Source organism: Priestia sp. JNUCC 25 (genome assembly GCF_053667915.1).
This window is the reverse complement of the sequence record NZ_CM132211.1, coordinates 4,143,867-4,259,209: the sequence shown is the minus strand read 5'-3', so window position 1 is coordinate 4,259,209 and position 115,343 is coordinate 4,143,867. Positions and strand designations below refer to the sequence as shown.

The 115,343-nt window shown below is 38.9% G+C and carries 123 protein-coding genes and 1 riboswitch (1 of these 124 only partly in view); of the genes, 105 read left to right on the top strand and 18 right to left on the bottom strand.

Annotation, left to right across the window (positions count from 1 at the left end; all coding sequences use genetic code 11):
• Positions 1–228 carry the final stretch of a sporulation transcription factor Spo0A gene (spo0A, locus tag JNUCC25_RS22335; protein ID WP_013059133.1) on the top strand. It extends 561 nt beyond the left edge of the window, so only the last 228 of its 789 coding nucleotides appear in the window; the start codon falls outside the window, past its left edge; the stop codon is at positions 226–228.
• Positions 229–619: 391 nt separating this feature from the next.
• On the opposite strand, the gene JNUCC25_RS22330 is transcribed toward spo0A, so the two are convergent.
• Both JNUCC25_RS22330 and JNUCC25_RS22325 read right to left on the bottom strand, forming a co-directional pair.
• Positions 620–1,951 (bottom strand): peptide MFS transporter, encoded by a 1,332-nt coding sequence (locus JNUCC25_RS22330; RefSeq protein ID WP_013059131.1) that lies wholly within the window; start codon positions 1,949–1,951, stop codon positions 620–622.
• Between the two features lie 312 nt (positions 1,952–2,263).
• Complete coding sequence (locus JNUCC25_RS22325) at positions 2,264–2,416, bottom strand: YycC family protein (RefSeq protein WP_013059130.1); 153 nt, start codon at positions 2,414–2,416, stop codon at positions 2,264–2,266.
• 124 nt (positions 2,417–2,540) lie between these two features.
• On the opposite strand from JNUCC25_RS22325, the gene JNUCC25_RS22320 reads away from it, so the two are divergent.
• A complete protein-coding gene (locus tag JNUCC25_RS22320; protein WP_013059129.1) occupies positions 2,541–3,269 on the top strand; it encodes a glycerophosphodiester phosphodiesterase in 729 nt (242 codons plus the stop codon).
• Between the two features lie 12 nt (positions 3,270–3,281).
• On the opposite strand, the gene JNUCC25_RS22315 is transcribed toward JNUCC25_RS22320, so the two are convergent.
• Positions 3,282–3,533, bottom strand: a complete 252-nt coding sequence (locus tag JNUCC25_RS22315; protein WP_013059128.1) for a DUF2627 domain-containing protein — start codon at positions 3,531–3,533, stop codon at positions 3,282–3,284.
• A 176-nt stretch (positions 3,534–3,709) separates the two neighbouring features.
• Here JNUCC25_RS22315 and JNUCC25_RS22310 point away from each other — a divergent pair, with 176 nt between their 5' ends.
• From JNUCC25_RS22310 to JNUCC25_RS22230, 17 genes are all read left to right on the top strand, one after another.
• Complete coding sequence (locus tag JNUCC25_RS22310) at positions 3,710–5,779, top strand: sigma-54 interaction domain-containing protein (RefSeq protein ID WP_013059127.1); 2,070 nt, start codon at positions 3,710–3,712, stop codon at positions 5,777–5,779.
• A gap of 239 nt (positions 5,780–6,018) precedes the next feature.
• Positions 6,019–6,930, top strand: a complete 912-nt coding sequence (yqiS, locus tag JNUCC25_RS22305) for a phosphate butyryltransferase (protein ID WP_029320246.1) — start codon at positions 6,019–6,021, stop codon at positions 6,928–6,930.
• 12 nt (positions 6,931–6,942) lie between these two features.
• On the top strand, positions 6,943–8,046 hold the full coding sequence (gene bcd / locus JNUCC25_RS22300; protein WP_013059125.1) for a branched-chain amino acid dehydrogenase: 1,104 nt from the start codon (positions 6,943–6,945) through the stop codon (positions 8,044–8,046).
• 96 nt (positions 8,047–8,142) lie between these two features.
• Positions 8,143–9,222, top strand: a complete 1,080-nt coding sequence (buk, locus tag JNUCC25_RS22295; protein WP_371399907.1) for a butyrate kinase — start codon at positions 8,143–8,145, stop codon at positions 9,220–9,222.
• Positions 9,223–9,250: 28 nt separating this feature from the next.
• On the top strand, positions 9,251–10,672 hold the full coding sequence (gene lpdA / locus JNUCC25_RS22290) for a dihydrolipoyl dehydrogenase (protein ID WP_204231900.1): 1,422 nt from the start codon (positions 9,251–9,253) through the stop codon (positions 10,670–10,672).
• A gap of 20 nt (positions 10,673–10,692) precedes the next feature.
• The gene (locus JNUCC25_RS22285; RefSeq protein ID WP_013084976.1) at positions 10,693–11,685 is read left to right on the top strand and encodes a thiamine pyrophosphate-dependent dehydrogenase E1 component subunit alpha; all 993 of its coding nucleotides are present in this window, start codon (positions 10,693–10,695) and stop codon (positions 11,683–11,685) included.
• Positions 11,686–11,697: 12 nt separating this feature from the next.
• Positions 11,698–12,681 (top strand): alpha-ketoacid dehydrogenase subunit beta, encoded by a 984-nt coding sequence (locus tag JNUCC25_RS22280; protein WP_013059121.1) that lies wholly within the window; start codon positions 11,698–11,700, stop codon positions 12,679–12,681.
• Between the two features lie 15 nt (positions 12,682–12,696).
• Positions 12,697–13,956, top strand: coding sequence for a dihydrolipoamide acetyltransferase family protein (locus tag JNUCC25_RS22275; RefSeq protein ID WP_454222481.1), 1,260 nt, complete (start codon positions 12,697–12,699; stop codon positions 13,954–13,956).
• Between the two features lie 259 nt (positions 13,957–14,215).
• Positions 14,216–16,252: a methylmalonyl-CoA mutase family protein gene (locus JNUCC25_RS22270; RefSeq protein ID WP_454222480.1), complete on the top strand. Its 2,037-nt coding sequence runs from the start codon at positions 14,216–14,218 to the stop codon at positions 16,250–16,252.
• The gene (gene scpA / locus JNUCC25_RS22265) at positions 16,245–18,395 is read left to right on the top strand and encodes a methylmalonyl-CoA mutase (RefSeq protein WP_053487729.1); all 2,151 of its coding nucleotides are present in this window, start codon (positions 16,245–16,247) and stop codon (positions 18,393–18,395) included. The genes JNUCC25_RS22270 and scpA overlap by 8 nt, the downstream gene beginning before the upstream one ends.
• A 16-nt stretch (positions 18,396–18,411) precedes the next feature.
• A complete protein-coding gene (gene meaB / locus JNUCC25_RS22260) occupies positions 18,412–19,407 on the top strand; it encodes a methylmalonyl Co-A mutase-associated GTPase MeaB (protein ID WP_013059117.1) in 996 nt (331 codons plus the stop codon).
• 193 nt (positions 19,408–19,600) lie between these two features.
• Positions 19,601–20,038: a BrxA/BrxB family bacilliredoxin gene (locus JNUCC25_RS22255; protein WP_013059116.1), complete on the top strand. Its 438-nt coding sequence runs from the start codon at positions 19,601–19,603 to the stop codon at positions 20,036–20,038.
• 281 nt (positions 20,039–20,319) lie between these two features.
• The gene (locus tag JNUCC25_RS22250; protein ID WP_029320256.1) at positions 20,320–21,123 is read left to right on the top strand and encodes a transporter substrate-binding domain-containing protein; all 804 of its coding nucleotides are present in this window, start codon (positions 20,320–20,322) and stop codon (positions 21,121–21,123) included.
• Positions 21,124–21,154: 31 nt separating this feature from the next.
• Complete coding sequence (locus JNUCC25_RS22245) at positions 21,155–21,814, top strand: amino acid ABC transporter permease (RefSeq protein WP_013059114.1); 660 nt, start codon at positions 21,155–21,157, stop codon at positions 21,812–21,814.
• Complete coding sequence (locus JNUCC25_RS22240) at positions 21,807–22,529, top strand: amino acid ABC transporter ATP-binding protein (protein ID WP_013059113.1); 723 nt, start codon at positions 21,807–21,809, stop codon at positions 22,527–22,529. The genes JNUCC25_RS22245 and JNUCC25_RS22240 overlap by 8 nt, the downstream gene beginning before the upstream one ends.
• 159 nt (positions 22,530–22,688) lie before the next feature.
• On the top strand, positions 22,689–23,639 hold the full coding sequence (locus tag JNUCC25_RS22235) for an aromatic acid exporter family protein (protein WP_013059112.1): 951 nt from the start codon (positions 22,689–22,691) through the stop codon (positions 23,637–23,639).
• Between the two features lie 98 nt (positions 23,640–23,737).
• On the top strand, positions 23,738–24,262 hold the full coding sequence (locus JNUCC25_RS22230) for a L,D-transpeptidase (protein WP_013059111.1): 525 nt from the start codon (positions 23,738–23,740) through the stop codon (positions 24,260–24,262).
• A gap of 75 nt (positions 24,263–24,337) precedes the next feature.
• Here JNUCC25_RS22230 and prli42 read toward each other — a convergent pair whose 3' ends face one another.
• Positions 24,338–24,433, bottom strand: coding sequence for a stressosome-associated protein Prli42 (gene prli42 / locus JNUCC25_RS22225; protein ID WP_149917156.1), 96 nt, complete (start codon positions 24,431–24,433; stop codon positions 24,338–24,340).
• A gap of 149 nt (positions 24,434–24,582) precedes the next feature.
• Here prli42 and mce point away from each other — a divergent pair, with 149 nt between their 5' ends.
• The 12 genes from mce to rnz all read left to right on the top strand — a co-directional run bounded on the left by mce (position 24,583) and on the right by rnz (position 38,753).
• The gene (gene mce, locus JNUCC25_RS22220; protein ID WP_029320258.1) at positions 24,583–25,008 is read left to right on the top strand and encodes a methylmalonyl-CoA epimerase; all 426 of its coding nucleotides are present in this window, start codon (positions 24,583–24,585) and stop codon (positions 25,006–25,008) included.
• Positions 25,001–26,551: an acyl-CoA carboxylase subunit beta gene (locus tag JNUCC25_RS22215; protein ID WP_454222477.1), complete on the top strand. Its 1,551-nt coding sequence runs from the start codon at positions 25,001–25,003 to the stop codon at positions 26,549–26,551. The genes mce and JNUCC25_RS22215 overlap by 8 nt, the downstream gene beginning before the upstream one ends.
• Positions 26,552–26,576: 25 nt before the next feature.
• Entirely contained in the window at positions 26,577–27,695 is a 1,119-nt protein-coding gene (locus JNUCC25_RS22210; RefSeq protein WP_013059108.1) for a tripeptidase T, read from the top strand.
• Between the two features lie 225 nt (positions 27,696–27,920).
• Positions 27,921–29,282 carry an NAD(P)-dependent oxidoreductase gene (locus JNUCC25_RS22205; RefSeq protein WP_053487727.1) on the top strand — a complete coding sequence of 454 codons (1,362 nt, stop codon included), beginning with the start codon at positions 27,921–27,923 and terminating at the stop codon, positions 29,280–29,282.
• Positions 29,283–29,303: 21 nt separating this feature from the next.
• Positions 29,304–30,584, top strand: coding sequence for an NAD-dependent dihydropyrimidine dehydrogenase subunit PreA (gene preA, locus JNUCC25_RS22200; RefSeq protein ID WP_013059106.1), 1,281 nt, complete (start codon positions 29,304–29,306; stop codon positions 30,582–30,584).
• Between the two features lie 19 nt (positions 30,585–30,603).
• A complete protein-coding gene (hydA, locus tag JNUCC25_RS22195) occupies positions 30,604–32,022 on the top strand; it encodes a dihydropyrimidinase (RefSeq protein ID WP_013059105.1) in 1,419 nt (472 codons plus the stop codon).
• A 33-nt stretch (positions 32,023–32,055) separates the two neighbouring features.
• The gene (locus JNUCC25_RS22190; RefSeq protein WP_013059104.1) at positions 32,056–32,268 is read left to right on the top strand and encodes a hypothetical protein; all 213 of its coding nucleotides are present in this window, start codon (positions 32,056–32,058) and stop codon (positions 32,266–32,268) included.
• 395 nt (positions 32,269–32,663) lie between these two features.
• Positions 32,664–32,855, top strand: coding sequence for a hypothetical protein (locus JNUCC25_RS22185; RefSeq protein ID WP_013059103.1), 192 nt, complete (start codon positions 32,664–32,666; stop codon positions 32,853–32,855).
• 139 nt (positions 32,856–32,994) lie between these two features.
• Positions 32,995–34,626, top strand: coding sequence for a PucR family transcriptional regulator (locus JNUCC25_RS22180; protein WP_035438730.1), 1,632 nt, complete (start codon positions 32,995–32,997; stop codon positions 34,624–34,626).
• A 207-nt stretch (positions 34,627–34,833) separates the two neighbouring features.
• A complete protein-coding gene (locus JNUCC25_RS22175) occupies positions 34,834–36,303 on the top strand; it encodes a CoA-acylating methylmalonate-semialdehyde dehydrogenase (RefSeq protein ID WP_057274004.1) in 1,470 nt (489 codons plus the stop codon).
• Positions 36,304–36,396: 93 nt separating this feature from the next.
• On the top strand, positions 36,397–37,755 hold the full coding sequence (locus JNUCC25_RS22170) for an aspartate aminotransferase family protein (RefSeq protein ID WP_013059100.1): 1,359 nt from the start codon (positions 36,397–36,399) through the stop codon (positions 37,753–37,755).
• Positions 37,756–37,823: 68 nt separating this feature from the next.
• Positions 37,824–38,753: a ribonuclease Z gene (rnz, locus tag JNUCC25_RS22165; protein ID WP_078082163.1), complete on the top strand. Its 930-nt coding sequence runs from the start codon at positions 37,824–37,826 to the stop codon at positions 38,751–38,753.
• Positions 38,754–38,781: 28 nt separating this feature from the next.
• On the opposite strand, the gene namA is transcribed toward rnz, so the two are convergent.
• Complete coding sequence (gene namA / locus JNUCC25_RS22160) at positions 38,782–39,798, bottom strand: NADPH dehydrogenase NamA (RefSeq protein ID WP_078082162.1); 1,017 nt, start codon at positions 39,796–39,798, stop codon at positions 38,782–38,784.
• A gap of 137 nt (positions 39,799–39,935) precedes the next feature.
• A complete protein-coding gene (proI, locus tag JNUCC25_RS22155; protein ID WP_013059097.1) occupies positions 39,936–40,784 on the bottom strand; it encodes a pyrroline-5-carboxylate reductase ProI in 849 nt (282 codons plus the stop codon).
• Positions 40,785–41,052: 268 nt separating this feature from the next.
• On the opposite strand from proI, the gene JNUCC25_RS22150 reads away from it, so the two are divergent.
• A complete protein-coding gene (locus tag JNUCC25_RS22150) occupies positions 41,053–42,009 on the top strand; it encodes an MBL fold metallo-hydrolase (protein WP_029320282.1) in 957 nt (318 codons plus the stop codon).
• Between the two features lie 23 nt (positions 42,010–42,032).
• Positions 42,033–42,827, top strand: coding sequence for an SDR family NAD(P)-dependent oxidoreductase (locus JNUCC25_RS22145; protein WP_064472114.1), 795 nt, complete (start codon positions 42,033–42,035; stop codon positions 42,825–42,827).
• 73 nt (positions 42,828–42,900) lie between these two features.
• Here JNUCC25_RS22145 and JNUCC25_RS22140 read toward each other — a convergent pair whose 3' ends face one another.
• Positions 42,901–43,116: a CDGSH iron-sulfur domain-containing protein gene (locus JNUCC25_RS22140; RefSeq protein WP_013059094.1), complete on the bottom strand. Its 216-nt coding sequence runs from the start codon at positions 43,114–43,116 to the stop codon at positions 42,901–42,903.
• A gap of 130 nt (positions 43,117–43,246) precedes the next feature.
• Here JNUCC25_RS22140 and JNUCC25_RS22135 point away from each other — a divergent pair, with 130 nt between their 5' ends.
• Positions 43,247–43,585, top strand: a complete 339-nt coding sequence (locus tag JNUCC25_RS22135) for an iron-sulfur cluster biosynthesis family protein (protein ID WP_064472113.1) — start codon at positions 43,247–43,249, stop codon at positions 43,583–43,585.
• Here the strand turns inward: JNUCC25_RS22135 and JNUCC25_RS22130 are convergent.
• Together JNUCC25_RS22130 and JNUCC25_RS22125 are read right to left on the bottom strand one after the other, a co-directional pair.
• Positions 43,582–44,493, bottom strand: a complete 912-nt coding sequence (locus tag JNUCC25_RS22130; protein ID WP_064472112.1) for an alpha/beta hydrolase — start codon at positions 44,491–44,493, stop codon at positions 43,582–43,584. The two genes, JNUCC25_RS22135 and JNUCC25_RS22130, sit on opposite strands and share 4 nt — an antisense overlap.
• Positions 44,494–44,561: 68 nt before the next feature.
• Positions 44,562–45,458 (bottom strand): hydroxymethylglutaryl-CoA lyase, encoded by an 897-nt coding sequence (locus JNUCC25_RS22125; RefSeq protein ID WP_013059091.1) that lies wholly within the window; start codon positions 45,456–45,458, stop codon positions 44,562–44,564.
• Between the two features lie 177 nt (positions 45,459–45,635).
• Here JNUCC25_RS22125 and JNUCC25_RS22120 point away from each other — a divergent pair, with 177 nt between their 5' ends.
• From JNUCC25_RS22120 to JNUCC25_RS22105, 4 genes are all read left to right on the top strand, one after another.
• Positions 45,636–46,823, top strand: coding sequence for an acetyl-CoA C-acetyltransferase (locus JNUCC25_RS22120; protein ID WP_013059090.1), 1,188 nt, complete (start codon positions 45,636–45,638; stop codon positions 46,821–46,823).
• 235 nt (positions 46,824–47,058) lie between these two features.
• Positions 47,059–47,748: a CoA transferase subunit A gene (locus JNUCC25_RS22115; protein WP_013059089.1), complete on the top strand. Its 690-nt coding sequence runs from the start codon at positions 47,059–47,061 to the stop codon at positions 47,746–47,748.
• Positions 47,749–47,768: 20 nt separating this feature from the next.
• Entirely contained in the window at positions 47,769–48,437 is a 669-nt protein-coding gene (locus JNUCC25_RS22110; protein ID WP_016765510.1) for a 3-oxoacid CoA-transferase subunit B, read from the top strand.
• A gap of 64 nt (positions 48,438–48,501) precedes the next feature.
• Positions 48,502–48,750, top strand: a complete 249-nt coding sequence (locus JNUCC25_RS22105) for a YqkE family protein (RefSeq protein ID WP_078082161.1) — start codon at positions 48,502–48,504, stop codon at positions 48,748–48,750.
• Between the two features lie 27 nt (positions 48,751–48,777).
• Here the strand turns inward: JNUCC25_RS22105 and JNUCC25_RS22100 are convergent, their stop codons facing one another.
• Positions 48,778–49,695 (bottom strand): aldo/keto reductase, encoded by a 918-nt coding sequence (locus tag JNUCC25_RS22100; RefSeq protein WP_078082160.1) that lies wholly within the window; start codon positions 49,693–49,695, stop codon positions 48,778–48,780.
• Positions 49,696–49,788: 93 nt separating this feature from the next.
• Entirely contained in the window at positions 49,789–49,953 is a 165-nt protein-coding gene (mciZ, locus tag JNUCC25_RS22095) for a Z-ring formation inhibitor MciZ (RefSeq protein ID WP_013059085.1), read from the bottom strand.
• A 71-nt stretch (positions 49,954–50,024) separates the two neighbouring features.
• Here mciZ and JNUCC25_RS22090 point away from each other — a divergent pair, with 71 nt between their 5' ends.
• From JNUCC25_RS22090 to lysA, 19 genes are all read left to right on the top strand, one after another.
• Positions 50,025–50,576 carry an NUDIX hydrolase gene (locus tag JNUCC25_RS22090; RefSeq protein WP_057274000.1) on the top strand — a complete coding sequence of 184 codons (552 nt, stop codon included), beginning with the start codon at positions 50,025–50,027 and terminating at the stop codon, positions 50,574–50,576.
• A gap of 478 nt (positions 50,577–51,054) precedes the next feature.
• The gene (spoIIM, locus tag JNUCC25_RS22085; RefSeq protein WP_013084941.1) at positions 51,055–51,699 is read left to right on the top strand and encodes a stage II sporulation protein M; all 645 of its coding nucleotides are present in this window, start codon (positions 51,055–51,057) and stop codon (positions 51,697–51,699) included.
• A 112-nt stretch (positions 51,700–51,811) separates the two neighbouring features.
• Complete coding sequence (fur, locus tag JNUCC25_RS22080; protein WP_013059082.1) at positions 51,812–52,264, top strand: ferric iron uptake transcriptional regulator; 453 nt, start codon at positions 51,812–51,814, stop codon at positions 52,262–52,264.
• 196 nt (positions 52,265–52,460) lie between these two features.
• On the top strand, positions 52,461–52,688 hold the full coding sequence (locus JNUCC25_RS22075) for a YqzK family protein (RefSeq protein WP_013059081.1): 228 nt from the start codon (positions 52,461–52,463) through the stop codon (positions 52,686–52,688).
• Positions 52,689–52,694: 6 nt separating this feature from the next.
• The gene (gene xerD, locus JNUCC25_RS22070; RefSeq protein WP_064472110.1) at positions 52,695–53,588 is read left to right on the top strand and encodes a site-specific tyrosine recombinase XerD; all 894 of its coding nucleotides are present in this window, start codon (positions 52,695–52,697) and stop codon (positions 53,586–53,588) included.
• Between the two features lie 196 nt (positions 53,589–53,784).
• The gene (gene deoB, locus JNUCC25_RS22065) at positions 53,785–54,966 is read left to right on the top strand and encodes a phosphopentomutase (RefSeq protein ID WP_078082159.1); all 1,182 of its coding nucleotides are present in this window, start codon (positions 53,785–53,787) and stop codon (positions 54,964–54,966) included.
• Positions 54,967–54,982: 16 nt separating this feature from the next.
• On the top strand, positions 54,983–55,813 hold the full coding sequence (locus JNUCC25_RS22060; RefSeq protein ID WP_064472109.1) for a purine-nucleoside phosphorylase: 831 nt from the start codon (positions 54,983–54,985) through the stop codon (positions 55,811–55,813).
• A 116-nt stretch (positions 55,814–55,929) separates the two neighbouring features.
• Entirely contained in the window at positions 55,930–57,096 is a 1,167-nt protein-coding gene (locus JNUCC25_RS22055; RefSeq protein WP_078082158.1) for a D-alanyl-D-alanine carboxypeptidase family protein, read from the top strand.
• Between the two features lie 102 nt (positions 57,097–57,198).
• Positions 57,199–57,549 (top strand): anti-sigma F factor antagonist, encoded by a 351-nt coding sequence (gene spoIIAA / locus JNUCC25_RS22050; RefSeq protein ID WP_013059076.1) that lies wholly within the window; start codon positions 57,199–57,201, stop codon positions 57,547–57,549.
• On the top strand, positions 57,549–57,992 hold the full coding sequence (gene spoIIAB, locus JNUCC25_RS22045) for an anti-sigma F factor (RefSeq protein ID WP_013084935.1): 444 nt from the start codon (positions 57,549–57,551) through the stop codon (positions 57,990–57,992). Before spoIIAA ends, spoIIAB begins: the two co-directional genes overlap by 1 nt.
• A 12-nt stretch (positions 57,993–58,004) precedes the next feature.
• Positions 58,005–58,766 carry an RNA polymerase sporulation sigma factor SigF gene (gene sigF, locus JNUCC25_RS22040; protein ID WP_013059074.1) on the top strand — a complete coding sequence of 254 codons (762 nt, stop codon included), beginning with the start codon at positions 58,005–58,007 and terminating at the stop codon, positions 58,764–58,766.
• A gap of 161 nt (positions 58,767–58,927) precedes the next feature.
• On the top strand, positions 58,928–59,548 hold the full coding sequence (locus JNUCC25_RS22035) for a stage V sporulation protein AA (protein ID WP_029320316.1): 621 nt from the start codon (positions 58,928–58,930) through the stop codon (positions 59,546–59,548).
• Positions 59,538–59,960 (top strand): stage V sporulation protein AB, encoded by a 423-nt coding sequence (locus JNUCC25_RS22030; RefSeq protein ID WP_014458301.1) that lies wholly within the window; start codon positions 59,538–59,540, stop codon positions 59,958–59,960. Before JNUCC25_RS22035 ends, JNUCC25_RS22030 begins: the two co-directional genes overlap by 11 nt.
• 18 nt (positions 59,961–59,978) lie before the next feature.
• Complete coding sequence (gene spoVAC / locus JNUCC25_RS22025; protein WP_025750442.1) at positions 59,979–60,440, top strand: stage V sporulation protein AC; 462 nt, start codon at positions 59,979–59,981, stop codon at positions 60,438–60,440.
• A gap of 13 nt (positions 60,441–60,453) precedes the next feature.
• Entirely contained in the window at positions 60,454–61,485 is a 1,032-nt protein-coding gene (spoVAD, locus tag JNUCC25_RS22020; protein ID WP_013084932.1) for a stage V sporulation protein AD, read from the top strand.
• The gene (spoVAE, locus tag JNUCC25_RS22015) at positions 61,473–61,823 is read left to right on the top strand and encodes a stage V sporulation protein AE (protein WP_013059069.1); all 351 of its coding nucleotides are present in this window, start codon (positions 61,473–61,475) and stop codon (positions 61,821–61,823) included. The genes spoVAD and spoVAE overlap by 13 nt, the downstream gene beginning before the upstream one ends.
• A 6-nt stretch (positions 61,824–61,829) precedes the next feature.
• On the top strand, positions 61,830–62,396 hold the full coding sequence (locus JNUCC25_RS22010; protein WP_035438735.1) for a stage V sporulation protein AE: 567 nt from the start codon (positions 61,830–61,832) through the stop codon (positions 62,394–62,396).
• Positions 62,389–63,870 carry a spore germination protein gene (locus tag JNUCC25_RS22005; protein ID WP_029320320.1) on the top strand — a complete coding sequence of 494 codons (1,482 nt, stop codon included), beginning with the start codon at positions 62,389–62,391 and terminating at the stop codon, positions 63,868–63,870. Before JNUCC25_RS22010 ends, JNUCC25_RS22005 begins: the two co-directional genes overlap by 8 nt.
• Before the next feature lie 138 nt (positions 63,871–64,008).
• Entirely contained in the window at positions 64,009–65,328 is a 1,320-nt protein-coding gene (gene lysA, locus JNUCC25_RS22000; protein WP_454222469.1) for a diaminopimelate decarboxylase, read from the top strand.
• Positions 65,329–65,376: 48 nt separating this feature from the next.
• On the opposite strand, the gene JNUCC25_RS21995 is transcribed toward lysA, so the two are convergent.
• Complete coding sequence (locus tag JNUCC25_RS21995; protein WP_013059065.1) at positions 65,377–66,252, bottom strand: DUF1002 domain-containing protein; 876 nt, start codon at positions 66,250–66,252, stop codon at positions 65,377–65,379.
• A 388-nt stretch (positions 66,253–66,640) separates the two neighbouring features.
• Here JNUCC25_RS21995 and JNUCC25_RS21990 point away from each other — a divergent pair, with 388 nt between their 5' ends.
• Together JNUCC25_RS21990 and JNUCC25_RS21985 are read left to right on the top strand one after the other, a co-directional pair.
• Complete coding sequence (locus JNUCC25_RS21990; RefSeq protein WP_013059064.1) at positions 66,641–67,075, top strand: peptidylprolyl isomerase; 435 nt, start codon at positions 66,641–66,643, stop codon at positions 67,073–67,075.
• A 244-nt stretch (positions 67,076–67,319) separates the two neighbouring features.
• Positions 67,320–67,673 carry a GNAT family N-acetyltransferase gene (locus JNUCC25_RS21985; RefSeq protein WP_013059063.1) on the top strand — a complete coding sequence of 118 codons (354 nt, stop codon included), beginning with the start codon at positions 67,320–67,322 and terminating at the stop codon, positions 67,671–67,673.
• A gap of 75 nt (positions 67,674–67,748) precedes the next feature.
• Here the strand turns inward: JNUCC25_RS21985 and JNUCC25_RS21980 are convergent, their stop codons facing one another.
• Together JNUCC25_RS21980 and JNUCC25_RS21975 are read right to left on the bottom strand one after the other, a co-directional pair.
• Entirely contained in the window at positions 67,749–68,270 is a 522-nt protein-coding gene (locus tag JNUCC25_RS21980; RefSeq protein ID WP_098288282.1) for a DUF309 domain-containing protein, read from the bottom strand.
• Between the two features lie 132 nt (positions 68,271–68,402).
• A complete protein-coding gene (locus JNUCC25_RS21975; RefSeq protein ID WP_170836726.1) occupies positions 68,403–68,501 on the bottom strand; it encodes a YjcZ family sporulation protein in 99 nt (32 codons plus the stop codon).
• 198 nt (positions 68,502–68,699) lie between these two features.
• Here JNUCC25_RS21975 and JNUCC25_RS21970 point away from each other — a divergent pair, with 198 nt between their 5' ends.
• The 12 genes from JNUCC25_RS21970 (at position 68,700) to JNUCC25_RS21915 (ending at position 80,465) form a co-directional block, all read left to right on the top strand.
• On the top strand, positions 68,700–69,455 hold the full coding sequence (locus JNUCC25_RS21970) for a segregation/condensation protein A (RefSeq protein ID WP_013059060.1): 756 nt from the start codon (positions 68,700–68,702) through the stop codon (positions 69,453–69,455).
• Positions 69,452–70,024, top strand: a complete 573-nt coding sequence (gene scpB, locus JNUCC25_RS21965; protein WP_013059059.1) for an SMC-Scp complex subunit ScpB — start codon at positions 69,452–69,454, stop codon at positions 70,022–70,024. Before JNUCC25_RS21970 ends, scpB begins: the two co-directional genes overlap by 4 nt.
• Positions 70,025–70,142: 118 nt before the next feature.
• Positions 70,143–71,291, top strand: coding sequence for a D-alanyl-D-alanine carboxypeptidase family protein (locus JNUCC25_RS21960; RefSeq protein ID WP_029320329.1), 1,149 nt, complete (start codon positions 70,143–70,145; stop codon positions 71,289–71,291).
• Positions 71,284–71,883, top strand: coding sequence for a nucleoside recognition domain-containing protein (locus JNUCC25_RS21955; protein ID WP_013059057.1), 600 nt, complete (start codon positions 71,284–71,286; stop codon positions 71,881–71,883). Before JNUCC25_RS21960 ends, JNUCC25_RS21955 begins: the two co-directional genes overlap by 8 nt.
• Positions 71,880–72,413, top strand: a complete 534-nt coding sequence (locus JNUCC25_RS21950; protein ID WP_013059056.1) for a spore maturation protein — start codon at positions 71,880–71,882, stop codon at positions 72,411–72,413. The genes JNUCC25_RS21955 and JNUCC25_RS21950 overlap by 4 nt, the downstream gene beginning before the upstream one ends.
• Positions 72,414–72,499: 86 nt before the next feature.
• Positions 72,500–73,225, top strand: coding sequence for a pseudouridine synthase (locus JNUCC25_RS21945; protein ID WP_013059055.1), 726 nt, complete (start codon positions 72,500–72,502; stop codon positions 73,223–73,225).
• Positions 73,226–73,421: 196 nt separating this feature from the next.
• Entirely contained in the window at positions 73,422–73,943 is a 522-nt protein-coding gene (gene resA, locus JNUCC25_RS21940) for a thiol-disulfide oxidoreductase ResA (protein ID WP_013059054.1), read from the top strand.
• Between the two features lie 12 nt (positions 73,944–73,955).
• On the top strand, positions 73,956–75,578 hold the full coding sequence (locus JNUCC25_RS21935; protein ID WP_029320357.1) for a cytochrome c biogenesis protein ResB: 1,623 nt from the start codon (positions 73,956–73,958) through the stop codon (positions 75,576–75,578).
• A gap of 11 nt (positions 75,579–75,589) precedes the next feature.
• Positions 75,590–76,768 carry a c-type cytochrome biogenesis protein CcsB gene (ccsB, locus tag JNUCC25_RS21930; RefSeq protein WP_013059052.1) on the top strand — a complete coding sequence of 393 codons (1,179 nt, stop codon included), beginning with the start codon at positions 75,590–75,592 and terminating at the stop codon, positions 76,766–76,768.
• A 349-nt stretch (positions 76,769–77,117) separates the two neighbouring features.
• A complete protein-coding gene (locus tag JNUCC25_RS21925) occupies positions 77,118–77,834 on the top strand; it encodes a response regulator transcription factor (protein WP_013059051.1) in 717 nt (238 codons plus the stop codon).
• Positions 77,834–79,606, top strand: coding sequence for an ATP-binding protein (locus JNUCC25_RS21920; RefSeq protein ID WP_028410715.1), 1,773 nt, complete (start codon positions 77,834–77,836; stop codon positions 79,604–79,606). Before JNUCC25_RS21925 ends, JNUCC25_RS21920 begins: the two co-directional genes overlap by 1 nt.
• 169 nt (positions 79,607–79,775) lie before the next feature.
• Positions 79,776–80,465: a peptidoglycan DD-metalloendopeptidase family protein gene (locus JNUCC25_RS21915; RefSeq protein ID WP_013059049.1), complete on the top strand. Its 690-nt coding sequence runs from the start codon at positions 79,776–79,778 to the stop codon at positions 80,463–80,465.
• A gap of 31 nt (positions 80,466–80,496) precedes the next feature.
• Here JNUCC25_RS21915 and serA read toward each other — a convergent pair whose 3' ends face one another.
• Positions 80,497–82,071 (bottom strand): phosphoglycerate dehydrogenase, encoded by a 1,575-nt coding sequence (gene serA / locus JNUCC25_RS21910; protein WP_029320362.1) that lies wholly within the window; start codon positions 82,069–82,071, stop codon positions 80,497–80,499.
• 298 nt (positions 82,072–82,369) lie between these two features.
• Positions 82,370–82,512: riboswitch (FMN riboswitch) on the top strand.
• 154 nt (positions 82,513–82,666) lie between these two features.
• On the opposite strand from serA, the gene JNUCC25_RS21905 reads away from it, so the two are divergent.
• Positions 82,667–83,242, top strand: coding sequence for an ECF transporter S component (locus JNUCC25_RS21905; RefSeq protein ID WP_013059047.1), 576 nt, complete (start codon positions 82,667–82,669; stop codon positions 83,240–83,242).
• Between the two features lie 78 nt (positions 83,243–83,320).
• On the opposite strand, the gene JNUCC25_RS21900 is transcribed toward JNUCC25_RS21905, so the two are convergent.
• Positions 83,321–83,569, bottom strand: a complete 249-nt coding sequence (locus JNUCC25_RS21900; RefSeq protein ID WP_013059046.1) for a ferredoxin — start codon at positions 83,567–83,569, stop codon at positions 83,321–83,323.
• Between the two features lie 257 nt (positions 83,570–83,826).
• Between JNUCC25_RS21900 and JNUCC25_RS21895 the strand changes: the two genes are divergently transcribed.
• The 10 genes from JNUCC25_RS21895 to JNUCC25_RS21850 all read left to right on the top strand — a co-directional run bounded on the left by JNUCC25_RS21895 (position 83,827) and on the right by JNUCC25_RS21850 (position 93,251).
• Positions 83,827–84,876 carry a helix-turn-helix domain-containing protein gene (locus JNUCC25_RS21895; protein ID WP_098326283.1) on the top strand — a complete coding sequence of 350 codons (1,050 nt, stop codon included), beginning with the start codon at positions 83,827–83,829 and terminating at the stop codon, positions 84,874–84,876.
• A gap of 23 nt (positions 84,877–84,899) precedes the next feature.
• Positions 84,900–86,417 carry a RecQ family ATP-dependent DNA helicase gene (locus JNUCC25_RS21890; protein WP_098279061.1) on the top strand — a complete coding sequence of 506 codons (1,518 nt, stop codon included), beginning with the start codon at positions 84,900–84,902 and terminating at the stop codon, positions 86,415–86,417.
• Entirely contained in the window at positions 86,417–87,022 is a 606-nt protein-coding gene (locus JNUCC25_RS21885; protein ID WP_013059043.1) for a CPBP family intramembrane glutamic endopeptidase, read from the top strand. The genes JNUCC25_RS21890 and JNUCC25_RS21885 overlap by 1 nt, the downstream gene beginning before the upstream one ends.
• A gap of 91 nt (positions 87,023–87,113) precedes the next feature.
• Positions 87,114–87,566 carry a DUF2663 family protein gene (locus JNUCC25_RS21880; RefSeq protein ID WP_029320381.1) on the top strand — a complete coding sequence of 151 codons (453 nt, stop codon included), beginning with the start codon at positions 87,114–87,116 and terminating at the stop codon, positions 87,564–87,566.
• Between the two features lie 54 nt (positions 87,567–87,620).
• Positions 87,621–87,995, top strand: a complete 375-nt coding sequence (locus JNUCC25_RS21875; RefSeq protein WP_064472103.1) for a hypothetical protein — start codon at positions 87,621–87,623, stop codon at positions 87,993–87,995.
• Positions 87,996–88,015: 20 nt separating this feature from the next.
• Positions 88,016–88,783, top strand: coding sequence for a metallophosphoesterase (locus tag JNUCC25_RS21870; RefSeq protein ID WP_055992947.1), 768 nt, complete (start codon positions 88,016–88,018; stop codon positions 88,781–88,783).
• A 107-nt stretch (positions 88,784–88,890) separates the two neighbouring features.
• Entirely contained in the window at positions 88,891–89,802 is a 912-nt protein-coding gene (locus JNUCC25_RS21865) for a MerR family transcriptional regulator (RefSeq protein ID WP_454222462.1), read from the top strand.
• A 127-nt stretch (positions 89,803–89,929) separates the two neighbouring features.
• Positions 89,930–90,532: a genetic competence negative regulator gene (locus tag JNUCC25_RS21860; protein ID WP_098288278.1), complete on the top strand. Its 603-nt coding sequence runs from the start codon at positions 89,930–89,932 to the stop codon at positions 90,530–90,532.
• A 357-nt stretch (positions 90,533–90,889) separates the two neighbouring features.
• Entirely contained in the window at positions 90,890–92,155 is a 1,266-nt protein-coding gene (locus JNUCC25_RS21855; RefSeq protein WP_370506064.1) for a Glu/Leu/Phe/Val family dehydrogenase, read from the top strand.
• A gap of 124 nt (positions 92,156–92,279) precedes the next feature.
• Positions 92,280–93,251 (top strand): YpdA family putative bacillithiol disulfide reductase, encoded by a 972-nt coding sequence (locus JNUCC25_RS21850; protein WP_029320390.1) that lies wholly within the window; start codon positions 92,280–92,282, stop codon positions 93,249–93,251.
• Positions 93,252–93,270: 19 nt separating this feature from the next.
• Here JNUCC25_RS21850 and JNUCC25_RS21845 read toward each other — a convergent pair whose 3' ends face one another.
• Positions 93,271–94,242, bottom strand: a complete 972-nt coding sequence (locus tag JNUCC25_RS21845; protein ID WP_029320392.1) for an asparaginase — start codon at positions 94,240–94,242, stop codon at positions 93,271–93,273.
• A gap of 198 nt (positions 94,243–94,440) precedes the next feature.
• On the opposite strand from JNUCC25_RS21845, the gene prsW reads away from it, so the two are divergent.
• The 10 genes from prsW (at position 94,441) to JNUCC25_RS21795 (ending at position 103,784) form a co-directional block, all read left to right on the top strand.
• Positions 94,441–95,091, top strand: a complete 651-nt coding sequence (gene prsW, locus JNUCC25_RS21840; RefSeq protein WP_013059034.1) for a glutamic-type intramembrane protease PrsW — start codon at positions 94,441–94,443, stop codon at positions 95,089–95,091.
• Positions 95,092–95,237: 146 nt separating this feature from the next.
• Positions 95,238–96,170, top strand: a complete 933-nt coding sequence (sleB, locus tag JNUCC25_RS21835) for a spore cortex-lytic enzyme (protein ID WP_013059033.1) — start codon at positions 95,238–95,240, stop codon at positions 96,168–96,170.
• 17 nt (positions 96,171–96,187) lie between these two features.
• Positions 96,188–97,537: a germination protein YpeB gene (ypeB, locus tag JNUCC25_RS21830; RefSeq protein ID WP_029320395.1), complete on the top strand. Its 1,350-nt coding sequence runs from the start codon at positions 96,188–96,190 to the stop codon at positions 97,535–97,537.
• Between the two features lie 155 nt (positions 97,538–97,692).
• Positions 97,693–98,358 carry a flagellar brake protein gene (locus tag JNUCC25_RS21825; protein ID WP_053487718.1) on the top strand — a complete coding sequence of 222 codons (666 nt, stop codon included), beginning with the start codon at positions 97,693–97,695 and terminating at the stop codon, positions 98,356–98,358.
• Between the two features lie 69 nt (positions 98,359–98,427).
• On the top strand, positions 98,428–98,604 hold the full coding sequence (locus tag JNUCC25_RS21820) for a YpfB family protein (RefSeq protein ID WP_013059030.1): 177 nt from the start codon (positions 98,428–98,430) through the stop codon (positions 98,602–98,604).
• 162 nt (positions 98,605–98,766) lie between these two features.
• Complete coding sequence (cmk, locus tag JNUCC25_RS21815) at positions 98,767–99,441, top strand: (d)CMP kinase (RefSeq protein WP_013059029.1); 675 nt, start codon at positions 98,767–98,769, stop codon at positions 99,439–99,441.
• The gene (locus JNUCC25_RS21810; RefSeq protein WP_013059028.1) at positions 99,438–100,025 is read left to right on the top strand and encodes a lysophospholipid acyltransferase family protein; all 588 of its coding nucleotides are present in this window, start codon (positions 99,438–99,440) and stop codon (positions 100,023–100,025) included. Before cmk ends, JNUCC25_RS21810 begins: the two co-directional genes overlap by 4 nt.
• A gap of 162 nt (positions 100,026–100,187) precedes the next feature.
• Positions 100,188–101,324 (top strand): 30S ribosomal protein S1, encoded by a 1,137-nt coding sequence (gene rpsA / locus JNUCC25_RS21805; RefSeq protein ID WP_013059027.1) that lies wholly within the window; start codon positions 100,188–100,190, stop codon positions 101,322–101,324.
• Positions 101,325–101,340: 16 nt separating this feature from the next.
• A complete protein-coding gene (gene fni / locus JNUCC25_RS21800) occupies positions 101,341–102,393 on the top strand; it encodes a type 2 isopentenyl-diphosphate Delta-isomerase (protein WP_013059026.1) in 1,053 nt (350 codons plus the stop codon).
• A gap of 176 nt (positions 102,394–102,569) precedes the next feature.
• Positions 102,570–103,784, top strand: a complete 1,215-nt coding sequence (locus JNUCC25_RS21795; protein WP_013059025.1) for an MFS transporter — start codon at positions 102,570–102,572, stop codon at positions 103,782–103,784.
• 30 nt (positions 103,785–103,814) lie between these two features.
• On the opposite strand, the gene JNUCC25_RS21790 is transcribed toward JNUCC25_RS21795, so the two are convergent.
• Entirely contained in the window at positions 103,815–103,952 is a 138-nt protein-coding gene (locus JNUCC25_RS21790; RefSeq protein WP_013059024.1) for a YpzI family protein, read from the bottom strand.
• Positions 103,953–104,072: 120 nt separating this feature from the next.
• Here JNUCC25_RS21790 and JNUCC25_RS21785 point away from each other — a divergent pair, with 120 nt between their 5' ends.
• The 13 genes from JNUCC25_RS21785 (at position 104,073) to ndk (ending at position 115,320) form a co-directional block, all read left to right on the top strand.
• Positions 104,073–104,678, top strand: coding sequence for a YphA family membrane protein (locus JNUCC25_RS21785; protein WP_013059023.1), 606 nt, complete (start codon positions 104,073–104,075; stop codon positions 104,676–104,678).
• Positions 104,679–104,975: 297 nt separating this feature from the next.
• Entirely contained in the window at positions 104,976–106,286 is a 1,311-nt protein-coding gene (der, locus tag JNUCC25_RS21780; RefSeq protein ID WP_013059022.1) for a ribosome biogenesis GTPase Der, read from the top strand.
• Positions 106,287–106,303: 17 nt separating this feature from the next.
• Complete coding sequence (locus JNUCC25_RS21775; RefSeq protein WP_013059021.1) at positions 106,304–107,335, top strand: NAD(P)H-dependent glycerol-3-phosphate dehydrogenase; 1,032 nt, start codon at positions 106,304–106,306, stop codon at positions 107,333–107,335.
• 315 nt (positions 107,336–107,650) lie between these two features.
• Positions 107,651–107,854, top strand: coding sequence for a DUF2768 domain-containing protein (locus tag JNUCC25_RS21770; RefSeq protein ID WP_013059020.1), 204 nt, complete (start codon positions 107,651–107,653; stop codon positions 107,852–107,854).
• A gap of 24 nt (positions 107,855–107,878) precedes the next feature.
• Positions 107,879–108,601, top strand: coding sequence for a hypothetical protein (locus JNUCC25_RS21765; protein ID WP_064472102.1), 723 nt, complete (start codon positions 107,879–107,881; stop codon positions 108,599–108,601).
• 229 nt (positions 108,602–108,830) lie between these two features.
• A complete protein-coding gene (spoIVA, locus tag JNUCC25_RS21760) occupies positions 108,831–110,309 on the top strand; it encodes a stage IV sporulation protein A (protein WP_013059017.1) in 1,479 nt (492 codons plus the stop codon).
• Positions 110,310–110,682: 373 nt separating this feature from the next.
• Positions 110,683–110,955 (top strand): HU family DNA-binding protein, encoded by a 273-nt coding sequence (locus JNUCC25_RS21755; protein WP_013059016.1) that lies wholly within the window; start codon positions 110,683–110,685, stop codon positions 110,953–110,955.
• Positions 110,956–111,103: 148 nt separating this feature from the next.
• Positions 111,104–111,670: a GTP cyclohydrolase I FolE gene (gene folE, locus JNUCC25_RS21750; protein ID WP_013059015.1), complete on the top strand. Its 567-nt coding sequence runs from the start codon at positions 111,104–111,106 to the stop codon at positions 111,668–111,670.
• A 25-nt stretch (positions 111,671–111,695) separates the two neighbouring features.
• Complete coding sequence (gene mtrB / locus JNUCC25_RS21745; RefSeq protein ID WP_013059014.1) at positions 111,696–111,926, top strand: trp RNA-binding attenuation protein MtrB; 231 nt, start codon at positions 111,696–111,698, stop codon at positions 111,924–111,926.
• A 278-nt stretch (positions 111,927–112,204) separates the two neighbouring features.
• A complete protein-coding gene (locus JNUCC25_RS21740; protein WP_013059013.1) occupies positions 112,205–112,999 on the top strand; it encodes a heptaprenyl diphosphate synthase component 1 in 795 nt (264 codons plus the stop codon).
• Between the two features lie 4 nt (positions 113,000–113,003).
• Positions 113,004–113,708: a demethylmenaquinone methyltransferase gene (locus JNUCC25_RS21735; RefSeq protein WP_013059012.1), complete on the top strand. Its 705-nt coding sequence runs from the start codon at positions 113,004–113,006 to the stop codon at positions 113,706–113,708.
• 81 nt (positions 113,709–113,789) lie between these two features.
• A complete protein-coding gene (hepT, locus tag JNUCC25_RS21730) occupies positions 113,790–114,755 on the top strand; it encodes a heptaprenyl diphosphate synthase component II (protein ID WP_013084891.1) in 966 nt (321 codons plus the stop codon).
• Positions 114,756–114,870: 115 nt separating this feature from the next.
• Entirely contained in the window at positions 114,871–115,320 is a 450-nt protein-coding gene (gene ndk, locus JNUCC25_RS21725; protein ID WP_013059010.1) for a nucleoside-diphosphate kinase, read from the top strand.
• Positions 115,321–115,343 lie beyond the last annotated feature (23 nt).

Below are 115,343 nucleotides of genomic sequence, written 5' to 3'. Positions count from 1 at the left end.
ATTACAAAAGTACTGTATCCTGATATTGCAAAAAAATATAATACAACGGCAAGCCGCGTTGAGCGCGCCATTCGTCATGCCATTGAAGTAGCATGGAGCCGAGGAAACATTGATTCCATTTCTTCATTATTCGGATATACTGTCAGCATGTCAAAAGCGAAGCCGACAAATAGTGAATTTATCGCCATGGTTGCGGATAAATTACGCCTTGAACATAAAGCGAGTTGAAAGGGATAGGACTGCTGGAATTACGGGGTTTTGAGTGAGTTTATACCTTTTGTAATACAGAGTACATGCCGATAAACTTTTGGAATTTACACTAGATAGTAAACTGAAAACCAATAAACTTTCTACTGCAGGGCCGATGAATTTTAATCATTCATTGGTCTTTTTATTTTGTTTTAAGAGGTGAAAATATTGAGGTTAATAGAACGTGCATCTTGTTTTTCTTCATATCCATAGTGGTGTATTTTATTGAAATAATTTATTTAATTGTTATGAGGGTTTTGTACTTAAAAAAAGATTTAGAAGATGCATTAAAAAATTTATCTCCATATTTTAAATGGGATATGGATGAGTAAATTATAAAAAAAGCAGCCTTCAGAAAAGGCTGCTTTTTTTAATCCATTAATTTAGCAATCGGTTTTGAAAGGAACAGAACAATAATTCCAAGTACAATTGTTACAGCTCCGATTAAGCTGAAGATATCGAAATAACCTAAAGACTGTGTATAAGATGCAAGAACACCCGCTAGCTTATTAGCGACAGCAGAGCTTGCCATCCATACGCCCATTAAAAGAGAAGCAAGCTTTAATGGAGCTAGTCTACTTACCATAGACAACCCTACTGGCGAAATCATAAGCTCAGCTAGCGTGTGCAGGAAGTAAGTGAAAATCATGAACAGGATATTTACTTTTAAAGCTGGATCATTACCAGTATACATAACGGCCGGAATTAAAATTAAGAATCCTAATCCGACTGTTACAAGTCCCATACCCATTTTTGTTGGCGTTTTGAAATCACCGCGTTTTGAATTTCCTAGCTTGTACCAAACTAGTGACATAATTGGTGCTAAAATCATGATAAACAGCGGATTCAATGATTGGAACCACTCTGTTGGAACCGTGAAACTACCTATTTGACGATTAATTTGATCTTGAGCATATAGCGTTAAAGAACTTCCAGCCTGTTCAAAAGCTGTCCAGAAAGCAATAACAACGAAGGCTAGAATAACGATAGCAACCGTTCTTTTCTTTTCTCGTACTGTCAGCGGAGCGGTTGATGTTTGAGATGCCGCTGCGTGAACTTTTCCTGTAGGCTCTTTCCCGATATCACCTAAGTAGCGATTAGCCAGTAGGTTAAATAAAATTTGTCCAACAACCATTCCAATAGCTGCTGTTAAAAATCCGTATTTGTAACTCATTAATCCAACAACTAACGGTGCGAAAAATGCACCAAAGTTAATACCCATATAAAAAATGGTAAAAGCACCGTCACGGCGAGGATCATTTTCTTCATACAGATCTCCGACCAATGTGGAGATATTTGGTTTGAAAAATCCGTTTCCGATAATTAATAAAGCAAGTCCGATATACAAAGCGGCTACACTTTGGTGAATGAAGATGGAAAAATTCCCAAGTGCCATAATCACACCACCGATAGTGATGGCTAACCTTCTTCCGAGGAAGCGGTCTGTTAAATATCCGCCAATCATTGGCGTAATGTAAACAGCACTAGTGAATGTTCCATATAAGCTCAGTGCAGTTGCTTTATCTACCCCGAGTCCACCTTGAGCAGCGGTAGCAGTTAAATAAAGAACCAGAATGGCTCTCATTCCATAATAACTAAACCTTTCCCATGCCTCAGTAGCGAATAATAAGTACAGTCCAGGAGGATGTTTTTTCCTAGACCCATTTGGCTGCTGATTTTCGTGTTGTACAGCTGCTTGCATAATGAAGTCCCCCTAAATTTTTCTCATACTATTTAATTCTTTTTTTTGAATTGATCAAAAAATCAGAATATAAGTACTGGAATAAATATAATGTATTTTTATTTTAGTAGAAAAACAATAATTTCGTCAATGAAATTATATGGAAAAATCAAAAAATAATTAAATATACACAAAAAAGTATTAAATTACTTATTTAAAAGCATTTTTAAAAATACATTTATATTATTAAATATTCTAATATATGTTATGGGGAATGAAGTGATAAGGTAATACTATTTTTGGAAATGAAAATTCGAAAGAAAAAAGGATCTGTTATTCAGATCCTTTTTTATCTTCGCTCGCATTTAATTCAGCAAGTTTCTGCAGCAAAATATGCTGAGGCATATGCATTAATTGCTCGAGAGGGATATTTAATTGTTCCGCTAATTTTACGGCTGTATCCGGTGAAATTTGCAGTGGTCTCATACACAACGACCTCCTTTTGCATATAAAGTAATGAAAGTGAAAAAGTATAAACAGTAAATTCGTGCTTTCACTATTAAGTAATGCTAAAGTTAATAATAAGTGATAATAGAGGAGTTGAGCAAGTATGTTTGTAATAGGTCATCGCGGCGCAGCTGGAACGTTTCCTGAAAATACGATGATTTCCTTCAAAGAAGCAGCGAGAGTTGGAGCACATGGAATTGAACTTGATGTGCATATGACAAAGGATGGAGAACTTGCTGTAATTCATGATGAAAAAGTAGATCGAACGACGAATGGAAAAGGGTATGTAAAAGATTTTACGTATCAAGATTTACAAAAATTAGATGCGAGCTATAAGTTCAAAAAAAAGTATGGAGTATGTAAAATCCCCACGTTAAATGAAGTAATGGAGTGGGCTTTAAGTGAAGGAATTAGCGTAAATATTGAGTTGAAAAACAATATATTTGACTATCCATACTTGGAAATGAAAGTCTTGGATTTAATTTATTTATACAAGATGAAGGATCGAACGATGATTTCATCTTTTAATCATAACAGCTTAGCCCGAATTGGTTCTCTGGATTCTACGATTGAAACAGCTATTTTATATTCTTATCCGATGTATGAGCCTTGGGTATATGCGCAGCATCTTGGCGCAAAAGCTCTTCACCCTAATCAGCGTACCGTTAATGAAGTAAATGTAGCCGCTTCAAAAGATTGTCAAATTCCAGTGCGACCTTACACAGTAAATGATGTAAAAGTAGCTGAGCAGCTTCGAAAATATGGATGTGAATCCGTTATTACCGATTATCCAGAAAAAATGGTGAAGCAATTTGGAGGGCGCTTTTCGTAAAAAAACATCGCATTAATGCGATGTTTTTTTATCTTTTTGAAATCTGTTTTGAACTTTGTTTCGCTTGCGGTCTCTGTGCAGAATAAAGCCAGCAACAAATCCAAGGCCGATTAAAAATAATAGAAGACCGACTGAAAATTGCAAAAATAAAGAAGGGAACGGGGATTGCAGGATGCCAAAAATCATATCTCTCATAAGTTTAATGCCATAGCCAGCGAGTATACCAGGAATAAGTAAGATTAGCAGTGCGATAATTCGAACCATAACTGCTCCTTTCTCTTCTCTTTTTTTAAAATGAATGCGTTTACATTAACAAACCGTTATACTTGAATCATAAAAGAACTAAATAAATTGTCAAGAGCGTTTCTTTTTTTATATGATAGGTATATGCAATATTTTGCACGGAATATGTACATATTAAGTAGAAAAGGTGAAAAAATATGCAAAATGTGTTGATTGTTGGAGGAGGAAAAGGCGGATTAGCTATTCTGAAAATCTTGTTGGAAACAGAATTTATGAAAGTGATTGGTGTAGTAGACGTACGAGCTAACGCGCCGGCTGTTTTGCATGCGCAAGAACAAGATATTTCAACCGGAATGAATTGGGAGCCTTATATGACAAAGCAGCTCGATGTCATTGTTGAAACAACAGGTAAACAAGGCGTCTTTCAACAATTGCAAAGAAGCAAACCCGCTGATGCACTGGTAGTGCCGGGATTGGTTGCTGAAATTATGGCCAATCTGATGGAGGAAAAAGAAGAGTTAATTCAGCGGTTAAAGCAAGAATCGTATAAATATGATCTTATTTTTAACGCGGCTCATGATGCGATGGTCGTGATTGATAGGAATGGATATATTACGCTATTTAATCAAAGTGCCGAGCGTTTGACGAACTTTTCACACAGAGATGTAATTGGTAAGCATCTTCATAAAGTCATTCCAAATAGTAAACTTGTTGATGTTCTTCATACAAAAACGATTGATCAAAATAGTGAATTTGTGTTAGATAGCGGACGCAAGGTAATTACGACTAGAATACCAATACTCGACGAGAATGGAGAGCTGTTTGGGGCCTTTTCGATTTTTAAAGATATTACGGACGTTGTCGGATTGGCAGAAGAAGTTACGAACTTAAAAGAAGTACAAACTATGCTTCAAGCTATTATTCAATCTTCTGAAGAAGCTATTTCGGTTGTGGATGAAGAAGGAAGAGGTATTTTAATTAATCCTGCTTATACGAGAATTACGGGTTTAAAAAAGACGGATATTATTGGTCAGCCCGCGACTGCCGATATCTCTGAAGGAGACAGTATGCACATGAAGGTGCTGCAAACAAGGCGTCCTGTTCGAGGTGTAAGGATGAGGCTCGGTCCGAGTAAAAGAGACGTAGTTGTGAATGTTGCACCCGTTATTGTTGATGGAAAATTAAAAGGCAGCGTTGGCGTTATTCATGATATGTCTGAAATTCAAGAGCTTACAAATGAACTCAAAAGAGCGCGTCAAATTATCCGAACGCTTGAAGCGAAATATTCATTTGCTGATATCATTGGTCAATCTGAAGAGTTTCAGTTAGCAATTGAGCAGGCTAGACTTGCTGCTAAAACACCAGCTACTGTTTTGCTTAGAGGTGAATCTGGGACGGGTAAAGAGTTGTTTGCACATGCTATTCATAATGCGAGCAGCCGAAAGTTTAATAAATTTGTCCGGATTAACTGTGCTGCGCTTTCTGAGTCTTTGCTTGAAAGTGAACTTTTTGGGTACGAAGAAGGAGCTTTTTCCGGGGCAAAAAGAGGCGGGAAACGCGGCGTTTTTGAAGAAGCCAATAACGGTAGCATCTTTTTAGATGAAATCGGGGAGCTCTCAGCTCATATGCAGGCTAAGCTGCTTCGGGTTCTTCAAGAAAAAGAGCTTATTCGCGTTGGAGGAACGACTCCTATTCCGGTGAATGTTCGCGTTATTGCAGCTACGAATGTGAATTTAGAAAAAGGAATGGCTGATGGGAGCATCAGACAGGACTTGTATTATCGGCTAAACAAAATTCCGATTCACATACCTCCACTTCGGAAGAGAAAAGAGGATATTGGTGCGCTTGTTACACACTTAATTACAAAAATTAATCAAGATTACGGCCGACATGTTGAAGGAGTAACAGAGCGGGCTTTACAGTCATTAAGATCATACGACTGGCCAGGAAATGTCAGAGAGCTTGAAAACATATTAGGTAGAGCGATTATTTATATGCACTATACAGAAACAATGATTGATTCTGTTCATCTCCCTTCACTTGAAGGCAAGGGCAATAAAGAAAAAAATCAGGTGAATGAAGAGGTAATGTTCGAAGGGAAGACTTTAGCGCACATGATGGAAAATTACGAAGCGGAACTTATTCAAAAAGTGCTGCTTGCAAACGAGTATAACCGAACGAAAACAGCAAAACAGCTTAATATTTCCCTGCGTTCTTTGTATTATAAGTTGGAAAAATACAATCTTGCAAATAACAGCATGCAATAAAATGCATGGTGTGCAATTTGTTGCATATAAATAAAGAGGTATTCTTTTTTTCTATTTGTTGTTAGAATCAATAAAAAAATTTTTTTTGTGCGTAAGAAAGGATATAAGCAGCTATATTATGTAATATATGCAGAGGATGGCACAAATCTTGCATGTATTTTAGTTGACTGCATAAACGCGCAGTATGCTCTTTAAAACGGAGCAAACGAAAGAATGAAAAAGGAGAGGTCGAACATTCCATGACTCTTGCTACCATCTTATCTCGGGTTGCTAAGCAGTCTTCTTTGACTGTTGCTGTTGCTGCAGCTGAAGACTTAGAAACAATTGAGGCAGTGTATGAAGCTGTGTCAAGGAAAGTTTCTGAATTTATTTTGTTTGGCAACGAAACGACAATTAATGAATTATTCAGGCAGTACCGCCCATCCTTACTCACTCATAAGGCTGTGACGGTCGTACATACGGAGTCCGTTTTAGAAGCGGCTCAATTGGCTGTGCGTTCAGTTCAGCAAGGTCAAGCTCATATCGTAATGAAAGGGAATTTATCCACATCGCTTATCTTAAAAGCTGTGTTAAATAAAGAGCATGGTTTGCGTACGGGAAATGTTTTATCACATGTAGCTGTGTTTGACGTTCCTCACTATGACCGTCCGATTCTTGTAACAGATGCAGCTATGAATATTACGCCATCTCTGGAAGAGAAAGTTCAAATCATTCAAAATGCGGTGAACGTTGCCCACTCTATTGGGGTAGAGATGCCAAAGGTAGCTCCTATTGCAGCGGTTGAAGTTGTGAACCCTTTGATGCCTGCAACAGTAGAGGCTGCGCTTCTTACACAGATGAACCGCAGAGGACAAATTAAAGGCTGCGTTATTGATGGACCTTTAGCACTCGACAATGCCATTAACATAGAAGCAGCCAAGCAAAAAGGCATTCAAAGTGAAGTTGCCGGTCAAGCAGATATATTACTCGTTCCAGCAATTGAAACAGGGAACGTCTTATATAAATCCCTCATTTATTTTGCTAAAGCAAAAGTTGGAGCTATTCTAGCAGGAGCAAAAGCTCCGGTCGTCTTAACATCCAGAGCAGATTCATCAGAAAGTAAATTATACTCACTGGCGCTTGCTATCAGCGTCGCCCAACAGAATTCTTAGGAGGCACTAACAATGAAAATTTTTGACTATATGGAAACATACGATTACGAGCAGTTATTATTTTGCCAAGATAAAGATTCAGGCTTAAAAGCCATTATTGCGATTCACGATACAACAATTGGACCAGCTCTAGGCGGTACGAGAATGTGGACATATGAATCAGAAGAGGCTGCAATTGAAGATGCGCTTCGTCTATCACGCGGAATGACTTATAAAAATGCAGCAGCAGGCTTGAATTTAGGAGGAGGGAAAACGGTTATTATCGGAGATCCTCGCAAAGACAAAAATGAAGCGATGTTCCGTGCATTTGGTCGCTTTATTCAAGGGTTAAATGGTCGATATATTACAGCAGAAGATGTGGGCACAACGGTAGAGGATATGGATATTGTATATGAGGAAACGGATTATGTAACGGGTGTATCTCCTGCTTTTGGTTCATCAGGCAATCCATCACCAGTCACAGCCTACGGCGTATACCGAGGAATTAAAGCAGCAGCAAAAGAAGCATTTGGAACAGATATGCTTGAAGGAAAAGTAGTAGCTGTCCAAGGTGTAGGAAACGTAGCGTATAATTTATGCCGCCACCTTCACGAAGAAGGAGCGAAACTTATTGTAACGGATATTAATAAAGAAGCTGTTCAGCGTGCGGTAGAAGAATTTGGTGCGCAAGCAGTAGACCCGAATGATATTTATGGTGTAGAATGTGATATCTATGCTCCTTGTGCACTCGGAGCAACGATTAACGATGAAACGATCCCTCAAATAAAAGCAAAAGTTATTGCAGGGGCAGCTAATAATCAATTGAAAGAAACGCGTCATGGTGATTTAATTCATGAATTAGGCATTGTATATGCACCCGACTATGTTATTAACGCAGGAGGCGTTATTAACGTAGCTGATGAGCTAGTTGGGTATAACCGTGAGCGTGCGCTGAAAAAAGTTGAAGGTATTTATGATAATATTGAAAAGGTAGTTGAAATCTCAAAGCGAGATGGCATTCCAACCTATCTAGCAGCAGATCGCTTAGCTGAAGAAAGAATTGAAAAGCTGCGTCGTTCACGCAGTCAATTTTTACAAAATGGACAGCATATTTTAAGTAGACGTCATACGCGCTAATGTTTGAGCTGAAGGCTAGGCAAAAGGAATAAATGAAATCCTTTCGACCTAGCCTTCGTTTATGAGAATGATAAGGTAGGAGGACATGTGTTGGATATGCACGAATATCGAATGCTGATAATAAATCCGGGTTCAACGTCCACAAAAATTGGCGTGTTTCACAACGATAAACCAATTTTTGATCGAACAATCCGCTACGATTCACAGCAAATGAATCAGTTTGAGACGATATATGCACAGTATGAGTTCCGTAAAAACTCGATTTTAGAGGCACTTGATGAAGAAGGGATTAATTTATCTAAATTAAGTGCAGTATGTGGAAGAGGAGGGCTTTTACGCCCGATTGAAGGCGGCACATATGAAGTAAATCAAGCCATGCTCAAAGATTTAAAAGACGGTTATGCCGGCCATCATGCTTCAAATTTAGGCGGGATTTTAGCTTTTGAGATTGCGTCTGGATTAAATATTCCAGCGTACATTGTTGATCCAGTGGTGGTAGATGAGCTAAGTGACATCGCTCGTATCTCAGGAACTCCTTTTATGGAAAGGAAAAGCATCTTTCACGCGCTGAATCAAAAATCGGTTGCTCGAAAAGTGGCTAAAGAAATGAATAACACATATGAACAAATGAACGTTATTGTTACCCATATGGGTGGAGGCATTACAGTCGGAGTTCATCAACGCGGAAAAGTAATTGATGTGAACAATGGCCTGCACGGTGACGGTCCTTTTAGTCCAGAGCGCGCTGGCGGTGTACCGGTTGGTGAATTAGTTCGTCTTTGCTTTTCAGGTCAGTATTACCGCGAGGAGATTATGAAAATGCTTGTAGGAAAAGGCGGGCTTGTCGGTTATTTGGGCACATCTGACGTGCAGAAAGTCGAATTGATGGTGAAAAATGGAAACGAAAAAGCTAAGCTTATCTACGAAGCAATGGCTTATCAAATTTCGAAGGAAATTGGAGCTGCCAGTACGGTATTGCATGGAAAAGTAGATGCCATTATTTTAACGGGAGGCATTGCTTATTCAAAAGCGTTTGTTGAGCTGATTATTAATCATGTAAAGTGGATTGCAGATGTCATTGTTTATCCTGGAGAAAATGAGCTTCAAGCGCTAGCTGAAGGGGCTCTACGAGTGCTTACAGGTGAAGAAGAAGTGAAGGAATATAAAGGCGCTTAATAGCGTTTGCAGAAAGGTGTGAAGCAGTGTGGCAAAAGAATATGATTTGGTCATTCTCGGCGGTGGAACCGGAGGGTACGTAGCAGCTATTCGTGCCTCTCAGTTAGGTCTATCGGTAGCGGTTGTGGAAAAAAATAAGTTAGGCGGCACATGCCTGCACGCAGGGTGTATCCCAAGCAAAGCTTTACTAAGAAGTGCAGAAGTCTATCAAACAGCTAAGAAAAGCAGTGAATTTGGCGTAGAAACGTCCAATGTACTATTGAACTATGCACGTGTACAAGAACGAAAGTCAGAAATTGTTTCACAGTTACATAATGGTGTCAAACAGCTAATGAAAAAAGGTAAAATTGAGGTATATGAAGGAATTGGACGTATTTTAGGACCTTCTATTTTTTCTCCTATGCCAGGAACTATCTCCGTCGAATTAAAAAGCGGTGAAGAGAACGAAATGCTTATTCCAAAGAATGTAATTGTCGCAACAGGGTCTCGTCCTAGAACATTACCTGGTTTAACGATTGACGGAGAGAAAGTAATCACTTCAGATGAAGCATTAAAGATGGAAACACTTCCTGCTTCTATTATTATTGTGGGAGGCGGCGTTATCGGAATTGAATGGGCGTCAATGCTCACAGATTTTGATGTTGATGTAACGGTTGTTGAATACAGCGATCGAATTTTACCAACAGAAGATCAAGATATCTCCCGTGAAATGACGAAGCTTTTAAAAGCAAAAGGAGTTACCATTATTACTTCTGCTAAAGTAATGGCTGATACACTGTCTATTGGTGGTCAGGTGAAAATTTCCGCTCAAGTAGGAGACGATATGCAAGAATATGAAGCAGAAAAGCTGCTTGTATCTGTAGGGCGTCAAGCGAATGTCGAAGGAATTGGTCTCGAGAATACCGATATTGTAGTAGAAAACGGTGTGATTGCCACAAATGATTTTTATCAAACGAAAGAATCTCATATCTACGCAATTGGAGATGTGATTGGCGGACTGCAGCTTGCACATGTAGCTTCTCACGAAGGAATTGTAGCTGTTGAGCATTTACATGGTGAAAAGCCTTTGAAGATTGATTATACAACAATCTCTAAATGCGTATACAGCAGCCCGGAGGCAGCAAGTGTAGGATTAACAGAACAAGAAGCAAAACAGCAAGGGTTTCAGCTGAAGGTTGGAAAGTTTCCGTTTAAGGCCGTTGGAAAAGCTCTTGTATATGGAGAGGCAGAGGGATTTGTTAAAATTATTGCTGATGCCGACACAAATGATGTCCTTGGTGTGCATATGATTGGACCTCACGTGACGGATATGATTTCTGAAGCAGGTCTTGCAAAGGTATTGGATGCTACACCATGGGAAATTGCTCATACCATTCATCCTCACCCTAGCCTTTCAGAAGCGATGGGAGAAGCTTCATTAGCTGTAGATGGAAAAGCGATTCATTTTTGATGATTAAAGGAGGTTTAAACATGACAAAAAACCGTCATGAATCATTAGGATTAACTGATGAACAAGTACTTGAAATGTACCGCACTATGCTGCTTGCACGAAAAATTGATGAGCGTATGTGGCTATTAAATCGTGCAGGGAAGGTGCCTTTTGTTATTTCATGTCAAGGTCAAGAAGCCGCTCAAGTTGGCGCAGCTTTTGCCTTAAATAGAGAGAATGATTACATATTACCTTATTACCGCGATCTGGGTGTTGTGCTAGCATTTGGAATGACTGCGCGTGATTTAATGCTTTCTGGGTTTGCTAAAGCAGAAGATCCAAACTCAGGAGGTCGTCAAATGCCAGGTCACTTTGGGCATAAGGAAAAGCGAATTGTAACGGGATCTTCTCCAGTTACAACACAGGTGCCTCATGCAGTAGGAATCGCTTTAGCAGGCCGATTGGAGAAAAAAGACTTAGTAACGTTTGTTACGTTTGGAGAAGGATCTTCCAACCAAGGAGATTTCCACGAAGGCGCGAACTTTGCAGGTGTTCATAAGCTTCCTGTTATCTTTATGTGTGAAAATAACAAGTATGCGATTTCTGTTCCGGTTGAAAAGCAGCTAGGATGCGCAAAAGTATCTGATCGTGCGATTGGATATGGCATGCCAGGCTACACAATTGATGGAAACGACGTCCTTGAAGTATACCGAGTGGTAAAAGAAGCAAGAGATCGTGCATCCAGAGGAGAAGGGCCTACTCTTATTGAAACTGTTTCAGAGCGTTTGACTGCCCATTCAAGTGATGACGATGATCGTGCATATCGCGGAGCAGAAGAATTGTCTGAAGCTAAAAAGAGCGATCCGCTTGCGTACTTTGCGACTTATTTAAAAGAGGTTAACGTGTTAACCGATGAACGAGAAAAACAAATGCTTGATGATATTATGAACATCGTTAATGATGCAACAGATTATGCTGAAAACGCTCCTTATGCAGAAGCGGAATCGGCTTTAAAATACGTGTACGGTGAGTAAGGAGGAGAACATATGCCGGTTATTTCATATATTGATGCAGTAACAATGGCCATTCGTGAAGAAATGGAAAGAGATTCCCGCGTGTTTGTATTAGGAGAAGACGTAGGGAAAAAAGGCGGCGTATTTAAAGCAACCAACGGACTATACGAACAGTTCGGGGAAGAAAGAGTCATTGACACACCTCTTGCAGAGTCTGCTATTGCAGGCGTAGGAATCGGAGCGGCAATGTACGGCATGCGTCCGATTGCTGAAATGCAATTTGCTGATTTTATTATGCCTGCAGTCAATCAAATTGTGTCAGAAGCAGCGAAAATTCGCTATCGTTCTAATAATGATTGGAGTTGTCCAATTACAATTCGAGCTCCTTACGGCGGCGGAGTTCACGGTGCTCTTTATCATTCTCAATCTGTTGAAGCACTATTTGCCAATACGCCAGGGTTAAAGATTGTGATGCCTTCTACGCCTTATGACGTAAAAGGATTATTAAAAGCAGCTATTCGTGATGATGATCCAGTTCTTTTCTTTGAGCATAAGCGTGCGTACCGTTTGATTAAAGGAGAAGTCCCTGAAGATGATTATGTACTTCCGATTGGCAAAGCAGATATAAAGAGAGAAGGAGACGACATCACGGTTATTACATATGGTCTTTGTGTACACTTTGCTCTTCAAGCTGCTGAAAAACTGGAAGCAGACGGTATTTCAGCACACATCTTAGATTTAAGAACGGTCTATCCGCTTGATAAAGAAGCTATTATTGAAGCGGCATCTAAAACAGGTAAGGTCCTGCTTTTAACGGAAGACAACAAAGAAGGCAGCATCATGAGCGAAGTAGCAGCTATTATTGCTGAACACTGCTTATTCGATTTAGATGCGCCAATTCAGCGCCTTGCTGGCCCTGATGTTCCAGCTATGCCGTATGCACCAACAATGGAAAAATATTTTATGGTGAATCCAGATAAAGTAGAAAAAGCAATGAGAGAATTAGCTCAATTTTAAAAGGAGTTGTATCAATTGGCTATTGAAAAAATTACGATGCCGCAGCTCGGTGAAAGTGTAACAGAAGGTACAATTAGCAAATGGCTCGTTTCTGTTGGAGATCACGTAAATAAGTACGACCCGTTAGCTGAAGTCATGACGGATAAAGTAAATGCTGAAGTGCCTTCTTCTTTTAGTGGAACAATTAAAGAGTTAATTGCAGGTGAAGATGATACTTTGCCTGTAGGAGAAGCGATTTGTTTAATTGAAGTAGAAGGAACTGTACCTCAAAAAGAACAGAAAACGTCTGATAAGACTGTAGAAGAATCAGCGTCAAAAACAGCGGACAGTCAATCCAATAAAAGTCGGTACTCTCCAGCTGTTATGCGTCTGTCACAAGAACATAATATTAATTTAGATACCGTGACAGGAACAGGGGCGGGCGGCCGCATTACGAGAAAAGATATTTTAGCTGTTATCGAAAAAGGCGGAGCTGCTGGAGTGAAAGAAACACCTGCATCAACAGTTCAGCCAGAAGCACCTGTAGCAGCAGCTGCTCCAAAAACGCAGCAGCCCGCGCCGGTCGTGTCTGCAGCAGGAGATCAAGAAATCCCTGTTACAGGCGTGCGTAAAGCTATTGCAGCAAATATGCTTCGCAGCAAGCACGAAATTCCGCATGCATGGACAATGGTTGAAGTTGATGTAACGAACTTAGTTTCTTATCGTGATGCATTAAAGACGGAGTTCAAACAAAAAGAGGGTTTTAACTTAACGTATTTTGCGTTCTTCGTAAAAGCAGTGGCTCAAGCTTTAAAAGAATTCCCTCAAATGAATTCAATGTGGGCAGGAGACCGTATTGTTCAGAAAAAAGACATTAATGTGTCCATTGCTGTTGCAACAGACGATGCTTTGTTTGTGCCGGTTATTAAACAAGCCGATGAAAAGACAATCAAAGGCATTGCGCGTGAAATTACAGAGCTCGCGCAAAAAGTTCGTACGGGTTCATTGAAGTCTGAAGACATGCAGGGCGGAACGTTTACTGTTAACAACACAGGCTCATTTGGTTCCGTGCAATCAATGGGGATTATTAATTACCCGCAAGCGGCTATTTTACAAGTAGAATCTATTGTAAAACGTCCGGTTATTATTGATAACATGATTGCTGTTCGAGATATGGTTAACTTATGTTTATCACTTGATCACCGCGTGTTAGACGGCTTGGTGTGCGGCAGATTCTTGGCAAGAGTTAAAGAGATTTTAGAATCTACTTCTAAAGAGAATACGTCTGTCTATTAAAACAGAAGCTGGCACAAAATATTTTAGCTGAAGGAAGATCCGAACGATGAATTGAGATTCTTGATAGAGAATCCAACTCGTTCGGATTTTTTTATGGTGATGGTAAACGTAGGTTAATTATGTCTCGGCCTCTTTTTATTTTGAAGCAATGATTGAACAATTTGTAAAAGATGTATTAAAATAAAAGAAGAATCATCAAACTTCAAAGTGTAATCATCTCGGTTTAGCAGGAAGCTATTAACTGTAAAGGGGCATGGAAATGAAAACAAATACATTATCATTTCATGAATTTACACGTACACCTAAAGAAGATTGGGCACAGGAAGTTAGCAAAAATACCGCGATCTCTTCAAAAGAAACGTTAGAAAACATCTTTTTGAAACCGCTTTATTTCGAAAGTGATACGGCACAATTAGACTACTTACAGCAGAGTCCGGCGGGAATAGATTGTTTAAGAGGAGCCGGTAAAGAATCATACATACTAGGGGAATGGGAAATCACCCAAAAAATCGACTTACCTTCTATTAAAGAAAGCAATAAACTTCTTTTACACAGTTTGAGAAATGGACAAAATACGGCCGCTTTTACATGCAGTGAAGCAATGAGGCAAGGGAAAGACGTTGATGAAGCAACTGAAGCTGAAGTAGCCTCAGGCGCTACAATTTCTACTTTAGAGGATGTTGCTCATTTGTTTCAGCATGTAGCTCTTGAAGCGGTGCCTTTATTTTTAAATACGGGATGTACATCCGTTCCACTTCTTTCGTTTCTAAAAGCATACTGTGTTGATCATAACTTTAATATGAGACAGCTAAAAGGAACGGTTGGAATGGATCCGCTCGGCACCCTTGCTGAATATGGAAGAGTTCCACTTTCTACTCGAGATTTATACGATCATTTAGCATACGCAACGCGTTTGGCTCACAGTAATGTTCCAGAGCTCAAAACGATCATTGTATCAAGCATTCCTTACCATAACAGCGGTGCAAACGCTGTTCAAGAACTAGCTTATATGCTTGCTACAGGGGTGCAGTATATTGATGAATGCATAAAACGCGGTTTGTCCTTACATCAAGTTTTACCTCACATGACCTTTTCTTTTTCAGTTAGCTCACATTTATTTATGGAAATATCAAAACTTCGTGCTTTTCGCATGCTTTGGGCAAATGTGGTTCGTGCTTTTGATGACACGGCCGTTTCAGTGCCGTTTATCCATACGGAAACGTCACATCTTACACAGTCTAAAGAAGACATGTATACAAATGCATTAAGGAGCACGGTTCAAGCATTTGCTTCTATTGTAGGAGGAGCGGATAGTCTGCATATTGAACCATATGATTCCGTCACATCTTCATCTTCTCAGTTCGCTCATCGCCTTGCCCGTAACACTCACTTAATTTTGCAGCACGAAACACATATATCAAAAGTAATGGATCCTGCCGGAGGCTCTTGGTACGTTGAAGCCTACACACATGAATTAATGACAAAAGCTTGGGAGTTATTTGGCAACATTGAAGACCACGGCGGAATGGAAGAAGCTTTAAAACAAGGGCGAATTCAAGATGAAGTTGAACAAATGAAAGTAAAAAGACAAGAGGATATAGAGTGCCGAATTGAGCGCTTGATCGGAGTCACACACTATGCTCCTAAGCAACAGGATGCATCTCAAGAGATAAAAAGCACGCCGTTTAAAAAAGAAGAAATAAAAATGGATAAATACAGTGATCAGAACGCTTCGGAATTTTCATCAAATCTTTCGCTAGAGGACTATACAAAGCTAGCATCTAAAGGGGTAACAGCAGGGTGGATGCTAAAACAAATGGCGAAGCAGACACAGCCTGACAGTGTTGTGCCGCTCACTAAGTGGAGAGCAGCAGAGAAGTTTGAAAAAATACGGGTTTATACAAAGGGAATGAGCATTGGCATTATGGAGCTCACCGATCCTAGCAGCCGTAAAAAAGCTGAGATTGCCCGGTCTTTATTTGAAAGTGCAGGCATTGCGTGTGAAACAATTAAAAACATAGATTCCTATGTGGAGATAGCAGATTGGATGAATGAACAAAAGCACGAAGCATATGTGATCTGTGGAAGTGATGAACTCGTGGAAAAGCTCTTAACAAAAGCGATGACTTATTTTGAGGAAGATTCTGTTTATGTGTACGTAGTAGGGGAAGAACATGTATCACGCAAAACGCAGTGGCAGCAAAAAGGTGTAATGAGCGTCATACATCCTAAGACGAATGTTATTCAATGCGTTAAGAAGTTATTATGTGCTTTGGAGGTAGAAGTTCATGTATAAAAAGCCTTCTTTTTCTAATATTCCATTATCATTTTCAAAGCAGCAAAGAGAAGATGACGTGACTCAAAGTTCATACACTGCTTTTCAAACAAATGAACAAATTGAATTGAAATCAGTGTATACAAAAAAAGACAGAGATAACCTCGACTTTATTCACTTTGCACCTGGTGTCCCACCGTTTGTGAGAGGACCGTATGCAACGATGTATGTGAATCGGCCTTGGACTATTAGACAGTATGCAGGATACTCAACGGCGGAGGAAAGCAATGCCTTTTACCGCCGAAACCTAGCTGCTGGACAGAAAGGGCTGTCTGTTGCTTTTGACCTCGCTACCCACCGCGGCTATGACTCTGATCATCCAAGAGTTGTTGGAGACGTAGGGAAAGCAGGTGTTGCAATTGATTCAATGATGGATATGAAGCAGCTGTTTGAAGGGATTCCGCTTGATCAAATGTCCGTGTCGATGACGATGAACGGGGCGGTGCTTCCTATTTTAGCTTTCTACATCGTAACAGCTGAAGAACAAGGCGTAAAAAAAGAAAAGCTGGCTGGAACGATTCAAAACGATATTTTAAAAGAATATATGGTGCGCAATACATATATTTATCCTCCTGAGATGTCAATGCGAATCATTGCGGATATTTTTAAATATACAGCGGAGTACATGCCGAAATTTAACAGTATCAGTATATCAGGCTATCATATGCAAGAAGCAGGTGCTCCAGCAGACTTAGAGCTTGCTTATACGCTTGCAGATGGACTTGAATATGTACGAACCGGCTTGAAAGCGGGAATTACAATTGACGCATTTGCTCCGAGGCTATCCTTTTTCTGGGCAATTGGAATGAACTATTTTATGGAAGTAGCGAAAATGAGAGCAGGGAGGCTGCTCTGGGCAAAACTAATGAAGCAGTTTGAGCCGGATAATCCTAAATCTCTAGCTCTTAGAACGCATTCTCAAACGTCCGGATGGAGCTTAACGGAGCAGGATCCATTTAATAATGTTATTAGAACATGCGTCGAAGCTCTGGCTGCAGTATCAGGACATACGCAGTCGCTTCATACAAACGCACTGGATGAAGCGATTGCTCTTCCAACTGATTTTTCAGCTAGAATTGCCCGAAATACGCAGCTTTATTTACAAAATGAAACGGAGATTTGTTCCGTTATTGATCCTTGGGGAGGCTCTTATTATGTGGAATCATTAACGAATGAATTAATGATAAAAGCGTGGAAGCACCTTGAAGAAATAGAGCAGCTCGGCGGAATGACAAAAGCAATAGAAGCAGGCGTACCTAAAATGAAGATAGAAGAAGCCGCTGCGCGCAGACAAGCAAGAATAGACTCGCAGGCAGAAATTATTGTAGGTGTGAATCAGTTTCAGCCGGAGCAAGAAGAACCGCTTGATATTCTTGATATTGATAACACAGCAGTTCGAATGAAGCAGCTGGAAAAGTTAAAGAAAATACGCAGTGAGCGTAACGAACAAGCGGTAATCGAAGCGCTTAATCGACTGACCAATTGTGCCAAAACAGGTGAAGGGAATCTCCTTGCTTTTGCGGTTGAAGCTGCGAGAGCTAGAGCTACACTAGGTGAAATTTCAGAAGCTATTGAGAAAGTGGCTGGAAGACATCAGGCTATTTCTAAGTCAGTCAGCGGGGTATACAGTGCAGAGTTTGTGCATCGAGATCAAATCGAAGAAGTTCGAAAGCTCACGGCTGAATTTTTAGAGGAAGAAGGAAGACGCCCAAGAATTTTAGTGGCGAAAATGGGGCAAGACGGTCATGACAGAGGATCGAAAGTTATTTCAACAGCCTTTGCTGACCTTGGCTTTGATGTTGATATTGGTCCTTTATTTCAAACGCCTCAAGAAACAGCAAGGCAAGCTGTAGAAAACGACGTACATGTAATTGGCATAAGCTCTTTGGCAGCCGGGCATAAAACGTTACTGCCGCAGCTTGTTGATGAGTTAAAGAAATTAGAGCGCGACGATATCGTTGTTATTGTCGGAGGCGTTATTCCTAAACAAGACTACTCATTTCTTTTAGAACACGGCGCTTCTGCAATCTTTGGACCTGGAACAGTAATCCCAAAAGCGGCCGTTTCCGTCTTACATGAAATAAAGAAACGGTTAGAAGAATAGTTGGTGAAGACAATTGGTGAAATTAAAAACGGTACAAGATTATACACAAGGGCTGCTTGAAGGGAAAAGAACAGCGTTAGCCCAAGCCATTACTTTAATTGAAAGTAAAGCGCCGAAGCATAAAGTAATAGCACAACAGCTGATTAAAGAAATCTATCCTCATACGGGGCATTCAGTGCGCATTGGTTTTACAGGCGTACCCGGAGCAGGAAAAAGTACGCTGATTGACAAATTTGGGTCGTACCTATGCAAAAATGGCCATTCCGTTGCAGTTTTGGCAGTCGATCCAAGCAGTACCTTGTCTGGAGGAAGTATTTTAGGAGATAAAACGAGAATGGAGCTGCTTACCAAACAAGAGAACGCTTTTGTCCGTCCTTCACCTTCTCAAGGAACGCTTGGAGGTGTTCATCTTAAAACGAGAGAAGCCATTTTTCTTTGTGAAGCGGCTGGGTATAACATCATATTTGTCGAAACGATGGGTGTTGGCCAAGGTGAAATGATTGTAAAAGAGATGGTAGACTTCTTTGTTCTGCTTGCTTTGACCGGAGCAGGAGATGATTTGCAAGGAATTAAAAAAGGGCTGCTTGAATGGGTTAATTTGATTTGTGTAAACAAAGCAGACGGGGATAACCGGCTAAAAGCAGAAGTGACTGCAAAAGAATACGAAAGCGTCATCGGTTTCCTTCACGGTCATTCTGGAGGGTGGAACCCACAGGTCATCACAACTTCTGCTTATGAAGAAGCATCGTTTCAAGACTTGTGGAAGATAATTTGTGACTATAAGGAATGGATGAATAAAAATGATCTGTTTTATACAGTAAGGCGAAAGCAAATGAAGGCATGGTTACAAGCAAGTGTTAATGAATATTTACAAGAATCATTTTATGGACATCCTTTAGTTAAGCAAACGTTAGGGGATGTTGAAAAACAAATGATGACGGGAGATGTCACAATGGCTGAAGCTCTCGAACGCTTGATTAAAACCTACCAGCAGGCGATGAAGGAAATATAAAAAAGGATCCTGCATTTTATGCGGATCCTTCTACACTAGGGAGTTAAGAGTATGGTTTTCTAGCTGTAAAAATAGTATCACCATTTCTTTTCTTGTTTAATCTTGATTACCAAGAAAAAATGAGTCAAAGCAATCGCCTTTTTAGTTTTCGTTTGCTATTATAAAGAATAGATAGCAAAAGGGAGGTATGAAAATGAATATCGATTTTAACTTGTTTATGAACGACGTTGTTCGTCAAGCCCGTAAAGAAATTACAGCTGCTGGTTATACAGAATTAACGACGGCTGAAGCGGTAGATGAAACGTTTAAAAAGCCTGGTACAACGCTTGTAATGGTGAATTCAGTCTGCGGTTGTGCAGGAGGTATTGCAAGACCTGCTGCAGCGCACGCTGTACATTATGATAAACGTCCAACAAACTTGGTTACAGTATTTGCTGGGCAAGATAAAGAAGCAACTGCGCGTGCACGCGAATACTTTGAAGGTTATCCGCCTTCGTCTCCATCTTTCGCCTTATTAAAAGACGGAAAAATTATCACAATGGTAGAACGTCACGAAATTGAAGGCCACGAGCCAATGTCAGTTGTGATGAAGCTGCAAGAAGCATTCGAACAGCATTGTGAAGAAGTGTAAGAGAGAAGCCGTTTTAAACGGCTTCTTTTTTTATGCGTTTTTTTACCTATCTGTATGCAGGCTTTCTAGAGAGTGGAAAATGTTGAGAAAAGGTATTTTCAAATAGTGAAACTTATATTTAAAAAAGATATTGCATATTTATAACGTTGTGTTAAAATACATTTATATGAATATATATTTAAATTTCGACATTTACTTGCAATAGTAAAAAACTTATTTCATAATATTATTAATTTTTAAAAAATAATGTAAGGAATAAACTAGGGGGAACGAAGATGAAATTGAAGAAGTGGTTATCGGTAACGGCAATTGGTCTTTTAACAGCAGGCGTTTTAGCTGCATGCGGAGCAGGAGAAGGAACGTCTAATGGCGGAGCAAGCAGCGACGACAAAGATAAAAAAGTACTAGTAATGGGAACATCAGCAGATTACCCACCATTTGAATATATTGATACGGCAAAAGGTGATAGTGAAGCAATCGGATTTGACGTAGATTTAGCAAAAGCAATCGGTAAAAAGTTAGGTTATGACGTACAGGTGAAGGATATGGAATTTGGCGGATTAATTCCAGCTTTACAATCTAATAAAGTCGATTTAGTTTTAGCTGGTATGACGCCAACTGAAAAGCGTAAAAAGAACGTGGACTTCTCAGACGTATATTATGAAGCAAAAAACATGATTGTATCGAAGAAAGATGCGCCAATTAAAAATGCAGAAGAACTAAAAGGGAAAACAGTCGGTGTACAAACTTCTTCTATCCAAGCAGACGAAGCAAAAGAAATTGCAAAAGAAGTTGACGGAGTAAATGTAACAACGCGTGACCGTATTCCAGAACTAATTCAAGAAATGAAATCAAATCGTATCGATGCAGCGATTATTGAAGATACAGTAGCTAAAGGGTATGTGAACAAAGACAAAAGCTTGCAAATGTCTGATACAGGACGTCCAGATTCAAGTAAAGGATCAGCAATCGCATTTCCTAAAGACAGCAAGCTAACGAATGACTTTAACCGTGAATTAAAGAAAATGAAAGAAAACGGTGAACTAGATAAATTAATCGTTAAGTGGTTTGACGACCAAAAATAAGAATGATAGTTAGAGAGGAATGGAACTAGGCATGAATTTGGATTTTTCGCAAATCGTGCCTTCTATGCCTTATATTTTAAAAGGGATAGGGGTAACGATACAGATAGTCCTAGCTTCAGCAATTTTAGGGTTTGTGCTGGGAGTTATTTTATCTTTATGTAAAATCAGCCGCAATAAACCTCTTCAATGGTTTGCGGATGCATATACGTCCGTGTTTCGCGGAACACCGCTAGTACTGCAATTATTATTAATATACTTTGGATTACCTCAGCTGCTCGGGTTTGATATTGCCCCGTTTCCAGCGGCCGTTGCTGCGTTCGGGCTAAACTCTGCAGCATATATATCTGAAATTATTCGCGCTGGTATTTTAGCTGTTGATAAAGGACAGCGTGAAGCGGCATTAGCGTTAGGAATTCCTTATCGCCGCATGATGGGACAAATTATTTTGCCACAGGCACTTAAAAATATTTTACCTGCTTTAATGAATGAGTTCATTACATTAACAAAGGAATCAGCTATCGTTACAGTTATTGGAGCACTCGACATTATGCGCCGTGCTTACATTGTAGGTGGAGAAAAATTCGCCTACCTTGAACCGTTAATTTTTGCAGGGTTGATTTATTATGTAATGGTAATGGGCTTAACGCTCCTTGGTAAAGCAGTCGAGAGGAGAATGAGAAAAGGTGATTAACGTTGAAAATTTACACAAATCATTTGGTAAAAATGAAGTTTTAAAAGGTATTTCAACTACGATTAAAGAAAAAGAAGTCGTAGCTGTTATTGGCCCTTCTGGTTCTGGTAAATCTACTTTTTTACGCTGTATGAACCTGCTTGAAGAACCGACGAGCGGAGTAGTTTCAATTAACGGTCAAGTGATTACAGATAAAAAAACAAACATTATGCGTGTGCGTGAAAACGTAGGAATGGTATTTCAGCATTTTCACTTGTTTCCACATATGACAGTGCTTGAAAATTTGACGTATGCTCCGATGACGGTAAAAGGCGTGTCAAGAGAAACGGCTGTTGCTAAAGGCAAAGAATTACTCCAAAAAGTGGGACTTGCTCAAAAAGCCAACGAGTTTCCAAATCGCTTATCGGGCGGTCAAAAGCAGCGTGTAGCTATTGCCAGAGCACTGGCAATGGAGCCGAAAGTGATGCTGTTTGACGAACCAACCTCAGCATTAGATCCAGAGATGGTAAAAGAAGTACTAGATGTAATGAAGTCGCTAACAGAAACAGGGATGACGATGGTCATTGTAACGCATGAAATGGGATTTGCACGAGAAGTAGCGGATCGTGTGCTGTTTTTAGACGGCGGTGTTCTTGTTGAAGATGCGCCTCCGGCTGAATTTTTCTCAGCGCCTAAAAGCAAGCGTGCTAAAGATTTCTTAGAAAAGATTTTATAATAAAAAAGTGCAGGAAGAGTACGATCTTTTCTGCACTTTTTTTATTGGAATTTATACGGTACAGCAAGATTTAAGGTTGTGTTATTTTTCTATTCGTGTTAATAAAGAATAGAGTATTTTATCACACTAAAAAGAAACCAACATGTAGGAGTCTAGAAAATGAAATTTAAAATTGGGTACCGGACAATTAAAACAGCCGTCGGTACATCACTGGCTATTATTATAGCTCAGTTCTTTCACCTCGAGTTTTTTGTATCAGCTGGAATTATCACCATTTTGTGCATTCAAAATTCAAAGAAAAAATCGTTGCGAAGTGCAAGCGATCGTTTTATTGCTTGTTCTTTATCCATTCTGTTTTCGTTTATATTCTTTGAAGGGATTGCTTATCATCCACTTGTTATAGGACTGATGCTGCTTTTGTTTATCCCGGTTACGGTTATATTCAAAGTTAATGCAGGCATTGTTACAAGCTCCGTTATTTTGCTTCATATTTACTCCAAAGGAAATATGACATGGGGAATCGTCTTTAATGAACTTGGCTTAATTGTAATTGGGATAGGTGTTGCCCTGCTTGTGAATTTATACATGCCAAGTTTAGATCAAGAGCTTCGCACGTATCAGCAAGAAATTGAAGAAAATTTCCGGTCGATGTTAAAAGAAATTGCCCTGTATCTCAGAACCAATGACAGCAGTTGGGACGGTAAGGAAATTGCAGATACGGTAAAAATTTTAGAAAAAGCAAAAAGCCTTGCGTTTCGTGATGTAGAAAATCATTTTGTGCGTGGGGAAAATTATTATTACCGCTATTTTAAAATTCGTGAAAAACAGCTTGAAATTATTGAGCGTACGCTTCCTCTTATTACCGCTATTGATTTGGTGGTAGAACAGCGCTACATGATTGCCGATTTCATTGAAGAATTAAGTCTATCCATCCACCCCGGTAATACAGCAAAATTATTTTTAGCCAAACTTCAGCATTTACGAGAAGCATTTGCAGAGATGCCGCTTCCCAAAACACGGGAAGAGTTTGAAGCGCGTGCCGATTTACTGCACGTAGTCAAAGAAATTGAACAATATTTGGTTATTAAACAAACCTTAAAAATAAGCTAAACAGCATGCATGTTGTTTAGCTTGCTTACGAACACTAAATAAGACAAGAGATATCTCTCTTGTCTTTTACTTAGGACTAACGTAAGGTGGTGGATTACATGCATGTGTTTGCTTTTATCCTTTTACTACTATCTCCGGTTTGGCCATTAGGAGAAAATCCGTTGCCAAATGATCCTTATATTATTATTAATAAACAGAGCAATGAGCTTGCTTATATTCAAAATAAAGAAATTAAACAAATTATTAAAGTAGCAACGGGGAAAACAGTTAATCTGACGCCCGAAGGGGAGTTCACGGTAACAGTAAAAGCTGTTAATCCTTATTATCGGAGAAATAATATTGAAGGAGGCGCTCCTCAAAATCCTCTAGGTGTAAGGTGGATTGGATTTGATGCAAGAGAGACTGACGGACGTATTTATGGCATTCACGGTACAAATCAGCCGGATTCCATCGGTAAATATGTATCGAATGGCTGTATTCGCGTAGAAAATCGTGAAGTAAGCCATTTATATGATCAAGTCCCGTTAGGTACAAAAGTCTGGATTGTATCTACAGATCAATCTTTTGAAGAGTTAGCCGCTCAAAAAGGCATTGTGAATATACAGCAAAAGACTGGTGACTAGTCACCAGTCTTTTTTATATGTTTGCATTGCACAAATAAGCAGCAGTGCATCTATGTTTTTAGTCATCAGTCTCGATTAAAACCACATGGCAAGTCCCGCTAAAAGCGTAGATATTAACATGACAAGAAGCATTAAAAACACAATGGTTTTTTGGATTTTCTTATTAGACATACAACCAAAGTCCTCCTACACGTTTTTTTCTTATTTTACATGTCTTCCGCTGCTTAGACAAGCAACTTTCTGTAGATACGCCAGCAGGAGATTTCTTTTGTTTTCAAGAATATGTGTAAATGAAAACGCTTTTTTAAAGAGGTGAGAAAGTGATAAAAGGAATTGATCACATAGGAATAGCTGTAAAATCAATTGAAGGCAGCCTCCCTTTTTATGAAAAGGTATTAGGACTGTCTCTATTAAAAGTAGAAGAAGTAGAAGAACAAGGAGTAAAAGTTGCTTTTATTCAGTGCGGCAACGTAAAAATTGAATTATTAGAGCCGCTCTTTGAAGACAGTGCAGTCGGCGCGTTCATCCAAAAGAGAGGTGAAGGTCTTCATCATGTGGCTTTAGGTGTGCGCACGATTGAAGAACGGATTAACGAGTTAAAGGAAAAGGGTGTACAAATGATTGACGATGTTCCGAGAAAAGGCGCAGGGGAAGCATCCATTGCTTTTTTGCATCCAAAGTCAGCAAACGGTGTTCTTTATGAGCTCTGTGAAAAAACACTAGAGGAGGAGAAGAAACATGGTTGACATTTATGATAAATTAAATGAATTGTACGATAAGCGCCGGAAGATCGAGTTAGGCGGTGGAGACGAAAAAATTGAAAAACAGCACCATAAAGGGAAACTAACGGCACGCGAACGAATTGAAATTCTTTTGGATGAACATACATTTGTCGAATTAAATCCATTTATTGAACATCGGTGTGCGGATTTCAGTACGAATAATCAAGTAGGACCAGGAGACGGGGTAGTAACAGGTTACGGCAAGATAAACGGTCGCTCAGTCTATTTGTTTTCGCAAGATTTTACGGTATTCGGAGGCGCGTTAGGTGAAATGCATGCTAAAAAAATTGCGCACGTAATGGACTTAGCTGCTAAAACAGGCGTGCCGTTTATTGGGTTAAATGATTCAGGCGGGGCTCGTATTCAAGAGGGCGTCATGTCTCTTGATGGATACGGTCATATTTTTTATCGAAATGCCATTTATTCGGGTGTCATGCCTCAAATATCTGTTATTATGGGGCCTTGTGCAGGCGGAGCCGTGTACTCACCGGCGATTACGGACTTTGTTTTTATGGTAGAAGAAACAAGTCAAATGTTCATTACAGGACCAAAAGTAATTGAAACGGTAACGGGAGAAAGCATTTCCTCAGAAAATCTTGGAGGAGCAGCTGTTCATAACGAAATTAGCGGTAATGCCCATTTTAGAGGTGCAACAGAACAAGAGGTGCTAGAACAAGTACGAATGCTCTTAAGCTATCTTCCTCAGTCTAGCCAAGAGCAGCCTCCTTTAGCCTCAAAGGCAGAGTGTGATCATTATCGTCCCGATTTATTAGACGTTGTCCCGTTTGATGCCGTGCGCCCTTACGATGTGCGTCAAGTCATTCACCAAGTAGTGGACGAGCACTCATTTTTTGAAGTGCAAAAAGACTTTGCAAGAAATATTGTCATTGGTTTTGCCCGCATAGATGGAAAAGTTGTCGGACTTGTGTGTAACCAGCCTAAAGTAATGGCAGGCAGTTTAGATATTAACTCCTCAGATAAAGCAGCAAGGTTTATTCGATTTTGCGATTCATTTAATATCCCACTTATTACATTTGAAGATGTTACAGGTTTTTTCCCAGGTATCAAGCAGGAACATGGCGGAATTATACGTCATGGTGCTAAAATTTTATATGCATACTCCGAAGCTACCGTTCCGAAAATCACGGTGATTTTGCGAAAGGCGTACGGCGGTGCATACGTAGCTTTAAATAGTAAATCGATTGGAGCGGATCTTGTGTATTCGTGGCCGAATGCCGAAATCGCTGTTATGGGTCCTCAAGGTGCTGCAAATATTATCTTTGCAAACGACATTCGAGGTAGCGAAAACCCAGATGAAACAAGACACGAAAAAATTGAACAGTATCGCGAGAAATTTGCTAATCCTTACGTAGCGGCAAGCGCTGGAATGGTGGATGATGTTATTGATCCTAGGGAAACGCGAATAAAATTAATACAAGCGCTTGAAATGTTGCACAATAAAAAGGAAGAGCGTCCAGCAAAGAAACATGGTAACATACCATTGTAGGTTATTTTTGGAGGGATTACATATTATGATTAATGAACAACGAATCGTTGATTTATTTATTGAATTAGTACAAGTAGACTCAGAAACAAAGCATGAAGAAAAAATTGCTGTTGTACTAAAAGAAAAATTTACCGCATTAGGCGTCGAAGTAGTAGAAGATGATGCCAAAGAAAAAACGGGCCACGGAGCCAACAACTTAATCTGCACACTGCCAGCTACAAAAGAAGGCGTAGACACAATCTACTTTACTTCTCATATGGATACAGTCGTACCTGGAAAGGGTATTAAACCATCTATCGAAGATGGCTATATTAAAAGTGACGGCACGACAATTCTTGGAGCGGATGATAAAGCAGGCTTAGCAGCAATGCTAGAAGCCATCACCGTATTAAAAGAAGAAAACATCGCGCACGGCAAAATTGAATTTATTATTACAGTAGGAGAAGAATCTGGCTTAGTGGGCGCTAAAGCTCTTGATTCTAGTCTCGTAACGGCAAAATTCGGCTATGCTTTAGATAGCGATGGCAAAGTGGGAGACATTATCGTTGCTGCGCCGACGCAAGCAAAAGTAAATGCAACAATTTATGGAAAAACAGCTCATGCAGGTGTAGCTCCTGAACGAGGCGTTTCTGCTATTACGATTGCTTCAAGAGCCATTTCTAAAATGCCGCTTGGACGTATTGATGAAGAGACTACAGCGAATATTGGACGCTTTGAAGGTGGAACGCAAACGAATATCGTGTGTGACCGCGTCGATATTTTAGCAGAAGCTCGTTCATTAATTCCAGAAAAAATGGAAGCACAAGTAGCGAAAATGAAAGAAGCGTTTGAAACAGCTGCACAAGAAATGGGCGGACGTGCAGAAGTTGATATTAAAGTGATGTATCCAGGCTTTAAATTTGGCGATGGAGATCATGTTGTCGAAGTTGCTAAAAAAGCCGTGGCTAATATCGATCGTCCTTCACGCCTGCTTCAAAGCGGAGGCGGAAGCGATGCAAATGTAATCGCAGGCTTTGATATCCCAACAGTAAATTTAGCAGTTGGTTATGAAGACATTCATACAACAAATGAAAAAATTCCGGTAGAAGAACTGGTGAAGACATCTGAACTAGTAGTGTCGATTATTAAAGAAGTAGCAAAATAATAGTTGCAGCCTTGCTTTTATATAAAAGCAAGGCTTTTTACATAGTGAATAGTAAATAGTCTGAATTTTTTAACATAATGTATAATGAAGAAAAGACGGTCGTTTTGTACAATAAAGTTAGTAATACATTTTACCAAAGTAAAAGTTGAAAATAACGTATATAAAAAATATGTAAGCGCTTTCAATTTTAGTTTTATCAACAGATATCCTTGGGAGGTTGATGCAATGCGATCACAGGAAAGTTTGCAGTCCATCATTCAAAACTTTAATGAAGTAGAAAAAGGGTTGTCAAATAGAGAAGCAGTCGAAGAATCTAATCGATGTTTGTACTGTTATGATGCACCCTGTATTCAGGCATGCCCTACAGGAATTGACATCCCGACGTTTATTAAAAAAATTGCATCGGGCAATTTAAAGGGGTCTGCCGAAACGATTATGTCTTCTAATCCCGTAGGAGCAAGCTGTTCGAGAGTTTGTCCAACCGATGAACTATGTGAAGGAGCGTGTGTACTTAACCACTCAACCAAACCAATTATGATTGGAAATTTGCAGCGCTACGCAACGGATTGGGCTATTCAAAATGAACAGGTGCTGTTTGAGAAAGGAAGAGCAAACGGCAAAAAGGTAGCAATTGTTGGTGGAGGTCCGGCGGGTCTCTCTGCAGCAAGAGAACTGGCGCGATTTGGATATGACGTAACCATTTTTGAAGCGGAAAAACAAGCAGGAGGGTTAAATACATATGGAATCGTGTCGTTTCGTCTTCCTCAAGCGATTTCATTCTGGGAAGTTGAACAAGTAAAAAGCTTAGATGTAAAAATTAAAACAAACGTAAGAATTGGAGAAGATATTCTTCCAAGTGAATTGCTGCAGTCGTATGACGCGGTTGTATTAGCTATTGGTATGAGCAAGGTGCCTTCTCTACATGTTGAAGGTGAAGAGCTAGACGGTGTGTATGACGCGATTGATTTTGTGAAAAAAACGAAGTCAGAAGCGTTATCAACAGAATTTGTGGGTAAGCGTGTTGCCGTCATTGGCGCGGGAAATACTGCGATTGATGGTGCTACGTGTTCCGTGCGCTTGGGGGCTGAAAATGTTCAAATTTTATACCGTCGTACACGAGAAGAAATGACGGCTTATGATTTTGAATTTGAATTTGCGAAACAAGATGGTGTTGAATTCCGCTGGTTAACGGCTCCTATACGAATTATTGGAGATGAAAATGGTAAGGTGAGCGGGATTGAATGTGTAAAAATGACCCTAACAGATCCAGATGCAGACGGCCGCAGGAAGCCTGTTCCTGTTGAAGGTTCAACATTTACCATTCCAGTCGATGCTGTTGTTAAAGCAATTGGTCAAGAACGGTACCTGTCTTTGATTCAACAATTCCAGCTGCATCATGAAGACGGAGTTGTCTTAATTAATCAAGAGACGTTTCAAACTTCAAATCCAAAAGTATTTGCTTGCGGAGACGTTATTTTTGGTAAAGGGCAAGGAGAAGCAATGGTTGTGACCGCTGCTCAGCAAGGAAAACAAACGGCGTTAAATATTCATATGCAGTTAACAAAAGAAACAATGGAAACAGCTTAAAATCAGGAGGAGGAGAAATCTATGGCAGATTTAACAACAAATTTAGCAGGTATTCAATCACCAAATCCGTTTTGGCTGGCATCCGCACCGCCAACCAATTCAGGTTATCAAGTGCAGCGTGCATTTGAAGCAGGATGGGGAGGCGCAGTTTGGAAAACGCTTGGTGATCCGATTTTAAATGTTTCCTCTCGATTTGCTGCCGTTGGCTTCAACGGTCAGCGCGTAGCCGGCTTTAATAATATTGAGTTAATCACCGATCGTCCGCTTGAAGTTAATTTGAAGGAAATCTATGAAACGAAAAAGAAGTTTCCTAACCACGCAATTATTGCCTCTCTTATGGTAGAACCTCAGCAAGAAAAATGGCATGAGATTGTCAAAAAAGTAGAAGACGTAGGAGTGGATGGATTAGAGCTGAACTTTGGCTGTCCGCATGGAATGGCAGAACGAGGGATGGGTGCTGCCTCTGGGCAAGTCCCTGATTTGGTTGAAAAACAAACGCATTGGGCTAAAGAAGTTGCCCAAACGCCGGTTATTGTTAAATTAACCCCAAATATCACAGATATCACCGTTACAGCAGAAGCAGCGGTTCGAGGCGGTGCTGACGCTGTGAGCATGATTAACACTATTAATAGTTTAGCAGGAGTAGACATTCATTCATGGAATACAATTCCACACGTAGCAGGAAAAGGCGCTCACGGAGGTTATTGCGGCCCGGCTGTTAAGCCGATTGCATTAAATATGGTCGCTGAATGTGCAAGAAGTCCGTTTATTAACGTTCCAATATCAGGTATGGGAGGCGTTTCGAACTGGCAGGAAGCCGTCGAATTTATGCTCATGGGTGCTACAGGTGTGCAAGTATGTACAGCTGCTATGCATCACGGGTTCCGCATTGTAGAGGATATGATTCAAGGTCTCAATTATTATTTGGATGAAAGAGGAATCGAAAAAGTAAGTGATATTGTAGGGAAAGCCGTTTCAAAATATTCCGACTGGGGCAACTTAGATCTCAATTATAAAGTAGTGGCTCGCATCGATCCGGATACGTGTATTAACTGCAATAAGTGTCATATTTCTTGTGAAGATACTTCTCACCAATGTATTGATATGCTGAAAGACCCTTCAGGGAAATCTTATTTAAAAGTAAGAGAAGAAGATTGTGTAGGCTGTAATTTATGTTCGATTGTATGTCCGGTGGACGGGGCTATATCCATGGTTGAATTACCGAATGAACAGCCTCCAATGACGTGGAATGAACGCCAAGCTGCTTTACAAGCGACGGCTGCACAGCGATTAGATGTATAAAGACAAAGGGGATGAAGAAATGAAGAAAATCGTTAAAAATGGTGTGGTAGTCACAGCAACAGATACGTATAAAGCCGATATTTTAATTGAAAATGGAGTTATTTCGGCAATTGGCTCGGCATTTGAAGAGCAGGGCTGTGAAGTGATTGATGCAAAAGGCAACTATGTATTTCCAGGAGGCATCGATCCTCATACTCATTTAGATATGCCGTTTGGAGGCACCGTTACAAAAGATGACTTTGAAACAGGTACAAGAGCAGCAGCTTTTGGAGGTACGACAACTGTTATTGATTTTTGCTTAACCAATAAAGGCGAACCGCTGCAAAAAGCGATCGGCACATGGCATGAAAAATCAAAAGGAAAAGCGGCTATCGATTATAGCTTTCATCTAATGATTGGCGAAATCACGGAAGATGTATTAAATGAGCTTCCTACGATTATTGAAAAAGAAGGAATTACTTCTTTTAAAGTGTTCATGGCCTATAAAAATGTTTTTCAAGCAGACGATGCTACCCTTTATCAAACGCTAGTGCAAGCTAAAAAACTAGGGGCGCTTGTAATGGTACATGCTGAAAATGGAGATGTTATTGAGTATTTAACGGCACAAGCACTAGAACAAGGACAAACCGATCCTATCTATCATGCACTGACTCGTCCTCCAGAAATAGAAGGAGAAGCTACGGGAAGAGCCGCGGTGCTAACGGAGCTGGCTGACTCACAGCTCTATGTTGTTCACGTGTCGTGCGCTGAAGCGGTTAAAAAGATTGCTGAAGCAAGGGAAAAAGGCGTAAATATCTGGGGCGAAACGTGTCCGCAGTATTTGACGCTTGACCAAACCTATTTAGAAAAACCGAATTTTGAAGGAGCAAAATACGTATGGTCGCCGCCTTTACGTGAAAAGTGGAACCAAGATGTTTTGTGGAATGCTCTGCGTAATGGCGACTTGCAAACGATTGGATCAGATCAGTGTTCGTTTGATTTTAACGGTCAAAAAGATCTGGGAAAAGGAGATTTTACGAAGATTCCAAACGGAGGTCCTATTATCGAGGATCGCATGAGTATTTTATTTTCAGAAGGAGTAGTGAAGAAACGAATTAATATAAATCAGTTTGTTGATATAACATCAACAAAAATTGCTAAGCTGTTCGGACTGTACCCGAAAAAAGGAACAATAGCGGTTGGCGCAGACGCGGATCTGCTTATATTTGACCCTTCTGTTGAACGTACGGTTTCAGCAAACACGCATCATATGGCAGTCGATTATAGCGCATTTGAGGGAATGAAAGTCACAGGTGAGCCGGTTTCAGTACTTTGCCGCGGGGAATTTGTTGTAAAAGATAAGCAGTTTGTCGGTCAAAAAGGCTACGGACAATTTACAAAACGAGCAAAGTTTAATGAGTTAAACACGGCTAACGAAGCTGAAAAATTAATGTTATAAAAACAGATGAAGAAATAGATCGGGGGCAGGGAAATGTCAAGTTACCATGAATATATGGCAGAGCGAGAAAAGATTGATTTTTTGCTGCAAAAAGGATTCAAAATAACAGCCGTAACAGAGAATCTAAGCGGGGCATTTGTGACGTTTGAACGCACCGAAAATAACCAAGCCGAACAAGAAACCCTTCATATATTGACGGCGGATGCTAGAAAATATTTTTCATCCGTACTGATTCAACAAGTATAAAAACGAAGGCTGGGACAAAATTATTTTAGCTGAAGGAAGATCCGAACGATGAATCGTTCGGATTTTTTTATTGGTAGGGTGAACGTAGATTTCATGTATGTAGGTGCTTCTGGCTGTTGATTGGAGTAATTTAATCATGTTTCAATCTCTTTATTTGTTTACTAATACCTATAAGTTTTTTACTATATTGGCTGACAAAAGTGATCCGTTTTTGTGTTTTTTTCGTTTTGGATGTGAAACAAAATAACTAGATATTATCCATTCACTGTATTACAGTTGTTACATTTCGTTTACATCGAAAGAGAAAAGGTTTAGTTATCTAGTAAATTGTAGTAAATATTATAGTAGAACGTTTTCAAACTAAATCTATTAAATACGAAAAGGGTGTGACACGGATGGATCAAGCTACGCAGTGTATGACACAGGAAGAAACAAAAATTATTGATAAATTAAAAATGGAAATGTTAAATGCAGTGTCACTACAAGATTTGCGTTTTTATAAAAAAGAAATTCACCGAATTAAAGAACAAGCGGTTAAACGCCACGGTTTTTTTAATAAATTACAGCAAACAGCTCAGAAGCTGTAACGATCCATTATCGTTACAGCTTTTTTCGTTTCTTTTATTAAATATTTTATTTCTTCTAAATATTTAATATAATGTAAGAAGATATAGCTTTTGTTCTACACATATGCGAAATACGCGTTAATGATCCAGGAGACATGATGTGAAATTCGCTAGGGGCGGTGTTGACTTGAAATCATATTTAACAGTAACAGAGATTTTAACAAGGAAACATTTTGTAAACTGTGAAGTAATAGCTGGAGAGAAAGGGCTTGCTAATTCTGTGAAGTGGGTGCACGTGATGGAAGTGACGCGCATTAATGAGCTGCTAAAAGGAAACGAGCTCATTTTATCAACAGGGGTAGGCTGGGGAGAAGATTCTCAATCTTGTTTATCATTTCTTCAGCAATTAATTTCTTGTAAGGCATCAGGACTGTGTATTGAACTTGGCACTTATACTTCTAAGATTCCGCAAATTGTTATTGATAAAGCGAACGAATGTGATTTTCCGATTATTTTATTTCACGAGGAAGTTCCGTTCGTTGAAATTACACAAGATGTTCACTCGCTTTTAATTAATCAGCACTATCAAATGATTTCCGATTTAGAACAGTATTCTCATAGGCTAAATCAGCTGCTGTTAACAGTTAATGACCCAGCCGTCATCTTACAGTGTTTATATGAATCTACGGGGCTTCTTGTCGGCCTTAAAGTTTCAAATGAATTGCTTACCTTTGCTCCGGAGATGGACTTGCTCAAACAGCAGCTTCTACTTCATTATATAAGCAGGGAAAATGAAAGTCCGCATTTTACTGAGCAGCCTATTCATTTATTAGGACAAGATTATGCTCAGCTGTATGTTGCTTCTATAAATGAAGCCTTAACAGAACTTGAAGTGCTCACCGTTGACCGAACGGCGACTGCACTTGCTCAGCATTTTTTGAAGGACCTGTATGTCGAAGAGAAAAAAAGAGTAGATGAAACCGAATGGATGACGAAATGGATGAACGGAGAGTTAACTCTTGAACAAATAAAAGACTCTATGCACGAAGTGTGTTCAGATTCGCCTATTCGCGGAGGTGTCGTTGTTTGCTGTAAGTGGCAAAGGCGGGAGAAGTTTGATCGAACGTATTTTAAGCTGATCTTGCGAAGCATTTTTGAACAAGAAGGCTTTCACTTATTAGTCTCCGAGCGAAATCGCGAAGTATTATTTATTCTTTTGAACAAACGAATGGTTAGCACGTGGAGAGAGAGATTAGAAAACAGCCTTCATCGCTGGATGAATCAATATGAATCGGATGAAAATTCAAAGAGGAACGCCATTAGCTTTATCGGAATTGGCCAATACTGTGAACAGCTTGACTGCATGCATAAAAGCTATGAAACGGCTAAAGAAACAATTTCGATTCAAGAAATGCTGCAAAAACAAACCATTATTCATTTTTATGATGATTTGCATATGTACCGGATTATTTCGCTTTTACATCAGCATGAAGACTTACAGGAAGTGGTGTTTGAATATCTGCAGCCCGTTATTACATATGATGAAACGTATAATGCAAAACTCATGGAAACATTAAAAATTTATTTAGCATGCAACGGTTCTAAACAAGAGACGGCTAAGCGTTTATACATTGTCCGGCAAACGCTGTATCACCGTATTGAAAAACTAGAAAAGCTGCTGGGTGAAGACTTTATGGAGCCGGAAAAACGACTGGCAATTGAGTTTATGATTATGGCATATGAATATTTGTTTATGATGAAAAAGTCGCGCGCGGAATTTATAAACGGATAAGTAAGCAGCTGGAAACAGCTGTTTTTTTATGTTGAGGCTGATTTTACTATATGTTCATTTTAGTTCATGCTTTCTTCGAGTTCACTGCGCAAAATGTGAAACGAGAATCTAGAGTTGTTTCACATTTTGTCTAATGCAACCACCATTTATTTATTCAATAATAAAGGTAGATTTGTCATTTCTTATTTTTTGAGGAGGCCAAGCGATATGTCAGTTGTGAATAATGATACGCAAGTTTTAAAAAATTACGTGGGCGGAAAATGGGTTGATACGGCAGGGGAAAAATTTGGAGAGGTAATTAATCCATCGACGGGCGAAATAATTGCAAAAGTACCGCTTTCTACAAAAGAAGACGTAGCCAATGCGGTGGAAACAGCGCAAAAAACATTTGAAACATGGCGTAACGTTCCTGCTCCAAAACGAGCAAGATTAATGTTTGCGTTTCAGCATTTACTAGTTAAGCATCATGAAGAGTTAGCTAAATTAGTTGTACAAGAAAACGGCAAGGCTTTCAAAGAAGCTTACGGTGAAGTACAGCGCGGTATTGAATGCGTGGAGTTTGCCGCGGGTGCTCCTACTTTATTAATGGGGGAATCATTAAATAACATAGCGGAAGAAATTGATTCTGAGATGTTCCGTTTTCCACTGGGTGTCGTTGGCGGCATCACACCTTTTAACTTTCCGATGATGGTACCGCTTTGGATGTTCCCTCTTGCAATTGTATGTGGAAATGCGTTTGTATTAAAACCGTCTGAGCGAACGCCGCTTTTAGCAACGCGACTTGCTGAACTTTTTACAGAAGCAGGAGCACCGGATGGATTATTAAATATTGTGCACGGGGCACACGATGTCGTGAACGGATTAATAGAGCATGAAAAAGTTAAAGCGATTTCATTCGTCGGATCGCAGCCGGTAGCAAAATATGTTTATGAACAAGCAGCTGCTCAAGGGAAACGAGTTCAGGCTTTATCTGGAGCTAAAAATCATCATGTTGTGATGCCAGACTGCGATATGGATAAAGCGGTATCACATATTATCAGCTCGGCTTATGGAAGTGCCGGCCAGCGATGCATGGCTTGCAGCGCCGTGGTCGTGGTTGGTGAAAAAGGCGATGAATTCGTCGCAAAATTAAAGCAAAAAGCAGATGAATTAATTATGGGAAGCGGCTTTGATGATGAAGTGCTTCTAACGCCTGTGATTCGAAAAGAGCACCGTGATAAAGTGCTGGATTATATTGAACTTGGCATGAAAGAAGGGGCGGAACTCATTCGTGACGGACGTAAAGAAATGGATGAGCATACGGAAGGCAACTTCTTAGGGGCAACAATTTTTGACCGCGTAACTCCTGATATGACCATTGCTAAAGAAGAGATTTTTGCACCTGTACTAAGCTTGCTTCGCGCTGACACATTAGATGAAGCACTTCGCTATATGGAAAAATCCCGTTTTGGAAATGGAGCAACGATTTATACAAAAGATGCAAAAGCGGTGCGTCAATTTAGAGAGGAAGCAGATGCGGGTATGCTCGGTATTAACGTAGGAGTACCTGCTACAATGGCCTTCTTCCCATTCTCCGGTTGGAAAGACTCTTTTTACGGAGATTTGCATGTCAACGGCAAAGACGGTTTGAACTTCTTTACACGTAAAAAGATGGTTACATCACGCTTTGACTTTTAACATATAGATGAATATAGCAAGTGGCTTCGGCATTTTGTCGAAGTCTTTTCATACAGAAAAAAATACCGCGCTAGCGATTTGGGAGTGGATAAGATGGTACAGGTCAGTCAAAATGAAAAAGATCTGCGTGCAAAAGATGAGCAGTATGTATGGCATGGAATGAAACCATACAGTCCGGATGCAACGATGGTAGCTACAAAAGCAAAAGGTGCTTGGATTACAGATGAACAAGGAAATCGCTATTTAGATGCAATGGCAGGGCTTTGGTGTGTAAATACTGGGTATGGACGGGATGAGTTAGCGCTAGCAGCTTATGAGCAGCTAAAAGAACTGGCTTATTTTCCACTCACTCAATCTCACGTACCTGCTATCAAACTGGCAGAGAAGCTAAATGAAATGCTAGGTGATGACTATGTTATCTTCTTTTCAAATAGCGGATCTGAAGCAAATGAAACGGCTTTTAAAATTGTGCGTCAGTATCATCAGCAAAAAGGAGAGCATTCTCGCTACAAATTTATTTCGCGTTATCGAGGGTATCACGGAAATTCAATGGGCGCACTAGCAGCAACGGGCCAAGCTCAGCGTAAATATAAATATGAACCGCTTGCCCCTGGCTTCATTCACGTTGCCCCGCCTGATTCGTACCGAGGGCAAGATGACTACGATGCACCGAAAGAGAAGCTTCAATCTGTAAAAGATATTGACAATGTTATGACGTGGGAGCTAAGTGAAACGATTGCCGCTGTTATTATGGAGCCAATTATTACAGGAGGAGGAATTCTTTTACCGCCTCAAAATTATATGAAAGGCGTAAAAGAAACGTGTGAAAAACACGGTGCACTTTTAATTGCAGATGAAGTTATTTGCGGCTTTGGACGTACAGGGGAAGCCTTTGGTTTTATGAATTACGATGTAAAACCAGATATCATTACCATGGCAAAAGGAATTACAAGCGCATATCTTCCGCTCTCTGCAACTGCTGTTAAAAAAGAAATTTATGAAGCGTTCAAAGATAGCGATCAGTACGAGTATTTTCGCCATGTTAATACATTTGGAGGAAGTCCAGCTGCGTGTGCACTGGCATTAAAGAATTTAGAAATTATGGAGAGAGAAAATCTTTTTGGCCGTTCTAAACAGCTCGGGGCTTACGTATTAAGTGAGCTAACGCCGCTTATTGATAGCCACCCATATGTTGGAGACGTAAGAGGTAAAGGGCTTTTAATTGGAATTGAACTTGTAGCTGATAAACAAACAAAGGAACCGTTAGACGTTAATCTTGTAAATGAAGTGATTGCTAAATGCAAAAGCAAAGGAGTCATTATTGGGAAAAATGGAGCAACGGTGGCCGGCTATAATAATGTTCTCACGCTCTCGCCGCCGCTCAACATTGAGGAAAGTGATATTGAGCTGTTATTAGCTACTATTACGTATGCGCTTGACAGCATCAAATAGGTAAGTTTGCAAAAAGCCTGTATAATATACTTACAGGCTTTTTGTGCGTGTGAAGGAGGAAGTAGAAAATGGAATTGTTATTTTTAGGAACGGGTGCAGGAGTACCGGCGAAACAGCGGAATGTTTCATCTCTTGCGCTCGAACTTTTGCAAGAAAGAGGGGCGGTGTGGCTTTTTGATTGCGGAGAAGCAACGCAGCATCAAATTTTACATACAACCGTTAAACCAAGGCGAATTGAGAAAATTTTTATTACGCACCTTCACGGTGATCATATTTACGGATTGCCTGGATTCCTTGGAAGCCGTTCGTTTCAAGGCGGAGAATCGCTGCTTACTGTATACGGGCCAAAAGGAATTAAAGAATTTATTGAAGTCACGCTGGCTGTAAGTCAAACTCATCTGCAATATCCTCTAGAGATTGTTGAAATAGAAGAGGAAAGTGAAAGTGGAACGATTTTTGAAGATGAAACTTTTTCAGTGGAATTTGGCAAGCTTGAACATGGCATTTTATCTTATGGATATCGAGTTGTCGAAAAAGATTTGCCAGGATCACTGGACGTTCAGCGTTTAAAAGAGATGAATATTCCCCCAGGGCCTCACTATCAGCAGTTAAAAGAAGGGAAAGAAGTAGTATTAAAAGATGGGCGCCTTATTAATGGACAAGAGTTTGTAGGAGAGCCTAAAAAAGGGAAGGTTATCACGGTTTTAGGAGATACAAGAAAGTGCATGCAAAGTGTTCAGCTTGCTATGCATGCGAATGTGTTAGTCCATGAAGCTACTTTTGCAGCGGGAGACGAGGAGCTTGCTTACAACTATTTTCATTCCACTGCAAAAGAAGCCGCTGAAATTGCTAAAACAGCATCGGCCGAGCGTCTTATTTTATCTCATATTAGTTCGCGTTACCAAGGAGACGCAGTCAGCCGGCTAGCAGAAGGAGCAAAAGAAATTTTTCCGAATACCGACATAGCAGAAGACTTGAAACGGTTTACGATTTCATAAAAAAAGACGAGGATATCCTCGTCTTTTTTTACCATCCGCGTTCGTACTGAACGGGTGCTGAAATTGTTTCATTTAGTTCTTTTGCCGCCGTGCGCGGGAAGTACGGATCGCGCAGAAGTTCGCGCGCAACAAAAATTAAATCAGCGCGTTCGCTTTGCAGAATCTCTTCTGCTTGTCGTCCAGTTGTAATTAATCCAACAGCCCCTGTATCAATATTAGCTTGCTGTTTGATTTTGTCTGCAAACGGCACTTGATAGCCAGGGTATACGTTGATTGGAGCGTGTACCAGAGCACCGGAACTAACGTCAATTAAGTCGACGCCTTGTTCTTTCATCCATTTTGCAAATACAACGTGATCATCTACTGTTAATCCGCCTTCTGTATAGTCAGAAGCAGAAACACGGACAAATAAAGGGCCGTCCCACTCTGTTTTCACAACTTCAATAATTTCCTTTAAGAAACGATAGCGGTTTTCAGCGTTGCCGCCATATTCGTCGCTGCGCTTATTGCTTAGCGGCGATAGAAATTGATGTACTAAATAACCGTGTGCCGCATGAAGCTCGATAATATCAAACCCAGCTTCTTTTGAACGTCGAGCGCTTTCTTTAAAGGCAGAAATCGTTTCTTGAATTTGTTCTGTGGTCATTTCCACAGGTTTTTTACTTTTATCATCAAAAGCAATAGCGGAAGGAGCATAAATATCGCCTTCAACAGTTGCTTTACGTCCTGCGTGTGCAAGTTGAATAGCTGTTTTTGCACCGTTTTCTTTTAGCTGTGTCACAAGTTTCTTTAATCTATCTTTTTGTTCATCATTCCAAATGCCCAAGTCTTGAGCTGAAATACGACCTTGTGGCACGACAGCTGAGGCTTCAACCATAATGAGACCTACTTGTCCAACCGCACGAGTTGTGTAGTGAACCATATGAAAGTCGGTTATTACGCCGTCTTCCTTTTCGCATGAATACATGCACATTGGTGACATTACAATTCGGTTTTTTAATGTTACATCTTTCACTGTATAAGGTGAAAATAGTTTTGTTGTCATTGGGTTTAACCTCCAATTATTTCGATACTCTAAACAAAAGTTATTATATCACCGCCTTGAATTTTCTTTCACATAATCTGCTTATCCATTTTTAATCATAAAAAAACCTCTTTCTTTTTTTAGAAAGAGGTGAACCTCTACGAACGTTTACTCGAGATTTTTTCGTCAATCGTATCTCCTAAATATTTGGAGCGAATTGTAGCTTGTTCAATACACTGCATCATGGCTTCTTGGAAGTTATGAGAAATAAGCTGTTCAATTCCTGCTTCTGTTGTGCCGCCGGGACTCATCACTTCTTTTCGAAGTACGGCTGGCGTTTTAGGTGACTGTTTTAGCATTTCTGCAGCACCGATAAGAGTTTGAAGAATTAGTTCATTTGACACTGACGTATCCAAGCCTTGTTTTTCAGCTGCTTTTTCCATTGCTTCTACTAGATAGTAAACATACGCTGGGCCGCTTCCAGATAGTCCTGTTACAGCGTGAAGCTGCTCTTCCTCTACAGTTGTAACCGTACCAATCGTTTCAAATAAAGCAGTAGTAACGTTCATATGCTCTGCTGTAGCAAACTTGCCGGGTGCAATGGCTGTAGCCGATAATCCAATAGAGGCCGATGTATTTGGCATAGCTCTTACAACCGCTACTTCTTGGTCAAACAAGTTTACAATTGTGGCAGTCGATACACCTGCTAAAACAGAGAGAACGAGGTGGTGCGGACGAATATAGGACTTAATCGTATCGATGCTTTCCGCTACGTCTTTTGGTTTAATAGCAAGCACGACGATATCGCTTTTTTCGATTAACAAGGCATGATTACGCGTAATGTTAATTTCATAGGCGTTTCGAAGTTCGTGAAGTCTTTTATCGTTGCTATGATTTGTTACGGTGATTTGATTGGGGCGAAGCTTTTTATCTGACAGCAGCCCTGAGATCATTGCTTCAGCCATTGATCCAGCTCCAATAAAGGCGATGTTTAGATCCGTTTTCATTAAAAGTTCCTCCAGTCATTTGCTATCCAATGAAAACAGATGCTGAGATTTCAGTATCTGTTAAAGGTTTCTGTTTGTGTATCTCTTCTTTATAAAATGCATAGTTATCTAAAGATATGAATAAAACTTCACTATATTTCTGTCATTATGCAATGAAAAAGAGAGGGATGTCAATGTAATTTTCAGAAAACGAATGCAATTGTATAAATAACAGGAAAAATCGTGTAAACTTAAAAGAAAATGCGATGGTAAAGGAGCAAAAATACAGATGAATGAGCAATTATATAAAATTGTGCTGCCTACTCCTTTTGCGGTAGGAGATGTGAATGTTTTTGTTATAAAAGGTCAGACCGTTACGCTAATCGATGCTGGTATTAAGACGGAGGCAGCGTGGTCTGTATTTAAAGAAAAGCTTAATGAAATAGGATTAAAACCAGATGATATTAAGCAAGTTGTCCTAACTCATCATCATCCTGATCACGTAGGAATGCTTGATTTTTTTGATAAAGATATCGCCATAGTCGGTCATGCGAAAAATCAGCCTTGGATCTCCCAAAATCCAGATTTTTTTGAGTGGTACGATGCGTTTTTTGAAGATCACTTTATGAAAGCCGGCGTAGATGAAAGGTTTCGCCCTTATTTAAAACGTTTAAAAGCATCAATGAAGTATTCATGTCACCGTTCTCTTACAACTTCTGTTCAGGAAGGAGATTACATTCCGGGCCTAGAGAGTTGGAAAGTACTTGAAGTACCCGGTCATGCTCAAAGCCATATTGCATTATACAATGAAAGAACAGCGGTTATGATTGGAGGAGATTTACTGTTAAAGCATATTTCATCTAATCCGCTCATTGAACCTCCTATGAAACCAAGCGGCGAGCGACCTAAAACGCTTCTTCAATATAATCATTCATTAAGACGTCTCCTTGACTTAGAGATAAACTGTATCTATACAGGTCATGGAGATGAAGTGTTACATGTTCGCCAACTTGTACAAGAGAGGTTACAAAAGCAGAGCGACCGAGCGGATAAAGTGCTTAGCATGATAAAAGAACGCCCTCAAACAGCGTTTGATATTTGCAAACAGCTATTTCCTACTATTTATGAAAAAGAACTAGGGCTAACTCTTTCTGAAACAATTGGTCAGCTCGATTTTTTAGAAGATGCAAATAAAATCAGTACACATGAAAAAGAAAGTAAGCTTATTTATTCTGTGTGCTCTTAACTTATAAAAAAGGTGTGTTATATTTGAAATCCTCGTTAAAGAACCAATATGTCGTGATTACAGGCGCTTCAGGAGGTCTTGGAGAACATTTAGCTTATGAAGTGGCCAAAAGAGGGGGCGTCCCCGTTTTGCTTGCACGTACAGAAGAAAAGCTGGACCGAGTAGCCGAGCAAATTAGTCAAAAGTATGGGATTACCTCTTACATATATAAAGCTGACGTAGCGAACGTAGAGGAAGTCAAAAGAGTCGTTCAGAAAATGATGAGTGAAATTAAGCGTGTTGATGTCCTGATTAATAATGCAGGCTTTGGTGTATTTGAAGAAGTGAAAGAAGCATCGATTAAGACAATTGCCTCAATGTTTCAAGTCAATGTTATTGGATTAATTGCATGTACACAAGAAATTTTAGCTTATATGCTAAAAGAAAACAAAGGACATATTATTAACATTGCTTCTCAAGCAGGCAAACTTGCAACGCCTAAATCCAGTGGCTATTCAGCTTCTAAACATGCCGTGCTAGGGTTTACCAACAGCCTGCGAATGGAATTAGCGAAAACAGATATCTATGTCACGGCAGTGAATCCAGGTCCTATTCAAACCAACTTCTTTTCAATAGCAGATCAATCAGGAAACTATGAAAAAAGTGTAGAAAAGTTTATGTTAACCCCTCAATACGTAGCTGAAAAAACGGTCAATATTATTGGGAAACCAAAACGAGAAGTCAACTTGCCTAAGTGGATGAATATAGGTTCGAAGATGTATCAGCTTGCCCCGGGGCTCGTAGAAAAATTGGCAGGGGATGCGTTTAATAGAAAATAACCTGTGCTTTAACCACAGGTTACCAATGTTTTTCGTTAACCGTTTTGTTCAGTAAGGCTGTATTTCTATAAATCTACTGCTCGTCTAAAATTTTTGCAGCGCGCACACAAGAGTCGAATTTTCCTTTATGGTTTCCGTCGCAAAAGGGCATCTTTTGCGACTGGCCACATCGGCATAGTGAAAATGTCGGCTTTGTTTCAAATTTGTTGCCGTCTGCATCAATTAATTCAACGTCTCCAGTGACACGGAAAGAGCCGTTATCCATTACTTTAATTTGTACTTTTGACATAGAAAAACCTCCTTTTTGTACACATCTATATGAAGCGCCAGAGTTTAATGAAAGCGAGATGTGTATTATACTCATTATATAAGCAATTTTCGTTTGTTTATACAATTAGTTTAAAAGGAGTTAAAGGAAAATGAATATTACCTTTACTGATAAAGCGATAGCAAAAGTACAAGAAAAGTACGGGAAAGATTCTTCACTATATTTAAAATTAAAATACGATACGGATGGATGCGGCTGTGTCGTGAGCGGCGTAACGACGCTATGGATTGTTGATGAAAAAGAGAGCGATGATGTAACCATCGAGACGAATTTTGTTCCTGTTCTTGTCGAAAAAACAAAGCAAGTATTTTTAGATGATAATATGACGATTGACTACAATGAAAGTGCATATACGTTTATGCTAAAATGTCCTTCTCAAATTTTAAATCCGCGCATGTCATTTATCGATAAAACAAAAAAAGCGCTTTAAAGCGCTTCTTTTTGTATTTTTTCTAAAAATGATTCAATAACTTGTTCATATTCCTCTGGGTTATCAGCATACGAGCGGGCATGAGTGCCTACAGGTGCTAAATACATCCGTTTTGCTCCCATTTTTTTGGCATGCAGCTGCTCCGTCATTTTAGGAAGAATATAGTCATCTTCTTTACTATGGATAAACAGAACAGGATGTTTGATTTGATCTACGACTGAAATGGGTGATACGTCTTTAAATGAGTAGCCTTCTCGCCATTTTAAAATAATATTAGCTGCTGGCATCACAAGCTGTTTGGGCAGGTGGAAATCTTGTTTTAAGCGATAGGCAAGAAGTTCTTCCAAGTCAGAAAAAGGGCAGTCGACAATATAAAAATCAGCTCCGTCTTCCATTCCAGCATACAAAAGAGTGGTCGCAGCTCCCATAGACTCCCCGTGAATCCCAAGGGAAATAGTTGAACCGAATTGTTCTTTTACCCAATGAACAATGGATTGAAGGTCCAGCTTTTCATAATAGCCGTAGCTCGTTGTTTTCCCTTCAGACTTGCCGTGGCGGCGATGATCATAAAGAACGACGTTCCATCCCAGCTTTAGAAAAAGCCGAGCATACTTCATAGAGTTGAGTGAATGAACTGTAACTCCGTGCGAAAGAATCATAAATCGGTTATTGTCGTGTTGTTTAATAACGGTCCCAGCTATGTTATAGCCTAAAGAAGAAGGAAGCACAAATGCTTCTTTAGGAAGAGTGCTATAGACTTTCTCATCATAAAAGCCATCTTCCGTATCGCGGTCAATAATAACTTTGTCGGTCTTTTTACGGATGTACATCATTTGATTTGTAAAAAAGATGCCAAGAGCGGCAAATGCTCCGAAAACACTTCCTATTAATAATAGCCATTTTTTCATGATTAGCGGCTCCTTTTGTTAATATAGCTATTATTTATTATAGCATCGCTCTCATAAAAACCTAATTTTTAACGCTGTGCAAACAAAGAGTATTGCTTGCTTTCAATCGGTCTTGAAATGTGAGGAGCGATAAAATCGACCGCTTCGAGCAGCTTTTCTTCATTAATAGAAGTGGAAATACCCATTTCATGAAGCATAAAGACGAGATCTTCCGTAGCTACGTTTCCCGTTGCTCCCTTAGCGAATGGACATCCACCTACCCCGCCAGCGGATGAATCGAACCTGTTAATACCGGCTTGCAGAGCTGCATAGATATTTGCAATGGCTAATCCTCTCGTATCGTGAAAGTGCGCAGCAAGTAGGGTGTGTGGAAAGTTTTGTTTTAATTTCGAGAAAAGTGAAAATACATCTTTAGGGTTTGCCATGCCAATTGTATCGGCAACGCTTAGTTCATTCACTCCAGCCTCCACAAAGCTTTCGCAAAGAGCCAGCACGTCGCGTTCATGTATTTTTCCTTCATACGGGCAATAAAAGGCGGTGGAAATGCAAGTTCGAATAAAACATTCTTGCTGCTTGAGCTGCTGAATGAGAGGAAGCAGCGTTTGTACAGCTTCTTTGGTGTGTTTGTTAATATTTTTTTGATTAAAGGTATCGCTTACGCCAATAAACAGCGCAACGGAGCGGCAATTAGCTTGCAGTGCTTTTTCCAAGCCTTTTTGATTCGGCACAAGTACAATGTTTCGGCATGTATCAGACTGAAATGTATTTGCAACAGTAGAAGCATCTTTCATTTGAGGAACCCATTTTGGAGAAACAAAGGATGTAATTTCGATTTCGGATAGTCCAGCTTCTTTTAATTTTTTGATAAAATTAATTTTTTTATCAGTTGGAACAAAATTTTTTTCATTTTGAAGTCCATCTCGTGGACCAACTTCTATAATTGTTACTTTTTCAGGAAATCCCATAAACCGCTCTCCTCCTACATTGTAAACGCTTACTAATATTCATTTTAATTCTAAAAAATTAAAATTCAATAAAAATTATAAATTTTTACAAAAAAAGAGGAATTTCGCAACCGATGTCGAAATTAATACAGGTGACAGTTAATCACAGTAATCAAACAGTAAGGAGAGGTTTTCGACATGGGTCAAACAGAAGTAGTCATTGTAAGCGCTGTACGTACAGCAATCGGCAGCTTTGGGGGAAGCTTACAAAATGTATCCGCAACAACTTTAGGTGGTACTGTAATTAAAGAAGCTTTAAACAAAGTAGGGGTATCAGCAAACGAAGTAGATGAAGTTATCATGGGGAATGTCCTACAAGCAGGTTTAGGACAAAATCCAGCACGACAAGCAACTTTAGCAGCAGGTTTACCTGAAACTGTTTCAGCATTAACCATCAATAAAGTATGCGGATCAGGACTAAAAGCAGTACATCTCGCTACACAAGCGATTCTTGCTGGGGATGCTGATGTGATTGTTGCTGGTGGAATGGAAAACATGAGCCAAGCACCATACTTATTAAAAAATGCACGCAACGGGTTTAAAATGGGCGACCAAAAAGTAGTTGACAGCATGATTCAAGATGGATTATGGTGTGCATTTAACGACTACCATATGGGCGTTACAGCTGAAAATCTGTGTGATAAATATGAAATTACTCGCGACGAACAAGATGCGTTTGCAGCTTCAAGTCAGCAAAAAGCAGAAGCAGCTATTCAATCTGGTCGTTTCAAAGATGAAATCGTACCGGTAGAAGTGCCTGGAAGAAAAGGTCAAGTAACTATTTTTGAACAAGATGAGTTCCCGCGCGCAGGCACAACGGCTGAAAGTCTAGGGAAACTACGTCCAGCCTTCAAAAAAGACGGTTCTGTAACAGCTGGTAATGCATCTGGTATCAATGACGGTGCAGCGGCAGTAGTGGTAATGAGCCGTAAAAAAGCAGACGAGTTAGGCCTAACACCATTAGTGTCAATTAAAGCTAATGCAACTGCCGGAGTAGACCCAAGCATTATGGGAATCGGTCCTGTAAGCGCAGTGAAAAAGGCTCTGGAAAAAGCTGCTGTTTCATTAGAAGATGTTCAATTAGTAGAAGCAAACGAAGCATTTGCTGCACAGTCAATCGCTGTGGATCGTGAACTTCAATTTAATCATGATATTTTAAATGTGAACGGTGGAGCAATTGCGCTTGGACATCCTATTGGTGCAAGTGGTACACGTGTCCTAGTTTCACTTATTCATGAAATGCAAAAACGCGACGCAAAACTTGGGTTAGCAACGTTATGTATTGGCGGAGGCCAAGGCGTTGCAACAATCGTTGAACGTCCTTAATTTGATATAGTTTTAACAAACATTAAAGCTATATCACAACGCCACAGATTCCAAACATACAGCTTTGGAACTCGTGGCGTTTTTGTTTTTCCTTTAATTTGTCTAGTAATATAACTTTTTTGACAAAAAAATGATTAAATTATAATTTTCAGTTATATATATATTTAAAAAGAAATAAAAATCTTTTATAATAGATTAGAAAGCGTTTTCAAAAATAACGAAGGGGTGGTTATGTATGAAACAAGTACATACGTCGTTTAAAGAAGCGGTGAAAGATATTCACGACGGTGCTACGATTATGGTCGGTGGTTTTGGTTTATGTGGAATTCCGGAGAATTTGATTTTAGCGTTAGTTGAAACAGGGGTAAAAGATTTAACCGTAATTTCAAATAACTGCGGCGTAGACGACTGGGGACTTGGACTGCTTCTGAAAAACAAACAAATTAAAAAGATGATTGGTTCTTACGTGGGAGAAAATAAAGAGTTTGAAAGACAAGTATTGTCAGGAGAAATTGAAGTAGAATTGCTACCTCAAGGCACGCTAGCTGAAAAGATTCGCGCCGGCGGAGCGGGCATACCTGCATTTTATACACCAGCGGGAGTGGGAACACCCATTGCTGAAGGAAAAGAAGTTCGCGTGTTTGATGGAAAAGAATATTTACTAGAAGAGGCGTTAAAGGCTGATTTTAGTTTGGTTAGAGCTTGGAAAGCCGATCATATGGGGAACTTAGTGTATAACAAGACAGCGCGCAATTTCAGCCCAATGATTGCAGCAGCAGGAAAAGTGACGATAGCAGAAGTGGAGGAACTTCACCCAACAGGTTCACTTGATCCAAATATTATCCACACACCTAGTGTATATGTTCAATCGTTAATTATTGGTGAACAAGAAAAACGTATTGAGCGTTTAACCGTTCAAAAATAACAAAAGGGGAGAGATTTTTCATGATTGAAAACGGCGTGAACGTGAGAGAGCGAATTGCAAAACGTGCTGAAAAAGAAATTTTGGACGGATTTTATGTAAACCTTGGAATTGGTATTCCAACGCTTGTGGCTAATCATATCTCAGATAATAAAACGGTGGTGCTTCAGTCCGAAAACGGTCTATTAGGCATTGGACCATATCCGAAAGAAGGAGAAGTAGATCCTGATTTAATTAATGCAGGTAAAGAAACCGTAACGGCGACAAAAGGCGCCTCTTACTTCGATAGTGCTGAATCGTTTGGAATGATTCGCGGAGGGCATATTAACATTGCGATTTTAGGAGGAATGGAAGTCTCAAAAACTGGTGATTTGGCAAACTGGATGATTCCTGGAAAAATGATTAAAGGAATGGGCGGTGCAATGGATTTAGTTCACGGAGCACAGCGCATCATTGTTATTATGGAACACGTGACGAGAAAAGATGAGCCTAAAATCTTAAATGAGTGCAGCCTCCCTCTGACAGGAAAAGAGGTAGTGGATCGTATTATTACAGATCGAGCGGTCATTGATATTACGGCAGAAGGTCTAAAGCTTGTTGAAGTAGCGAAAGGCTATACGGTAGAAGATATTCAGCAATCTACAGAGCCAACTTTAATCATTGATGAACATGTAAAACTAGATGCATTTTGATTTTTGGTAACAAAAGCAAGAATATGATACAATATCTCTCAATTAAAGTAGCGGGGGAATTGTGATGGCTAAAAAAAAGCAAAAACAATCAGCACAAAAACAAAATGATCAGCTCAGTATCAAAGATCAGCTAAATGATAGCTTATTAAAACAGCTTCAAGCTAAAAAACAGGCGCTTTCTTTAAAAGAAGAAGAGCAGAAAGAAACAGAGTGTAAAGAAGCTGCTCGAATTCGAAAAGAAAAAGAAAAAAATAAGTCGTTTGAAGAACTGTTAAATGAAAGTGATTTGAACTGGTCTGAATTTAAAAAATAAAAGCGCCGATAAAGGCGCTTTTATTTTTTAACGGTGAGCTTCGTATTGATTTGCTTTAAAGATCGATTGCAGCTTGCTAATTTCAGTAGGCTGAAGCGGGGAAGCCTCGACAGCTTTGACGTTTTCGCGAAGCTGTGAAGAAGAGCTTGCTCCTGCTACAACCGAGGCTACCGTAGGATTAGCTAAACAGTATTGAAGTGCCGTTGAATTCAGAGAGTGAATTGGTCGTACGTGACGAAATTCTTCTATCGTTTTTGCTAATTCCGTACCGCTATAATCTAAGTAGCCCTTGCCCTCGAATGCAGCAAGTTTTTGCTCTCCTTTTTCGGTTAGCAGTCCTTTGGCTACTGGACCTCTCGCTACAACGCTAATGCCGTTGTCATGTAAAAGAGGAAGTGCACTTTCTTCAGGTCGTCTGTCTAACAAGCTGTATTGCATCATGACGCTGACAATAGAAGAGTTTTGCACATACTCTCGAATCACATTTGGGCGGATAGATGAAATACCATAGTACCGAATGACGCCTTCTTGTTTTAATTCTTCAAATGCTTCAATCGTTTCCTCAATATTATCTTCGAGGGTCCCTCCGTGCAGCTGGTATAAATCGATGTAATCCGTTTGAAGACGGCGCAGGCTTTCTTTTACTTCATCTTTTATGTAAACCTTTGACGGATCCCACGTCCAGCTGTCTTTTGCATCATTCCAGCGATTCCCCACTTTTGTGGCTAAAATAATATCATTTCTGCGTTTTTTTAGGGCTTGTCCCACAAACTTCTCGTTTAAGCCAAAATCATATAAATCTGCTGTATCGAAATAATTAATGCCATATTCGAGAGCTTCATCAATCATATTGACAGCGTGTTTTTGTTCCGTTCCAAGAGACATGCATCCTAAACCTAATGTACTGACGAGCAAGTCTGAAGTACCTAAGCGTCTTTTTTCCATATATGTCACTCCTTATTTTTTACTTGTTTCTATCTATTGTAGCGCTATGATAGAGGGAAACTCAAATAAGAAGATTAAAAAACTGCAGCACAATTAGTGTCTGCAGTCTGCTTGTTTGTAAGAATTAAAATTTTGAGAGATAGCGTTCGTCCACTCATCAACATACTGAAATTGTTCGCCGTATTCTTTTAACTTTTGCTTGATTTCCCATGCTTTACCGACCAAAATGATTTGCTTCTCGTGAACATAAACTTTCATTTTTTCTACCTCCCAAGATTCGTATGATAGAATATATGTAAGAGTCAAAAAAATAGAACGAGGTGTAGAAAATGGATCATTTAACAGAAAAAATGCTGTCTTCTGAAAAGCTGTTTGGAGGCAGAGTGATTGATTTGTACTTAGAAGAAGTAGAGCTTCCAAACGGAAAAACGAGTACAAGAGAAGTAGTTAAGCACCCTGGAGCCGTAGCTATCATTGCATTAACAAGCGATCATAAAATGGTTATGGTCAAACAGTATCGCAGGCCGATGGATCGTATTTTAGTCGAAATTCCAGCCGGCAAGCTAGAAAAAGGAGAAGAGCCGATTGTGACGGCAAAACGTGAGTTAGAAGAAGAAACGGGCTATACGACAGATTCGCTTAGCCATATTATTTCTTTTTATACATCACCAGGTTTTGCGGATGAGTTGGTGCACCTTTATTTAGCGGAAGATTTAAAAGTGATGACCACCAAAGCGGAATTAGACGAAGATGAATTTGTTGAAGTAATGGAAGTTACGGTAGATGAGGCGCTTACTCTTATTCAAAACAAGGAAATTTATGATGCAAAAACAGCCTATGCTGTGCAGTACTTACAGTTAAAAAGCGGATTAGGAGAATAAGAGAGTTTTTTCTTTTACATACGAACGGCAATCTAGCAATTTAGAGGTTTACATTGAAACGTCATTTGATGTGAGAAAAAACAGGCATGCGTGTATCTCTAACTTAAAAAAATGTGTGACAACCATATTTTAGTTGAAGGAAAATCCGAACGATGAATAGAGATTCTTGATGGAGAATCAAATTCGTTCGGATTTTTTTAAGGTGATGGTGAATGTAGATTTCATTTATATAGTTGGTTCTAGCGGTTGATTGGAGGGCAAGGCGAAGACTCACCGGCCGCCCGCGGAAAGCGAAGCCTTGCATGGAAATCAACAGCGGTGGCCCAAGCCATCCATACTATCTCATTTGTTCTTATTTAGAATGGATTGATTTCATTATGTCTCATTCTCTTTTTTTATTTGATAGATTCAAAAGATTCTTGGCATAGTTTTTGTACTCTATCATACACTCTATTAAGCGATTAATAGGAGGAAGACGATGAGAAAAAAACAATTGCCATTATCGTATGCAAGACATTTTCAAGAAAACAGTTCTATTTATTTGTTTGTGACCGTGCTGTTTTTAATGGGAATCATTTTTGGGGCTATTGTTGTAAATAGTTTGACGCTTGATCAAAAAGAAGACCTGTACTTCTATTTAAACCGGTTTTTCGGACAGGTAAAGAGTGGAGAAGTAGCAAGCAGCGTTGAAATGTTTCAGCAAAGTTTTTTTCATAATGTTAAATACTTGGGGCTCATTTGGATATTAGGAATTGCCATTATTGGTTTGCCTGTAGTGTTAATTCTGCTGTTTTTAAAAGGAATGGTGATTGGTTTTACCGTAGGCTTTTTAGTCAATCAAATGGGACTCTCTGGGTTTGCGCTATCTTTTGTATCTGTTATGCCGCAAAATATCTTTCTCATACCGGCATTTCTGATCTTGTCTGCAGCTTCAGTTGCCTTTTCTTTGAAGCTTGTGCGGCAGCAATTCTTTAAAAAAGCAGCGGAGCCAATTTCCGCATCCTTTTTACGCTATAGCGGCACGATGATTGCAATGATATGTTTGGTTGCCTGTGCGGCTACAATTGAAGCCTATGTATCACCTACTTTAATGAAAAGTGTAATGGCTCTATTAAATAAGTAAGAATAAGTATTAAGTAAAAAGAATTCTTTTTTCTTATTAATAATAACTTTATTTTGACACCCTCGACACATCTGATATAATGAATTAGTGAATGGCGAGGGAGGGAATAATTATGGAAAGTCGAATTGAGCGAATTAAGCAGCAGTTGCACTCAGCTAGCTATAAATTGACACCTCAACGTGAGGCGACTGTAAGAGTACTTCTTGAACATGAAGAGGATCATTTAAGTGCCGAAGATGTATATCTCCTCGTCAAGGAAAAGTCTCCGGAAATTGGATTGGCAACTGTTTATCGTACGTTAGAATTGTTAACTGAACTTAAAATTGTTGATAAAATAAACTTTGGCGATGGCGTTTCTCGCTACGATTTAAGACAAGAAGGAGCCGCACACTTTCATCATCACCTTGTGTGTATGGAATGTGGATCTGTGGACGAAATTCAAGAAGATTTGCTTGAAGACGTTGAAGAAATTGTGGAAAAGCAATGGAATTTTAAAATTAAAGATCACCGCTTGACATTTCATGGCATTTGCCATCGCTGTCAGGATAAAGAAGACAAGCAGTAAAAGCCTTTTCCCTAATGGAGAAGGTTTTTTGTCGTACATAAATAGAAAAAAATAACGAGGTTACAAGCTACATAGTTTTATAGAAAGAAAGGAAATGACCAGGAGAGAACTCAGCGTATAAAGGTAAGAAACATGTATAAAACCTGTCCCAATTGGCATATCTTCTAATAGAATCAAAAATTGGAGGAATTGTTTCATGAAATCATGGGCTGAAATGGTATATAATACATGTAAAGTATTTATCTTATTTACCGGGTTTACTCTTTTGTTTTATTTTGGAATGATATGGGTATCTCAAGAGTATCAAAATTATAAACGTTATGATGAGCCGTCGGGTTCAGCAGTTAAGGTCATGCAAGCAAGTGTGAACAAAGATCAGACGTGGCTAGAGCGTTTATTTATGTTTTATCAAAACGGGGAGTAGAGGCTATTGAATGATCAAATTCAAGATTTTATTCATTATTTAGTAGTAGAGCGGGGACTGGCGAAAAATACGATTGATTCGTATGAACGAGATTTAAAAAAGTATGCTCAATATTTAGAACATGTAGAGCAGCTGAAATCATTTAATGAAGTAACAAGACTCCACATCGTTAATTTTCTGAAATATTTAAGTGATCAGCAAAAGTCATCTAAAACGATTGCGAGACATGTGGCTTCAACTAGATCTTTTCATCAATTCTTACTAAGAGAAAAAGCAGCGGATACAGATCCATCCGTTCATATTGATACCCCGCAGCTTGAGCGCAAGCTGCCAAAAGTACTAAATGCAGAAGAAGTAGAGGCGCTGTTAAATGTGTTTGATACATCGACGCCTTTTGGCATACGAGACAAAGCGATGCTTGAGTTGCTTTATGCTACTGGAATTCGTGTGTCTGAACTCGTTAACTTAAATATTGATGATGCACATTTGACGATGGGATTTATTCGTTGTATCGGAAAAGGAAATAAAGAAAGAATTGTCCCTCTCGGAAGGTTGGCAACGGAGGCGATTGAAGAGTATTTACAGCATAGCCGGAGTGTTTTAACAAAGCAAAAGGAACAGGACAAAGCACTCTTTGTTAATCATCACGGAAGGCGTTTAACAAGGCAGGGGTTTTGGAAAATATTAAAAAAGTTAGCTTCTGAAGCAAAAATTGAAAAAGAATTAACTCCTCATACGTTACGGCATTCGTTTGCTACTCATTTGTTAGAGAACGGCGCGGACTTAAGAGCCGTTCAAGAAATGCTCGGGCATGCGGATATTTCGACCACTCAAATTTATACACATGTTACAAAAGCACGTTTAAAAGATGTATACAATCAGTTTCATCCGCGAGCGTAGGAATATTCCAATGTCCAATGAGTTCATAGACATTGGTTTTTTGATTGAAAACACTTTCATTCATGTGTACAAAAAAATAAAAAGCGTCTATACTAATAGAGAGGTCAGACTTCTGACCAATAAGAGAAGATGGTTAAATTATTTCCAAACGGGAATTTTATAGAGAATAAATAAATTGATATTTGGAGGGAATAAAATGGCGCATACATATAAACGCGTATTTTTAATTGTCATGGATTCAGTGGGTATCGGTGAATCACCGGATGCTGAAAAATACAATGATAAAGGTGCTGATACGTTTGGTCATATTGCAGAGCACTGTAACGGTCTTCATATGCCCAATATGGCTAAGCTTGGCCTAAGCAATATCCGTGAAATTAAAGGAATCGGTAAAGCCGAAAAACCGTTGGCTTACTATACAAAAATGCAGGAAGCTTCTGCAGGAAAAGATACAATGACAGGTCATTGGGAAATTATGGGTCTTAATATTGATACGCCTTTTAATGTATTTCCAGATGGATTTCCAGAAGAGCTGATTTCACAATTAGAAGAAAAAACAGGTCGAAAAATCATTGGGAACAAACCAGCGTCTGGTACAGAAATTTTGGATGAGCTAGGAAAACAGCATATGGAAACAGGTGACTTAATTGTCTATACATCAGCGGATTCTGTTTTGCAAATTGCTGCTCATGAAGAAATTGTTCCAATTGATGAATTGTACAAAATTTGTGAGATTGCTCGTGAATTAACGCTTGATGATCCATATATGATTGGACGTGTTATCGCTCGCCCGTTTTTAGGTGAACCAGGTAACTTTACACGTACATCCAATCGTCATGACTATGCATTAAAGCCTTTTGGACGTACAGTAATGAATGAATTAAAAGACAATGACATCGATGTTATTGCTATCGGTAAAATTTCTGATATTTACGACGGAGAAGGGGTAACAAAATCTCTTCGTACCAAATCGAATATGGACGGCATGGATAAGCTAGTTGATACATTAAACATGGACTTCACAGGCTTAAGCTTCTTAAATTTAGTTGATTTTGATGCTCTCTATGGTCATCGCCGCGATCCACAAGGATATGGGCAAGCACTTGAAGAATATGATGCACGCTTAGAAGAAGTATTTGATTTATTAAAAGAAGATGATTTATTGATTATTACAGCGGATCATGGAAATGACCCTATTCATCATGGGACAGACCATACGCGTGAATACGTGCCGCTTCTTGTGTACAATAAAGGCATGCAAGAAGGAAAAGAGCTTTCTATTCGTCAAACGTTTGCGGATATTGGCGCAACGGTAGCAGAAAATTTTGGCGTAGCAATGCCTAAGCATGGAAAGAGTTTTTTAAAAGAGCTGAATTAAGCAGGGGGAATGGAGTATGAAAAAAGAATATATCAAAAAAGCAGCAGCATATATTAAAAATCAATCAGCTGTTACACCAACAATTGGGCTTATTTTAGGTTCTGGACTAGGGGTATTAGCTGACGAAATTGAAGGCGCGGTAAAAATTCCGTATAACGACATTCCTGAGTTCCCGGTTTCAACAGTTGAAGGTCACGCAGGTCAATTAGTAATAGGTACTGTTCATGACGTACCGGTTGTAGCTATGCAAGGACGTTTTCACTTTTATGAAGGGTACGCCCTTGATAAAGTAACATTTCCAGTGCGCGTAATGAAAGAAATCGGTGTAGAAACGTTGATTGTAACGAATGCAGCGGGCGGAGTAAACGAATCCTTTAATCCAGGAGACTTAATGATTATTTCTGATCATATTAATAACTTTGGAACCAACCCTTTGATTGGACCTAATGACTCTGATTTTGGAGTAAGGTTCCCGGATATGTCAACTGCTTACTGCAAGGATCTTCGTCAATTAGCGAAGAAAGTAGGAGCTGATTTAAATATCGCCTTACAAGAAGGTGTATATGTAGGAAATACAGGTCCAACATATGAAACGCCTGCTGAGGTGCGCATGCTTCGCATTATCGGGGGAGACGCGGTTGGCATGTCTACAGTGCCAGAAGTTATTGTGGCACGCCATGCAGGTATGAAAGTGCTAGGTATTTCTTGTATTTCTAATATGGCAGCTGGTATTTTAGATCAGCCGTTAAATCATGAAGAAGTAATTGAAACGACTGAAAAAGTAAAACAGCAGTTTTTATCGCTTGTAAAAGAAGTAGTAAAGCAGCTTCCAGCTTATCAAAAATAAGAAGAGAATATGACTTCAAGCATCGAGAATTTCTCGATGCTTTTTTTATTTCCCTTAGTATAAATCGATTATACCTTGGAAAAAATAGGTTGTATAAAGAATGGAGGTTTGTGGAGATGAAGCGAACTATTGTAAAGTTACTCGTTGTCATATTTTTATTTCCACTTATGACGCAACCTGTTTTAGCCGCAGAAAAAAAGAATTCTGAGCTTGCTGACAGTGCTAGGTCAGCTATTTTAATTGAACGGGATACAGGGAAAATTCTATACGAAAAAAATAGTAATCAAGAACTTCCCCCTGCCAGTATGACTAAAATTATGACAATGATTTTAATTATGGAGGCTTTGGATAAAGGGAAAATTACCTTAAAAGATAAAGTGCGGGCAAGTGAATATGCCGCTTCAATGGGAGGCTCACAAATCTTTTTAGAGCCCGGAGAAGAAATGACGGTAAATGATTTGCTAAAAGGGATTGCGATAGGTTCTGGTAACGATGCTTCTATGGCAATGGCTGAATATTTAGCTGGATCAGAAGAAAAATTTGTAGCGAAGATGAACCAAAAAGCGAAAGAGCTTGGTTTGACTCATACAAAATTTCAAAATCCGACAGGCCTGCCCGTAGAAAATCACTATAGTACAGCTCATGATATGGCCATGATGGGCAGAGAGCTGCTAAAGTATGAAAAAATTATTAACTATACAAGTAAATACGAAGCTTATTTGCGCACGGATACAGATAAGAAGTTTTGGTTAGTAAATACAAATCGCTTAGTGAAGTTTTATCCCGGCGTTGATGGACTCAAAACCGGATTTACAGGTCAAGCTAAGTATTGCCTAACAGCTACCGCTAAAAAGGGAAATATGCGTGTGTTAGCGGTTGTATTCGGTGCAAGCACGCCAAAAGATCGCAATAATCAAGTAACCAAAATGTTAGACTACGCATTCAGTCAATATACAACGAAGCCTTTATACAAAAAAGGAGACGTTATTACCAAGATAGATGTAAACAAGGGTAGCGAAGATCAGGTAACAGCTGTTACGTCCGAGCCTATTTCTGTTTTATTGAAAAAAGGAAATGCAGCCAAAGACGTTAAAACAGAAGTGAAAATGAACGAGAAGCTAAATGCGCCTATTCAAAAAGGCGACAAAATTGGAACGTTGACCATTAAGAAGGATAACAAAGTAGTTAGTTCTTCACCGCTTCTTGCAAAAGAAAATATCGATGCTGCTTCTTGGTGGAAGATATTCAAACGTACATTCTCTATTTTCTCTCAAACATCTTAAACAGCTAAATGTGACGAAATAGAACTAGTTTTGTCGGTGAGAAGGATTCTATTCTGTCGGCAGCGAAAGACTGACTATAAGATTTCCGAGGAGGTTTGTATAGTGAGTCTTTCGATTGAATTGGAATTCAAACAAGATGTCTTGTTGGTTCGATTAACAGGAGAATTAGATCATCATACGGCAGAAGAGCTAAGAAGCAAAATCACCGAAGCGATAGAGAAGGAATCTATCAGCCATTTGATTTTAAATTTACAGCATTTAACCTTTATGGACAGCTCTGGATTGGGGGTTATTTTAGGGAGATACAAACAGGTTCATAATAACGGCGGGGAAATGGTTGTATGCGCTATTTCTCCTGCCATAGAACGTTTGTTTAATATGTCAGGCTTATTTAAAATTATTCGTTTTGAACCTAATGAAGAAAACGCGCTTCAAAAATTGGGGGTGGCATAATGAAAAATCAAATGAACCTCCAATTTTCCGCGCTTAGTCAAAATGAATCGTTTGCTCGCGTCACGGTAGCATCATTTATTACGCAGTTAGATCCAACAATGGATGAGTTAACAGAAATTAAAACAGTCGTATCTGAAGCAGTAACAAATGCTATTATTCACGGCTACGAAAGCAATCCGGATGGCGTGGTATATATTTCTGTGACGCTTCACGAAGACGGTGTAGTCGAGCTGATGATTCGTGATGAAGGAATTGGTATCGATAACGTGGATGAAGCCAAGCAGCCTTTATACACAACGAAACCAGATCTAGAACGTTCTGGAATGGGTTTCACCATAATGGAAAACTTTATGGACGAAATTCGAGTGGAGTCTACTGTATTAGAAGGTACGACCTTATATTTAAAAAAGCACTTAACAAATAGTAAAGCGCTATGTAATTAAGGAGACTTGCCAATGGATGTGGAGGTCAAAAAAAATAAAAACGAACCGTATTTAAAGGATCATGAAGTTAAAGACCTCATCAAGCGCAGTCAGCAAGGTGATCAAATTGCACGAGATACAATCGTCCAAAAAAATATGCGGCTCGTTTGGTCGGTTGTTCAACGTTTTATTAACCGTGGTTATGAGCCCGATGATTTATTTCAAATTGGATGCATAGGGCTATTAAAGTCCGTTGATAAATTTGACTTATCGTATGATGTTAAATTTTCAACATATGCTGTTCCAATGATTATTGGTGAAATTCAGCGATTTATTCGTGATGATGGCACGGTAAAGGTTAGCCGTTCTCTGAAAGAAATGAGCAATAAAATACGTAAGGCAAAAGACGAGCTTTCCAAATTACTTGGACGCGTCCCTACAGTCGCTGAGGTTGCAGAACATTTGGATCTCACTCCTGAAGAAGTAGTGCTAGCTCAAGAAGCTAATCGTGCTCCTTCGTCTATTCACGAGACCGTCTATGAAAATGATGGAGATCCAATTACCCTTCTTGACCAAATTGCTGATCATACGGAAGCGAAGTGGTTTGATAAAATTGCCTTAAAAGAAGCAATTGAAGAACTTGATGAGCGTGAAAAGCTCATTGTCTATTTGAGGTATTACAAAGATCAAACTCAGTCCGAAGTGGCCGCAAGGCTGGGAATTTCTCAAGTTCAGGTATCGAGGCTTGAGAAGAAAATCTTAAAACAAATGAAGCTGCATATGAATGATACGTAATACTTAAGAAGCAATCCGTTTTGCTATTCAAACAAGAATAGTGAAACGGATTGCTTTTTTCATTTGGTAATTAATGGTCTGTTCAGAAACGTGAATTAGAAAATTTAAGAAAATCCATACTACACGTACAGGGAGATAATGAATCGTAAGGTGTGATATGAATGGAAAACGTTCTTTATCTTAAAATGAGACATCGTATTCAAGTAAAACCTGATGAGGCTGTAAATATTGGACAATTAGCAATGGTTATAGCAGCAGATTCTGTTCAAAAGCAAATTGAAAAGCTAGTTGTATATCAAGTCAGTATGAGTGATCGAAATATTATCATTGTTGATTTAATGAAGGTAATTGAAAAAGTTGCCTCTCGGTATCCGCATTTGGACATTCAGACGATTGGACCCGCTCAAACGATTGTAGAGGTCGTGTATAAAAAGAAACAATATTCCTTTTTGTTTTTTCTAGCTGTTTGGTTTCTTCTTTTCATCGGAGCTGCTTTAGCAATTATGAACTTTCACGAAGATGTGAGTATGAGACAAGTACATCAAAAATTGTTCTACATGCTGACCGGTCTGAGAGATAAGCAGCCTTTGCTGATTCAAGTGCCTTACTCTATCGGTTTAGGCCTGGGAATGATTCTGTTTTTTAACCATGTCTTTAGAAAACGAATTAATGAAGAGCCTAGTCCTCTCGAAGTCGAAATGTTTAATTACCAGCAAGACTTAGATCAATACGTCATTATGCACGAGAATAAAGAAAGTATGAAAAAAATTGATGATCATTAACATTGTGATGACCATTGTAATTGGACTTGCGGGAGGACTGGCTGCAGGTGCTGGGTTTGTAGCATTTTTAACGGTGCTGGGCATTATTCCGCGTTTGATGCAGCTGACCAAAACCATGAAATATATTCAAGCATATGAATGGGGAGTGGTGGGTGGTGCTGTTACAGGCGGGTGGTGCAGTCTTCATCAATACACGTGGCAGTTTCCTGCGGTGCTCATTATGATCATAGGTCTAACGAGCGGTATTTTTATTGGGATGCTGGCAGCAGCGTTAACAGAAGTGCTTAATGTATTGCCGACGTTAACGAAACGAATAGGAATGGAAGGCAAGCTTATTTTATTGTTAATGGCCATTGTACTAGGCAAAGTATGCGGATCATTATTTCATTGGATTTATTTTGTTAATCAATAAGAAAAGGATGTATGTAACATGGCAAATAATCAAAAATTAAAAGATAACTATCAAGAAAGCATTAAACCATTTCAGCCTAAACCTTCATATGTGGCAAATTGCCTAAAAGCCTTTTTGGTAGGGGGAATCATTTGTACATTAGGACAGGCAATTCAAAATTTCTATATTGCATTTTTTGACTTTAATGAAAAAAATGCAGGCAATCCTACCGTTGCAACCCTTATTTTAATATCTGCGCTTTTAACCGGGTTTGGGATATACGATCGTATTGGTCAATTCGCAGGTGCAGGTTCAGCTGTTCCTGTTACGGGTTTTGCCAATTCCATGACGAGTGCAGCGCTTGAACATCGAAGTGAAGGGATTGTTCTTGGAATTGCGACGAACATGTTCAAACTGGCCGGAAACGTCATTGTATTTGGAACGGTTTCGGCTTACGTTGTAGGAATCATTCGCTACCTTTTTAAAACTTATTTGCTATGAAAAGAGGGGGATTATGAGAAAAACTGGAAAGCAAACGTGGGTTTATGAAAATCCTATTTATATTAATGCCACAGGAACAGCTGTAGGACCAAAAGAAGCAGATGGACCGTTAGGTGAAACATTTGATATTACACATAAAGATTTGCACTGTGAAGAAGATAACTGGGAGTTGGCTGAAAGAAGGCTTATGACGGAGTCTATTGATTCCTGCTTGCAAAAAATAAATTTATCCTATGAAGACGTTGATTTGTTTTTGGCTGGAGATTTATTAAATCAAAACGTAACGGCTAATTTTGTAGCCCGGCATAACCAAATTCCATTTCTATGCATGTTTGGCGCTTGCTCCACATCAATGGAAACGCTCGCAACGGGAGCAGCTCTTGTAGATGCAGGGTTTGCTAATCGTGTTATTGCATCAGCGAGCAGTCATAACGCAACGGCTGAGCGCCAATTTCGAAATCCTACCGAGTACGGAGGACAAAAACCAGATACAGCAACGGCAACCATTACGGGAGCAGGGGCAGCGCTGGTCTCGAAAGAAAAAGGTATTGTCCGTCTCACGTCTGCAACGATTGGTCGGGTAATGGATTACGGGATTAAAAATGCAAACGACATGGGTTCTGCTATGGCACCAGCTGCTGCAGATACCATTCAAAGACATTTGGAAGACTTAAACGTTGCTCCAAGCGAGTATGATCTTATTTTAACAGGAGATTTATCTGGTGTAGGAAGTCCAATCTTAAAACAGCTGCTCAAGGACGAAGGCTACGATATATCAACCAATCATAATGATTGCGGATTAATGGTATATCGCCCTGATCAAAATGTATTTGCAGGAGGAAGCGGCTGCGGCTGCTCGGCTATTGTCACGTATGGGCATATTTTAAATGAATTAAAATCAGGAAACTTAAAGAAAGTGTTTATGGTGGCAACAGGAGCTCTTTTAAGTCCAACGATGATTCAGCAAAAAGAGTCAATTCCAACAATTGCTCATGGCGTCGTCTTAGAACATATTGGGGAGGGGGATGATCAATGGAGTATGTAATAGCTTTTGCTGTAGGAGGAATCATTTGCGTTATTGGGCAGCTGCTGCTTGATCTTGCTAAGCTTACTCCAGCGCATGTTATGAGTTCGTTTGTAGTTGCAGGAGCGATTTTAGATGGATTTGGTCTTTATGATAAGTTAATTGAATTTGCTGGCGCCGGAGCGACGGTTCCAATTACAAGCTTTGGTCATTCTTTGCTGCACGGAGCGATGAAGCAAGCGGATGACCATGGATTTATCGGGATTGGGATTGGGATTTTTGAACTTACCTCGGCTGGAATTTCAGCAGCTATTTTATTTGCTTTTATTATCGCGTTAATCTTTAAACCGAAAGGATAAAAGATTATGAAAAAAAGAAGGATCATTATTGTAACCGATGGTGATGAATATGCTCGCAAAGCAATTGAGCATGTAGCTAAATCAGTTGGTGGCAGATGCATTTCGAGGTCATATGGAAACCCTACTACGTTAACAGGCAGTCAAACGGTAGATTTAATTCTTCAAGCACCATATGATCCCGTCTTTGTGATGTTTGACGATAGCGGTTTCTTAGAGGAAGGACCTGGGGAAATTGCTTTGCTGCATGTAGCAAAGCATCCTCAAGTAGAAGTTCTTGGAGTGATTGCCGTTGCATCACGTACTCATCAAAGCGAATGGACAAGAGTGGATGTGACCATCGATCGTTTTGGAGAAATATCGCATTATGGCGTGGATAAAAGCGGAATTCAAGAGTTAGAAGTCGGACGAATTAATGGAGATACAGTTTACTGCTTGGATCAGCTCGATATTCCCTTAGTTGTAGGAATAGGGGATATCGGCAAAATGGCTAGGATGGACGATATTGAAATTGGATGTCCTATTACAGAAAAAGCAGCAAGACTTATTTTAGAAAGGAGCGGTTCGTTTGGGTAAGCCAGCAGAGCAGAAAACAGCTATTTTTTCAAAAGTGCAAAAAAACGATCAGTGGTTCAAAGAAAACGCTAGTATGAACACAAGTTTTGATGTGGGCGTGCGTAAATTACTTATTTTGGATCGAGAAGTTCATGTTTACTATGTAACAGGATTATGCGACAGTTCATTTATTATTGAAATTACAAAAGTGCTCGTTCAAATTAATGATAATGAAGTTGAACGAGCGAAGCTAAAAGATATTGTTGAAAACCGTCTTATTCATCAGCAAGTAAAGCCTTTAAAAACGCTGGATGATGGAATGGTTTCTGTTTTATCAGGACTGTTATTCGTTTTAATTGACGGTGAAGAAGTTGGCTTTGAAGTCGATGTGCGTACGTATCCCGGCAGATCGCCTGAAGAAGCGGATACAGAGAAAGTGATTCGCGGAGCAAGAGATGGATACACTGAAAACATCATTATCAATACAGCGTTAACGAGAAGACGAATCCGTGACGGAAGATTTCGTTTTGAAATTATGAAGGTAGGCGAACGTTCGAAACTGGACGTAGCGATTGGGTACATAAAGGGGGTAGCTGATCCAGGACTGGTTAAACTGATAAAAGATGAACTGGAAGCTATCGATGTAGATGGTTTGCCTATGGCTGACAAATCCATTGAAGAGTTTTTAGTCAAACAAGGAATTAATCCTTTTCCAATGGTACGCTATACAGAACGTCCGGACACAGCAGCAGCTCATGTACTAGAGGGGCATGTCATTATTATTACCGATACATCACCAAGCGTTATTATTACACCAACTACGCTGTTTCATCACGTGCAGCATGCAGAAGAATACAGGCAGTCTCCTTCTGTAGGTACCTTTATCCGCTGGATACGGTTTTTAGGAATTCTTGCGTCTCTTTTCTTATTGCCGCTATGGCTGTTATTTGTACTTGAGCCAGATCTGCTGCCGGCAAAATTGCAGTTTATTGGGCCAAACGAAGCAACAAATATTCCGACAGTTATCCAGATTTTCTTAGCCGATCTAGGGGTTGAGTTCCTGAGGATGGCCGCCATTCATACGCCGACACCGCTTGCTACTGCTATGGGTTTAATTGCTGCAGCACTCATTGGACAGATTGCCATTGATGTAGGATTGTTTGTTCCGGAAGTTATTCTTTATGTAGCTATTGCGTCCATTGGTTCTTTTTCAACGCCAAGCTATGAGTTAGCAGTGGCAAATAAGATGCTGAGATTGTTTTTATTAATTTTTGTTGCGGCATTTCATACTCCAGGATTCCTTATTGCGACAACGGCTATCATTCTCTACATGGTACGTCTAAAATCATTGAATACGCCTTATTTGTGGCCGTTTCTTCCATTTAATCCGCAGGCTTTATGGCAGATTATCATTCGCACACCGGTTCCTGGAGCAAATCCGCGACCTAGTATTGTGCATCCGCAGGATAAAGACCGCCAGCCTGCAAAACCTTAAACAAAATAGGTGGTTGAAACCTGTATGAAGATGTGATAGATTTGTTTTAAATATGGAAAATAATAAATATTTAGACAGTTAGCAGCGAATTGCCGTTAACTGTCTTTTTTACACTATACACAGGAACGGGGTCTAAACATGTTTTTACACGGAACAAGTCGCATAAATAAGCAGGGTCATCTTGAAATTGGTGGAGTTGATACGGTTGAATTAGCATCAAATTTTGGGACACCCCTTTACGTATATGACGTGGCTTTAATTCGGCAGCGTGCTAGAGGATTTAAAGAAACATTTGAAAAGCATGGGGTAAAAGCACAGGTCGCTTATGCAAGCAAAGCTTTTTCTACAATTGCCATGGTCCAAGTCGTTCATGAAGAAGGTCTTTCGTTAGACGTTGTTTCGGGAGGAGAACTGTATACGGCTCTAGCAGCTGACTTTCCGAAAGAACGGATTCATTTTCATGGAAACAATAAAAGCCGAGCAGAACTAGAAATGGCCATCACAGAAGATGTAGGATGCATTGTAGTTGATAATTTTTATGAAATTGCATTGCTTCAGGAAATAACGGAACAGTATCCAAAAAAGATGCCTGTTCTTCTCAGATTAACACCCGGAATTGAAGCTCATACACATGATTATATCTTGACAGGGCAGGAAGACTCGAAGTTTGGGTTTGATCTTCAAAACGGTCAAGCAGACGAAGCTGTGCGTCTTGTGCAAAATAGCAAGGGGCTAGAACTTTTAGGTATTCACTGTCATATAGGATCTCAAATTTTTGAAACAACCGGATTTATTATGGCGACTCAAAAGCTTTTTGCAAAAATGAAAGAGTGGAAACAACGTATAGAATTTGTTCCGCAAGTATTAAATTTAGGCGGCGGCTTTGGCATTCGATATACGGAAGAAGATCAGCCTATTCCTGTTTCGCAGTATGTGGAAGTTATTATAGAAGAGGTCAAAAAGCAGTCTAAACAGTTAGAGGTAGAAATCCCTGAAATTTGGATTGAGCCCGGCCGCTCTCTTGTAGGAGATGCTGGAACGACTCTGTATTCAATTGGTTCTCGTAAGCATGTACCTAATGTACGTGAATATGTAGCCATTGATGGAGGAATGAACGACAATATCCGTCCTGCGCTGTATCAAGCGAAATATGAAGCGGTCATTGCCAATCGAATGAATGATGAGAGTGATGAGCTTGTATCTATTGCGGGTAAGTGCTGCGAATCGGGGGATATGCTGATGTGGGATGTACACCTTCCAAAAGCAAAACCAGATGATTTATTAGCGATGTTTTGTACAGGCGCATACGGTTATTCTATGGCAAGTCACTATAACCGTTTGCCAAAGCCAGCTGTCGTGTTCGTAGAAGAGGGAGAAGCACAGCTAGTCGTAAAACGCGAAACGTATGAAGACATTGTAAAAAATGACGTGAAATACAAAGTGACGGTAAAAAAGTAACGAGTGATTAACGTAAAAAAAGAGCCTCTTGTTCAAGAGGCTCTTTTTTTATGAGAATAACGATTTAATAGCATTAATAATATCAACAAAGAATTGCTTTAATTTATCAAGAAATGATTGGCCTTCTTCTGACTGAAGAAATGTTGTTACTTTTTCCTTTGTCGCAGAAAGTTGGTCTTTTACTTGATTCCAATCGATGTTCATATCTTTTAAACGATTGAAAAAGTCAACAAGTGTATTAAGCTCTGAATCTGTTAATTTAATACCTAAATCATCAGCCACTCGCTGAATTAACGTGCGTAAATCGTCCTTTGTTTGAGGATTTTCTTTGGCAATTTCTTCTTTAATCGTTGCCATAAACTGCGCTGCTTTTTCTTTACCGATTTTTTCACCAAGCTCAGATGTCTGGACCATCTCTTCATTGGCTGCTTTTTTTACTTCTTCTGGGATTTTTTGATCTGTTTGAACTTCATATGCTTTCATAATACCTGTTAAAGCAGCTGTACCAGATACTTCAAATGGAGCGGTAATCTGGATTTTTGCATCTTTAACGCCGGCGGTCATCAAAGCATTAATATACATGTCGTCTGTAATACCATTAATATTTTGAGTTGATACGCTTAAACCTGAATCTTTTGAACCAAGGGTAATACTAGAAGATGAAATAGCACGAGATCCAATAGTAGCCTTTGGAATAAAGTCACCTAAATATTCATGCTCTTCTTGGTTTGTCACGGTTACTGTTTGAGCATTGCTTGGCGCATCAAGGTCATTTAATACCTGTTGCTTCTGAGAGCTGGTTAAGTCCTGACCTAATGTAATAATAACATCGCCCGGAGCCGCATCTGCAAAACTTTTTAAGGGTGCGGTTAGGAATAGAAGAAGACCTAATGTCACCATCATTGCTTTTATCGTTAATTTCAAACCTTTTTCCTCCTTTAATCCCATACTTGCCCTATTATAATACGGACAGGTCTGAAGTAACAGAGTCAATTCATCATTTTCCCATAAATCAGTCTAGAGGCGTAGATTTCTATATGAAATGAAATCTATGTATCTCCATCACTGTATTAGACGGATGATACTATAAAAAGTTTCATCTCACAACTACTATTTTTTATTTAGAGCCCTACGAGAAGAAAGTGAAAAAGTGCATTCATTGAATTCATGAGCTTGTTTGTAGTAGAATAGAGTGAGTTTATAAATGTAAGTGTTCTACTCTAGGTGGCACTTGCAATTTTTACGTTTTGCCGCTTTGATAGGGAAAACAGAGTCTATAGCGGTACTAATACATATATTGGAGGTCATTTATATGAAAAAAGCAAGTATTCTAATGGAAAATGGCGAAAAAATTCTAATCGATTTATTTCCGAACGAAGCACCAGGAACAGTAGAAAACTTTGAAAAGTTAGCTAATGAAGGATTCTACAACGGCGTAACGTTCCACCGCGTTATCCCTGGATTTGTTTCTCAAGGAGGAGACCCAACTGGTACAGGTGCTGGCGGCCCTGGCTACTCAATTAAATGTGAAACAGAAGGAAACCCTCACAAACACGAAGCGGGTTCTCTATCAATGGCACATGCTGGTAAAGACACAGGCGGCAGTCAGTTCTTTCTTGTTCATGAGCCACAGCCTCATTTGAACGGTGTTCACACTGTATTTGGAAAAGTAACAGAAGGACTTGATACAGTGTTAAAAATGAAAAATGGCGACGTAATGAAAGAAGTAAAAGTCTGGGAAGAATAAGAGCATACTGCTATAAATGGATATTAGCTAATAAAACGTCATAACAACCTTTTACAGGGGGTTACGGCGTTTTTTCTTCGCGCAACAGCTCAAAAAGCGTAATAGATTAGGTTTCTCATACAAGCATGACATAGGACAAGCTTTTGTGTAATATTGCTATTTACTTATAAATTTTGTATGATAAAAGCAGTAAAAAACGCAGCGCATTAATTTGTAGGAAAGTTTGAGGACGAGGGAGAATCGTATGCTTATTCGCTATAAACGAAACTATGAAAAAATTGCCATGGGTCTTCTATCGTTTGTACCTACGGAAAAAGATTTAAAAAAACTTCAACAAACGATGAAAGAATATGAGCAAAACGAACATTGGCAGCTGTATCTTTGGAAGCAAGAAGAAGATATTATTGGGATTGTTGGCATTTCCATGCTCGATAAAAGTTTGATTGAGGTTCAACACGTCAGTGTAAACCCTTCACACCGCCAACAGGGCATTGGCAAAAAAATGATTAAAGCTCTTAAAGAAATGTATACGACTGCACAAATTAAGCCGAGTGAAATCATCGCTCCGTTTTATGAAAAGTGTCAGGCGGATGAATAAAGAAAAGCATGATTAGGTGAGGTGCGAAAGCTTCTTTCACATCTTAGTCATCATAAAACAACAGGTAGCTAGAAGCTACCTGTTGTTTTGTTTTGCCAATAAGTTCGCTTGTCTTTCCGCAATCACATCTGACCGATCTCGCGTGCTGTGACGATGAACAATCGCATCATTTTGCAGATTAGAAGCTGATAACCAGACAAGCTGTTTATCAGTGCTTCTTTGTTTGCAAGCTCGTAATAATGCTGGATCTTCAATGGGCAAGTTAATACTTTTATATGGCTGATAGGTATCGATTAAAGCTAATTGTTTGCGAAGAAGTTTAAGCAGTGAAGGATAATTAAGTCCAAGCTGTGCAATATTTTTTTCTTCCTTCGTTAAAATTGCCAGCGCCTTTTGCATCGTTCTTTTGGCTCCGGCGAAATTTTGGCGTCGATGATGATAGAGTGAAACAGCAATTTGAATAAGGCCAACCCAAATAATATTGCGGTGTCCTCTTTCGTCTTTTTTCCAGTGTTCTTCTAGCAGTTCATGACATTCAAAGTAATCCCGGTCGCCATGAAAATGAACTAAATAATCAATATAGGCTTGTGAATACAATCTTGTTCCCTCCTGGTAAGACTCTATATGTAGTGTATCACAAAAATTAGCTATTCATCAGCGCGGTGCCTTTAAAGAGACAAACGTGCTCAAGGTATGGCGAACACGTTTGTTTTTATTCAATATGTGTGGTTAGAAGCGTAAGCAAGAACAACCAACAATAATTAATAAAATAAACAGTACAACAATTAAAGCGAAACCGCTACCGTATCCACAAGATTTTTCACCCATGCGAGTTCCTCCTTCAGCCATTTCAAAATCTTATTACCTTGACATCATATGTATATTTAAACTTTTTGTATGGGCAAATGACCTATTTTTACGTTAATTTGTATTGGACATGTGTCTATAATCCTCTATACTAATGATAGTAACGTTATATAAAGCAGCAGAAATGATAAGCAATTGAAAAGTGTTGGTGAGATAAAAGTGGAGTATAGTGTAAAAGTAGATGCGTTTGAAGGACCTTTAGATCTTCTTCTGCATTTGATTAACCGATTTGAAATTGATATTTACGATATCCCAGTAGCGACAATTACTGAGCAATATATGATGTTTATACATACAATGAATGAGCTTCAGCTAGACGTTGCCAGTGAGTATCTAGTCATGGCAGCAACTTTGCTTCAAATTAAAAGTAAAATGCTTCTGCCTACGTATGAAGAAGATATGGATGAAATTGAAATGGTCGATGAAGAAGATCCGCGTGAAGAATTGATGCAGCGCTTAATTGAATATCGAAAGTTTAAAGAAGCGGCGGTAGAGCTTCAAAAGCTGGAAGAAGACCAAAGTCATGTGTATACAAAACCTCCAAGTAATGTGCAAATAAATGCAGAAGAACGTACGCAGCCTCAGGATGAAGGATTGGATATATCACTGTATGATATGCTAAGTGCTTTTCAAAAGTTGATGAAACGAAAGCAAAACAAAAAGCCTATGCAGACGAAAATAGCAAGGCAAGACATTCCAATTGATAAGCGCATGAGTGAAATTGTGAACGAATTAAAAGCCTTTAAAGGGAAAAAAAGTTTTTATCAGCTGTTTCCTTATCAAGAGCGTGATCATATTGTTGTAACGTTTTTAGCTGTGCTGGAATTAATGAAAGAAAATGAAATCGTTGTGGAACAGCAGCACAATCTAGACGAGCTTTATGTATCGTATCGAGAAAGGAATGAAGAGGAATGACAACGAATAATCTACAGGCTATTATTGAGAGCTTACTTTTTGTTTCTGGTGATGAAGGTCTATCCATTAGCCGGTTAGCTGAGATTATAGAAAAGCCTCATGAAGACATTCAAGGTGCTTTGGAGAGCTTAGAGCAAGAGTGTAAGTTCAGAGGAGTTACACTTGTTGAAATAGGAGGGGCCTATCAGCTTGTCACAAAAAAAGAGTATGCACCATATATTGAGAAGCTCGTAGAAGCTCCCGCTAATCAATCATTATCACAAGCAGCGCTTGAAACGTTAGCTATTGTAGCGTATAAGCAGCCAATTACAAGAGCTGAAATCGAAGAGATTCGCGGAGTGAAAACGGAAAGACCTCTTCAAACTTTAATTGGAAAGGTTTTATTAAAAGAAGTGGGACGAGCGGAAGGCGCAGGGCGGGCCATCTTATACGGAACGACAAAAGAATTTTTAGGCTATTTTGGCCTTAAAAGTATCGAAGAGCTGCCGCCGCTTCCAGAAGATTTATTACAAGAAGGAACCGATCAAGAAGCAGATTTGTTTTTTCAATCGTTTCAAGAAATGAAGTGAAAATGTAAAAGAACATAGAGTTTTTTCTATGTTCTTTTTTGTATGGACAAATCTTTTCATTCATAACCAAAAAAGACGAGCATAAACTTGTACAAACAGGTAGAGGGACGGGGATGACATGAAAAGAAGCAAAAAAAGTATCATCTATCTATTTATTGTATTGCTATGTCTCAGCGGTTGGCCTTCCACATCATCTGCAGCGGGGAGCGTAAGTGCTCATAGTGCTATTTTGATGGAACAGAAATCAGGGAGAGTGTTATATGCTAAAAATGCAGATCAAGTTAGCCGAATTGCTAGCATTACAAAAATTATGACAGCAATACTGGCGATTGAATCTGGCAAAATAAATAAAACAGTTACCGTGAGCCACAGCGCAGTTGGTGTTGAAGGTTCTTCTGTGTATTTAGTTGAAGGTGAAAAAATAAAATTAAAAGATTTAGTATATGGCTTGATGCTTCGTTCAGGTAATGATGCTGCTGTAGCTATCGCAGAAGCCGTTGGAGGAAGCGAAGATGGATTTGTTTATTTGATGAATAAAAAAGCAGAAGAAATTGGCATGACAAATACAACATTTCAAAATCCGCATGGATTAGACGATCATGAAAATCATCGCTCAACCGCGCACGATATGGCTCTGCTCATGCGCTATGCAATGAATAATAAAATTTTCAAAGAGATTTCAGGAACAAAAGTCTATCGAATGAAGCATCCTGAAGAGAAATGGGATCGAGTGTGGAAAAACAAAAATAAACTGCTGACAACACTGTATGCATACTGTACTGGCGGAAAAACAGGGTATACAAAATTAGCAAAACGAACGCTTGTGACAACTGCTACAAAAGATGGAATGGATTTAATTGCTGTAACGATCAATGCCCCAGATGATTGGAACGATCACATTTCCATGTATGAAAATGCATTTGATAAATATGATATGACCAGTTTAGCTGCAAAAGGAGAATTGGCAGATATAAAGGATTCTTTCTATAAAGATCAGTTGTATATTAAACGAAATGTCGTCTATCCTCTCACAAAGAAAGAACAAAGCTCTGTAGAAGTGAAAACAACGTTAATTCAGCCTAAAAAGCAGTGGAAAGAAACAGGGGAAGTTCCAAATGTGGTAGGAAAGCTCGATATTTATAGAAGTGGAGAGACGATTGACAGTGTTCCAATTTATTTCGAAAAGCAGTCCGAGCAGCAAAAAGGTTTTTTTGATAAAGTGAAGCGATTAATGTTTATTCAGTCTGGAGCCAAAACAGATGGTTAATATTATTTGGATGCTGCTGACCATTATCGGAATTGTTTTTGCGATTATAAATGGGAAAATTGGTGATGTAAACAAAGCAATTTTTCAAGGAGCAGGCGAAGCAGTGACCATCAGCATTGGGTTAATCAGCGTGCTGGTCTTTTGGTTAGGGATGATGAATATTGCTCAAAGTGCAGGGCTTCTCGACAAGTTAGCGAAACTGTTTCGACCCATCATTACAAGACTTTTCCCTGATGTTCCAAAAGATCATCCGGCCTTAGGGTACATATTGTCCAATATGATGGCGAATATGTTTGGACTCGGGAATGCGGCAACTCCTCTTGGCATTAAAGCGATGGAGCAGCTTAAAAAGCTAAACGGCGATAGAGACGAAGCAAGCCGTTCTATGATCACACTTTTAGCACTTAACACAACCAGTTTAACACTTATACCAACCACAGTTATTGCAATTCGAATTACGTATAACTCGGCTAATCCTACTGAAATTGTCGGTACCACACTTTTAGCAACTGTTGTAGCTACGATAGGAGCTATCATCATTGATCGCTTCTTTTATTATCGACGTACACGAAAAGGAGGAAAACGAAAATGACTATGCTTAATCAAGTATCATTGATGTTTATTCCTCTTATCGTAGGATGCATTTTACTTTATGGAACCTATAAAAAAATTCCTACGTATGAAAAGTTTGTAGAGGGAGGGAAAGACGGATTACAAATTGCTTTTTCCATCATTCCTTACTTAGTCGGCATGTTAGTGAGCATCTCTATTTTTCGAGCTTCAGGAGCCCTTGATTTTTTCTTGTCTATTTTAAAACCTATGCTGCAAGCAGTCGGCGTTCCGGCTGAAATTGTACCTTTAGCTCTTATCAAACCGATATCTGGAACGGCTGCTCTTGGTATCACGACGGATCTAATTTCTACATACGGACCTGATTCTTTTATCGGTCGTTTGGCATCGACCATGCAGGGAAGTACAGATACCACATTTTATATTTTAACGGTTTATTTCGGAGCGGTTGGCATTAAAAAAATGGGAGATGCGCTGAAGGTTGGCTTACTGGCAGATTTGGTAGGAATTATTGCCTCAGTTGTCATTGTAATCCTTGTGTTTGGCCGGTAAGAAATCGAAAATTCTACCTCTGAGTGGCAAATAGACTTGTGTATTACTTCGTAAACAAGTAAGATGTTACAAGAGGTGAAGTGTTAATGGAACGATTACAAAAAGTGATTGCTCACGCAGGTGTAGCATCAAGACGTAAAGCAGAAGAATTAATCGGCCAAGGCCGAGTGAAAGTAAATGGAAAAGTTGTAAGAGAATTGGGCACGAAAGTAGGTCCTAACGATAAAATTGAAGTAGACGAAGTGCCGGTAGAAAGCGAAGCGCCCGTTTATTTTATGTTATACAAACCAAGAGGCGTAATTTCAGCTGCTAACGACGACAAGGGAAGAAAAACAGTCGTTGACTTCTTTCCACATGTAGAAGAAAGAATTTATCCAATTGGACGTCTAGACTATGATACGTCGGGTTTACTTCTTTTAACAAACGACGGTGAATTTGCTAATCAGCTAATGCACCCTAAATTTGAAGTGGATAAAGTTTATGTGGCTAAAATTAAAGGAATTCCAAGTCGTGAAAAAATCAGACAGCTGCAGCGCGGTGTGATGCTAGAGGACGGAAAAACAGCACCAGCTCGTGCAAAAGTTCTTTCTATTGATAAAAGCAAGCAGACGGCGATTGTGGAATTGACGATTCATGAAGGGAAAAATCGTCAAGTACGTCGCATGTTCGATGCAATTGGGCATTCTGTCTTAAAATTAAAACGTGAACGCTACGGACCTTTAGATTTACGCGGATTAAATGCAGGCGAAGCTCGTGAGCTTACAGCGCATGAAGTCAAACAATTATATTCAATGTCTCAAACAGGTAAGTAATTTTCACTTACCTGTTTTTTTATGAAAAATGTCGTGAATTAGAAAAACAAGCAAGGTTTTTTGAAAAAATGTCGAACTTGTAGAATGAGAGGAAGACTTCACAGAAACGTCGAAATATTATTGGAAAGCCACTACCACAAAAATGATATAATGATAGAAAAAAGCGTATTGAAAGCGGTTAAAAGGAGTTCGTGCCATGAAAAAAAAGCGCTTGATTATTCGAACAGTTATATTGGCAGTTTTGCTGTGCGCGGTTGGATATACCCTTTATGCTCAATTTTTTGCTGATAAACAAAAGGTATCAGTAGGAGATAAGGCACCTGACTTTATATTAAGAGATGTTAATGGAGAAACTCATCAGCTATCAGATTACAAAGGCAAAGGAGTTTTTTTGAATTTTTGGGGAACATGGTGCAAGCCCTGTAAACAAGAGATGCCGGCTATGGAGAAGCAGTATGCATCATATAAAAAGCAAGGTGTTGAAATTCTAGCTGTTAACGTTGCAGAAACGAATATAGCAGTAGAGCAATTTGCTAAACAATATGAGCTATCTTTTCCGATTTTGATGGATAAAGATTCACAAGTTTTGGGTGCATACGGAATAGATCCTCTGCCGACTACATTTTTAATTGATAAAAACGGAAAGATTGTAGACAGTTTTATTGGGGGATTGGAAGAATCTAAAATAAAAGAATATATGGAAGAAATTAAACCATAGGGAGTGTTGACAATGAAACACGTAAAATGTGAATGTGGACACGTTAACCCGCATGGTACGATTTTGTGTGAAGCCTGTGGTAAGCCGATTGCAGAAGAAACAACTGATAAATTAGTAGATATGCGTTATGAAGGAAGCGCAAGGCGATCGCAAACGTACAATAAAACAGTTATCGATAAAATATGGAACTTTTTCTCTTCTGTAAAAGTAGGTATTTGGATCATTATTGTGACGCTTGTTGCGTCTGCAGTCGGAACCATTTATCCTCAAGAAGCTTACATACCTCCTAATGTGACAGCAGATGAGTATTACCAAAAGGAATATGGATGGACAGGAGAACTTTATTATAAGTTAGGTTTTCATCACCTCTATGAATCGTGGTGGTACTTGCTTTTAATTGCTGCTTTAGGGATGTCGTTAGTCATTTGCAGTTTAGATCGAGTCGTGCCTTTGTACCGAGCTCTAAAAAAGCAGAGTGTAACAAAACATCCAAACTTCTTAAAAAGACAGCGTTTATATAGCACTTCATCATCGTGGACGGATCAAGATTATGAACATGTAAAAAGCATGCTTAAAAAAAGAAGATACTCCATTCGTGAAGAAAACGGCAATCTGCTGGCTGAAAAAGGACGCTTCTCAAGATGGGGTCCATATATTAATCATATCGGTCTCATTATCTTTTTACTAGGTGCTATGCTTAGATTTGTACCAGGTATGTATATAGATGAAGTTCTTTGGATCCGTGAAGGTGAAACAAAAGTTATTCCTGGGACGAACGGAGAGTATTTTTTGAAAAACCATCGTTTTACTGTTGAAACGTATGATAAAGATAGCGAAAGCGCCGTGTTCCAAGAAGCAATTGATCGTGCAGGGAATAATAAAGTAGCCAAAAAATATGAAGCGGATGTTAGTTTGTATAAGCGCGAAGGAAAGCTTATACCGGGAGCAGATCCAAAGTTAAAGAAAATAAAAGATTCAGAGATTCGGGTGAATCAGCCGCTTAAGTTTGAAGGATATGCCATGTACCAAGTGGACTTCAAGTTAAATGAGTTTAGCTCTATGTCTTTCCATTTAACAGATAAAAATGCAAATAGAAACGTTGGTTCACTTACAGTAGATTTACATAATCCAAAAGAAACATATGATTTAAAAAACGGATATAAAGTCAAGCTCATGAGTTACTTTCCAGACTTTTTCTTTGATGATGAAGGAAATCCAAATACAAAGACCAGAGTGCCTAACAATCCGGCTTTTGTATTTAAAATGATTACGCCTCAGCATAAAAAAGGGGAAGTTGCTTTTGTTGGAATTAGAGAGAACTTGGAGCCGCTAGGAAATAACGATTATAAAATGACCTTTGCTGGTGTGGAAACGAAAAATGTAACGGGATTAACCGTTCGCAGAGACTATACGCTTTGGTTTTTAGGAATTGGCGGAGCAATCTTTATGATTGGTGTGATTCAAGGGATGTATTGGAATCATCGCCGCATGTGGATTCAAAAAGTCAATAATGAGATATGGTTGGCCGCACATACAAATAAAAACTGGTATGGGCTTAAAAAAGAACTAAATGGTTTATTAGAATCAACATCCCTTACACAGCTGAAGGACCAAAATGATAAAGAAACAAAATAGGAGGAAAAAGCATGGATTACGCGAGTATAAGTAGTAATTTACTGTATGTGGCGTTTATTGCTTATTTAGTTGCAACCTTTTTTTTCGGAGGAGCTATTCGAGATAAGCGAGCAGCTCAAAAGAAAACAAAGTGGGCAACGTTTGGAATTGCGGTTACCATCATCGGCTTTATTGCACAGATTGGCTACTTTATTACAAGGTGGATTGCATCAGGCCACGCTCCTGTTAGTAATTTATTTGAATTTACGACGTTTTTTGGCATGATGCTTGTTGGCGCATTTATTGTTATTTACTTTATTTATCGTCTTAGCATGCTTGGACTGTTTGCATTGCCGGTGGCTCTTTTGATCATTGCTTATGCAAGCATGTTTCCAACTGAAATTACGCCGCTGATACCGGCTCTCCAAACGAATTGGCTGCATATTCACGTTACAACTGCTGCTACGGGTGAAGCCGTGCTTTCCATTAGCTTTGTTGCAGGATTGATTTATTTAATCAAAACGATTGACCAATCCAAGCGAAATAAAAAAGCATTTTGGCTGGAATTCATCCTGTATACGCTTATTAGTACGCTTGGGTTTGTAGCGGTGACGCTGACTTTTAATGCGGCTCACTACGAGTCATCATTTAATTGGGTTAATAAAAGTGGAGAACAAGAGCAAGTCGTATATCATATGGTTCCGCTAGTGGGACCGCATCAAAGTGAGTGGACAGACGGGAACGATATACAGCCGCTTATTGATATGCCCGCTATTATCAATGCTAAAAAATTAAATACGGTTATTTGGTCGTTAGCCGGTGGCTTTGTCTTATATTGGCTGATTCGTCTTATTTTACGGAAGCGAATTGGAGCCGCGCTGCAGCCGCTTGTGAAGCAGGTAAACAGCGACTTGCTTGATGAAGTAAGCTACAGAGCAGTGGCGATTGGATTTCCTATTTTTACACTAGGAGCACTTATTTTCGCTATGATTTGGGCTCAGATGGCCTGGACGCGCTTTTGGGGGTGGGACCCTAAAGAGGTGTGGGCGCTGATCACCTTTTTATTTTACGCCGCTTTTCTTCATCTTCGGCTGTCTAAAGGGTGGCACGGTGAAAAATCAGCTTGGCTGGCAGTTGGCGGGTTTGCCATCATTATGTTCAACTTAGTTGCTGTGAACCTAATTATTGCAGGTTTACATTCATATGCGTAACCTTTAAAAATAGAATAGAGGCTGAAACAAAGATATTTTAGTTGAAGGAAGATCCGAACGAATGAGATTCTTGATGGAGAATCTCATTCGTTCGGATTTTTTCATTGAGATGGTGAACGTAGGGTTCATGTATGTAGGTGCTTATAGCCGTGCAACAAGCGATCCCTACTAGCTTCTTTATTTTATTTATTCAGCTGTAGATTGCATGGATTTCGTTGCGTCTCAGCTTCTTTTGGGTAAAAAAAGCTGTTTTTTGTAAAGGTGTTCACGAATTGTCACATTGTTTGGGTATCATAAGTAGAACTCGCCGGTTTTTTTTTGTACACTAAGACTAGGAGGTTGAAAATACATGCAAAACGAACAAAGATTACTGCTAGTAGACGATGAAGATCGCATTAGACGATTGTTAAAAATGTACTTAGAAAAAGAAGGATACATCATTGAAGAAGCAGCGGATGGGCATGAAGCAATCGAAAAAGCGTTACACATAGATTATGATTTGATTGTATTAGATTTAATGATGCCCGGCATAGACGGTATTGAGGTTTGTAAACAAATTCGGGAGAAAAAAGCAACTCCTATTATCATGCTTACAGCTAAAGGGGAAGAAGTAAACAGAGTCCAAGGGTTTGAAGTAGGTACAGATGATTATATCGTTAAGCCGTTTAGCCCAAGAGAAGTGGTTCTTCGCGTAAAAGCACTGCTTCGACGTTCTTCTCAAGCGACGTTTATTCAACCAGAAACGAGCGTGAAAAATCTTATTGTCTTTGATCACTTAACGATTGATAATGATGCACATCGCGTTACAGCAGACGGAAAAGAAGTTAACTTAACTCCAAAAGAATATGAATTATTATGCTATCTCGCAAAAACGCCAGATAAAGTATATGACAGAGAGCAGCTGCTGCGTGAAGTATGGCATTATGATTTCTTTGGAGATCTTCGTACGGTAGATACGCACGTCAAGCGTTTGCGTGAAAAGTTAAATCGTGTATCGTCACAAGCGGCGAAAATGATTGTAACCGTTTGGGGAGTAGGGTATAAATTTGAGGTTGAAAATAACTGATGTTTTGGAGAAGTGTAGTTGGTAAACTATGGTTTACTATCCTATTGCTCGTCACGCTTGTTTTATTTATTTTGACCATTTTACTGCTTCAGTTTTTTGAAAATTATCATGTTGTAGATGCAGAAAACCGTTTAACTAAAACGGCTGCTAAAATCTCTACCATTGTGCAGGAAACGGACGATGAAAAACTAGGACTATCGATTGCTCGTGAACTTGCAGACCAAGCAAGTGTAGTTATTGTTCAAGACAAAGATTTTTATTGGCATTCCACACATCCTGATAAAGAAAATAAGAAAGCTATTTCGGCCATTGTTAAACAAAACGATCAGCTAAATCAAGTGGTTGAAAAAGGTAAAGTAATACGGGAAAAAATGTACATGACTACAAAGAAAGACACGAGTGATGAGCCTTTAATGTTTGTTGTCGGTGTACCTTTAATGAAAGATAACAAACCAACAGGCGGCGTTTATTTGTATCAATCTCTTTCTGAAATTGAAGAACCCGCTCAATATACGACTAAGTTCATTTTATTGGCTGCAGGTATTGCTATTATTTTAACTACTATCTTTGCTTTTTTCTTATCCACTCGAATTACAGCGCCTCTTAGAAAAATGAGGCAGGCGGCATTTGAAGTAACAAAAGGCAACTTTGATACAAAAGTACCTATTTTAACTCACGATGAAATTGGAGAGTTAGCGATTGCTTTTAATCAAATGGGCAGGCAGTTAAAGTTTAACCTCAATGCGCTCAATCAGGAAAAAGAGCAGCTTTCAAGTATTTTAAGCAGTATGGCAGACGGTGTTATTACGTTTAGTAGAGACGGATCGATTTTAATTACCAATCCTCCAGCGGAGCATTTTCTTCAGACTTGGTATTACGAGCAGGATGTCAACAATCAGCAGGTCCCTGAGCTTCCAGCAAACGTCGTCCATTTGTTTCAAACGGTAGTAGAGACTGAAACGGAGCGAAGTGCAGAATTGAAAATTCAAGGGAAAACGTGGGTCATTTTAATGTCACCGCTCTATAATCAAACGAAAATTCGCGGTGCTGTAGCTGTACTACGTGATATGTCTGAAGAGCGTAAACTTGATAAATCGAGAAAAGATTTTATTGCAAACGTGTCTCATGAATTGCGTACACCTATTTCTATGCTTCAAGGTTATAGTGAAGCTATTATTGACGATATTGCAAGTACGGATGAAGAAAAGAAAGAAATTGCACAGGTGATTTATGATGAATCACTCCGTATGGGCCGGCTTGTAAATGAACTTTTAGATTTGGCGCGAATGGAAGCGGGACATGTGCAGCTTCACTTAGAATCTGTAGCAATGGTTGAATTTACAGAACGTGTTTTGCGTAAGTTTCAAGGGTTAGCTAAAGAAAAACATATTAAACTGTCTCTTAATGGAAAAATAGAAGATGAATTTGAAGCGATGATTGATTCAGACCGTATGGAACAAGTGCTGACAAACTTAATTGATAATGCGATTCGTCATACGGATGACTACGGAGAAGTAAAGCTGCATCTTGATAAAAGTCAATCCGAAATCCATCTTTCTGTTCAAGATACAGGAGCAGGCATTCCGAAAGAAGATCTTCCATTTGTATTTGAACGATTTTATAAAGCGGATAAAGCCAGAACAAGAGGGAAGTCAGGAACTGGTCTTGGGCTTGCAATCGCCAAAAATATTGTGGAGGCACATCAAGGGATCATTGCGGTTGAAAGTGAATTAAATGAAGGAACAACTTTCTTTATTAAACTGCCAAAGTAAGCACATGCTAAATAACAGTTTGTTCGGCTGAAATAATAAGAATAGCAAAGAGATGTGATTCAGTGGAAAATCACATCTCTTTATTTTTTCTATAAACAAGTCTAAAAGAGAAGGAATTGGCATATAGTATGTTTTGTGTGCAATGATCTACATAGGAGGTTCTTTCTTCATGATTGACGTGTTAAGAAGAATATTGGTTGTATTAGTAATGGGATTGTGTATAGGTCTTTTATTTTTGGGCGGGCAAATGGTAAAAGCAGAAGAGAAGCAGTGGGAGTGGCCGGTTGAAGGAGTCTTAACTGATATATTTGGTTCTCGTCACGCCAAACACTTTGGAATTGATATAGCAGCACCTGTTGGTACACAGGTGTATGCTGTTGCAAAAGGAGTGGTGAGCCGCTCTTACTATTCAAATACATACGGACAGGTTGTTTTTATCAAACAAACAAATGGATACGAAACGGTCTATGCTCATCTAGAGGAACGTTTTGTTGCAGAAGGAAATCGTGTAGCCGCAGGTCAAAACATTGGACGAGTTGGCAATACAGGGCGATCTTCAGGTGCACATTTGCATTTTGAAGTTCATCAAGAAAGTTGGAATCCGGATAAAACCAATGCAGTAAACCCACTTGCCAAATTGGACAAGCAAAAACTATCGGCATACGTAAAAAGCGATTTAGCTGCCACGGTTTTTCAGCAGTTACATCAGACTTCTGATAACTGTATTCTTATCCATCAAGGAGATACATTATCTGAGCTCGCAGTCAAATATGAAGTAGATATTGATCAGCTAAGAAAGTGGAATCATTTAGAAAATACGATGTTAAATGCAGGACAAGTGTTAAAGATAAGTCCATAAAAAAAGAGCCGCTAAGGCTCTTTTTTTAATGTCACAATTCAATACGCTGTATGGTCACAATTTCGCTTGTTTGTTTTAACGAGGAAATGACAGAATCATCTAAAAGTTTATCAAACGTAAGCATCATAATGGCTTCTCCGCCTTTTTGCTTACGGCCCACTTGCATGGTAGCAATGTTAATACGTAAATCTCCAAGTACTTTCCCTACATTTCCAATAACTCCGGGCTGATCACTGTGACGGATATAAAGAAGATGTCCTTCCGGATAAAAATCAATATCAAACGAATCAATATTAATAATTCGAGGTCCATAGCCTGCTATATAGGTGCCCGTAATGGTAAATATACGCTGTTCCCCTGTTACGGTAACGTCAATCATATTGGAATATCCTTGCGTATCTTCCGATGTTTTTTCACCAAATGTAATTCCTCGTTCTTTGGCAATCATAGAAGCATTGACTTCGTTAACAGGTGAGTCGATCCGATGAGTTAAAAAGCCTGATAGCAAGCTCCGTGTAATATAAGTGGTTTCCAAATCCGTCACTGTACCTCCGTAGGAGATAGAGATATGCTGAACAGGTTCTCGCATGCATTGAGATAAAATGGCTCCCATTTGTTTAGTAAGGCTCGTAAACGGCTGAATTTTTTCAAAAACTTCTTTAGAAAGCGTTGGCAAATTAATGGATGAGCTTACAGGATTACCTTCTAGAAAACGCAGAACGTCATGTGCCACGTCCTCAGCAACGTTAAGCTGGGCTTCTTTTGTAGAAGCTCCTAAATGGGGAGTTGTAATAACTTGATCAAAATGTAACAAAGGGTTATCAATCGGCGGCTCAACTTCAAATACGTCAATAGCTGCACCTTGAACATGGCCAATTTCTAAATAATGAACTAAGGCTTTTTCATCAATGATTCCGCCGCGCGCGCAGTTTAATAAAAACACACCCTTCTTTGTTTTGGCTAATGTGTCATGATTGAGCAATCCCTTTGTTTCTTTCGTAAGCGGAGTGTGCACGGTAATTACATCCGCTGCTGCTAGTAATTCATCCAGGGATAATAGTTCTACTCCTAGCTTTTCAGCTCGGGAAGAGGTTAAAAAAGGATCGTAAACGTGAACGCTCATATTGAAGGCTTTTGCGCGTTTGGCAAGTTCTGAGCCAATTCGTCCAAATCCGATAATGCCCAGGTGTTTGCGATTAAGCTCTGTCCCAACAAATGCTGAGCGGTTCCATTCGCGCGCTTTAACTGAAGCATTTCCTTGGGGGATATGACGAAACAAGCTAGCCATCATAGCAAATGTATGTTCCGCCGTTGAAATGGTATTTCCGTTCGGCGCGTTAATAACGACAACCCCTCGTTTAGTTGAGGCTTCAATATCAATATTATCGACCCCTACTCCAGCGCGAGCAACAATTTTTAAATTCGGCATTTTTGTCAGCAAATCCTCTGTAACCGTCGTAGCACTCCGTACTAAAAGCGCATCGTACGTATGCAAATCATTCTCAACTTCTTCAACTTTTTTTCGCGTAAGATTCACATGAGGAGCTTCAAGTAGTGGAGCAAGACCTTCATTGCTAATTGAATCAGCTACTAACACATTATACATGACGTGAACATCTCCCTTGGATTTTACTATCATCAAATATTTGATAATTTACCATGTTAAAAAAATTCTGTCAATTTTATTTTTCAAACTTTAAGATTAGTTATCAAATACACAATTATAAACGTAAATTGGAACTATAAATATGTCATAATGCTGTTGTTTATGCACTTATTTCCTTATTTTACATATAAAAACAGTAATGGAGTTTATAAAAGACATCAATTTAATAGGAATTAAAAAACTTCTTTATTTACTTTTAATTCGAGATAACATATAATAAATTCATAATTAAATATTGGTCTATCTTCGGGGCAGGGTGAAATTCCCGACCGGCGGTAAAAAACAAATTGTTTTGAGCCCGCGAGCTTATATGTAATACATACGAGCAGATTTGGTGAAACTCCAAAGCCGACAGTACAGTCTGGATGGGAGAAGGTGGAGGTTCAGCGTTCAAAACCTAATGTGATGAACGTTTATTAAATATGCCTGCCATGTCTCCTCTCAACGAATCATTTGTTGGGAGGTTTTTGCGTGGGGATATAAAGTTGAACCTTTCTTCTTTGAAGAGTGGATCACAAAGAAGGAGAGAGGCAAGATGCAACAAAGTAAGAAAACTCAAAAGCTGGTTGTACTAGGAATGTTAAGTAGTATTGCTTATATTTTAATGATGATTAATTTTCCAATTCCTGGATTACCTCCGTTTTTAACAATTGATTTTAGCGAAATTCCTGCACTCGTAGCAGCACTTGTATTCGGACCGATGGCTGCTGTTATAGTAGAAGGAATAAAAAATTTATTGAATTATTTAATTCAAGGAAGTGCTACAGGGGTTCCAGTTGGTCAAGTGGCGAACTTTGTGGCTGGTTTACTGTTCGTTCTTCCTGTATCATACATGTTCAACCGATTTAAAACGGCTAAAGGCGTAACGATAGGTTTGGTTACGGGTACGGTGGTAATGACGGTACTCATGGCTGTCTTAAATTATTATGTCTTCTTACCAGCGTATACAATCTTCTTACAATCGCCAGAAATGTCTAGTGAACAAGCACGTCAATATATCGTTGCAGGTATTTTGCCGTTTAACTTAATAAAAGGAGCAGCAACAGGGGTTATCTTTGTCTTATTGTTTTCAAAAATGAAGCAATGGATCACGCGTCGCATTGCTGTTTAATTCAATCGCTCTCCCGGGGAGAGCGATTTTTATATATAAAAAAACCTGCAGCATGTACACTACAGGTTTGCTCAATACTTATTCGAATTTATTAGCATCGCCTTCGAATTTTTCATCCGCTACGCGAATTGAATCCGTAGGGCAGCCTTCCATTGCATCCATCATATCATCTTCTAGATCTTCTGGAATTTCTACTACACCTTGGTTATCATCTAATGTTACGAATGCAATACCTTCATCATCATAATCATAAATGTCTGGTGCTGCTGCTCCGCAAGCGCCGCATGCGATGCAAGTATCTTTATCAACAATTGTATATTTTGGCATAACAAGACCTCCTGTAAAGTGTTCGAAAATTTCTCATTATATAATCTCTTCGCGAATCAAGAGTGAAATTTCTCCTTATTCATTGTAAAATGATTTATAAAACTTTTCAATAGAAAAGTCACTGAGAATGCTTATCAAATCAAGGTTTCTTCACTTACCCAAACGTTTTGATACATAAAGGAAAGAGCTAAAAAGCCTTTATCTCACATGCTATTGGTCACTTTTGGTACAATGAATGAGAAAGGAAGTTGACACCTTTGAATTATATTCAAGTTAGCATTTTATTTTGTATAAAACAGTTAAAAGGTGAGCGAACCGCCTATGGTATTTATCATTTATTAACAGGTAAAAAGTCAGCTCAAACGATTCAAGACGGAAAAATTTTTGGAATTTCGTTTCTTTTTCAGTCATTTGTTTACTTAGATAAACGGTCTTTTGAAACCTGCGTTGCATATTTAAAAGAACAGCAGTATATTGAAGAAACTGAAAATCAAAAGTATGTGATGACAGATAAGGGACAAGCACGCCTTGAAGATGAACTGACGGCTCGACCCTTTCATCCAGCTTTAGACGGATGGAAATTCGCAAGCAGTACTCAATTATTTTTAGCAAGAATCACTTTGTTCATTCAGACCTTATCAAACCTACAGTATTTTCAAAAAGGGTTTTTACCCATTTCCAAAAATCCTGAGGTTATTCAATGGGTCAAAACGTATATTATGTCTCAAAAGCAAACGCGTCAAGAGTTAGCGGCCGAGCTATTCGAAGAGCTCCGAACGTGCTTGAAAGGTTGTACGGAACGGGACGCGTCTCTTTTTGTTTTGCAACTGACTGGATACCAAAGAGTAGGCTTTACAAAAAATCAGTTAGCATATCAATATGAACTCGATGAGCATTATGTTCATATTCAACTTTTAGGGGTTATTCACCATATCATTGAAAAAGTGAGTGAAAATAATGAAAGCTTTCATGTACTTTCTTCTTTTTTACGTGATCTATATTTAGAATTGCCTTTGACAAGCTCGACGTTAAAAACGTATAGCTGGCTTCAAAAAGGCAAGACGCTTGAAGAAATTGCTTATATAAGGCGTTTAAAAGAAAGTACAATTGAAGATCATATTGCAGAATTAGCTCTGTTTGTTCCATCTTTTTCAATCGATGCATACGTATCGCCTAAGCAGCAGGAAGAAATTGTCTCAGCCTTTGAAGGTTTGCGTACAAATAAATTAAAGGTGATAAAGGAAGAAGTAAAAGACGACGTTACCTATTTTCAGATTCGTCTCGTATTAGCAAAACATTTTACCTGATACTAAAAAAAGTGGTGTTTGATGTGAAGATAGAACAACTTCTACAGAAACAATTTGGCTATAGCCAATTTCGACTAGGACAAAAAGAGATTATTCAAGATATTTTAACGGGTCATAATGTGTTAGCGGTTCTTCCTACAGGAACAGGAAAATCATTGTGCTATCAGCTCCCAGCTTATTTGTTGAACCGACCGGTGCTGATTGTATCTCCTTTAATTTCACTGATGGAAGATCAAGTTCAACAACTAAAGGCAAGCGGAGAAAAGCGAGTTATTGCCTTAAATAGTTTCCTACAACAAGAAGAAAAACAACGAGCGCTAAAAAATTTAGCTTTTTATCGTTTTATTTATGCATCTCCTGAAATTTTGCAAAATGCTGTTGTAGTAGAAGCATTAAAGCAGGCAAAGGTAGGCCTTTTCGTTGTGGACGAGGCGCACTGTATTTCTCAGTGGGGACATGATTTTCGTTTAGATTATCTACAGCTAGGAGATATATGGAAGGAACTTGGCAGTCCGCTATGTCTGGCATTAACGGGAACTGCGACTAGGGAAGTAGTGGAAGATATTAAGCGCTACTTATCGCTTCCTGCTGTCAACGAGCACATCTATTCCATGAATCGAAGTAATATTGCGATGAAAGTTGATTTTGTTGCAAGTATTGAAGAAAAAAAAGAGAAGTTACTGATGTACGTTAGTGAACTGCAAGGTCCGGGAATTATCTATTGTTCCAGCCGATCTTGGACAGAAGCATTAACACAGCTTCTAAAGGAAAATGGGATACAGCGAGTGCAGTATTACCATGGGGGAATGGAACCGAATGAAAGAATGCTTGTTCAACAGCAATTTTTAGAAAATCAGCTTGATATCATTTGCTGCACAAGTGCATTTGGAATGGGGGTTAACAAATCGAATGTTCGCTTTGTTATTCATTTTCATACACCTACGCAGCTAGAAGCATATGTACAGGAAATTGGAAGAAGTGGACGCGATCAGCGAAACAGTATTGCGATCTTGCTTTATGCTGAAGGAGACGATGATTTTGCTCATTCTTTACTTGAAATTGAGCTTCCTTCTTCAGATACCATCTTATACTGCTTGTCGTATTTACGAAACCATGATCAGGCCATTCCTTTAAAACAAGTAGAGTCTCACTTTCTTTATACAGTGGGTGTTCAAGAAACACATTGGCGATTTATTCGTTATTATTTGTACAGAGAAAATGCAGTGGAAAATGAACATGTTGAACCCTGGAAAATTCCTGAATCGCTGCATGAAACGATTGTTACAGCTGTAAATAAACGTCTTCGAAACAAACATGACAAGTACCGTGCGATGAAGGGGTTTATTGAGACAAAAGAATGCCGTCGTCACGTGCTGCTTGGCTATTTCGATGAAACGGGAAAATCAGAGCTTGAGAATTGTTGCGATTGCTGCGGCTTGGATTTAGAAAACTATAAAAAAACAAATGGTGAGCAGGAGCAATGGACATTTCAAGGCTGGGAATTAGAATTAGCTCGTTTGCTTCGTCAAGGAGAGATATAATGGCAAAATCACAGCAAGAGCTTATTTCATCCATGACAGATGCAGAGCTAGTTAAAAATTTATATGTAACACAGCTGCTCATCTGCTTCATTGCTTTAGGCATCGGTTTTTTTACATTCGATTCGTGGAATTCCTTTTTGCAGTTTTTTCAGCTGGATTGGTCTTCTATTTTATTGTACGGGGGAGGAACAGCTCTCTTGGTAGTAGGAGGAGATATACTTCTAATGAAATGCGTACCTGAGCATTTATACGATGACGGAGGGATCAATGAACGTTTATTTGCTAATCGTTCTGTTCCTCATCTGGTTCTTATTTGCCTAATCGTTGCATGTTCAGAAGAAATACTATTTCGAGGGGTTATACAAGTTCAGTTTGGCCTTTTTTGGGCGAGTATCGTATTTGCACTCGTTCACATTCGATATTTAAAAAAGTGGTTTCTTTTTATTTCGGTTGTGTTTTTAAGCTTTTTAATAGGGTTACTTTTTTGGTGGACTGAAAATTTGTATGTCACGATTTTTACTCATTTTCTCATTGATTTTTTATTAGGCCTGCAGATACGAAAATCAAAAGGGGAATCTGCACAGCCAGAAGAACTAATGCAGTAAAGGTTAAGGAAACAGCCATTATTTTCAGTGCTACCCACATAATCTTTTATGTTCCCTCATATGTTGTACTAGCATACGAGGGGGTGGAATGATGGAAAACAAAGTGATAGACTTTGAAAGCGATGAAACACTTCAATATATATTAGCGAGCGTTATTAAAAGAAAAGAGACAGTCAATAAGCTGAAAGCTAAAGAGAAAAAATGGAAGCTTTTGTTTTTAGCCAGTGTAACGGCTGTTATTAGCTACTTTTTTTTCATATTTCAAAGCGGTTTTTTTACGACGTTTAGCGAATTTTTTTCATTTTTGTTAGGCAACATGGGGCATTTGATGTTTCTATTGCTTACCGTCTCACTTTACTTTTATACTGTACAGCTGCGGAAAAAAAGCGAGAAAGCAGAAAAGACTTTTCAAGATTTGCGCTGTGAGATTATTAAAAGAAGCAAAGAGTTATGGGCGACGCCTGAAACATGGGAGCACCGAAAAGAAACGTTCCGCTGGATGCAGTCAACCTATGGAATTAATTTATATCATGAAAACAAATAGAATCGCATGAAAAAGCCTCTTTTTACATAGAAGTTTAGTGAAGGGGGTTTTTTTGTGAGGGATTGGTTTAACTTGCTGGCTGCGTGGTTATGCAGTTATTATATCAGCAGTTTAACGGCTGTAGGCTCAAAAGCTTCGTTAACCTATTTACTTATTCAAATGATTTTACATCCGTTAGATGTGTTTAGTGTTATAATCTTGTTTTTCACGGCTCTTTTTTGTCTGTCGGCGGCAGTTCGTAAAGTGTTTCTGCAAAGTCGATTGCTTCTAAAAGGCTATAAGGTAAAATGGCATGAATACCTTGTTTCATGTCTATGTGTGATAGGGATTTTATCGTTAAGTGCAATTGCGCTTTATCAAGTAGTAGGTTTGTTAACAATTGCGATAATTTATGCCCTTTCTTCTTTAACAGAAGCACACCGGGTATAGAATGAAAAGAAGGAGAATATATGGTTATTCTTTTAATTGTTTTAGCGTTAGGCATAGGCTTGCTGATTTTTATGTTTTCAGAAGCCCATCGTACATATGTCGAAGAAAAAACGATTCATTTATCAAGATTTCCTGAAAATCAGCAGCCTTTGCGCCTGTTTTTTATATCGGATATACATAAGCGAACAGTTTCGTCGAAGCTGTTGGAAAAAATACCGGGCGAAGTAGATTTTGTGATCATAGGCGGTGATTTATTAGAAGGAGGAGTCCCTTTATTGCGGGCTCGTCAAAATATTCAAAAGCTTAAAACGCTAGGACCCGTCTATTTTGTTTGGGGAAATAATGATTACGAAGTAAGTCAAATGCAATTGAAGCAGATGCTTAAAGATGAAGGAGTTATTGCCCTTAAAAACGAGCATGTCTTTGCCATTTCTAAATATGGTACTACATGCCATTTTGCGGGGGTAGATGATTTATCAGAAGGTCAGATAAATCTAAAGAGAGCTGTTTCTTCCATTGAACCTGAACAGCTTACCATTCTTCTAAGCCACAATCCTGATGTTATCTATTATGTAGATGAAGAATCAAAAGTAGATTTAATTTTGAGCGGACATACACACGGGGGACAGATACGCTTATTTAATTTTGGTATGTATGAATTAGGAGGGCTGAAAGAAAAACGAAAGATTCCTCTTTTTGTCAGTAACGGATATGGTACAACCTCACTGCCTCTCCGTTTACAAGCTAGAGCCCAAACGCATTATATCACTTTAAAAAGGAAAGAATAGCCTTGAACAAAATCTTTACATAGCATATACAAATTTTACACACAGGATAACTTATCCTATAATTCAATTAATAGATACAGTTCACGAAGAGTAGTTGGAGGTTACGTATGGCTCACCAAGGGAAGTATAATATTAAAGCCATCTCAAATATGGTCGGAATCCAGCCGGGAACTTTGCGTGCATGGGAACGACGTTATCAAATTTTAAATCCTGTCCGCAACGATTCGGGGCATCGGTTATATACAGAGGAAGATTTGAGGAAATTAAAATGGCTCACGGAAAAAGTGAGCGGAGGTTTTACGATAAGTCAAGCGGTTTCGTTATTAGAAACGGAAAGTAGTACAGTAGGAACGTTTGAAGAAGAAGGAGAAGTAGATTCCCCTCAAAAAATTAGGGATGAGCTGTTAACGATGCTTTTATCTTTTGAAGAAGGAAAAGCACAGGATTTAATTAATCATGCTTTTAGCCTGTATTCGGTAGAAAAAGTGGTTATTGATATTTTGGGTTCTCTACTCGTGACGGTTGGAGATATGTGGGAAAAAGGGCAAATTACAAGTGCTCATGAGCATTATACGACTCAAGTATTAAAAACGCGTATCAGCATGATTTTTTATTCGCTGCCTTCAAATGGCTTATTGCCTAAAGCGATTGCTGTATGCGGTCCTAACGAGACACATGAAGTGGGACTCCTAATCTTTACGCTATTTTTACGCCGTAAAGGGTTTGAGGTTATTTATTTAGGAAGCAGCATTGAAGATAAAGATGTTGAGTTAATTGTTAAAGAAGTAGACCCAACGTTTTTATTTATGTCATGCACAATGATGGAAAATGCCGAGAAAACACTAAATTTGACGAACCAAATGATAAAGAAATTCCCGCATCTCAAAGTAGGATTAGGCGGTTATGTGTTTGATGGTTTAGATAGCAAAAGAAAAGGCGAGGCCCAGCCGTTTATTTTAGGAAATACAAAAGAAGAGTGGAACAGCTGGCTAACAAAAAAATTAGCAGAAATTGATTGAGAATAGCTTGTCTTTCCTATCATAAACCTGTAAACTCGTAAGTAAACATCACGAACCGTTTTCCAAAAAATACATATACTGCATTATCGAACCATGTGGTTATGAGTGCAAGCGGGGAGGGACGCTAATGAGGCTTGAACGATTAAACTATAATAAGCTAAAAGTTTTTTTGACCTACGATGATTTAAAAGAAAGAGGGTTAACAAAAGAAGATCTATGGACAGATACATTCAAAGTAAAGCAGCTCTTTCGTGAGATGATAGAGCAAGCTTCTCAAGAACTGAACTTTGAACCTACAAATTCTCTTTCGGTAGAAGTTTTTTCACTTCAAGCACAGGGAATGGTTGTATTTGTGACAAAGCAGTATGAAGAAGAAACCAGCTACGGTGAGTTAGATGAAGACGAGTTCGAAGACTTCATTGAAATGCAGGTCATGCTAGATGAAAGCGAAGACATGTTTTTTGAGTTTGATTCATTTGAAGATGTCATTCAGCTGACCAAACGCATGTCAAACTTTTACGATACGGATAGCGTGCTCTATTCATTTGAAAAACGTTTTTACGTGCTGTTGGATTATCAAATGCTGTCACCGGCTGAAGTGGGGAATATGATTGCGGTTTTGGCGGAGTATGGAAATCCCTCTACAATTACAAAGCACCGCGTAAATGAATATGGAAAAATGTTAGTAGAAAAGAGAGCTTTGGAGTATATTAACTCTGTCTTTTCTTAACTGTTTAATTGAAATAATTACACCCGTGAAGGATAAAGCACTTTTATTAAAATAAGAGTGGCTGCACTTTCAGCTTGTACAAAGTTGTTGAAAGTGCTCTTTATCACCGGGTGTTTTTTATTTTTTTTAGACGATTAAAGCATACTAGAAAAGAGGCAGACTTAAAACATTGTAGCATACCTTGTAAAGTTAATGGAAGCGTTTTCTTAGAAGAACACAAAAAATACTAAAAGTTCGATATTTTCCTTTGCAATGTAAAACTAAGGGTGTATACTATGTCATGAAAGAAGCACCATTCAATTAAAAACGAATAATTTTCGATACATTTTAGGAGGTTTACAGATGGTAGCCGACAAGATGCAAGACAGTAAAAATAGTCAAGAAGAGAAGCATGATGTTTTAAAATCTACACAAACAGTGATACATAAAGCGTTAGAAAAACTAGGCTATCCTGATGAAGTGTATGAACTATTAAAAGAGCCATTACGAATGATGACAGTAAAAATTCCTGTTCGTATGGATGACGGATCAGTTAAGATTTTTACAGGTCACCGAGCGCAGCATAACGATGCAGTTGGTCCTACGAAAGGCGGAATTCGTTTTCACCCAAACGTAACTGAAAAAGAAGTAAAAGCTCTATCTATATGGATGAGTTTAAAATGTGGAATCGTTGACCTTCCTTACGGTGGAGGAAAAGGTGGAATTGTTTGTGATCCTCGAAATATGTCTTTTGGAGAATTAGAGCGTTTAAGCCGCGGATATGTTCGTGCGATTAGCCAAATTGTTGGACCAACAAAGGATATTCCAGCGCCGGATGTGTTTACAAATTCACAAATTATGGCTTGGATGATGGATGAATACAGCCGGATTGATGAATTTAACTCACCGGGCTTTATTACTGGAAAGCCCCTTGTCTTAGGTGGTTCGCACGGCCGTGAAACAGCGACTGCAAAAGGAGTAACTATCTGTATTCGTGAAGCAGCGAAAAAACGAGGCATTGAATTACAAGGTGCACGGGTAGTAGTACAAGGGTTTGGAAATGCAGGAAGCTTTTTAGCTAAGTTCATGCACGACGCTGGCGCTAAAATTGTAGGGATATCCGATGCGTACGGAGCGCTGCATGACCCTAACGGTTTAGACATTGATTATTTATTAGATCGACGCGATAGCTTTGGTACAGTAACGAAATTATTCAATAATACAATCAGCAACAAAGAGCTACTTGAACTTGACTGTGACATCCTAGTTCCAGCTGCGATTGAAAATCAAATTACAGAAGAAAACGCCCATAACATTCAAGCGAGTATTGTAGTAGAAGCAGCAAATGGACCAACAACTCTTGAAGCAACGCGCATTTTGTCAGAGAGAGGAATTTTATTAGTTCCAGACGTTTTGGCAAGTGCCGGAGGTGTAACAGTCTCTTATTTTGAATGGGTGCAAAATAACCAAGGTTATTATTGGACGGAAGAAGAAGTAGAAGAAAAGCTTGAAAAAGTAATGGTTAAATCATTTAATAACATCTACGAAACCTCTACAACTCGAAAAGTCGACATGCGTCTAGCTGCTTATATGATAGGCGTAAGAAAAATGGCAGAAGGCTCTCGTTTCAGAGGCTGGATTTAAAAACAGAACAGCAGAACAATTGCGTAAATAGAAAAAATCTCCTATCATTAATGAGGAGATTTTTTTGTTTTACACTGCGTTAAAATAAAAAAAAGGTGCGTTTACAACTGAAGGAGTGACAGGCATGAAGAAAGAAAAAGTAATTATTGTTGGCGGAGGACCATGCGGCCTTTCAGCAGCTATTGAGCTTCAACATACAGGTATTGATGCCCTTGTAATTGAAAAAGGGAACATTGTGAATGCAATTTATAACTATCCTACCCACCAAACGTTTTTTAGTTCGAGTGAAAAACTAGAAATTGGGGATGTCCCTTTTATTACCGAAAATCGTAAGCCTGTGCGCAACCAAGCTCTTGCTTACTACCGAGAAGTGGTGAAGCGCAAGCAAGTTCGAATTCAGCCGTTTGAACGTGTCTTGCAAGTAGACAACCAAGCGGAAAACCAATTTATTGTCACAACATCTAAAGAGACATATGAAGCGGAGAATGTCATTATAGCTACGGGCTATTACGATCATCCTAATTATATGAATGTGCCTGGTGAAGATTTATCAAAGGTATTTCATTATTTTAAAGAAGCGCATCCGTACTTTGATAAAGATGTAGTCGTTATAGGCGGAAAAAACTCTAGCGTCGATGCAGCTCTGGAATTGGTGAAGTGTGATGCAAGGGTGACGGTTATTTATCGTGGCTCAGATTACTCACCTAGCGTAAAACCTTGGATATTGCCTGAATTTGAGGCGCTGGTTCGAAATGGAACAATTGGGATGCATTTTAATGCTCATGTAACAAAGATAACGGATGAAACGGTAACATATGAGCAGGAAGGGAAAGAATCTACGATTAATAACGATTTCGTTTTTGCCATGACTGGCTATCACCCTGATCATTCGTTCTTAACAAAAATGGGTGTGGAATTAGATGATGAAACAGGCCGCCCTTCTTTTAACGAAGAGACGATGGAAACAAACGTGGAAGGAATTTATATCGCTGGTGTGATTGCTGCAGGAAACAATGCTAATGAGATTTTTATCGAAAATGGACGTTTTCATGGAAAATCAATTGCTTCTCATATTATCAACAAAAACAACGCATAGGCTTCTATGCGTTGTTTTACTAATGATTAAATAGCTGCTGCAGCTCATCATGATTCGTTGTTACTTGGAGAGCAACTAACAGTTTAATGCGTGCTTTAGGACCATTTAAGCCATTTGAAAAAATAACGCCCATCTCTTTCAACTGCTTGCCACCGCCTTCATATCCATATACATCTTGGGCAATTCCATTAAAACAGCGAGAAACGAGCACGATGGGTATCTTTCGCTCCAAAAGCAATTGAATGCCTGGAATTGTGAGAGGAGGTAGATTTCCTTGACCGAGGGCTTCAATTACAAGTCCATCAACATTCATTGAAGCCACTGCTCGAAATAAATGGTCGTCCATTCCTGCATAAGCTTTTAATAAAGTGATTTGTTTATCTATCTGATTGACAGGATAAAATTCATGTTCTGTAGGCATGTGGTGAAAAGATACGCCGCGTTTTGTGATTAATCCTATTGGCCCGTACTGAGGGCTTTGAAATGTCGCCACGTTGCTTGTGTGGGTCTTGGTCACATTTTCAGCGGTATGAATTTCATCGTTCATCACAACTAAGACACCTTTTCCCTTTGCGCCGTCACTAATAGCCACCCGAACCGCAGATATAAAATTATAAGGACCGTCTGAACCAATTTCATTGCTTGATCTCATGGCTCCAGTTAAGACAATTGGAATATCTGTATGCACTGTTAAATCTAAAAAATAAGCGGTTTCTTCCAGCGTGTCCGTACCGTGGGTTAACACGACTGCATCAATTTTGCCTTCATTAATTTTATCGCGTATTTTTCTTGAAAGTATAAGCATTTCCTTAGGAGTAATGTGAGGAGAAGGCAGATGAAATGCTTCTTCTACGATTACATTGGCCATACCTGAAACAGATGATGTTGAGCGGTGGAGCGGATTTTGAATATCTGGTGTTACCGATCCAGTTGCCATGTCTTCTTTCATAGAGATTGTGCCGCCGGTGTGAAGAATATAAACAGTTTTCATAGAGAGCTCCTTTCAATTTTTCATATAAGTATGATACATTTTTTGGTATACTTGTTTAAGGTCTTTGTTAGGCTTTGTAAATCGACAGCAAGTTATGTGAGCATTTACATATAAAGATAAGGACATTATAGACGGAGATTTTCATCCTAAAGATAACATGTTACTATTAAAAAAAATAGAGGAGATGAGGCGCTATTTATGTTGGCGATTGTATCTGCAGGCATTGCGCCAGGATTGGCATTGTTAAGTTTTTTTTATTTGAAAGATGAATATGAAACTGAGCCTATTTCAATGGTATTAAAAACATTTATTTTTGGAGCAATGCTTGTTTTGCCAATTATGTTTATTCAATATGTATTTGGTGAAGAACACGTTTTTCAATCACCTTTTCTTCAAGCATTTTTTACGACAAGCTTTTTAGAAGAATTTTTCAAATGGTTCATTTTATATTTCACGATTTATCAGCATGTGGAATTTGATGAGCATTATGATGGAATTGTTTACGGGGCAGCTGTTTCATTAGGTTTTGCTACCGTTGAAAATATTTTATATTTATTTGCAAATGGTTTAGAATCAGCGCTAGGAAGAGCCTTTTTACCCGTATCTAGTCATGCTTTATTCGGCGTCATTATGGGGTATTATTTAGGGAAAGCAAAGTTTTCTGAAGGAAAGGAAAAAACGAAGTGGACGCTGTACTCCGTATTTGCGCCGCTCATTTTACATGGAACATATGATTATATTTTAAAAACAATGGATCATTGGGTATTTATTATTATTCCATTTATGATTTATTTATGGTGGCTGGCGTTAAGAAAAGTAAAAAAGGCCAAACAGCCATCGATTGTCTAGGCTCAGCTTGTAAATCTTTTTTGAGAGATTTACGAGCTGAGTTTTTTTCATTTCGGTAAATTTTGCGCATCTTGTATAAAAAAACAACCTTTACAAAAAATACTCCTATCATCTTATCAGTTACATACGATGTAGGAGGTTTTGTCATGTTATCATTTCGATGTTTTAAAAAGTATGCATGTCTCATATGCATATGTTCATTTATTGCAGCATCCGTTGTGAGTCCAAAGGCCGCTCACGCGTTTTCAAATCAAGTCATTCAACACGGAGCAGTTGGAGATGACGTTATTGAGCTGCAGTCGAGACTTCAGTATTTAGGTTATTATAATGGGAAAATTGACGGTGTATTTGGATGGAGCACATACTGGGCACTGCGCAATTTTCAATATGAATTTGGCATTAAAAAGATTGACGGTTTAGCAGGCTGGCAAACAAAGATTAAATTAGCCAACGCAACAAAATATCACGAAAACTATGTGAAAAATCAAATTAGAAAAGGGAATAAGTTTACGCACTATGGCGGTCAGCCTCTTGATCAACAGTCTAAAGGAAGCGGTAGCAGTGGGAAAAGCAGGGTGAACAATGGTCAGCAAAAAGCACAAAGCGGATCTTCTCAAGCAAAAAAACCTGCCAGTCAGCCGCAGCGTAATACGTCTAAAGGAAATTCTGAACAACAGAAAGAAAAAGCACAAAAGCCAACAGCGGTGAATGTACCAAGCGGTTTTTCACAAAACGATATTCAGCTCATGGCAAATGCCGTGCATGGTGAAGCACGGGGTGAACCATATAATGGCCAAGTAGCCGTAGCGGCCGTTATTTTGAACCGAGTTAACAGTCCGTCATTTCCAAATACAGTCGCTGGAGTTATTTTTGAACCGCGTGCATTTACTGCCGTAGCAGATGGGCAAATTTGGCTTGAACCCAATCCAACATCTAAAAAAGCGGTTATGGATGCGATTAACGGATGGGATCCTACTGGGAATGCTATTTATTACTTTAATCCGGATACAGCAACAAGCGCATGGATTTGGTCACGTCCTCAAATTAAGCAAATCGGGAAACACATTTTCTGTCGATAAAGAGAGGTGAAGGAAACATGATTCGAACAATTTTAATTGTATTATTAGCTATTGGTGTTGTAGGTGTAGGGTATTGGGGGTACAGCGAACATCAAGAAAAAGATGCTGTGCTGCTTCAAGCGGAGAATACGTATCAACGAGCATTTCATGATTTGTCATATCAGCTAGATTTATTAAATGATAAAATTGGTGGCACGCTCGCCATGAGTTCGAGAGATCAGCTTTCGCCCGCGCTTGCAGAAGTATGGCGTTTAACTTCTGAAGCTCATAACAATGTAGGACAGCTACCTTTATCGCTTTTACCGTTCAATAAAACAGAAGAGTTTCTTTCAGATGTTGGTGACTTTACGTATAAAGTGGCGGTAAGGGATTTAAGCAAATCCCCCCTAACAGATAAAGAGTATAAAACGTTAAATTCGCTTTATGATCAGTCAGGCGAAATTCAAAATGAAATGCGCCAAGTACAGCATCTAGTCATTGATAATAACTTGCGCTGGATGGATGTTGAGCTAGCCTTAGCCACAAAAGAAAAGCAAGGGGACAATACGATTATTGACGGATTAAAAACCGTTGAAAAAAGTATGGATTCTTTTGCCGAAACAGATTTAGGCGTTATGAATGCAACGAATGAGCAGGAAAAAAACGCTTTTCATCAATTAAAAGGTAGAGAAGTTAGTGAAGATGTTGCAAAACAAGTGGCGCGTTCGTTTTTGAATTTAAAAGGAAATGAACAAATTCATATTGTAAAGAGCGGAAAAGATGCCGATTATGAGGTGTACAGCTTAACCATTACAGATCCAAAGACTAAACAAGAGACGTATATGGATATTACACAAAAAGGTGGATATCCGCTTTGGGTGCTCGAAGATCGAGATATTAAAAAACAAAATATTAGTTTAAACGATGCTATGAACAAAGCGACTAAGTTTTTAAAAGATCATCGTTTTGAAAGCCTAGTGATGGCTGAAAGCGCTCAATATGATAATATGGGAGTCTTTACATTCGTAGAGCAAACGGAAAGTGGAGTTCGGATTTATCCGGATTCAGTTAAAATGAAAATGTCTTTAGAAGATGGATCTGTGATTGGTTTCTCAGCTAAAGACTTCTTATTAAAACATCGTACAAGAGATATTCCAAAACCTAAAATTTCGAAAGAACAGGCAAAAACCAAGCTGAACTCGAATGTAAAAGTGATGGAAGAACGCTTGGCAATTATTACGAATGATTTAAACGAAGAAGTGCTATGCTATGAGTTTTTAGGGACAATAAAAAATGATACGTATCGTATTTTCATCAATGCCGATACGGGTTTTGAAGAAAAAGTCGAAAAACTGCAAAACTCAGAACCTTTATATAATGAAGTGTAAAGTTGATAAAAACCAGTGTCTATAGACACTGGTTTTTGTGTTTTGTAATATTTTATTGAGTCTAAATAACTAATTTATATTTACAAAATAAACATATTTGACTATGTTTAAATAAAGGGAAAAAGTGTATATAGTGGAACTGAAGGAGAGAGAAGATGATAAAAGCGGGAATGAGGTTGACGTTAGAGAGCGGGCACAGAGAGTCTACATTACAACAAACATATCGATGTAAAGTAGTTGAGTTTACGGAAGACGTGATTTATATTAGCTATCCGCTAAATGAAGAAACGCAGCGAAGTGCTTTTTTACTAAAAGGTACAAAATTGCTTGCTACGTTTATTGGATATGATCAAAATGTATATACCTTTCCAACTGAAGTAACAGGGCGTGAAATAAAAGGCATGCCTGTTGTGAAGCTCTTTTACCCGGGCGATAAAAAGTTAAAATCCATCCAAAGAAGAAATTTTTTCCGTGTGCCGCTTACAGTGAAGGCGGTGATAGAAAGTGAACAAGAACAGCAGGATGTAATGGAAATCATGACTAAAAACATCAGTGCAGGTGGAATAGCTGGCTCCTTCCATCACTCGCTGCTTTTTAATGAGAAAGATTCGGTTGTTGTACGATTAAGTCTTCCTAATCGTGAGGGAGCTTTGCAGCATCTTGAATTAAAAGGGGAAGTTGTACGAATTACCGCCCCGACTCCTTGTAAAGTAGGTCAGCTATCTATTAAATTTATGAATATGGAAAAACAAACGAAAGAAATGATGATTCGTTATACCTTAAAGCGTCAGCTCGACCTAAGAAGAAAAGGTCTTCTTTAGCGTATAAAAAAAACTTCTCTTTCCTAAACTGTAAGCAAAGGTATTACTTCTTACAAAAGGAGAAAAAAGGTGAATCGAATAGAACGAATTTTAATTAAATTAGTGGTTATTCAATTTGTGTTTTTAATAATTGCCCAATGTATTTTACTATCTAGCAGTCACAGTACATATTTCTCAAAGGTTATTCAGTATGAGGGAGTTAGCAAAAATAATTTTAATAAAATTATTGAAACATTCGACCAGTAGTCGGACGTATGGTAGAATAACTAGGAAAGAAACATGCAGTGAACACCAGGCAGGAGAAGACCCCCTGCTCTTTTTTTCGTTTATAAACGCTTCATATAAAATGGCTCATTGTATAAAAGATGAAAGTGGTTTGTTCCTGTTTTGAAATTAAGGGAGGCACTTATGGAAAAACAAATTTCAATCGCGATTGACGGTCCTGCAGCTGCTGGGAAAAGTACAGTGGCAAAGATTATAGCAGAAACCTTATCATATATTTATGTTGATACAGGAGCGATGTACCGTGCTCTAACGTATCAAGCGCAGAAAAACCAGGTAGATTTGCAAAATGAAGAAGAGCTATTGCATTTGCTTAACGAAACAGTAATCGATTTAAAACCGTCTGAATCTGGACAGGTAGTCATCTTGAATGGACAGAATGTTACAAGTGAAATTCGTTCCGCAGAAGTAACTAACTCTGTATCCATCGTAGCGAAACATCGTGCAGTTCGTGAAGAGATGGTAGCGAGACAGCAGGGCCTTGCTAAAGATGGAGGCGTTGTAATGGATGGACGTGATATCGGTACACACGTGCTACCTCACGCAGAAGTTAAAATCTTTTTATTAGCGTCTGTGGATGAAAGAGCACAGCGACGCCACGACGAAAACATAAAAAAAGGTTTTGAATCAAATTTAGAGCGTTTAAAAGAAGAAATTGCCCGCAGAGACAAGCTGGATTCTGAGCGCGAAGTAGCACCTCTTAAAAAAGCTGAAGATGCAATTGAAATCGATACAACTTCCTTATCGATTGAAGGAGTTGTAGAAAAAATACTTTCTATTACAAAAGAAAGGATTGGATGATTTTGAGCTTTTATATGTTTGCACGTGCCATTGTAAAAGGCATTTTAACACCAGTTTATCGTTATGAAGTAATCGGTGCAGAAAATATCCCTTCAGAAGGCGGAGTGTTGCTTTGTTCAAATCATATTGACAACTTAGATCCGCCTACTGTAGGTGTGACATGTCCAAGGCCTATTTCGTTTATGGCAAAAGCAGAGCTGTTTAAAGCACCTTTTCTGAAGACGGTTCTGCCAAAGTTAGAAACATTCCCTGTAAAGCGCGGGATGGCAGATCGTGAAGCTTTGCGCCAAGGGTTAAAGATTTTAAAAGAAGGAAAAGTGCTTGGATTATTTCCCGAAGGAACAAGAAGTAAAGATGGGAAATTAGGAAAAGGGATGGCTGGAGTAGGCTTTTTTGCTTTGCGTTCAAAAGCAGCTGTTGTGCCTTGCGCTGTTATTGGTCCATATAAGCGTTTTGCAAGGTTAAAAGTAGTATACGGACCGCCAATTCAGATGGATGAGCTTCGCGAACGAAAAGCATCAGCCGACGAAGTAACCGAAGCTATTATGAAAAGCATTGGTAAATTAATTGAAAAATATCAATAGTTTGTAACCTTATGACTTGACAAAAGATTCTATTTATTAGAAGTTAGTAACAAAGAGAGTTTTTTCTATACAGAGCTATATACAATAATGATGAGCTAAAAGAGTGAAGAACTCTTACAAGGGAATACATATTGTAGATGGATATTGGAGGAGGAAAAGACGATGACAGAAGATATGAATCAAGTAGAGGTAACGTCATTAGAAGTAGGAGAAACAGTAAAAGGTACTATTACAAAAGTAGAAGAAAAGCAAGTGTATGTAGATGTACCTAACAGCAAACTAGACGGTATTATTCCAATTAGTGAATTAGCGAGCTTACATATTGAAAAAGCAGGCGATGTAATCCAAGAAGGTGCCGAAGTCGAAGCGAAAGTAATTAAAGTGGAAGACGATTTGCTTGTGCTATCTAAAAGGGCTGTAGATGCTGAAAAAGCATGGGATGGTTTAGAAGCAAAACTTTCTTCAGGTGAAGTGTTTGAAGCGGTAGTCAAAGAAATTGTCAAAGGCGGACTAGTAGTAGATATTGGTGTAAGAGGGTTCATTCCAGCTTCTCTTGTTGAAACTCATTTCGTTGATGATTTTGCAGAGTATCAAGATCAAACTCTTACGGTCAAAGTAGTGGAATTAGATAAAGAAAAAAATCGCGTGATCCTTTCGCATCGTGCAGTTGTAGAAGAAGAGCTTGTACAACAAAAAGAAAATGTTCTTGAGTCATTAAAAGAAGGTCAGGTTTTAGAAGGAACCGTTCAGCGCTTAACAGACTTTGGTGCGTTTGTAGATGTAGGCGGAGTAGATGGGTTAGTGCACATTTCTCAGCTTTCACACACGCGTGTAGAAAAACCTTCAGACGTAGTAGCTGAGGGAGATGCTGTGAAAGTCAAAGTATTGTCTGTTGACAAATCAACGGGGCGTGTTTCATTATCTATTAAAGATACGTTAGAAGGTCCATGGTCCAACATTTCTACGAAGCTTCGCCAAGGTGATGTAGTAGATGGAACCGTTAAAAGACTTGTATCTTTTGGAGCTTTTGTGGAAGTTCTACCTGGAGTAGAAGGACTTGTACACATTTCTCAAATTTCCCATAAGCATATCGGGACACCGCATGAAGTGCTTTCTGAAGGCGAAAAAGTGACGGTGAAAGTACTTGATGTGAATGAACAAGAGCGACGCGTTTCGTTAAGCATTCGTGATCTTGAGGAAGAAGAACAAGAAGATTACGGTGACTATGAATTACAAGAAGAGTCAAAAGGTTTCCAATTAGGTGATATGATTGGGGATCAATTAAAAAAATTAAGATAAGTAATGGTGATGATTTGTGAGCAGAGCAAAACGTAAAATTGATCACATTCATCATGCGATTCAAACTGGACAGCATCGGCTGCACGGGCTAGATGATATTCGCTTCGTTCATAATAGCTTACCAAATACAGGCGTGCAAGATGTTCATATTGATACAAAAATTGGCGAACTTTTGTTAAGTTCGCCAATTTTTATAAATGCTATGACGGGTGGAGGCGGACAAGAAACGGAACGGATTAACCGTTCGTTTGCTCAAATTGCTCATCATGGTCAGTTAGCAATGGCCGTTGGATCGCAGATGGCTGCGATTAAAGATGAAAAGGAAGAACAATCATACAGAGTAGTACGTCAAGAAAACCCTAACGGAATTATTTTTGCCAACCTAGGCAGTGAAGCTACAGTTGAACAAGCTAAAAAAGCGGTTGATATGCTTGAAGCAAATGGACTTCAAATTCATTTAAATGTTATACAAGAACTGGTCATGCCAGAGGGAGATCGTGATTTTACCGATGCATTACGTCGTATTGAACGCATTGTCCGAGAAGTAACCGTTCCTGTAATTGTCAAAGAAGTAGGTTTTGGGATGAGCGCTCAAGCAGTGCAAAAACTTAAAGATGTTGGTGTTGAAATCGTTGATATTGGTGGGTACGGCGGTACCAATTTTTCGAAAATCGAAAATGAAAGACGAGCAAAACATTTTCACTTCTTTAATGATTGGGGAATTTCCACAGCAGCTTCTTTAGCGGAAGTATCTCAGCACGTAGAAGGTATGTCCATTATTGGTTCAGGAGGTATTCAAACCTCTATGGATATTGCTAAGTCTATTGCGCTAGGAGCTTCTGCAACGGGAATGGCAGGATATTTTTTATCCATTTTAATGAAGTCTGGTTTAGAAGCAGTTGTAGAAGAGATAGCCGAGCTGCATGAGGAGTTAACGTTCATCATGGCTGCGTTAGGAGCAACTTCTATTGCTAAGCTTCAGCAAATGCCTCTAGTTATTACAGGGGATACCCATAGCTGGCTGACTCAGCGAAATGTATCTATAGAAACATTTAATAACAGATCATAAAAAAGCATGCAGTTGACTGCGTGCTTTTTTATTTTTTTAGAAGATGAATGATCGCGTTTCCATTTTGAAAAACAAAAAATGTTGGCAGAAGAAGTGACAAAAAGCATGAAATCCCAAACGTTAGCCCCTTATAATAAGTTAAATGAACAGAAAAATCAGAAAAAAGAGGTGGCGTAATGAAAAAGGGACATCCTATATTTACAATTTTTCTTTTCTTTTTAGGCTGGGTTTTCATGTATGCAGATCGTAATATTTTATCTCCGGTTATGGGAGATATCGGTGCGCAGTGGGATCTTAATAAAGCTGAACTTGGACTAATGTCTACCGTGTTTTTTGCAGCGTATGCAGCTATGCAAATTCCAACGGGTTTTTTGGCAGATCGATTTGGTCGCGTTAAGATCTTAGTAGCTGGATACATCTTGTTTGGAGTTGCCACATTTTTCACAGGACTTACAACTACTTTCGGTATGTTCTTACTCATGCGGGCGCTGACAGGGCTTGGAGAAGGAACGTATTATGGTTCACAATACGGAATTTCTTCAAGCATCACGTCCGAACGATACCGAGGTTTAGTGGCTGCGCTCATTAATAGTGGAATGGCTTTTGGTATATCACTTGGTTTTATCGGTTCTACATACATTACATATACGTTAGAAAAAGACTGGCAGTTTACTTTTTACTTATTTGCTATTCCGACTATAGTAATAGCTATTTTAATAGCTTTCTTTGTAAAAGATAAGCAAAGGGATCAAGAAAAAAATGCGCCAAATAAAGAAACAAAGCAGTCGCTAAAAGTATTATTTACAAGAAATCATATTTTCGTATACATTTTAATCTTCTGCTCTCTTTACGGATTTTTTGGGATGCTTACGTGGCTTCCGTATTATTTACAGCACTCGCGAGGCTTAGAAGGGTCTCAAACAGGCATCATAGCATCTTTAGTACCTTGGGCGTCTATTCCAGGAGCAATCTTCTTTGGATATATATCTGATCGAATTGCAAATAAAAAAGCATTAATTGTGAGTTTGTCAGTAGCGGGCGCTTTATGTCAATTTTTTATTCCCTATACAGAGAGTTATTCTTGGCTATTAATCGGCTTAATTGTGTACGGTCTGATAGGTAAATTAGCATTAGATCCGATTTTGATTTCGTATATGGCGGATATTACTCCATCGTCCATGTACTCTAAAGTGTACGGTTTTTTTAACTTCAGCGGCATGCTGTCATCGATCTTTGCACCTTACATTACCGGATATTTTGCAGATAAACTTGGAAGTATGGAATTCGGATTTTATTTGTCAGGAGCACTATTGTTAGTGGGAGGAGTTCTCTTTTTGTTTACAGGAAAGAAAGAACGTTCCTATCCTGTTTCACATCCAGTTTTAAAATAAAAAATGCGCTGACTAAGTCAGCGCATTTTTTTATTTGTGCTCATTTAACTCGCGCGCTTCTTCAGGACTTTGCAAGCTAGTTGCTCCCGGATAGTGAAGTCCTTGATCACGGTCAGATTCAACTCGTTTTGATTCTTTTAATTTTTTCTCTTGACGATCTTTTCCCATTTTAGTTTCCCTCCTTTTTTCTGATAGGTTGTCCAAAATAAAGGGTTCTATTCTAAAACTCCGATTAAGTTTTACCAAATTGATACATACTGATGACAGGTAGAGGAGGTGCCATATTCAGTGGACGGAATTTTCTTTTATTGGCTTTCGTGGATGGGATGGATTGTTGCGACTTTTCTTATGCCCAAAACACCTAGGCGTTGGAAGGTAGCAGCCATTATATTAATCAGTATACTCCTAAGCGGAATGAACATGCATATGGCTCAGTTTTCATGTAGCTACACCGCTTTGTTTTTAGTGGGAGTAGCGTGTGTTTATGCTTCAGGCTACAGCAGGTTTCAGCAGTTATATTATGTTATTGTATGCGGCATTATAATAATTGCCTATGCTGGTTTTTGTTTACTTGAGCTCTATGATCCTGTATGGATTTTTATTGATCGTAAGTGGATTTTGACTGGACTTATCTTATATATTTGCTTTATGGTGATTAAAGATGCTGAAAAAAGATTCGCAGCGATCATTTTAGGTGTAGTTGGAGGAGATTTTTTATACGCAGTTGTTATTCGAGATATTGCATCTTATGAAGTAGGGTCTCTTCGGACACTCGACGTTTTAGCAACAGCAGTAGGAACTATGTTTATTTGGGAGATGCTGGTTTATTTTTCTGCTTATTTAGATTTGTACGTGCTGAAGTCTCACAGGCAAAAGCAAAGTACTTACAAATAGAAGAAGAGATTTCGTAAAATTATATTGTTGTTACCGGTGATTTTTGATAAAATTGTTTGATTGAAAGAGTAATGCTTATTCAGCGGATAGGCAGTTAATCAGCTTGGTGTAAAATAGAGCTGATAAAAAGCCTGCTTTATCGCTTATGATCGATTAGTAGAGGTCATGCCACGCTGCATGGCCTCAATTTTTGAAAAAAGAATGATCTTATTTATTTGTACATGTAGATAAATACCTTTAGTCGATTAAAGACTGGTTGCCGATACATAAAAAAGATCAAGGAAAGGGAAGAATCGTATGCCAAAACCAATTATTGCGATTGTTGGTCGTCCCAACGTAGGAAAATCAACAATTTTCAACCGAATTGTAGGAGAGCGAGTATCTATTGTAGAAGATATTCCGGGTGTAACTCGTGATCGTATCTATAGTTCAGGTGAGTGGCTGAATGTGGACTTTAACATTATTGATACTGGCGGTATTGATATTGGAGATGAGCCATTTTTAGAACAGATCAAACAGCAGGCAGAAATTGCAATTGATGAAGCGGACGTAATCATTTTTCTAGTGAATGGACGCGATGGAATTACTGCAGCTGATGAAGAAGTGGCGAAAATTTTATACAAATCCAAAAAGCCTGTGGTCCTAGCTGTTAATAAAGTAGATAATCCTGAAATGAGAGAATTAATCTATGATTTCTACGCACTAGGATATGGAGAACCGTTCCCAATCTCAGGAACGCATGGTTTAGGTTTAGGTGACCTGCTAGACGAGGCAGCTAAGCACTTTCCAAAAGAAAAAGACGAAGATTACGGAGAAGACGTCATTAAATTTTCATTGATTGGTCGTCCTAACGTAGGGAAATCTTCATTAGTTAATGCTCTTCTAGGTGAAGACCGTGTTATTGTCAGTGATCTTGCCGGCACGACACGCGATGCTATTGATACAAAGTTTACAAAAGAAGATCAAGAATATGTTGTTATTGATACAGCTGGAATGAGAAAGCGTGGAAAAGTGTACGAGAGTACTGAAAAATACAGCGTACTGCGCGCATTAAAGGCAATTGAACGCTCAGATGTTGTCTTAGTTGTATTAAATGCTGAAGAGGGTATTATTGAACAAGATAAGAAAATTGCCGGCTATGCACAAGAAGCTGGAAAAGCTGTTGTCATCGTTGTGAACAAATGGGATACAGTAGAAAAAGATGAAAAAACAATGAAAAAATTTGAAGAAAATATACGTGAGCATTTTCAGTTCTTAACATATGCTCCAATTGTATTCCTTTCAGCTAAAACGAAAAAACGTACGCATACGCTATTGCCAATGATTGATCTTGCAAGCGAAAGCCATGCGGTACGTGTAGAAACAAGCATCTTAAATGATGTGATTATGGATGCAGTAGCAATGAACCCTACGCCTACTCACAACGGCAACCGCTTAAAGATCTATTACACAACTCAAGTAGCAATCAAGCCGCCAACTTTTGTTGTGTTTGTAAATGATCCTGAGCTAATGCACTTTTCATATAAACGTTTCTTAGAAAATAAGCTTCGTGAAGCTTTTGGATTCGAAGGAACTCCAATTAAAATTATTGCAAGACCAAGAAAATAACAGAGGATGTGATCGGCGTGGAAAGAATAGCTGTACTAGGAGCAGGAAGCTGGGGAACTGCATTAGCTTTCGTATTGGCGGAAAATGGACACGATGTTCGCATTTGGGGACATAGACAACAAGTCATTGATCAAATCAACGAGACGCATCAGAATGAAAAATATTTGCCTGGTGTAGAGCTTCCTCATCAGATTAAAGGTTTTACGTCATTAGAAAAGGCAATAGAGGGTGTTGAAACCCTTATTTTAGCTGTTCCAACGAAGGCCATTCGTGAAGTGTTGCAGCAGCTAAAATCCCTTACCGATGAACTGTTTACAATTGTTCACGTGAGTAAAGGGATTGAACCTGATTCTCTTTTACGTATATCTCAAATGATTCAACAAGAAATTGATACAAAAGACATCGTTGTCTTATCAGGTCCGAGTCATGCTGAAGAGGTAAGTAGAAGGCAGCCGACAACCGTGACGTCAGCTTCAACAAATATACAAGCAGCAGAAAAAGTGCAGGATTTATTTAATAATCAACAGTACTTCCGTGTTTATACAAATCCTGATGTGATTGGTGTGGAAATTGGGGGAGCGTTAAAAAATATTATTGCTCTTGCTGCTGGTATCACGGATGGACTTGGATATGGTGACAATGCGAAGGCCGCTCTTATGACTCGTGGCTTAGCTGAAATCGCTCGTTTAGGTACTGTGCTTGGCGCCAATCCTCTGACGTTCTCAGGTTTAACCGGGATTGGGGACTTGATTGTAACGTGTACAAGCGTTCATTCTCGAAATTGGCGCGCTGGTAATCTTCTTGGGAAAGGCAAAAATTTAGACGAAGTATTAGAAAATATGGGAATGGTTGTAGAAGGTGTACGCACGACGAAAGCAGCTTACCAGCTATCTCAAAAATATGACGTAAAAATGCCGATTGCTGATGCTTTATATAATGTACTGTTTAATGATGTGAAGGCAAAGGATGCAGTAGACGCGCTTATGTCTCGTACTAAAACACATGAAATGGAAGATTTAGCGAATGTTTTAGGAGAAAAATTAAATTAAGTGCAAAGAAATATGAAAAAATAGGCAATTGGCGATACCCAAAATCATTTACTTGCATAAAATAACGTGTAAATAAAGATGAGTAGAACTGTTAGTATGGGAATATTTAGTTATGATCGAAGCGAAGAGCCCCCTTCGCTTCGATTTTTTTTATGCGAAAAAGCAGGAATTTGTCAATTTAATAGGAAAGTAATTACTATAGAGCATGAATCACTGGAAGGTAAATAAATAGTGAATTTAGAAAGTTCTATCAATATCCATCTTAACTATAAGTCCTTATGTTATAATAACGGTGAAAAAAGGAGTGGATGCAATTTGTCGCCAGGTTTGTTAAAGATGTGGATTTCATTGGGTTCCATTGTATTTATGTTTATTTCGGTATTTTCTATTTACTTTAGTCGTTATAAAATTACGAACCGCATTGGTAAAATTGTACTCGCTTTCATTGCCTATTCGCTTATGATTGTAGCAGGTCTTATTATGGTAATTGTTGTATTCAGCGGGCCGACAGATGCTTAATGTACATATGGTAGGGTGAGAAAAATGAAAAAATTCATGCTAACGTCTATTGTTGGGTTAACCATTTTTATATTATCCGGTTGTTTGTACCCGACGGAAAGAATGTCTCAAAATCAAGTTCCTTATAAAGATCAAGTTGCTTCCGTGCAAACGGCGGTTGATCAATTTAAACAAGAAAGCGGAGGCTTATTGCCGATAAAAACGAAAGATATGGACACGCCGATTTATCAAAAATATCCGATTGACTTTACGAAAATTGTTCCTAGATACATGCAAGACGCACCTGGGAATTCGTATGAAAGCGGAGGGATATTTGCGTACGTGCTTGTGGATGCAGAAACAAAGCCGACGGTTAAATTATTAGACTTACGGATGGCGGATACGATTCAAGATGTTAACGTACATTTGAATATATACCGTCAAAATCATAAAGGGTACGTACCGTTTAAAGACGTCATCGCTCCCGGCGTATTCTCTATTAATTATAAAAAATTGAATATGAAAGAGCCTCCTGTCGTTACTAGCCCATATACAGGGAATAGTCTTTCTTTAATTGTTAATGGACAGGGAGATGTATTTGTAGATTATCGCCCTGATTTGTATGATGCCATTCAAAAGCATAAAAGCTCCTACAAACCTGGTGAAGATATACGAAAGCTCCTTGTGGAAAACAGTGATTTTGTACCTGCTTACTCTCTTCCTTATACAGTCAACGATAAGAATGAACCAATATTTTTAAAAAAATAAGTCATGAACCCCTTCTCCTTGAATAATATTCAGAGAGAAGGGGTTTTCTCTTTCTTGTACACCAATAATGATAATCAGAATGACTAAGTCAGCATGTGCATGAAAAAAATCATAAATTTTTCTATCAAAAGTCATATTTTAATAGGACAACGTCATAACTATATAGTGTCCTAATTTACTCTCGCAATGGATGTCATATTCCATGAACTCATAGATCGGAGGGGATCTTTTGGAAAAGGTGGATGTATTTAAAGATATCGCTGAACGTACAGGAGGCGATATATATTTAGGTGTGGTGGGAGCAGTTCGAACAGGAAAATCTACATTTATTAAAAAATTTATGGAGCTGGTGGTCCTGCCTCACATCGAGAACGAGGCAGAAAGAGCTCGCACACAAGATGAACTACCACAAAGTGCAGCTGGAAAAACGATTATGACAACTGAGCCGAAATTCGTACCGAATCAAGCAGTTAATGTTTTGGTAGATGACGGGCTAGAAGTTAACATACGGTTAGTAGATTGTGTAGGATATACGGTGCCTGGCGCTAAAGGGTACGAAGATGAAAACGGACCTCGAATGATCAATACACCTTGGTATGAAGAACCAATTCCATTTCACGAAGCGGCTGAAATTGGAACGAGAAAGGTAATTCAAGAACACTCAACGATTGGTGTCGTCATTACAACAGATGGCTCAATTGGAGATATACCTCGTCAAGATTACGTGGAAGCAGAAGAGCGCGTCATTAATGAGCTAAAAGAAGTAGGCAAACCATTTATCATGGTTATTAATACCGTACAGCCATATCATCCTGATACAGAAAAGCTTCGTGCAAAGCTTAATGAAAAATATGATATTCCAGTATTAGCGATGAGTGTGGAAAGCATGCGCGATACTGATGTGATGAACGTATTAAGAGAAGCACTCTACGAGTTCCCTGTATTAGAAGTCAACGTTAATCTACCAAGCTGGGTAATGGTTTTAAAAGATAAACATTGGCTGCGTGAAAGCTATCAAGAAGCCGTTAAAGAAACGGTAAAAGATATTAAGAGGCTGAGAGACGTTGAACGGGTAGTAGAGCAATTTAGCCAGTTTGAGTTTATCGATCAGGCTCGATTAGCCGGAATTGAGATGGGGCAGGGAATTGCCGAAATTGACTTATATGCTCCAGATGACTTATACGATCAGATTTTGAAAGAAATCGTGGGAGTAGAAATTCGCGGAAGAGATCATTTGCTGCAGTTAATGCAAGATTTTGTGCATGCAAAAACCGAGTATGATCAAGTCTCTGATGCCCTTCGTATGGTTAAACAAACGGGTTATGGTGTAGCTGCACCTTCGCTTTCGGATATGAGCCTTGATGAACCTGAAATTATTCGCCAAGGATCGCGTTTTGGGGTTCGTTTAAAAGCAGTGGCACCTTCTATACACATGATTAAAGTGGATGTAGAATCAGAATTTGCGCCGATTATCGGAACGGAGAAGCAAAGCGAAGAATTAGTTCGTTATTTGATGCAAGACTTTGAAGATGATCCGCTTTCAATTTGGAATTCAGATATATTTGGCCGCTCTCTAAGTTCAATCGTAAGAGAAGGGATTCAAGGAAAGCTGTCGCTGATGCCTGAAAATGCGCGATATAAGTTAAAAGAAACGCTAGAACGGATTATTAACGAAGGATCTGGAGGTTTAATCGCGATTATTTTATAAGAATGTAACGTTAGGCTCCTCATAAAGGAGCCTCTTCTTTTTGGATAGAACATACAAAACTTTACATATATTGTGATAGATCGCGTGGTTATCTTATTCCTGCGTTATTTTCTGCTTGCTATGCCTTGTTCAATATGTTAATCTTTTAACAGAAATCGATCGATCATACTGTTTTCATTACATACATACGGCAGATGAATGAAAAACATTGAATTATTTAGTTCAATCGTTTATGATTAGGCTTGTCGATACATAGGTTATGTATAATATCCATTTGTTTTGTTAAAGAATGAGATATAACGAATTACTAGATTCCTTTTCTAACAAGGTTTTTAGTTATTATATGATCCGATTTTGGGAGGAGGTGAATGGCATGAACAAGACAGAATTAATTAATGCTGTTGCAGAAGCAAGTGAGCTTTCAAAAAAGGATGCTACAAAAGCAGTTGATGCTGTTTTCGATACAATTTTAGAAGCTTTAAAAGCTGAGGACAAAGTTCAACTTATCGGTTTTGGTAACTTCGAAGTACGTGAACGTGCTGCTCGTAAAGGACGCAATCCACAAACTGGCGAAGAAATCGAAATTCCTGCTAGCAAAGTTCCTGCATTCAAACCAGGTAAAGCTCTTAAAGATGCTGTAAAATAATATCTACATAAAATGGCTTTATTCATAGCCGTTGATGAAGAGCTTTGAAAGGTCGCACATTTGCGACCTTTCTTTTTTGCCTTTGGTATATACATATGCTAGAATTTTTTTCATAAAGTCGTAATGCAACGAATTGGAGGGCAACAACATGTCATCTGTAAATAAACCACAGATCGAACAAGCCGTGAGACTAATTTTAGAAGCAATTGGCGAAGATCCAAACCGTGAAGGATTATTAGATACCCCAAAGCGAGTAGCTAAAATGTATGAGGAAGTCTTTTCCGGGTTGAATGAAGATCCAAAAGAGCATTTTAAAACAGTTTTTGGAGAAGACCATGAAGAGCTAGTGCTTGTAAAAGATATTCCTTTTTACTCTATGTGTGAACATCACTTAGTGCCTTTTTATGGAAAAGCTCATGTTGCGTATATTCCAAAAGGTGGACGAGTGACCGGTTTAAGTAAGCTGGCAAGAGCGGTAGAAGCTGTTGCGAAACGTCCTCAGCTTCAGGAGAGAATTACATCTACAGTGGCGGATTCTATTGTAGAAACATTAGAGCCGCACGGGGTAATGGTAGTAGTGGAAGCAGAGCACATGTGTATGACCATGCGAGGCATTAAAAAGCCTGGAGCTATGACAATCACTTCTGCTGTACGTGGAGTGTTAGAACACGATGCAAGTTCTAGAGCTGAAGTTTTATCACTGATTAAATCATAATGTGGATGATGAAGGAGAAGAGAATATGACACAAAAAGGAACGCCGGAGTATATTGTCATTAAAGCGGTCGAAGATGGAGTTAACGTAATTGGATTAACGCGAGGAGCAGATACGCGATTTCATCATTCAGAAAAACTAGATAAAGGCGAAGTAATGATTGCGCAGTTTACTGAGCATACATCCGCAATTAAAATTCGTGGCAAAGCCGTCATTCAGACTGTTCACGGAGAAATTGAATCCGATACGAAAAAATAAGCAGGGATTTTCCTGCTTTTATTTATATTTAAAATAAATGAATAAGAACAGGAAAAACATGGTGAAACTAAAAGCAATATCTTAAATTACTGTCTGAGAAATCCAGATGGTATGTAGATGAACGGTGTTCAAGCGGATGAGCAGCTAAATGATTTAAACCGTGAAAAAGCTTCAAAAGAATTTAAAGGATATTTTATAATGTAATTATGTTATAATTGACACTATCGATTTGGAGTTAAAAGAACTTTAAACAAATAGTGATGGAAAGGGAGACAAGGATGATGAGCGTAAAAACCATCTATGATATTGTGGCCAACATGAAAGAACAGCTTCATGTTGAATTAAGTCATCCATATGTAAAAAAATATATTCATCATCCGCGTATTGATGAAAATAGATTACTGTACATGTGTTCGTTCTTAGATACTCTTTCAATGGAAGAAGAAAAAAAGAACAGCTCTGTGCTATCTGTGATGCTCGTTCAAACCGCACTTGATACCCACGATCTAGTCTCCACTCAAAATGTTAGCGGAAATGAAGGAAAGCTGCATGAGCGGCAGCTGGTAGTTTTGGCCGGAGATTATTACAGCGGCCTGTACTATTACTATTTAGCTCAAAGCAACCAGCTGAATTTAATGAAAGTTATAGCATCTGCTATTAAAGAAATTAATATCGCTAAGATACACATTTATAACAATCGCTCTACTAATCCACACGACGTTATGAATAGTTTTTTAGCAGCAGAATCATCGTTTGTAAGATGCTTATGTGACTATTTTGAACGTGAAGAGTGGAAAGAACTTTTAAAACATGCAGCGTATTTGAACGGGATATTAAAGCAATTAAAGTCATTACAGCATAAAGAGCCTACTCTCTTGCTAAACTATTGCAAACAAATTGGCATGAATCAAGAGCAAATAAAAGAACACCTTTATTCGTATACTCAACAGTCTGTAAACATTGTTAGAGGATACTTACGAAGTGAATTTGTGATGAATGAGTTTTTAAGAGAGCACTTAGATGAACTTACATCTAGCTTAGAAGTGCTGAAAAATGTCGTAGGAGAAGGATAGAGATATGCAGCAATCAAAAGAACAGCGTGTCCATGGCGTATTTGAAAAAATATACAAAAATTATGATCAAATGAATTCTGTTATTAGTTTTCAGCGTCATAAGGCATGGCGCAAAGATACGATGAAGCGAATGAATGTTCAAAAAGGAACAAAAGCTTTAGATGTTTGTTGCGGAACTGCGGATTGGACGCTAGCTATGGCTGAAGCAGTTGGAGAAACAGGAGAGGCAGTTGGCCTGGATTTTAGTCAAAATATGCTAAAGATTGGTGAAGAGAAAGTAAAAAACTCACCTTTTTCAAATATTACCTTACTACATGGCAATGCAATGGAACTTCCTTTTGAAGATAATTCATTTGACTATGTAACGATTGGATTCGGACTGCGCAACGTGCCCGATTACCTTCAAGTTTTAAAGGAAATGCAGCGCGTCGTGAAACCTGGCGGAAAAGTGGTTTGCCTTGAAACGTCTCAGCCCACGATGATCGGCTACCGACAAATGTACTTGCTTTACTTTAAGTATATTATGCCTGCGCTTGGAAAGATGGTCGCTAAAAGCTATGATGAATATTCATGGCTTCAAGAGTCAGCAAGGGACTTTCCAGGTCAAAAGCAATTGGCTGATATGTTCCGTGAAGCCGGTTTGACAGATGTTGAAGTGAAATCTTACACAGGTGGAGTAGCAGCGATGCATCTAGGGTACAAACGATAAAAGAGAAAAAGCTTGTCCTACAGGTGCAACAGCCTGTAGGATAAGGAGTAAAGAATGAATATATAATGCAAGGTGAGTCCAATGAAACTAAAAATGATGTACGCTTTTTTGAATACGGATATTACCCTTATTGAGAAAGAACTTGAACAAACTGTTCATACCGATGAAACACTTATCACAGATGCTTCTCTTCACCTTTTACAAGCAGGGGGGAAACGAATTCGCCCTGTATTTGTTTTGTTGGCAGCTAAATTTGGGCATTACAACATCGACCAAATCAAACACGTGGCAGTAGCGCTTGAGCTGATTCATATGGCGTCTCTTGTTCATGATGATGTTATTGATGACGCTGATAAGCGACGCGGAAAACCAACAATTAAGGCAAAATGGGACAATCGTATTGCTATGTATACAGGGGATTACATCTTTGCTCGTGCGCTTGAAGTTATGAGCGAGGTTAAAGATGTGGAAGCACATAAAATTTTATCTAATACGATGGTGGAATTAACGCTCGGTGAAATTGAACAGATTAAGGACAAATACAACCTAAACCAAAACTTACGCGTGTATCTGCGTAGAATTAAACGTAAAACGGCACTGCTAATTGCTGCAAGCTGTCAGTTAGGCGCAATTGCAGCGGGAGCTCCTGAAGATATACATAAACGTTTATTTTGGTTTGGATATTACGTGGGAATGTCATTTCAAATTACCGATGACATTTTAGATTTTATCTCATCAGAAGAACAGCTTGGGAAACCAGTTGGCAGCGACTTACTGCAAGGAAATATTACGCTGCCAGTTTTGTATGCCATTGAAAATGCTGAGTTTCGAGATAAAGTAGAACAGCTTTTCGAGAGGGAATATGAGCAAGAGCTGATCAATGAAATTATTTCTGATATTAAATCTTCTAACGCCATTGAACGTTCATTTGAGATGAGCGATCGTTATCTGCAAAAAGCGATGAGCATTTTAGAAGAACTGCCGCCAAACAAGGCGAAAAAAACGCTGCATCAAATTGCGAAGTACATTGGAAAACGGAAATTTTGATTTATTTACTTTCATAAGTTGTAAACTGCTCGAAACAATGTTAATATCTTCATGAGGTGTGATTGCGCTTTCAAAACTTGTTTACATATCATGAACTTCAGGGGTGGAGAGTAAAATGATACAAAAAACGTTTTTAATGGTCAAACCAGACGGGGTACAAAGAAGCATTATTGGTGAGGTTATTTCTCGCTTTGAGAAAAAAGGTTTTCAATTAGTCGGAGCTAAGCTTATGCATATTTCGCAGGAATTAGCTGAAACACACTACGGTGAACATAAAGAGAAACCTTTCTTCGGTGAGTTAGTGAAATTTATCACATCAGGTCCAGTTTTTGCTATGGTATGGGAAGGTGAAAACGTGATTTCAGTATCACGTCAAATGGTGGGGAAAACTAACCCTCAAGAAGCGCTTCCTGGAACTATTCGAGGTGACTATGGACTGATTGTCGATAAGAATATTATTCACGGCTCAGATTCACCAGAAAGTGCGGAGCGTGAAATCAGCTTATTCTTTGAAAGTGAAGAGCTGACTTTCTATAAAAAAGACGCAGACGCTTGGATTTACTAATTTAGATAGCGCAAGGAGACGAA

Bases quoted from the DNA above. Each gene is read 5' to 3' on its own strand.
- JNUCC25_RS22330 (WP_013059131.1), bottom strand. From the start codon at position 1,951: ATGCAAGCAGCTGTACAACACGAAAATCAGCAGCCAAATGGGTCTAGG.
- JNUCC25_RS22325 (WP_013059130.1), bottom strand. From the start codon at position 2,416: ATGAGACCACTGCAAATTTCACCGGATACAGCCGTAAAATTAGCGGAA.
- JNUCC25_RS22320 (WP_013059129.1), top strand. From the start codon at position 2,541: ATGTTTGTAATAGGTCATCGCGGCGCAGCTGGAACGTTTCCTGAAAAT.
- JNUCC25_RS22315 (WP_013059128.1), bottom strand. From the start codon at position 3,533: ATGGTTCGAATTATCGCACTGCTAATCTTACTTATTCCTGGTATACTC.
- JNUCC25_RS22310 (WP_013059127.1), top strand. From the start codon at position 3,710: ATGCAAAATGTGTTGATTGTTGGAGGAGGAAAAGGCGGATTAGCTATT.
- yqiS (WP_029320246.1), top strand. From the start codon at position 6,019: ATGACTCTTGCTACCATCTTATCTCGGGTTGCTAAGCAGTCTTCTTTG.
- bcd (WP_013059125.1), top strand. From the start codon at position 6,943: ATGAAAATTTTTGACTATATGGAAACATACGATTACGAGCAGTTATTA.
- buk (WP_371399907.1), top strand. From the start codon at position 8,143: ATGCACGAATATCGAATGCTGATAATAAATCCGGGTTCAACGTCCACA.
- JNUCC25_RS22285 (WP_013084976.1), top strand. From the start codon at position 10,693: ATGACAAAAAACCGTCATGAATCATTAGGATTAACTGATGAACAAGTA.
- JNUCC25_RS22280 (WP_013059121.1), top strand. From the start codon at position 11,698: ATGCCGGTTATTTCATATATTGATGCAGTAACAATGGCCATTCGTGAA.
- JNUCC25_RS22270 (WP_454222480.1), top strand. From the start codon at position 14,216: ATGAAAACAAATACATTATCATTTCATGAATTTACACGTACACCTAAA.
- scpA (WP_053487729.1), top strand. From the start codon at position 16,245: ATGTATAAAAAGCCTTCTTTTTCTAATATTCCATTATCATTTTCAAAG.
- JNUCC25_RS22255 (WP_013059116.1), top strand. From the start codon at position 19,601: ATGAATATCGATTTTAACTTGTTTATGAACGACGTTGTTCGTCAAGCC.
- JNUCC25_RS22245 (WP_013059114.1), top strand. From the start codon at position 21,155: ATGAATTTGGATTTTTCGCAAATCGTGCCTTCTATGCCTTATATTTTA.
- JNUCC25_RS22235 (WP_013059112.1), top strand. From the start codon at position 22,689: ATGAAATTTAAAATTGGGTACCGGACAATTAAAACAGCCGTCGGTACA.
- JNUCC25_RS22230 (WP_013059111.1), top strand. From the start codon at position 23,738: ATGCATGTGTTTGCTTTTATCCTTTTACTACTATCTCCGGTTTGGCCA.
- prli42 (WP_149917156.1), bottom strand. From the start codon at position 24,433: ATGTCTAATAAGAAAATCCAAAAAACCATTGTGTTTTTAATGCTTCTT.
- JNUCC25_RS22215 (WP_454222477.1), top strand. From the start codon at position 25,001: ATGGTTGACATTTATGATAAATTAAATGAATTGTACGATAAGCGCCGG.
- JNUCC25_RS22210 (WP_013059108.1), top strand. From the start codon at position 26,577: ATGATTAATGAACAACGAATCGTTGATTTATTTATTGAATTAGTACAA.
- JNUCC25_RS22205 (WP_053487727.1), top strand. From the start codon at position 27,921: ATGCGATCACAGGAAAGTTTGCAGTCCATCATTCAAAACTTTAATGAA.
- preA (WP_013059106.1), top strand. From the start codon at position 29,304: ATGGCAGATTTAACAACAAATTTAGCAGGTATTCAATCACCAAATCCG.
- hydA (WP_013059105.1), top strand. From the start codon at position 30,604: ATGAAGAAAATCGTTAAAAATGGTGTGGTAGTCACAGCAACAGATACG.
- JNUCC25_RS22190 (WP_013059104.1), top strand. From the start codon at position 32,056: ATGTCAAGTTACCATGAATATATGGCAGAGCGAGAAAAGATTGATTTT.
- JNUCC25_RS22185 (WP_013059103.1), top strand. From the start codon at position 32,664: ATGGATCAAGCTACGCAGTGTATGACACAGGAAGAAACAAAAATTATT.
- JNUCC25_RS22175 (WP_057274004.1), top strand. From the start codon at position 34,834: ATGTCAGTTGTGAATAATGATACGCAAGTTTTAAAAAATTACGTGGGC.
- JNUCC25_RS22170 (WP_013059100.1), top strand. From the start codon at position 36,397: ATGGTACAGGTCAGTCAAAATGAAAAAGATCTGCGTGCAAAAGATGAG.
- rnz (WP_078082163.1), top strand. From the start codon at position 37,824: ATGGAATTGTTATTTTTAGGAACGGGTGCAGGAGTACCGGCGAAACAG.
- namA (WP_078082162.1), bottom strand. From the start codon at position 39,798: ATGACAACAAAACTATTTTCACCTTATACAGTGAAAGATGTAACATTA.
- proI (WP_013059097.1), bottom strand. From the start codon at position 40,784: ATGAAAACGGATCTAAACATCGCCTTTATTGGAGCTGGATCAATGGCT.
- JNUCC25_RS22150 (WP_029320282.1), top strand. From the start codon at position 41,053: ATGAATGAGCAATTATATAAAATTGTGCTGCCTACTCCTTTTGCGGTA.
- JNUCC25_RS22140 (WP_013059094.1), bottom strand. From the start codon at position 43,116: ATGTCAAAAGTACAAATTAAAGTAATGGATAACGGCTCTTTCCGTGTC.
- JNUCC25_RS22135 (WP_064472113.1), top strand. From the start codon at position 43,247: ATGAATATTACCTTTACTGATAAAGCGATAGCAAAAGTACAAGAAAAG.
- JNUCC25_RS22130 (WP_064472112.1), bottom strand. From the start codon at position 44,493: ATGAAAAAATGGCTATTATTAATAGGAAGTGTTTTCGGAGCATTTGCC.
- JNUCC25_RS22125 (WP_013059091.1), bottom strand. From the start codon at position 45,458: ATGGGATTTCCTGAAAAAGTAACAATTATAGAAGTTGGTCCACGAGAT.
- JNUCC25_RS22120 (WP_013059090.1), top strand. From the start codon at position 45,636: ATGGGTCAAACAGAAGTAGTCATTGTAAGCGCTGTACGTACAGCAATC.
- JNUCC25_RS22115 (WP_013059089.1), top strand. From the start codon at position 47,059: ATGAAACAAGTACATACGTCGTTTAAAGAAGCGGTGAAAGATATTCAC.
- JNUCC25_RS22110 (WP_016765510.1), top strand. From the start codon at position 47,769: ATGATTGAAAACGGCGTGAACGTGAGAGAGCGAATTGCAAAACGTGCT.
- JNUCC25_RS22105 (WP_078082161.1), top strand. From the start codon at position 48,502: ATGGCTAAAAAAAAGCAAAAACAATCAGCACAAAAACAAAATGATCAG.
- JNUCC25_RS22100 (WP_078082160.1), bottom strand. From the start codon at position 49,695: ATGGAAAAAAGACGCTTAGGTACTTCAGACTTGCTCGTCAGTACATTA.
- mciZ (WP_013059085.1), bottom strand. From the start codon at position 49,953: ATGAAAGTTTATGTTCACGAGAAGCAAATCATTTTGGTCGGTAAAGCA.
- JNUCC25_RS22090 (WP_057274000.1), top strand. From the start codon at position 50,025: ATGGATCATTTAACAGAAAAAATGCTGTCTTCTGAAAAGCTGTTTGGA.
- spoIIM (WP_013084941.1), top strand. From the start codon at position 51,055: ATGAGAAAAAAACAATTGCCATTATCGTATGCAAGACATTTTCAAGAA.
- fur (WP_013059082.1), top strand. From the start codon at position 51,812: ATGGAAAGTCGAATTGAGCGAATTAAGCAGCAGTTGCACTCAGCTAGC.
- JNUCC25_RS22075 (WP_013059081.1), top strand. From the start codon at position 52,461: ATGAAATCATGGGCTGAAATGGTATATAATACATGTAAAGTATTTATC.
- deoB (WP_078082159.1), top strand. From the start codon at position 53,785: ATGGCGCATACATATAAACGCGTATTTTTAATTGTCATGGATTCAGTG.
- JNUCC25_RS22060 (WP_064472109.1), top strand. From the start codon at position 54,983: ATGAAAAAAGAATATATCAAAAAAGCAGCAGCATATATTAAAAATCAA.
- JNUCC25_RS22055 (WP_078082158.1), top strand. From the start codon at position 55,930: ATGAAGCGAACTATTGTAAAGTTACTCGTTGTCATATTTTTATTTCCA.
- spoIIAB (WP_013084935.1), top strand. From the start codon at position 57,549: ATGAAAAATCAAATGAACCTCCAATTTTCCGCGCTTAGTCAAAATGAA.
- sigF (WP_013059074.1), top strand. From the start codon at position 58,005: ATGGATGTGGAGGTCAAAAAAAATAAAAACGAACCGTATTTAAAGGAT.
- JNUCC25_RS22035 (WP_029320316.1), top strand. From the start codon at position 58,928: ATGGAAAACGTTCTTTATCTTAAAATGAGACATCGTATTCAAGTAAAA.
- JNUCC25_RS22030 (WP_014458301.1), top strand. From the start codon at position 59,538: ATGATCATTAACATTGTGATGACCATTGTAATTGGACTTGCGGGAGGA.
- spoVAC (WP_025750442.1), top strand. From the start codon at position 59,979: ATGGCAAATAATCAAAAATTAAAAGATAACTATCAAGAAAGCATTAAA.
- spoVAD (WP_013084932.1), top strand. From the start codon at position 60,454: ATGAGAAAAACTGGAAAGCAAACGTGGGTTTATGAAAATCCTATTTAT.
- spoVAE (WP_013059069.1), top strand. From the start codon at position 61,473: ATGGAGTATGTAATAGCTTTTGCTGTAGGAGGAATCATTTGCGTTATT.
- JNUCC25_RS22010 (WP_035438735.1), top strand. From the start codon at position 61,830: ATGAAAAAAAGAAGGATCATTATTGTAACCGATGGTGATGAATATGCT.
- lysA (WP_454222469.1), top strand. From the start codon at position 64,009: ATGTTTTTACACGGAACAAGTCGCATAAATAAGCAGGGTCATCTTGAA.
- JNUCC25_RS21990 (WP_013059064.1), top strand. From the start codon at position 66,641: ATGAAAAAAGCAAGTATTCTAATGGAAAATGGCGAAAAAATTCTAATC.
- JNUCC25_RS21985 (WP_013059063.1), top strand. From the start codon at position 67,320: ATGCTTATTCGCTATAAACGAAACTATGAAAAAATTGCCATGGGTCTT.
- JNUCC25_RS21975 (WP_170836726.1), bottom strand. From the start codon at position 68,501: ATGGGTGAAAAATCTTGTGGATACGGTAGCGGTTTCGCTTTAATTGTT.
- scpB (WP_013059059.1), top strand. From the start codon at position 69,452: ATGACAACGAATAATCTACAGGCTATTATTGAGAGCTTACTTTTTGTT.
- JNUCC25_RS21960 (WP_029320329.1), top strand. From the start codon at position 70,143: ATGAAAAGAAGCAAAAAAAGTATCATCTATCTATTTATTGTATTGCTA.
- JNUCC25_RS21955 (WP_013059057.1), top strand. From the start codon at position 71,284: ATGGTTAATATTATTTGGATGCTGCTGACCATTATCGGAATTGTTTTT.
- JNUCC25_RS21950 (WP_013059056.1), top strand. From the start codon at position 71,880: ATGACTATGCTTAATCAAGTATCATTGATGTTTATTCCTCTTATCGTA.
- JNUCC25_RS21945 (WP_013059055.1), top strand. From the start codon at position 72,500: ATGGAACGATTACAAAAAGTGATTGCTCACGCAGGTGTAGCATCAAGA.
- resA (WP_013059054.1), top strand. From the start codon at position 73,422: ATGAAAAAAAAGCGCTTGATTATTCGAACAGTTATATTGGCAGTTTTG.
- JNUCC25_RS21935 (WP_029320357.1), top strand. From the start codon at position 73,956: ATGAAACACGTAAAATGTGAATGTGGACACGTTAACCCGCATGGTACG.
- ccsB (WP_013059052.1), top strand. From the start codon at position 75,590: ATGGATTACGCGAGTATAAGTAGTAATTTACTGTATGTGGCGTTTATT.
- JNUCC25_RS21925 (WP_013059051.1), top strand. From the start codon at position 77,118: ATGCAAAACGAACAAAGATTACTGCTAGTAGACGATGAAGATCGCATT.
- JNUCC25_RS21920 (WP_028410715.1), top strand. From the start codon at position 77,834: ATGTTTTGGAGAAGTGTAGTTGGTAAACTATGGTTTACTATCCTATTG.
- JNUCC25_RS21915 (WP_013059049.1), top strand. From the start codon at position 79,776: ATGATTGACGTGTTAAGAAGAATATTGGTTGTATTAGTAATGGGATTG.
- serA (WP_029320362.1), bottom strand. From the start codon at position 82,071: ATGTATAATGTGTTAGTAGCTGATTCAATTAGCAATGAAGGTCTTGCT.
- JNUCC25_RS21905 (WP_013059047.1), top strand. From the start codon at position 82,667: ATGCAACAAAGTAAGAAAACTCAAAAGCTGGTTGTACTAGGAATGTTA.
- JNUCC25_RS21900 (WP_013059046.1), bottom strand. From the start codon at position 83,569: ATGCCAAAATATACAATTGTTGATAAAGATACTTGCATCGCATGCGGC.
- JNUCC25_RS21885 (WP_013059043.1), top strand. From the start codon at position 86,417: ATGGCAAAATCACAGCAAGAGCTTATTTCATCCATGACAGATGCAGAG.
- JNUCC25_RS21880 (WP_029320381.1), top strand. From the start codon at position 87,114: ATGGAAAACAAAGTGATAGACTTTGAAAGCGATGAAACACTTCAATAT.
- JNUCC25_RS21870 (WP_055992947.1), top strand. From the start codon at position 88,016: ATGGTTATTCTTTTAATTGTTTTAGCGTTAGGCATAGGCTTGCTGATT.
- JNUCC25_RS21865 (WP_454222462.1), top strand. From the start codon at position 88,891: ATGGCTCACCAAGGGAAGTATAATATTAAAGCCATCTCAAATATGGTC.
- JNUCC25_RS21860 (WP_098288278.1), top strand. From the start codon at position 89,930: ATGAGGCTTGAACGATTAAACTATAATAAGCTAAAAGTTTTTTTGACC.
- JNUCC25_RS21855 (WP_370506064.1), top strand. From the start codon at position 90,890: ATGCAAGACAGTAAAAATAGTCAAGAAGAGAAGCATGATGTTTTAAAA.
- JNUCC25_RS21850 (WP_029320390.1), top strand. From the start codon at position 92,280: ATGAAGAAAGAAAAAGTAATTATTGTTGGCGGAGGACCATGCGGCCTT.
- JNUCC25_RS21845 (WP_029320392.1), bottom strand. From the start codon at position 94,242: ATGAAAACTGTTTATATTCTTCACACCGGCGGCACAATCTCTATGAAA.
- prsW (WP_013059034.1), top strand. From the start codon at position 94,441: ATGTTGGCGATTGTATCTGCAGGCATTGCGCCAGGATTGGCATTGTTA.
- sleB (WP_013059033.1), top strand. From the start codon at position 95,238: ATGTTATCATTTCGATGTTTTAAAAAGTATGCATGTCTCATATGCATA.
- ypeB (WP_029320395.1), top strand. From the start codon at position 96,188: ATGATTCGAACAATTTTAATTGTATTATTAGCTATTGGTGTTGTAGGT.
- JNUCC25_RS21825 (WP_053487718.1), top strand. From the start codon at position 97,693: ATGATAAAAGCGGGAATGAGGTTGACGTTAGAGAGCGGGCACAGAGAG.
- cmk (WP_013059029.1), top strand. From the start codon at position 98,767: ATGGAAAAACAAATTTCAATCGCGATTGACGGTCCTGCAGCTGCTGGG.
- JNUCC25_RS21810 (WP_013059028.1), top strand. From the start codon at position 99,438: ATGATTTTGAGCTTTTATATGTTTGCACGTGCCATTGTAAAAGGCATT.
- rpsA (WP_013059027.1), top strand. From the start codon at position 100,188: ATGACAGAAGATATGAATCAAGTAGAGGTAACGTCATTAGAAGTAGGA.
- JNUCC25_RS21795 (WP_013059025.1), top strand. From the start codon at position 102,570: ATGAAAAAGGGACATCCTATATTTACAATTTTTCTTTTCTTTTTAGGC.
- JNUCC25_RS21790 (WP_013059024.1), bottom strand. From the start codon at position 103,952: ATGGGAAAAGATCGTCAAGAGAAAAAATTAAAAGAATCAAAACGAGTT.
- der (WP_013059022.1), top strand. From the start codon at position 104,976: ATGCCAAAACCAATTATTGCGATTGTTGGTCGTCCCAACGTAGGAAAA.
- JNUCC25_RS21765 (WP_064472102.1), top strand. From the start codon at position 107,879: ATGAAAAAATTCATGCTAACGTCTATTGTTGGGTTAACCATTTTTATA.
- JNUCC25_RS21755 (WP_013059016.1), top strand. From the start codon at position 110,683: ATGAACAAGACAGAATTAATTAATGCTGTTGCAGAAGCAAGTGAGCTT.
- folE (WP_013059015.1), top strand. From the start codon at position 111,104: ATGTCATCTGTAAATAAACCACAGATCGAACAAGCCGTGAGACTAATT.
- mtrB (WP_013059014.1), top strand. From the start codon at position 111,696: ATGACACAAAAAGGAACGCCGGAGTATATTGTCATTAAAGCGGTCGAA.
- JNUCC25_RS21740 (WP_013059013.1), top strand. From the start codon at position 112,205: ATGATGAGCGTAAAAACCATCTATGATATTGTGGCCAACATGAAAGAA.
- JNUCC25_RS21735 (WP_013059012.1), top strand. From the start codon at position 113,004: ATGCAGCAATCAAAAGAACAGCGTGTCCATGGCGTATTTGAAAAAATA.
- hepT (WP_013084891.1), top strand. From the start codon at position 113,790: ATGAAACTAAAAATGATGTACGCTTTTTTGAATACGGATATTACCCTT.
- ndk (WP_013059010.1), top strand. From the start codon at position 114,871: ATGATACAAAAAACGTTTTTAATGGTCAAACCAGACGGGGTACAAAGA.